At 45.5% G+C, this 115,343-nt stretch carries 79 protein-coding genes and 1 CRISPR repeat array; of the genes, 47 read left to right on the top strand and 32 right to left on the bottom strand.

Annotated features, from left to right (window positions below):
* Positions 1-122 precede the first annotated feature (122 nt).
* Positions 123-3,482: a transcription-repair coupling factor gene (gene mfd, locus C7460_RS19115; protein WP_115869741.1), complete on the top strand. Its 3,360-nt coding sequence runs from the start codon at positions 123-125 to the stop codon at positions 3,480-3,482.
* Positions 3,483-3,623: 141 nt separating this feature from the next.
* Complete coding sequence (gene gldJ, locus C7460_RS19110; RefSeq protein ID WP_115869740.1) at positions 3,624-4,949, top strand: gliding motility lipoprotein GldJ; 1,326 nt, start codon at positions 3,624-3,626, stop codon at positions 4,947-4,949.
* Between the two features lie 135 nt (positions 4,950-5,084).
* Here the strand turns inward: gldJ and C7460_RS19105 are convergent, their stop codons facing one another.
* From C7460_RS19105 to C7460_RS23870, 3 genes are all read right to left on the bottom strand, one after another.
* A complete protein-coding gene (locus tag C7460_RS19105; RefSeq protein ID WP_115869739.1) occupies positions 5,085-5,651 on the bottom strand; it encodes a class I SAM-dependent methyltransferase in 567 nt (188 codons plus the stop codon).
* Positions 5,652-5,901: 250 nt separating this feature from the next.
* Positions 5,902-6,612 (bottom strand): hypothetical protein, encoded by a 711-nt coding sequence (locus C7460_RS19100; protein ID WP_115869738.1) that lies wholly within the window; start codon positions 6,610-6,612, stop codon positions 5,902-5,904.
* A 1,246-nt stretch (positions 6,613-7,858) separates the two neighbouring features.
* A complete protein-coding gene (locus C7460_RS23870; RefSeq protein WP_170148104.1) occupies positions 7,859-8,293 on the bottom strand; it encodes a ComF family protein in 435 nt (144 codons plus the stop codon).
* Positions 8,294-8,654: 361 nt separating this feature from the next.
* Here C7460_RS23870 and C7460_RS19080 point away from each other — a divergent pair, with 361 nt between their 5' ends.
* From C7460_RS19080 to C7460_RS19045, 8 genes are all read left to right on the top strand, one after another.
* Positions 8,655-9,023: a hypothetical protein gene (locus C7460_RS19080; protein WP_115869734.1), complete on the top strand. Its 369-nt coding sequence runs from the start codon at positions 8,655-8,657 to the stop codon at positions 9,021-9,023.
* 21 nt (positions 9,024-9,044) lie between these two features.
* Positions 9,045-12,398, top strand: coding sequence for a DUF4175 family protein (locus C7460_RS19075; RefSeq protein ID WP_115869733.1), 3,354 nt, complete (start codon positions 9,045-9,047; stop codon positions 12,396-12,398).
* Positions 12,398-12,799, top strand: coding sequence for an ATP-binding protein (locus C7460_RS19070; protein WP_115869732.1), 402 nt, complete (start codon positions 12,398-12,400; stop codon positions 12,797-12,799). The genes C7460_RS19075 and C7460_RS19070 overlap by 1 nt, the downstream gene beginning before the upstream one ends.
* Positions 12,799-13,224: an rRNA maturation RNase YbeY gene (ybeY, locus tag C7460_RS19065; protein WP_115869731.1), complete on the top strand. Its 426-nt coding sequence runs from the start codon at positions 12,799-12,801 to the stop codon at positions 13,222-13,224. The genes C7460_RS19070 and ybeY overlap by 1 nt, the downstream gene beginning before the upstream one ends.
* A gap of 73 nt (positions 13,225-13,297) precedes the next feature.
* Positions 13,298-15,160, top strand: a complete 1,863-nt coding sequence (gene mnmG, locus C7460_RS19060; RefSeq protein ID WP_115869730.1) for a tRNA uridine-5-carboxymethylaminomethyl(34) synthesis enzyme MnmG — start codon at positions 13,298-13,300, stop codon at positions 15,158-15,160.
* Between the two features lie 3 nt (positions 15,161-15,163).
* Positions 15,164-16,045 carry a class I SAM-dependent methyltransferase gene (locus C7460_RS19055; protein WP_115869729.1) on the top strand — a complete coding sequence of 294 codons (882 nt, stop codon included), beginning with the start codon at positions 15,164-15,166 and terminating at the stop codon, positions 16,043-16,045.
* Complete coding sequence (locus C7460_RS19050; protein WP_115869728.1) at positions 16,042-17,748, top strand: Ig-like domain-containing protein; 1,707 nt, start codon at positions 16,042-16,044, stop codon at positions 17,746-17,748. The genes C7460_RS19055 and C7460_RS19050 overlap by 4 nt, the downstream gene beginning before the upstream one ends.
* A 437-nt stretch (positions 17,749-18,185) precedes the next feature.
* Entirely contained in the window at positions 18,186-19,961 is a 1,776-nt protein-coding gene (locus C7460_RS19045; RefSeq protein WP_221409584.1) for a tetratricopeptide repeat protein, read from the top strand.
* Here the strand turns inward: C7460_RS19045 and C7460_RS19040 are convergent.
* Complete coding sequence (locus tag C7460_RS19040; RefSeq protein WP_115869726.1) at positions 19,958-20,596, bottom strand: hypothetical protein; 639 nt, start codon at positions 20,594-20,596, stop codon at positions 19,958-19,960. The genes C7460_RS19045 and C7460_RS19040 overlap by 4 nt on opposite strands.
* A 64-nt stretch (positions 20,597-20,660) precedes the next feature.
* On the opposite strand from C7460_RS19040, the gene C7460_RS19035 reads away from it, so the two are divergent.
* From C7460_RS19035 to C7460_RS19020, 4 genes are read left to right on the top strand one after another with little or no spacing between them, the layout of a single operon-like run.
* Entirely contained in the window at positions 20,661-21,134 is a 474-nt protein-coding gene (locus tag C7460_RS19035) for a MarR family winged helix-turn-helix transcriptional regulator (RefSeq protein WP_115869725.1), read from the top strand.
* Complete coding sequence (locus C7460_RS19030; RefSeq protein WP_115869724.1) at positions 21,118-23,517, top strand: 3-hydroxyacyl-CoA dehydrogenase/enoyl-CoA hydratase family protein; 2,400 nt, start codon at positions 21,118-21,120, stop codon at positions 23,515-23,517. Before C7460_RS19035 ends, C7460_RS19030 begins: the two co-directional genes overlap by 17 nt.
* Before the next feature lie 36 nt (positions 23,518-23,553).
* Positions 23,554-23,910, top strand: coding sequence for a four helix bundle protein (locus tag C7460_RS19025; protein WP_115869723.1), 357 nt, complete (start codon positions 23,554-23,556; stop codon positions 23,908-23,910).
* 27 nt (positions 23,911-23,937) lie between these two features.
* On the top strand, positions 23,938-25,110 hold the full coding sequence (locus C7460_RS19020; RefSeq protein WP_115869722.1) for a thiolase family protein: 1,173 nt from the start codon (positions 23,938-23,940) through the stop codon (positions 25,108-25,110).
* A gap of 29 nt (positions 25,111-25,139) precedes the next feature.
* On the opposite strand, the gene C7460_RS19015 is transcribed toward C7460_RS19020, so the two are convergent.
* Together C7460_RS19015 and C7460_RS19010 are read right to left on the bottom strand one after the other, a co-directional pair.
* Positions 25,140-25,529 carry a tellurite resistance TerB family protein gene (locus C7460_RS19015; protein WP_115869721.1) on the bottom strand — a complete coding sequence of 130 codons (390 nt, stop codon included), beginning with the start codon at positions 25,527-25,529 and terminating at the stop codon, positions 25,140-25,142.
* Between the two features lie 602 nt (positions 25,530-26,131).
* A complete protein-coding gene (locus C7460_RS19010; RefSeq protein ID WP_115869720.1) occupies positions 26,132-26,791 on the bottom strand; it encodes a response regulator transcription factor in 660 nt (219 codons plus the stop codon).
* Between the two features lie 120 nt (positions 26,792-26,911).
* Here C7460_RS19010 and C7460_RS19005 point away from each other — a divergent pair, with 120 nt between their 5' ends.
* The 3 genes from C7460_RS19005 (at position 26,912) to gdhA (ending at position 31,204) form a co-directional block, all read left to right on the top strand.
* A complete protein-coding gene (locus C7460_RS19005; RefSeq protein ID WP_115869719.1) occupies positions 26,912-27,421 on the top strand; it encodes a hypothetical protein in 510 nt (169 codons plus the stop codon).
* A gap of 172 nt (positions 27,422-27,593) precedes the next feature.
* Positions 27,594-29,495: a CASTOR/POLLUX-related putative ion channel gene (locus tag C7460_RS19000; RefSeq protein ID WP_115869718.1), complete on the top strand. Its 1,902-nt coding sequence runs from the start codon at positions 27,594-27,596 to the stop codon at positions 29,493-29,495.
* Positions 29,496-29,851: 356 nt separating this feature from the next.
* On the top strand, positions 29,852-31,204 hold the full coding sequence (gdhA, locus tag C7460_RS18995) for an NADP-specific glutamate dehydrogenase (protein WP_115869717.1): 1,353 nt from the start codon (positions 29,852-29,854) through the stop codon (positions 31,202-31,204).
* 334 nt (positions 31,205-31,538) lie between these two features.
* Here the strand turns inward: gdhA and C7460_RS18990 are convergent, their stop codons facing one another.
* Complete coding sequence (locus C7460_RS18990; RefSeq protein ID WP_115869716.1) at positions 31,539-32,234, bottom strand: metallophosphoesterase family protein; 696 nt, start codon at positions 32,232-32,234, stop codon at positions 31,539-31,541.
* Between the two features lie 2 nt (positions 32,235-32,236).
* A complete protein-coding gene (locus C7460_RS24425) occupies positions 32,237-32,371 on the bottom strand; it encodes a hypothetical protein (protein WP_262511861.1) in 135 nt (44 codons plus the stop codon).
* 72 nt (positions 32,372-32,443) lie between these two features.
* On the opposite strand from C7460_RS24425, the gene C7460_RS18985 reads away from it, so the two are divergent.
* Entirely contained in the window at positions 32,444-32,782 is a 339-nt protein-coding gene (locus C7460_RS18985; RefSeq protein WP_115869715.1) for a Rieske (2Fe-2S) protein, read from the top strand.
* Here the strand turns inward: C7460_RS18985 and C7460_RS18980 are convergent.
* The gene (locus C7460_RS18980) at positions 32,769-33,965 is read right to left on the bottom strand and encodes a sodium:calcium antiporter (RefSeq protein WP_115869714.1); all 1,197 of its coding nucleotides are present in this window, start codon (positions 33,963-33,965) and stop codon (positions 32,769-32,771) included. The genes C7460_RS18985 and C7460_RS18980 overlap by 14 nt on opposite strands.
* 99 nt (positions 33,966-34,064) lie before the next feature.
* Here C7460_RS18980 and C7460_RS18975 point away from each other — a divergent pair, with 99 nt between their 5' ends.
* The 5 genes from C7460_RS18975 (at position 34,065) to C7460_RS18955 (ending at position 37,178) form a co-directional block, all read left to right on the top strand.
* Positions 34,065-34,502, top strand: coding sequence for an ABA4-like family protein (locus C7460_RS18975; RefSeq protein WP_115869713.1), 438 nt, complete (start codon positions 34,065-34,067; stop codon positions 34,500-34,502).
* A 56-nt stretch (positions 34,503-34,558) separates the two neighbouring features.
* The gene (locus tag C7460_RS18970; protein ID WP_115869712.1) at positions 34,559-35,320 is read left to right on the top strand and encodes an SDR family NAD(P)-dependent oxidoreductase; all 762 of its coding nucleotides are present in this window, start codon (positions 34,559-34,561) and stop codon (positions 35,318-35,320) included.
* 50 nt (positions 35,321-35,370) lie between these two features.
* On the top strand, positions 35,371-35,784 hold the full coding sequence (locus C7460_RS18965) for a TerB family tellurite resistance protein (protein WP_245986479.1): 414 nt from the start codon (positions 35,371-35,373) through the stop codon (positions 35,782-35,784).
* Positions 35,785-35,852: 68 nt separating this feature from the next.
* Positions 35,853-36,248, top strand: coding sequence for a tellurite resistance TerB family protein (locus tag C7460_RS18960; RefSeq protein ID WP_115869711.1), 396 nt, complete (start codon positions 35,853-35,855; stop codon positions 36,246-36,248).
* Between the two features lie 78 nt (positions 36,249-36,326).
* Positions 36,327-37,178 (top strand): hypothetical protein, encoded by an 852-nt coding sequence (locus C7460_RS18955; RefSeq protein WP_115869710.1) that lies wholly within the window; start codon positions 36,327-36,329, stop codon positions 37,176-37,178.
* Here the strand turns inward: C7460_RS18955 and C7460_RS18950 are convergent.
* A complete protein-coding gene (locus C7460_RS18950; RefSeq protein WP_115869709.1) occupies positions 37,155-37,979 on the bottom strand; it encodes an arylamine N-acetyltransferase family protein in 825 nt (274 codons plus the stop codon). The genes C7460_RS18955 and C7460_RS18950 overlap by 24 nt on opposite strands.
* Positions 37,976-39,079 (bottom strand): hypothetical protein, encoded by a 1,104-nt coding sequence (locus C7460_RS18945; protein WP_221409583.1) that lies wholly within the window; start codon positions 39,077-39,079, stop codon positions 37,976-37,978. The genes C7460_RS18950 and C7460_RS18945 overlap by 4 nt, the downstream gene beginning before the upstream one ends.
* 65 nt (positions 39,080-39,144) lie before the next feature.
* Between C7460_RS18945 and C7460_RS18940 the strand changes: the two genes are divergently transcribed.
* The 3 genes from C7460_RS18940 (at position 39,145) to C7460_RS18930 (ending at position 42,083) form a co-directional block, all read left to right on the top strand.
* Complete coding sequence (locus C7460_RS18940; protein WP_115869707.1) at positions 39,145-39,717, top strand: DNA-3-methyladenine glycosylase I; 573 nt, start codon at positions 39,145-39,147, stop codon at positions 39,715-39,717.
* Positions 39,718-39,785: 68 nt separating this feature from the next.
* The gene (locus C7460_RS18935; protein WP_115869706.1) at positions 39,786-41,846 is read left to right on the top strand and encodes a T9SS type A sorting domain-containing protein; all 2,061 of its coding nucleotides are present in this window, start codon (positions 39,786-39,788) and stop codon (positions 41,844-41,846) included.
* Positions 41,847-41,864: 18 nt separating this feature from the next.
* Positions 41,865-42,083, top strand: a complete 219-nt coding sequence (locus C7460_RS18930; protein ID WP_115869705.1) for a Kazal-type serine protease inhibitor domain-containing protein — start codon at positions 41,865-41,867, stop codon at positions 42,081-42,083.
* Here the strand turns inward: C7460_RS18930 and C7460_RS18925 are convergent.
* Positions 42,080-42,577 carry a hypothetical protein gene (locus C7460_RS18925; RefSeq protein ID WP_115869704.1) on the bottom strand — a complete coding sequence of 166 codons (498 nt, stop codon included), beginning with the start codon at positions 42,575-42,577 and terminating at the stop codon, positions 42,080-42,082. The two genes, C7460_RS18930 and C7460_RS18925, sit on opposite strands and share 4 nt — an antisense overlap.
* A 49-nt stretch (positions 42,578-42,626) precedes the next feature.
* Here C7460_RS18925 and prfA point away from each other — a divergent pair, with 49 nt between their 5' ends.
* The 5 genes from prfA to C7460_RS18900 all read left to right on the top strand — a co-directional run bounded on the left by prfA (position 42,627) and on the right by C7460_RS18900 (position 48,196).
* Positions 42,627-43,700 (top strand): peptide chain release factor 1, encoded by a 1,074-nt coding sequence (prfA, locus tag C7460_RS18920; protein ID WP_115869703.1) that lies wholly within the window; start codon positions 42,627-42,629, stop codon positions 43,698-43,700.
* A gap of 30 nt (positions 43,701-43,730) precedes the next feature.
* Positions 43,731-45,146 (top strand): hypothetical protein, encoded by a 1,416-nt coding sequence (locus C7460_RS18915; protein WP_115869702.1) that lies wholly within the window; start codon positions 43,731-43,733, stop codon positions 45,144-45,146.
* Positions 45,143-45,565 carry a secondary thiamine-phosphate synthase enzyme YjbQ gene (locus tag C7460_RS18910; RefSeq protein WP_115869701.1) on the top strand — a complete coding sequence of 141 codons (423 nt, stop codon included), beginning with the start codon at positions 45,143-45,145 and terminating at the stop codon, positions 45,563-45,565. The genes C7460_RS18915 and C7460_RS18910 overlap by 4 nt, the downstream gene beginning before the upstream one ends.
* Before the next feature lie 86 nt (positions 45,566-45,651).
* Positions 45,652-46,752, top strand: a complete 1,101-nt coding sequence (locus C7460_RS18905; protein WP_115869700.1) for a Fic family protein — start codon at positions 45,652-45,654, stop codon at positions 46,750-46,752.
* A 40-nt stretch (positions 46,753-46,792) separates the two neighbouring features.
* Complete coding sequence (locus tag C7460_RS18900; protein WP_115869699.1) at positions 46,793-48,196, top strand: DASH family cryptochrome; 1,404 nt, start codon at positions 46,793-46,795, stop codon at positions 48,194-48,196.
* Between the two features lie 3 nt (positions 48,197-48,199).
* Here the strand turns inward: C7460_RS18900 and C7460_RS18895 are convergent, their stop codons facing one another.
* From C7460_RS18895 to C7460_RS18865, 6 genes are all read right to left on the bottom strand, one after another.
* Positions 48,200-49,204: a glycoside hydrolase family 5 protein gene (locus tag C7460_RS18895; RefSeq protein ID WP_115869698.1), complete on the bottom strand. Its 1,005-nt coding sequence runs from the start codon at positions 49,202-49,204 to the stop codon at positions 48,200-48,202.
* Positions 49,205-49,282: 78 nt separating this feature from the next.
* Positions 49,283-50,188, bottom strand: a complete 906-nt coding sequence (locus tag C7460_RS18890) for a YitT family protein (protein WP_115869697.1) — start codon at positions 50,186-50,188, stop codon at positions 49,283-49,285.
* A gap of 1,042 nt (positions 50,189-51,230) precedes the next feature.
* Positions 51,231-51,923: a CRISPR direct-repeat array (repeat unit 36 nt; unit sequence GTTGTGATTAGCTTTCAATCATTAGATTACAACAGG).
* 84 nt (positions 51,924-52,007) lie between these two features.
* On the bottom strand, positions 52,008-52,349 hold the full coding sequence (gene cas2 / locus C7460_RS18880; protein WP_245986478.1) for a CRISPR-associated endonuclease Cas2: 342 nt from the start codon (positions 52,347-52,349) through the stop codon (positions 52,008-52,010).
* On the bottom strand, positions 52,346-53,242 hold the full coding sequence (gene cas1 / locus C7460_RS18875) for a type II CRISPR-associated endonuclease Cas1 (protein ID WP_115869695.1): 897 nt from the start codon (positions 53,240-53,242) through the stop codon (positions 52,346-52,348). The genes cas2 and cas1 overlap by 4 nt, the downstream gene beginning before the upstream one ends.
* A gap of 89 nt (positions 53,243-53,331) precedes the next feature.
* On the bottom strand, positions 53,332-57,975 hold the full coding sequence (gene cas9 / locus C7460_RS18870; protein WP_115869694.1) for a type II CRISPR RNA-guided endonuclease Cas9: 4,644 nt from the start codon (positions 57,973-57,975) through the stop codon (positions 53,332-53,334).
* A gap of 542 nt (positions 57,976-58,517) precedes the next feature.
* Entirely contained in the window at positions 58,518-59,219 is a 702-nt protein-coding gene (locus C7460_RS18865; RefSeq protein WP_115869693.1) for a hypothetical protein, read from the bottom strand.
* A 416-nt stretch (positions 59,220-59,635) separates the two neighbouring features.
* Between C7460_RS18865 and C7460_RS18860 the strand changes: the two genes are divergently transcribed.
* The 3 genes from C7460_RS18860 to C7460_RS18850 all read left to right on the top strand — a co-directional run bounded on the left by C7460_RS18860 (position 59,636) and on the right by C7460_RS18850 (position 61,004).
* Positions 59,636-60,088, top strand: a complete 453-nt coding sequence (locus C7460_RS18860; RefSeq protein ID WP_221409582.1) for a DoxX family protein — start codon at positions 59,636-59,638, stop codon at positions 60,086-60,088.
* A 344-nt stretch (positions 60,089-60,432) separates the two neighbouring features.
* Entirely contained in the window at positions 60,433-60,669 is a 237-nt protein-coding gene (locus C7460_RS18855; RefSeq protein ID WP_115869691.1) for a type II toxin-antitoxin system Phd/YefM family antitoxin, read from the top strand.
* Entirely contained in the window at positions 60,666-61,004 is a 339-nt protein-coding gene (locus tag C7460_RS18850) for a type II toxin-antitoxin system VapC family toxin (protein WP_115869690.1), read from the top strand. The genes C7460_RS18855 and C7460_RS18850 overlap by 4 nt, the downstream gene beginning before the upstream one ends.
* A 228-nt stretch (positions 61,005-61,232) precedes the next feature.
* On the opposite strand, the gene C7460_RS18845 is transcribed toward C7460_RS18850, so the two are convergent.
* Entirely contained in the window at positions 61,233-61,727 is a 495-nt protein-coding gene (locus C7460_RS18845; protein WP_317127708.1) for a YehS family protein, read from the bottom strand.
* Positions 61,728-62,578: 851 nt separating this feature from the next.
* On the opposite strand from C7460_RS18845, the gene C7460_RS18840 reads away from it, so the two are divergent.
* The 4 genes from C7460_RS18840 to C7460_RS18825 all read left to right on the top strand — a co-directional run bounded on the left by C7460_RS18840 (position 62,579) and on the right by C7460_RS18825 (position 65,411).
* The gene (locus tag C7460_RS18840) at positions 62,579-63,121 is read left to right on the top strand and encodes an RNA polymerase sigma factor (protein WP_115869688.1); all 543 of its coding nucleotides are present in this window, start codon (positions 62,579-62,581) and stop codon (positions 63,119-63,121) included.
* A gap of 4 nt (positions 63,122-63,125) precedes the next feature.
* A complete protein-coding gene (locus C7460_RS18835) occupies positions 63,126-63,863 on the top strand; it encodes a HEAT repeat domain-containing protein (RefSeq protein WP_115869687.1) in 738 nt (245 codons plus the stop codon).
* A gap of 63 nt (positions 63,864-63,926) precedes the next feature.
* On the top strand, positions 63,927-64,709 hold the full coding sequence (locus C7460_RS18830) for a DUF4097 family beta strand repeat-containing protein (protein WP_115869686.1): 783 nt from the start codon (positions 63,927-63,929) through the stop codon (positions 64,707-64,709).
* Between the two features lie 45 nt (positions 64,710-64,754).
* Positions 64,755-65,411, top strand: a complete 657-nt coding sequence (locus tag C7460_RS18825; RefSeq protein WP_115869685.1) for a DUF4097 family beta strand repeat-containing protein — start codon at positions 64,755-64,757, stop codon at positions 65,409-65,411.
* Between the two features lie 373 nt (positions 65,412-65,784).
* Here C7460_RS18825 and C7460_RS18820 read toward each other — a convergent pair whose 3' ends face one another.
* Positions 65,785-67,860 (bottom strand): glycoside hydrolase family 97 protein, encoded by a 2,076-nt coding sequence (locus C7460_RS18820; RefSeq protein WP_115869684.1) that lies wholly within the window; start codon positions 67,858-67,860, stop codon positions 65,785-65,787.
* Positions 67,861-68,100: 240 nt separating this feature from the next.
* Here C7460_RS18820 and C7460_RS18815 point away from each other — a divergent pair, with 240 nt between their 5' ends.
* Positions 68,101-68,979, top strand: a complete 879-nt coding sequence (locus tag C7460_RS18815) for a carotenoid biosynthesis protein (RefSeq protein ID WP_115869683.1) — start codon at positions 68,101-68,103, stop codon at positions 68,977-68,979.
* Entirely contained in the window at positions 68,976-70,721 is a 1,746-nt protein-coding gene (locus C7460_RS18810; protein WP_115869682.1) for a 7TM diverse intracellular signaling domain-containing protein, read from the top strand. The genes C7460_RS18815 and C7460_RS18810 overlap by 4 nt, the downstream gene beginning before the upstream one ends.
* Here the strand turns inward: C7460_RS18810 and C7460_RS18805 are convergent.
* On the bottom strand, positions 70,691-72,778 hold the full coding sequence (locus tag C7460_RS18805) for a hybrid sensor histidine kinase/response regulator transcription factor (protein ID WP_115869681.1): 2,088 nt from the start codon (positions 72,776-72,778) through the stop codon (positions 70,691-70,693). The two genes, C7460_RS18810 and C7460_RS18805, sit on opposite strands and share 31 nt — an antisense overlap.
* A 339-nt stretch (positions 72,779-73,117) precedes the next feature.
* Here C7460_RS18805 and C7460_RS18795 point away from each other — a divergent pair, with 339 nt between their 5' ends.
* The 3 genes from C7460_RS18795 to C7460_RS18785 are packed head-to-tail and all read left to right on the top strand — an operon-like array spanning position 73,118 to position 87,086.
* Positions 73,118-82,627, top strand: a complete 9,510-nt coding sequence (locus C7460_RS18795; protein ID WP_115869679.1) for a LamG-like jellyroll fold domain-containing protein — start codon at positions 73,118-73,120, stop codon at positions 82,625-82,627.
* Positions 82,628-82,680: 53 nt separating this feature from the next.
* Entirely contained in the window at positions 82,681-85,713 is a 3,033-nt protein-coding gene (locus tag C7460_RS18790) for a cadherin domain-containing protein (protein WP_170148103.1), read from the top strand.
* Entirely contained in the window at positions 85,710-87,086 is a 1,377-nt protein-coding gene (locus C7460_RS18785) for a PorP/SprF family type IX secretion system membrane protein (RefSeq protein WP_115869677.1), read from the top strand. Before C7460_RS18790 ends, C7460_RS18785 begins: the two co-directional genes overlap by 4 nt.
* A gap of 250 nt (positions 87,087-87,336) precedes the next feature.
* Here the strand turns inward: C7460_RS18785 and C7460_RS23865 are convergent, their stop codons facing one another.
* The 3 genes from C7460_RS23865 to C7460_RS18775 form a co-directional block, all read right to left on the bottom strand.
* Positions 87,337-87,504, bottom strand: coding sequence for a hypothetical protein (locus tag C7460_RS23865; RefSeq protein ID WP_170148102.1), 168 nt, complete (start codon positions 87,502-87,504; stop codon positions 87,337-87,339).
* A gap of 184 nt (positions 87,505-87,688) precedes the next feature.
* Positions 87,689-88,150 (bottom strand): hypothetical protein, encoded by a 462-nt coding sequence (locus tag C7460_RS18780; protein ID WP_115869676.1) that lies wholly within the window; start codon positions 88,148-88,150, stop codon positions 87,689-87,691.
* A complete protein-coding gene (locus C7460_RS18775) occupies positions 88,150-91,764 on the bottom strand; it encodes a hypothetical protein (protein ID WP_115869675.1) in 3,615 nt (1,204 codons plus the stop codon). Before C7460_RS18775 ends, C7460_RS18780 begins: the two co-directional genes overlap by 1 nt.
* A gap of 283 nt (positions 91,765-92,047) precedes the next feature.
* Between C7460_RS18775 and C7460_RS23560 the strand changes: the two genes are divergently transcribed.
* Positions 92,048-92,218 (top strand): hypothetical protein, encoded by a 171-nt coding sequence (locus tag C7460_RS23560; RefSeq protein WP_221409581.1) that lies wholly within the window; start codon positions 92,048-92,050, stop codon positions 92,216-92,218.
* Between the two features lie 292 nt (positions 92,219-92,510).
* On the opposite strand, the gene C7460_RS18770 is transcribed toward C7460_RS23560, so the two are convergent.
* Positions 92,511-93,398: an MBL fold metallo-hydrolase gene (locus C7460_RS18770; protein ID WP_115869674.1), complete on the bottom strand. Its 888-nt coding sequence runs from the start codon at positions 93,396-93,398 to the stop codon at positions 92,511-92,513.
* A gap of 134 nt (positions 93,399-93,532) precedes the next feature.
* Here C7460_RS18770 and C7460_RS18765 point away from each other — a divergent pair, with 134 nt between their 5' ends.
* Both C7460_RS18765 and lgt read left to right on the top strand, forming a co-directional pair.
* Positions 93,533-94,015: a PaaI family thioesterase gene (locus C7460_RS18765; protein WP_115869673.1), complete on the top strand. Its 483-nt coding sequence runs from the start codon at positions 93,533-93,535 to the stop codon at positions 94,013-94,015.
* A gap of 88 nt (positions 94,016-94,103) precedes the next feature.
* Positions 94,104-94,880, top strand: a complete 777-nt coding sequence (gene lgt / locus C7460_RS18760) for a prolipoprotein diacylglyceryl transferase (RefSeq protein WP_115869672.1) — start codon at positions 94,104-94,106, stop codon at positions 94,878-94,880.
* Here lgt and C7460_RS18755 read toward each other — a convergent pair.
* The 7 genes from C7460_RS18755 to C7460_RS18725 form a co-directional block, all read right to left on the bottom strand.
* Positions 94,877-95,755, bottom strand: a complete 879-nt coding sequence (locus C7460_RS18755) for a diacylglycerol/lipid kinase family protein (protein ID WP_115869671.1) — start codon at positions 95,753-95,755, stop codon at positions 94,877-94,879. The genes lgt and C7460_RS18755 overlap by 4 nt on opposite strands.
* A 9-nt stretch (positions 95,756-95,764) precedes the next feature.
* A complete protein-coding gene (locus tag C7460_RS18750) occupies positions 95,765-97,915 on the bottom strand; it encodes a S9 family peptidase (protein ID WP_115869670.1) in 2,151 nt (716 codons plus the stop codon).
* Between the two features lie 76 nt (positions 97,916-97,991).
* The gene (locus tag C7460_RS18745; RefSeq protein ID WP_115869669.1) at positions 97,992-98,939 is read right to left on the bottom strand and encodes a threonine ammonia-lyase; all 948 of its coding nucleotides are present in this window, start codon (positions 98,937-98,939) and stop codon (positions 97,992-97,994) included.
* Between the two features lie 30 nt (positions 98,940-98,969).
* Complete coding sequence (gene polA, locus C7460_RS18740) at positions 98,970-101,729, bottom strand: DNA polymerase I (protein WP_115869668.1); 2,760 nt, start codon at positions 101,727-101,729, stop codon at positions 98,970-98,972.
* A 33-nt stretch (positions 101,730-101,762) separates the two neighbouring features.
* Positions 101,763-102,611: a dienelactone hydrolase family protein gene (locus C7460_RS18735; protein ID WP_115869667.1), complete on the bottom strand. Its 849-nt coding sequence runs from the start codon at positions 102,609-102,611 to the stop codon at positions 101,763-101,765.
* Positions 102,612-102,648: 37 nt separating this feature from the next.
* Positions 102,649-104,040, bottom strand: a complete 1,392-nt coding sequence (locus C7460_RS18730) for a sensor histidine kinase (RefSeq protein ID WP_115869666.1) — start codon at positions 104,038-104,040, stop codon at positions 102,649-102,651.
* A 153-nt stretch (positions 104,041-104,193) separates the two neighbouring features.
* The gene (locus C7460_RS18725; RefSeq protein ID WP_115869665.1) at positions 104,194-107,373 is read right to left on the bottom strand and encodes a CHAT domain-containing protein; all 3,180 of its coding nucleotides are present in this window, start codon (positions 107,371-107,373) and stop codon (positions 104,194-104,196) included.
* Positions 107,374-107,655: 282 nt separating this feature from the next.
* Here C7460_RS18725 and C7460_RS18720 point away from each other — a divergent pair.
* Positions 107,656-115,343 (top strand): FG-GAP-like repeat-containing protein (locus C7460_RS18720; protein ID WP_185148307.1); only part of this gene is annotated, 7,688 nt, incomplete at its 3' end.

Below are 115,343 nucleotides of genomic sequence, written 5' to 3'. Positions count from 1 at the left end.
AATTTGCCTTTTGAACTATTTGAAGGGCTTTTTCATTCATTGAAACACAATGATTTGAGAATGGTTCATTGATAACAGGGAAAAAGTAAAGGACTATTTTTGCACCCTTTAGCGCAAAAGACGTGGAGCCAAACGAACTACTAGCACATTATACATCGAGCGATCTGATCAAGACGATCGCCCATTCGCTCACTCGAAAAAAAACTGTACGTATAAAAGGCCTGGCAGGGAGCTTTGATGCTTTGCTGGCAGCAGCCACTTCCAGTATACATGGTCAGACAGCCATCTATGTGCTGCACGACAAAGAAGAAGCGGCCTATTTCCTCAATGACCTCCAAAACTTTCTACCTCAGGAAAGCCTCATGATGTTTCCGGGCTCCTACAAAAAGCCATATCAGTTTGAGGAAACGGAAAATGCCAATGTACTCCAGCGCGCCGAAGTGCTCAACCAAATCAACAGCCAAAAAAGCAAAGGACTACAAATCATTACTTACCCTGATGCACTTTACGAAAAAGTAATCAACAAGCGCTCGCTATTAGAAAATACCTTTAAAGCCACAGTGGGAGAAAAACTGGATGTGGAATTTCTCAGCGAGCTACTCACCAGTTACGATTTTGAGCGTACCGATTTTGTATATGAAGCCGGGCAATTTTCGGTTCGTGGTGGTATCATCGATGTGTTTTCTTTTGCTCACGATTACCCCTATCGCTTAGAGCTTTTTGGTGATGAGATCGAAAGCATCCGGGAGTTTGACCCAGAGAGCCAGCTGTCTACTACCTCGCTGGAGGAAGTCACGCTCATTCCCAATGTGCAAACCAAGCTGCTCAAGGAAGAACGGCAATCCTTTTTTGAGTTTATCCCTGATGATACCATAGTATGGCTAAAAGATTACCGGGAAACGCTAGACCTTATCGAAAAGGGATTTAATAAAGCTGAAGAGTCTTTTGGCGAAATCATGCGAGTCAGTGGATTCACCCAGGTAGTGCTGAAGCCTACCGACCTGTTCGACTCGGAGCAGTCATTCGACAAACTACTCAAAAAATTCAATCGGGTAGAGTTTGGCAACCGCTACTACCTAAAGCCAGAAGAAGAATTTCAGCTGGAAATCAAACCGCAGCCTCATTTTCATAAAAATTTTGAGCTACTGGCTCAGGACTTGTATCAGTTTCAGGTACAGGATTTTCTACGGATCATCACTGCTGAGTCCTTTAAGCAGCTGGAGCGTCTTGAAACGATCTTTGAAGAAATCAACCACGACCTACGCTTTGACGGTATCGGGGCTTCTCTCAAAGAAGGGTTTATCGATAACCACCATGAGGTGGTGTGTTATACCGATCACCAGATTTTTGATCGGTTTCATCAATACAAGGCCAAGGAAAAATTCTCAAAAAGCAAATCCCTTACCCTACGTGAGCTCAAAACCCTGCAGCCTGGAGATTATGTCGTCCACATCGACTATGGTGTGGGCAGGTTTGCCGGGCTGGATACGGTAGATGTAGGTGGCAATAAGCAGGAAGCCCTGCGACTGATTTACCGCGACGATGACCTGCTCTATGTCAGCATCCATTCCCTGCACAAGGTATCCAAGTACTCCAGCAAGGAGAGCACACCCCCCGCTATCAATAAGCTGGGCACGCAAGACTGGGAAAACAAGAAAAAGAAGGTCAAACGCAAAGTCAAAGACATAGCCAAAGACCTGATCAACCTCTACGCCAAGCGTAAAGCGGCTCCGGGATATGCTTTTCCCGAAGACAACTACCTACAAGCCGAGCTTGAGTCTTCTTTCCTATATCAAGACACACCAGACCAGGCCTCGGCTACACAGGATGTAAAAAAAGACATGGAACTCAACCACCCCATGGACCGACTTGTCTGTGGAGATGTGGGCTTTGGCAAAACAGAAATTGCCGTTCGGGCAGCTTTTAAGGCTGTAAACTCTGGCAAACAGGTAGCAGTGCTCGTTCCTACTACGATTCTTGCCATGCAGCATTACCACACCTTTTCGAAAAGGCTGGAGGATCTTCCGGTGACGGTAGATTACATCAATCGCTTCAAGTCTGCCAAAGAAATCACTGAGGTGAAAAAAGGCGTGAAATCAGGCAAAATCGATATTCTCATCGGTACCCACCGCATTGTCAACAAAGACATTGAATTTAAAGAACTGGGCCTGATGATCATCGACGAAGAGCAGAAGTTTGGGGTGAAAGTAAAAGAGCGCCTCAAAGAAATGCGCGTAAACGTGGATGCGCTCACACTCACTGCCACACCAATCCCACGTACGCTGCACTTTAGTCTGATGGGTGCTCGGGATCTGTCCATTATCTCCACTCCCCCTCCCAACCGCCGACCGGTTACTACGGAGATCCACGAGTTTAACGAAGAAGTCATTCGGGATGCAGTGAGCCACGAGATACGTCGTGGTGGGCAAGTGTTTTTTGTGCACAACAGGATCAGCGATATCGAACATGTGGGCAATATCATCTTTAGGCTGGTGCCAGACGCGCGTATCTGTATAGCCCACGGGCAGATGGACGGCAAGCAGCTCGAAAAAATCATGCTCAAGTTTATCGAAGGAGAGTATGACGTGCTGGTATCTACCAACATCATCGAGTCTGGGCTGGACATCCCCAATGCCAACACCATCATCATCAACCGGGCACATATGTTTGGGCTCTCGGACCTGCACCAGATGCGCGGACGTGTGGGCCGCTCCAACACCAAAGCATACTGCTACCTCATCACCCCACCAGCATCTGGCCTATCGTCGGACGCCCGCAAGCGTCTCACTACGCTGGAAGAATTTTCTGACCTGGGCGATGGCTTCAAAGTAGCCATGCGAGATCTGGACATCCGCGGTGCAGGAAACCTGCTGGGCAGCGAGCAAAGCGGCTTTATCAACGACATGGGTTTTGAGGTATATCACAAAATCCTGGATGAAGCCGTGACCGAACTGAAGGAAACAGAGTTTAAGGAGCTTTTTGAAGATCAAACCGACACTAAGATGCTGCAGGGCATCAAGGAAGACTGTACCATAGAAACGGATATGGAGATTTTGATACCGGAAAATTATGTGTCTAATATCTCCGAGCGCCTCAACCTGTATTCGAAAATGGACAGCCTGCAGACCGAGCCAGAGCTCGCAGAGTTTGTAGAATCCATGAAGGATCGTTTTGGGCCACTGCCCGAACCTGTAGAAAACCTGATAACCTCCGTAAGGGTACGCTGGGCAGCGATAGCATTAGGTTTTGAAAAGGTTTCTATCAAAAACGAGATCATGAAGTGCTATTTGTCAGAAAAAAGAGACGAAAGCTACTTCCAATCAGAGCTGTTTGGAGCCGTGTTACAGTACGTACAAAGCATGCCTAGAAGGTGTAAAATGCGCGAGCATCGCAAAAAACTCATCATCAGCATCAAGGAAATCACGGACATAAACGAAGCTCTTCAGGTGATGGATCAAATGAAAACACCAGTATCTGCATGATTTTCAAGGTGTTTACACAATAATTCACTAATTTTTCTATTTATTCTTTACTAAGCATTCAAAAGATTGCCATTAAAGGCTATTTTTGAAATATTTGTATTTATTAGTAATTTGAAGCGTTTCAAATAAAGAAAACAGGTTATGAAAAAATTTGTGAATGCGATTACGGGCTCGGCCTCTGTGTTGGCCATGTCGGTAATCATGAGTTCTTGTGGGTCAGGTAATCCTACAAGTTCCAATCCCGGCGCTTACAGCACCGCCACCGGGCTGGAGTTTAATGAAGAGGGCGGATTTCAAGTAAACGATTTTAGCGGTCAGCCAGAAGGTCCAAACCTGGTATTTATAGAAGGTGGACGTACTGTGCTAGGTACATTCGAAGAAGATGTGATCAATTCCAACGATCACGTGGAGCGTGCCGTGACTGTAGCGTCCTTTTACATGGACGAAACCGAGGTAGCCAACATCAACTGGCTAGAATACGAATTTTACATCAAGCAAGATTCTGACGAATACTTTTGGCAAAACAACCTTCCTGATACCACAGTATGGGCGAAGGACCTGGCTTACAATGATCCTTATGTAGATCATTACTACCGTTACCCTGGTTTCCGTTATTTCCCAGTAGTGGGTGTAAACTGGAGACAAGCAGTCAACTACTGTAAGTGGAGAACACGCGTGGTAAACATCAAACTAGCCGAAGATGCAGGACTCTATGAGCAAGCTGCTGCAGGTGGTGACGATGCTGCCTTTGCTGGCGCTGAAGGCGACCCTGCTCCTGCTGGTGCATTCCCTAGAATACCGCTAGAGTCTGGCGTAGTGCTTCCTAACTATCGCCTCCCTACTGAGGCTGAGTGGGAATATGCAGCTCAAGCGTTGGTAGGTACTCAGTGGATGGACGAAAACCAAACACACCGTAGACTATACCCATGGGATGGACATGCACTGCGTAATCCTTATGGCAAAAGCATGGGTTACTTCCTGGCCAACTTCAAAAGAGGTAAAGGTGATTATGCCGGTATCGCTGGTAAGCTAAATGACGGTGCAATGATCCCTACTTATGTGTATGACTATCCTCCAAACGACTTTGGACTGTACAACATGGCCGGAAACGTAAATGAGTGGGTGCAGGATGTATACCGTCCGCTATCTCACCAAAACGTGGAAGACATGAACCCTGTACGTAGAGATGGTACGCTAGATCCAGAAAGTGGCTATGATGCTGCATACAACTTCATCGGTAACGAGGGAGACTACACCGAAGAAGAGTGGATCGCTGCTACAGGCCTACAAAAATCTTATAACTCAGACAACCCTCCTACGAAGCGCTTGCGTGTGTACAAAGGCGGCTCGTGGGCAGATGTAGCCTACTGGCTATCACCTGGTACCAGAAGGTTCTTGTTTGAGGATTCTGCTACATCTACCATCGGCTTCCGATGCGCGATGATCCGAGCAGGTACAAACTATTAATACAATAACCTGTTTTTAAAAGCCGGCTTCCCAAAGGGAGGTCGGCTTTTTTATTGGGGTTTGGTGAGAATTGGAGCTCAAAACTGAAAAGCTCTTTTCGCTCGGGTAGGTAATCAGCTAAATCTTGTGAGTAGCCTATTTTTTTATCACAACCATTTTGTATTTGGTGGTTGATTTATGGTTGCTATCCTTATCCTCAAAGACATAGTTGAAATCCAGTTCCGCTGTACGTTCCGAAAATTCAAGATTAACCACAATGTTTTTGAAAATCTTAATCTTGTTGCCAGAGTGCTGGATGCAAAAAACGATTAGCGTCCCCTTTTTTGCGTTGTTGATTACCCGTTCCACGAGTTCAGTCTCCCGTTTCAATTCAGAAGTTCGAAAATGAAACATGCTATCCAAGAGTATAAACTCAAAGTCGGTAAAGTCACGAAAATCATAAATGTCGGCTACTAATCCAGTTAGTTTGATTCCCTGAGTTCTGGCAGAGCGTTCCATTTGTTGGATTCCAACAGCGGAGTTATCAATGCCAGTTACCTCGTATCCGAGTTTAGCCAGAGCAATTGCATCTCTACCTTGACCACATCCAAGATCCAGGAGTTTTCCTCTGGTTGGGTTGTTCGAAAAGAAGCTGATCAGTTCGGGGTAAGGTTCTCCGAATAAGTTCTCCGTTTGATAATGCTTATCATATGCTACCGTCATTGGACTTTGGGGGGATTATTTGAAACGACCAGATCTTAGTCGTATGTCTACGTGACCCATTCCGCAGCTAGTGAATAGCACCAATCTAGTGAAATCTGCTGCGTCCGGCAAGGGGAAGCATACATGCCGGCATAGGCTGGGTTCTGAAAGTGGTGGCAAAAGCACTGCCGTATCCCAGCGGCTGATATCACGGTCGAGCTGCACTGAAACCAGCCAGAATGCACTAAGACATATGCCCGATCAACGATTTCTAGATGGCGTTCTTTACCATTAGTTCTAGGGATTCAGCCGTTAGTTCGGTATCAAATTCAATGTCGTTGTTCAGTCTCAAAAATTGTTTCTGATCCAGGTCTTCGTACATGTCCAACCAAAATGCCTTACCGGTATTGGTTAGTCCTTTCATGTTGTTATCACCGTTTGGGTCGTTCTGCGTAAAGAAACGAGTTCGCCCATTTGAGCTAAACCCATAAACCTCGTTCGATTTGAGTTCATTGGTCAGCCATTGAACTAGAAGGTTGTACCCAAAGAAGCCAATATTTGGTAGTTCTACAACAGAGTAATTTTCTGTTCGCCAAATGTTCATACCGCTGATATCAACTTCTTGACATGTTTCATTTGCTTCATGTATTTGGTCAGTGAGATCAGCGTGGGTGGAGTTCACAACAATATACTTCTTGAACTTTGGAAAGTTCAGGGGTTTTCGGCTTGTCGTTTTATACACCTTCTGGCCTGAGACCTTGTTGATGTACTTAGAAAAGAATTTCTTTCCCAGTTTCCCTTCAACATATAAAATTAGGAGACCAATTGGCAGTAGAATTATCGTTATCAAGCCAAACAGCCGTTCAAATGGCCAGAAAAGAAACCCAAGTACGCCGTTTCCAACATCCTTAGGATATTTGATAACTGTCGCTATCAATGCGAGAATTCCAATTATTATGATAATTGAGACGAAAATTTCCATTTAGCTGACAAGACATGCAACGACCATGTACGCTGTGTACGCCCAATTGGCCAATAACAGCAAAATAGTCAAATCTACCAGTGCTTCCAAAGTTTGTAGAAAGCAGTGCGCTATGAAAGTGAAAAGATCCCGCGAACTGAAGTCTCCGAGCAGCACAAAAATTTCTCGGCGGCTGGATTCAGATGGTAAAAAGCACGTAAGAACATGTCTTATACATTTTGTGAGTAGTTATTTCTTTGCGTTTATAATTTCGTTGAGCTTCCGATCATGTCGCTTGGTTCGAAGTTCATTGCTAAGAATCCACCACATGGCAATTGAATAGCCAATTCCTACAACTACTGTAATCCAATTGAGTTTAAGGAAGAAGATTACAGCTAGAAATATGAACGTTAAAATGATATGAACTGAGTAGTTACTCTTCTCTTCTAGTCTTCGCTGGATAATCATCTTGTTCCCCCGTTTTTTCCCAATTCGCTCTATAGTTTTTTAGTGAATTGTTCTAACGAATAGAACCTATCTAGATCTGCGGTTGAAAAGCAAATTCCATATTTTAGTTCTACTTCATCAATGAACTGGTGAAATCGCTTAACACCTTTAAAAGAGTTCCTAATGTTGTTTTTTGATGCAGGAGCTGTTAGGAGGTAGTCTAAGAACCTTGACTCATCATAATCTGCATTCGGAGTTTGTCGGTTGCGTTGAAATATTTCTATTATATGTGGTTTTAGTTCTTCAGGTGTCATTTTTCGATTGGCGACAATTACTCACAACAAAAATCTCTAGCACACTTAGTACACTATAACCAATTCTATTTTCCCAAATCTAAAGGGTATTTGATTTGATAAAAACCTGTAATAGCTACCTGTGTATAGATCTCGGTTGTATTTAAGCTGGCGTACTCAAGTAAGAGATATACATACCTCAGATCGGTACGCCCTTTTCTAACATATGAGTATCTCATGATTTTCCCAGATGCTTATTTCATTCTATAAATTATTATTATCTATTTTGACTTTTCTATAATTATATCTTTAAAGTCAGCGCACCACGTGAAACATCTCGTTCGAACACTCATTTTAAATCACCTATAATCTATATTTATCAATTGTGGTGTAGTAATACAATATGTTAATAGCATGGACGAATAATATGATGTTACATCCAAAATCACGCTGAGAATGGAAGTAAATCACCTCATTTTCAAAAAGGTAAAATATTGGCCATATTCTGCGTTTTCTGTACGTATAGGCTATTTTCCGGCGGCAATAGTCGCTATGTAAACGCTCGCTGCTTGCCGTAAAATCAATTCGCTGACCAGTTGGCCTGCTGTAGCGCCTGTAGTAAGCACATCATCCACCACCAAAATAGACTTGCCGGCAATTTTTTGTGGTTGTGTCACCTGATAGATGTCCTGTGTGTTTTGCCATCGCTCCACTTTAGATTTTCTCGTTTGAGTACTAGTGCGCTTCACTCGGCGAACCAGCTCAGCATCCATTGGCACTTCCATTATTTCACTGAGACCTTCCCCAAATTTTTCACTTTGGTTGAATCCGCGCTTTTTAAGTTTTGATCTGTGGAGTGGCACGGGTACTATAAGCTCCACTGGCCAATTGGCTTCTAGCAGCTCAGGAGCATAGAGCTTACCCATTAGCGTACCGATTTCTGGCTCATCCTTATACTTCAAAGTGTGAATCAGTCGCTGGGCTACGCCCCCCTTGTGATAGTGCAAAAATGCGGATGCCCCTCGCACTCTCGGCTCATAGACAAATTTCTGTTCTAATGGATTATCCTTTAGTAAATGATAGTGTGTTTTAGGCAGAGAAAACCTACATTTAGTACAAAGGTGTTTTTCTTGATAAAGTAATATTGTGTTACAATGAATACAAACATTAGGAAAGAGCAGATTGTATGAATCCAGCATGTACTCACGCAAGGAATTTTTTACCAAATGGATCATAGAAAACATGTTCATAAACCAGGCACCTAATGTTGTAGTTTGTTGTTATTCAAAGCATAAGAAAAACTAAATATAAGTATTTCGGCTAATGGTATATCAAAAAGATCTGGATATCGAACGGAAATGGGCGCGTTTGATGAAAACCCTGGAAAACAATATGGGTAAGCGTCCGAAGGATCTCAATGCTGTTTTGTTTCTAATTGGCGTGCAGGAGCTTGGCCAAGGTGCTAAAAATTTTGAAAAAGAAGAAAAACAAGACCTGATGCACATTGCGATTTGCAAACTGCTATCATTTTCAGGGTTTTACGAACTGGAAGGTGTAGACGCAGATGGATGGCCACATTGGAGAAATGTCAAACCTCTCCCACGCTTTGATCTGCTCGAACAAGAAAAGCTACTGAAAATGCACGCACTAGACTATTTCACCGAAGAGTTAGGTCTGGCCATTCCATCTTAACCGCAAAAATCACGTATTCTAATGTCTCAGGAAAACATCAAAAACAATCTCAACCGATACAAAACCAAATATTACTGGAACCAGTTGATCAGAGGCATACTGTTTTTGAGTTTTACCATAGGTTCTATTCTACTGATTTTCAGTTTATTAGAAGATATTTTTTGGTTTAGTTCCACGACCCGTTTAGTGCTGTTCGTTGTGTTTTTATTGGCAGTTATAGGGAGCTTTATTCTGTGGATCGGTATTCCATTGCTGGGGTTGCTACACCTGCGCCAGGGCATTACGGACGAGCAAGCAGCGATTGAAATTGGACAACATTTTCCTGAAATAGGTGACAAACTCCTTAACTACCTCCAACTCACTCATTTATCCCAATCCGAATCTACGTTGATTGCTGCGGCATTGAGCCAAAAAACATCCGAACTTAAGCTTTTTTACTTTCCGAAAGCCATTGATTTTCAGGTCAACAAAAAATATGCATTGATCACGCTGGCTTTACTCACCATCCTGGTACTGGCTTCTTTTGTCAATCCTGCATTGTTTACCGAAAGTTCTCTTCGGATAGTAAGATTTAATGAATCTTTTAGCAAGCCGGCCCCTTTTCAATTTGAATTGTTGAGTGATCTGGAAGCTTTCTACAACGATGACTATCAGGTAAAAGTCCAAATTAGTGGTGAGAGTAAACCATCTGAAGTCTACTATAATGAATCAGGTCGTAAGCATCTGATGAAAAGACAAAATGACGGCACATATACTTTTAGTCTGCCTGCAGTACAGCAAGACATCAATTTTCAGTTGGAAGGTGCCGGATTTTATTCCAAACCGTACCAATTGCGCGTATATAAGCGACCGGAAATTCGCAACATGACGCTTCAGTTGGATTACCCAGCATATACAGGACTTGCAGATGAGTCTATCGCCAATACAGGCAGCGTCATCGTACCTGAAGGTACTACAATCAAGTGGTCTATCACTACTAGCGATACTGATGAAATCGTTTTTGCTACCGAGGATACAGCAAAAGCTTTTCAGCAAGACAATGCCGACTTTACTTATCAGCAAACTGCAAAGTCTTCTTTTGCTTACAAGCTAAACATGAAAAATGCCCATGGTAGCAATAAAAGCCCAATACAATACGAAGTATCTGTAGTAAAAGACGAAGCACCGTCTATAGAAACGACCTTTTTGCCAGATACTATCACTTATAAATCGCTGGCCATTACAGGTAATATCACTGACGACTATGGCTTTAGAGATCTAGGTATCATCTACGAGATTGGGGCCGCTACTACTGGATATATCCCTGTAAGCATCAAAAGTCAGCAGCAAAGCCAACAGTTTTATTTTCAATGGGATCTGGATACGCTGGAGCTAGATGCTCAAACACCACTCGTAATCTATGCACGCGTTCGTGACAATGACGCAGTAAATGGCTTCAAAAGCGTCTATTCTGAGAAATATGTCATGCAGAGTCCGAGCGATGAAGAAATCAATGAACTGATAGACAATAAAACTGAAGCTTCGGAAAACCAGATGGAAAAATCACTGGAGATGTCCGAAACGCTCAACGAACAGCTCAAAGAGCTGGATGAACGACTGAAGAACAAAAAAGAAATGGGCTGGCAAGAAGAAAAGCTCCTGGAAGACATCATTAAAAACAAAGAAAAACTTGAAAAGGAAATAGAAGAGCTCAACCAAAAACACAAAGAACTACTCAACAGCCAGAAAGAATTTGGTAAACAAAGTGAAAAGATCCAGAAAAAATCTGAGGAGCTACAGCAGCTAATCAATGAAGTACTGGATGAGGAGACCAAAAAGCTCTACGATGAGCTCCAGCAACTGCTCAAAGAAAAGAGCAAGGCTAATGAGGTAATGGATCAGCTTTCGAAAATCAATCACAAAGAGAAGAACCTGGAAAAAGAACTGGAACGTGCTCTGGAGCTATTCAAGCGCCTAAAACTGGAAACACAACTAGAACAAACAGCTAAGGAGCTGGAGAAACTAGGCGACAAACAAGAAAAGCTTGGTGAGCAGCTCCAAAACCAGAATGAAGATCCTAAAGCTGATCAACAGCAGGGAGACCAGGAGGATCAGCAACGAGGTGAAGAAAAACCATCTACAACAGAACAACAGCAGGAGGATATCAAAGAAAAATTTGAAGAACTAGAAAAACAGCTGCAAAAAGCCGAGCAACTGAACCAGGAACTAAAGAATCCGGAACCGCTGGAAGATTTCAATGAAGAACAACAGGACATCAACGAAAAACTGGATGAAATTCCGCAGGACCTTAAGCAAGATCAGAACAAGGCAGGACAGAAAATGAAAAATGCCGGACAGAAGATGAAGTCCATGGCTAAGAAAATGCAGCAAATGCAGATGAGCATGGAGATGGAAATGATGTCCGAAAACATCGATCATCTGAGAGACATCCTGGACAATCTGATCAAATTGTCTTTTGAACAGGAGCAAATCATCCAGGAAATAAAAGGTGTACGGCAAATTGATCCACGGTTTATCGAGCTCTCCCAAGATCAGCTCCAACTAGAGGCCAATGCAGAGGTCATAGAAGACAGCCTCTTATCGTTGGCTAGCAGAGTAGCGCAGATTAGCAATTTCGTGACACGTGAGGTTTCAGAGATCAATAGAAACCTGGATGCCACCATGGTAGAGCTTCGTGAGCGCAATAAAGGCAAGGCAGCCAGTCATCAGCAGTTTGCCATGACATCTATGAACAATCTGGCACTTTTACTAGACGATGTGCTACAGCAAATGCAAATGGCCATGGCCGAAGCGATGGGACAACCCAAGAAAAATGGTCAGCAGCAAAACTCTCTACCCAGTATGTCAGAGATGCAGCAACAGCTGAGCGAACAAATCCAGCAGCTTAAGAAAAGTGGGAAGTCTGGTAGAGAACTATCTGAAGAACTGGCACGCATGGCCGCAGAGCAGGCAGAACTCAGACGTCAGCTAGAGGAGATGCAGCAGCAACTGGCCGGACAGCCAGGTATGGAAGGAGAAGATGGACAAGAAGGAGGCACAGGAAACAAGCTAAAAGAGGCCATAGAGAAAATGGAAGAGAATGAAGTAGACCTGGTAAACAAAAGATTAACTCAACAGCTTATCGAAAGACAGCAAGACATCATCACTAGAATGCTAGAAGCTGAGGAATCACTCCGTGAACAAAAACAATCACCTGAACGAGAAGGTGAAACTGCTACGCAAAAAGAACGTAGACTCCCTCCTGCCATCGATGAATATTTGAAAGCAAAACGAGAAGAGATAGAATTATTAAAAACTATACCATTAGATTTAAATCCTTTTTATAAAAAAGAAGTAAACGATTATTTTAGGCGCTTAAGCGGACAAGAACAATAATGGACACAATACAAATACAGATCCCCTCCCTTTCTGAAAACATCAGAATTGTAGAAAGTTTTATCGACAATGCCAAGGAGAAGTTTGAGCTAAATGATGACATCTATGGCAACATCATGATAGCTGTCACTGAGTCCGTAAACAATGCCATCATCCATGGCAACAAGCTATCGAAAGACAAGAACGTATCACTACGACTCAAGGTAGACGACAACACGCTCCGTTTTACTGTGCAGGATGAAGGTCCGGGTTTTGACTACAACGATCTACCCGACCCTACTGCTCCAGAAAATCTCGACAAACCCGGAGGCCGTGGGATCTTTTTGATGAAGAACCTTTGTGACGAAGTGAAATTTGAAGACGATGGACGAGCAGTCATCCTATCGTTCTACTTGCACTAATGGGATCTATCAACTTTTTTCAGGAGGATTGCGAATACGCTCCTGCTTCTCCAGAGGCACTCATCCAGTGGCTCCATCAGATAGCAGCAGACCATCAGTATCTGATTGAGGACCTCAACTATATTTTTTGTTCAGATGAGTATCTACTTGGAGTCAACCGCCAGTTCCTGGATCACGATTATTATACAGATATTATCACCTTTGACAACTCCCTGGAAGCTGGGCAGATCATCTCTGATATCTTTATCAGTATAGACCGAGTAAAAGACAATGCACAGGACCTGGGTATAAGTGAGCAATCTGAACTACATCGGGTAATGGCACATGGGCTTCTCCACCTGCTAGGTTATCAGGATAAGACCGATGATCAAAAAATCATAATGAGGCAAAAAGAAGACACCTGCTTATCTTTGCTAAAAATATAGTTCCACGTGGAACACCTGTTGGTGTTTCAGTGTTCGATGTTCTTAATGTTTCACGTGAAACCTTTTTCAATTTATGTTTCAGGAATATGATGTCATAGTAGTAGGCGCAGGTCATGCTGGATGTGAGGCCGCAGCTGCCGCAGCCAACATGGGCTCGAAAGTATTGCTCGCTACTATGAATATGAATACAATTGCCCAGATGTCATGTAACCCTGCTATGGGTGGAGTGGCAAAAGGTCAGATCGTTCGAGAGATAGATGCACTCGGAGGTTACTCAGGTATCATTACCGATAAGTCAATGATTCAGTTTCGCATGCTCAACCGTAGCAAAGGTCCAGCTATGTGGAGTCCCAGAGCTCAGTCTGACCGTATGCGTTTTGCAGAAGAATGGAGACTGGCACTGGAAGCTACACCTAATGTAGACTTCTGGCAAGAAATGATCACAGGACTGATTGTAGAAGGTCAAAGAGTAACAGGTGTCAAAACCAGTTTAGGACTCGAGATTAAAGCCAAAGCAGTCATTCTTACCAATGGCACTTTTCTCAATGGACTCATCCATATAGGTGAAAAACAGTTTGGTGGCGGCAGATCAGGAGAACGAGCAGCTAAAGGAATCACCGAAGTGCTGATCGATCTCGGCTTTGAAGCAGGAAGAATGAAAACCGGAACACCTCCACGTGTAGATGGTAGGAGCCTGGATTATTCCAAAATGGAAGAACAATTTGGAGATGAAGAACCAGGTAAGTTTTCATACATGAAAACCAAACCACTTCAAAAGCAAAGAAGCTGTTGGATTACCTATACCAATACTGATGTGCATGATGTCTTGCAAACAGGATTTGATCAATCTCCGATGTTTAATGGACGCATCAAAGGATTGGGTCCACGCTATTGTCCTTCCATAGAAGACAAGATCAATCGATTTGCAGAACGTGATCGCCATCAAATATTTGTGGAGCCAGAAGGATGGGATACAGTGGAAGTCTATGTCAATGGCTTTTCTACTTCACTACCTGAAGATGTGCAGTACAAAGCCATGCAACTTATACCTGGATTTGAAAAGGCTAAAATGTTCCGTCCAGGCTATGCCATAGAGTATGACTTCTTCCCTCCTACTCAGCTCAATCTCACCTTAGAAACTAAGCTGATTCAAAACCTATATTTTGCCGGACAGATCAATGGCACCACAGGATATGAAGAAGCAGCGTGCCAGGGACTCATGGCCGGCATCAATGCGCACCTAAAAATCAATGAAAAAGAACCCTTAGTTCTTAAGAGATCAGAAGCATACATTGGAGTATTAATTGATGATCTCATCAACAAAGGGACCAACGAGCCTTACCGGATGTTTACTTCACGAGCAGAATTTAGGCTATTACTTAGACAAGACAATGCAGATCTGAGGTTGACTCCTATCGCCCATGAAATAGGACTGGCAACAGAAGAACGCTATCAACTAACCATCGAAAAAATGCATGGTACCAAAACATTGATCAATGATCTGAAACAAAAGAAATATAAACCTGCTGATATCAATCCAAAACTGGCAGCTATTGACTCAGCTCCAGTAAAAGATAAGTCCTCACTTTATCAACTCCTAAAGCGTCCAGATCTCAAGTTATCATCATTTGAACAGCTAGATGATACTTTCGCTTCGTATAGAGAAAAGATAGCACCGGAAGTACAGCATCAAGCCGAAATACAAGTTAAGTATGAAACCTATATTCAGAGGGAACAAGAGAACTCAGAAAAGCTGGCCAATCTTGACAACAAGAAAATTAATCCAGAATTTGATTATCAAAAAATAACAGCACTTTCAGCAGAAGCAAGAGAAAAATTATTGAAAGTAAAACCGACAACCCTGGGCCAGGCTTCACGCATTAGTGGAGTCACACCAGCTGATGTTTCTATACTCATGGTATATCTCGCTAAATAACTTATGTACGAAAAACTCGAAGTTTGCCCGTCTTGCAAACACACAGCATTTTCAAACTTTCTCATCGCTGAAGATCATACAGTCAGTAAAGAAAGCTTTGCATTGGTAAAGTGTGACAAATGTCAACTAATCTTTACCAATCCAAGACCAGATGAAGTGCATATAGGTAAATACTATGAAAGTGATAATTACATATCTCACACGAATAGTGGCAATAACCCTATCAACCTAATCTATAAACTGGTTCGAAAATACACCTTACGACAAAAGGTAAACCTAATAGCAAAGTACACTTCTGGTAAACGAATTCTAGATTTTGGATGTGGTACAGGTGCCTATCTGCATTCTTTACAGCAAGCAAACTTTGATATAGCTGGATTTGAACCAAACGAACAAGCTCGTGAAATAGCATCCAACCTTACCGGTATAGAGATCTTTCATGAACAGAAGCAACTTAAAAATGCAGATAACTTCCATGCAGTGACTGCCTGGCATGTAATCGAACATGTACATCAACTAAGGGATACGCTAAAGCTGCTACGAAGTAAAACAGCCGATGATGGATATTTATTCATAGCAGTACCAAATGCAGCATCATATGATGCCCAACACTATAAGGAAAAATGGGCAGCATATGATGTACCCAGACACTTGTATCATTTCACACCAGAGTCATTTAGATTTTTAGCTAATAAGTCAAAATTGAAGGTAGTAGATATGCTACCCATGAAATTTGATTCGTACTATGTTTCACTCCTCAGTGAACAATATACTCATGGTCGTACCAAACCCATAGCCGCATTTAAACGAGGCATGATTTCAAATCAAAAAGCCTATAAATCCAGAGACTATTCGAGCATCATATACGTTCTTCAAAAAAAATGAAAAACCTACTAGTAGCCTTCAGTATACTTATCATTCTTGATCTACTAACCTCTCAGTGTGCCAATCCCCTAACACCTACTGGCGGACCTAAAGACACCATACCTCCTACACTAATCTCATCTACTCCAGAAGATCAATCACTTCTATTTGATAAGACCGAAATAGTCCTTTCATTTGATGAACGAGTCACTGCCGAAAAACTGAAATCAAACCTTGTGATCACACCGATTTATGAATCGAAATTTAAAACACTCGTTAAAAAGAACATAGTGACCATTCAGTTTGAAGAAGACTTTGAAGACAGTACCACCTATACTTTAAATTTCTTTGACGGCATTACAGACATAACCGAAAAAAATGCAGCAGAAAATCTAATCATTGCATTTAGTACTGGAAACTATATAGATTCCCTTTCCATCATTGGAGCAGTAAAAGATCTGTTCTCCAATAAACCAATGGAAAAAATGATTGTAGGACTTTATCGTATTACAGATAGTCTGGATTTTAAAAAAGATAAACCTACCTATTTTACATCTACCGATGAATATGGTGCGTTTAAACTACAAAACATCAAAGCCAACAATTATAGACTTTTGGCCTTTAAAGATGAGAATAGAAATTTGCTATTTGATGCGGCTACAGAAGCTTATGGCTTTAAAGCAGATACACTAAAATTAGTGGAATCAATTACCGACAGTCTGTTTATACCCTCATTACAAATTGATGCTAGTTCATTAGAATTTATTTCAGCTCGTCCAACAGGTAGATATTACGAAGTAAAATATACCAAGCAAGTTGTATCCTTTGATTACTCCAACAGTGATTCACTTTATCTACCCGCCAAAATTGTAGGAGAAAACAAAACACTCAGATTTTATAACAATGACAATGTCAGTGACAGCACACAAACCATAGTATCAGTGCGTGATAGTTTAGCTAATTCTCGTTCTGATACATTGTATGTGATGTTTAAAGAATCTTCTAGAAAACCAGAAGAATATTCCCTTTCTCTCCTACCAAAAAATGGACAAGGACTATTTCCGCCCTATCGTTTTCATATTAATTTCAGTAAACCTTCTACTTTAATTGACTCATTTTTCGTAAGGATTCCTATTGATACACTCATTGAATTAAGTCCACAACCAAAAGACTTCACGTGGAACAGCAATAACACCCAATTTTCTTTTCAATTAGAACTTGATAAAAAGCAACTAATAGATACTATCACTAACTACCGATCAACGCTTCAATTAGATTCAGTAAATCTGGATTCATTGCATTTACTCATTGATCAAAACTTACAGCGATACAATCCAGAACAATTTAAAATGGTGATAGTAGACAGTGCCTTCATATCAGTAGAGCATGATACATCTACTTCATTGAGCAACAGCTATAAATTTGGACAAACAGAAAACTATGGATTGGTACGTGTCCAGATAAATACCGATCACACCTCCTACCGTGTACAGCTAATGTCCAGAGAAGAGGTAGCCGCAGAAATGTCTAACTGTTCTGATTGTACATTTACCAATGTGAAACCTGGTGATTATTGGGTAAGAGTGCTCATAGACAGCAACCAGGATGGAAAATGGACCATAGGTAATCTGATACAAAACAAAGAACCAGAACCTGTTTACTACTTTCCAGAGGAAACTACCCTACGTGCAAACTGGGAAGTAGAGCTCAGTTATACACTCTGAATAACTCATAATTACGGTGGATAAGTACTGTAGCTTATCCACCCCTATCCACCATATCCTTATTCTGGCTCCTTCACCAATACCCATCAAGGTATAACTCGGTACTTATCCTCTTCTTTCAACTCACTAACCCACACTCATTCACTAATCCACAGTCCACATATAACCGATTAACAATTATCTACAGAATAAATTAATCAATTCATAATCAATACTTTACAATGGTAAAACCATGTGGATAGTAATTTCTAAATTAGAGCTTATAAACAAATCAATTAACCAAATTTAATTTTCATCACTTTCCCACATATCCACAGGGTTAATAGTAGAAATAGTCTTTTATTTAAAACTTAAATATTATTTATTAAGTAGATAGATTACGTGGATAACTCAGCTCGCATATGAAATCACTCTTTGCCATTTGCTTTATTATAATAATGATTGGGATTCCGGCCGCCGCGCAAAACCAGAATGCCAAGCTTGCCAACGAGTATTATCAACAGGGTGAATTTGATAAAGCGCTTGAACTTTACCAGGATCTCGATAAAAACAAATCAGCCATTCCGCTGATCCACGCCAATTATCTACAATTGTTGATAGAGAAGGAATCCTACAATGCTGCTGAGAAATACCTCAATAGGGTGATGAAATACTTTCCCAACAATCTGCAGTATAAAGTGGATTTGGCATTTTTCTTTCATACGACTAACAAGTCCGATCATTTTGAGAAATATATCCACAATCTCCAAAAGCAATTTGGGGATAATCAATACCAGCTGAGCGCACTGGCGCAAAATTTCGTGGCTCGTCAGCTATACGATGTTGGCTTGCTATTTTATGAGAAGGCTCGAAAAGCAAACGGCCGCTTCGCGGCATTCGCCCTGGACATGGCGGCCATTCACAGGCTAAAAAATGACAAAGCTGCCATGACACGTGAGTACATCAATTATGCCGAAGGAAATCCCGCCAATATTTCATATGTGAAAAACCTCTTTCAAAACATCCTTACTGAGCCCGAAGATCAGGAATACCTCGAGCAAACGTTGATAGAAAAAATTCAAAAAAATCCGGAGCAAACGCTTTATGCAGATTTACTCATTTGGCTTGAGCTACAACGAAAGAATTTTTATGCTGCTTTTCTCCAGGCTCGAGCGTTAGACAGACGCAACCAACAACCCGGCGATGAATCCATGCGCATCGCGCGAATTGCTTTCGACAATAAATCCTGGGATGATGCTTCTGATATATTTGAGTATGTAATAAAAACCTACCCCGACTCCTATAATTACGCTACCGCACGTCGCTTGCTCATTCGCTCCCAGGAAAATAAAATAAAAAGTGAATTTCCCGTAGACGAAAATGCCATTCGTCTCCTCGTACAGGAATATGCTGCGCTCCAGCAAGAACTGGGTATCAATCCCACCACTTTGGAGGCACGTCGCAATCAGGCATTGCTGCACGCATTTTATCTAGATGAGATGGACACGGCTATCGCTATTTTAGATTTCGTAATTAGCAACAGGCGCTCACCTAAATCTCTGATCGCTGAATCTAAACTCGATCTGGGAGATATCTACTTACTCACGGAGCAGCCATGGGAGTCTACTCTACTGTACTCACAGGTAGAAAAGTCTCACAAAGAATCACCCCTCGCCTATGAAGCCAAGTTGCGAAATGCTCGACTCAATTACTTTACCGGCAACTTTGCCCTGGCTAAAAGTCATCTGGATATACTGAAGCTAGCTACCACCCGCACTATCTCCAATGACGCCATAGCACTGAGCATGCTAATCTCAGACAATACAGCATTCGACTCTACAGATCAGGTCATGCAGAGTTTTGCTTTTGCCGAACTGCTTATCTTCAGAAACCAACATGAAGAAGCCCGATCGGTATTGAATACCATACTGGAAGAAAATCCCGGACATAGCATCACAGATGAAATTTTTTGGCTTCAAGCCAAAATGGATTTGCAAGCTGGCGCCTATCAGCAAGCGATCGATAAGCTGGACGAAATCATCAATGGCTATGGATACGACATACTAAGTGATGATGCTCATTTCCAAAAAGGAATGATCGTACAAGACTATCTCAAAGAAGATGAGCAGGCCACAGCTATTTTCACAGATTTTTTACAAAAACATCCCGGTAGTAGGCATGCAGCGGAAGCAAGAATGCGCATTAGAAATATGCGTGGAGATCTGATCAACTAAAGCAAAATAAACCTCGGGTCAGGTTCCATCAGTCCCGGAGCAGGGGTAAAATGCTTATTAAAAAATCCATTGAGATGATCACGCGTGCTGTCTGACAATAACTCCTGAAGCTCATCCAACACCTGACCAGATACCATGTACGGAGGCATGGTCAGATTGATCTTATCTCCAGAACAAAAAGCAAAAATCTGATATTCTTCGCAAGTGTCTGCAGATTTGCCAGTGACCATGCATTGCTCAATCAGGCCAGGGATGTTTCCTTGAGATTCTTGTAACTGACGTAGACGACCTTCTGATGCAAAATGACGCTGCATATAGTCTTGCATGACACTGAGCGATTCCTTCGAAATTCCCTTTTGAAGTTCCTGCGCACATTCCAGACAGATGGCATAGTCAAAGATTACATCCTTAGCACGAAATCCCTGATAGTTGCGTACCGCCTTTTCAATCAAATAATTCGTTCCTTCATCTAAGAGATATTTTTCACATTCTAAACAATGTGAAAAAGGGGCATCTGTTTCAAACGAGTGAAAGGCCTTTTCAATAGGTACGAATTCAGGGTTTTCTTCTTTCATGGCATCAAAACTAATTATTACCGCACTGCTTTCCCAAAGCAGAATATAGTATGCATGCATAACAAAATTTTCGTATATTTGATAACCTTCCTAAAGGAGGAAGACCAATGATAGATGTAGCAGCATGAAGAGAGAAGAAACTTTAGACTATAACATAAAAATTGCCTGGCATGCCATTTCTAGAATGTACAATCAGTACGGACAGGAATTTGATGTGACCGCCTCTACCGGATTTGTACTCTTAAACATAGATGTAGAAAACGGCACACCGGCTACTAAAATAGCACCGCTCATGGGTCTGGAGGCCCGGTCTCTTACGCGAATGCTCAAAACAATGGAGGAGAAAAAATGGATCTATAGAGAGAAAGATCCAACAGATGGACGATCTGTTCGTATCTTCCTTACACCCCTGGGTAGGGAAAAGCGAGAGTTTTCGCGAAGAGCTGTTCGTGAGTTTAACACACGAATCAGAGAGCGCATACCCTCCGAACACATCGAAATATTTATACAAGTGGCACAAACCGTCACAGAAATGATTGAAGACAAAACCCTATTAGATAAACTAGCAGAAGCCTTTATTTATGAAACGAAACATTAAGAAAGCCGTGGTATTGGGTTCTGGTATAATGGGATCGCGCATCGCATGCCATTTTGCCAATATTGGACTGGAAGTACTCCTTCTGGATCTGAGCCCTAAAGAACTGAGCGATCAGGAAAAAGCCAAGGGACTATCGCTTGACTCACCCCAGGTTAAAAATCGAGTAGTGAACGACTCACTACAAGCAGCCATTAAGTCTAAGCCCTCGCCCCTCTATCACAAAGATCGGGCAGCACTTATCCAAACTGGAAACTTTGATGATGATCTTCACAAAATCGCCGATTACGACTGGGTGATCGAGGCAATTGTAGAAAACCTCGAAATCAAAAAATCCCTTTTCGAAAAAGTAGAGCAGCATCGCAAACCAGGGACGCTGATTACATCAAATACATCAGGCATTCCGATCAACCTCATGCTTGAAGGCAGAAGTGAAGACTTTCAAAAACATTTCTGTGGCACTCACTTCTTTAACCCGCCGAGATATTTGAGGCTCTTTGAAGTTATCCCTACCAAAAAGACGGATCCCGAAGTGGTAGACTTCTTCCTGAACTACGGAGATCTCTATCTGGGTAAGGAGACAGTTCTTTGTAAAGACACTCCAGCTTTTATCGCAAACCGAGTGGGCATCTACGGCATCATGTCTGGCATGCACACCGTAGAAAAAATGGGCCTTACGGTAAACGAAGTAGATAAACTGACAGGGCCTGTAATCGGCCGACCCAAGTCGGCGACCTTCCGCACCATGGATGTAGTGGGGCTGGATACGGCCGTAAAAGTAGCCGCCGGATTGTATGAAGGACTTCCCAAAGATGAAAGCAGAGAGACTTTTAAACTTCCCAAAATTGTAAAGGAGCTTTACGACAAAAAATGGTGGGGAGACAAAACCAAACAAGGCTATTATAAGAAACTAGTCAATGAGGGCAAAAAGGAAATCCTGGAGCTCAACCTTCAGACGTTTGAGTACGAGTCCAAGTCCAAAGTAAAACTGGATGTGCTCGAAAAAACCAAAAATGAAGAAGACCTTAAAAAGAGGTTACAACTAGCCATTAGTGACCAGGGCAAAGAAGGAGATTTTTACCGAGCGACATTCTTCGATCTGTTTAGATATTGCACATTTCGCATACCTGAGATTGCCGACGAACTGTACCGCATAGATCAGGCAGTAGCTGCTGGCTTTGGCTGGGAGCTCGGCCCATTCGAAACCTGGGACGCCATGGGCGTAAAAGAATGTGTGGAACAGATGAAAGCCATGGACCTTGCGCCTGCTGCATGGGTAGACGAAATGTTGGCTGCTGGCCATGAGACATTCTATACCTACGAAAATGGGCAGAAAAAATACTACGACATAGCTTCTAAAGCCTACAAGGTAGTTCCTGGAACAGAAGGATTTATTTATCTGGATGCTTTCAAAGAAAACAATGTGGTGTGGAGCAATGATGGCGCCACCATTTATGATATCGGTGATGGTGTGCTCAATGTGGAATTCCATACCAAAATGAACTCCATTGGTGGCGAAGTGATAGAAGGAATCAATACCGCCATCTCAATGGCCGAAAAGGAATATCGAGGAGTAGTTATTGGAAACGAAGGGCAAAATTTCTCTGCAGGAGCAAATCTGGCAATGCTCTTTATGTATGCAGTAGATCAGGAGTTTGACGAAATCGATTTAATGATCCGCCAGTTTCAGCAGACCATGACACGAGCTAGATTTTCTGCCGTACCAGTGGTGGCTGCTACTTCTGGGCTGGCATTAGGCGGTGGTTGTGAGTTGTCACTTCATTGTGATGCCATTCAGGCACATGCCGAAACGTACATTGGCCTGGTGGAAGTAGGTGTAGGCGTAATACCCGGTGGTGGTGGCACCAAAGAGCTTACCATGAGAGCTGCCGATCAGTACATGCCCAATGATCCAGAACTAAACATCCTACAAGAGTATTTTATGAATATCGCTACGGCCAAAGTAGCTACTTCGGCGGTGGAAGCCAGAGATATGGACATCCTGCGTGGATCTGACCGGATTACACTCAATCGGGCCCGACTCCTGGCAGATGCCAAAAAACGCGTACTCGAACTGGCCGATGCGGGTTATACCATGCCCACACAGCGTCAGGATATCAAAGTTCATGGACGATCGAGCATGGCCATGTTTGAAGCAGGAATCACCGGCATGAAATACGGTGCATATATCTCTGATCATGATGCCAAAATTGCACGTAAGCTCGCTTTCGTGATGAGTGGCGGTGACCTGACCTCACCTACACTCGTTTCCGAAGATTACTTATTGGACCTGGAGCGTGAAGCCTTCTTGAGTCTTTGTGGTGAACCCAAAACCCTCGAACTTATTCAAAGCGTGCTGTTTAAGGGAAAACCACTTAGGAATTAATAGGTAGTGAGATGTTAGACATTAGACCAAAGACTCATGCATAACTTCAAAGAACTAAAAATTTGGCAAAAGGGAATTCAACTGGCAGTAGATCTTTACAAGCATTCAGAATCTTTTCCAGACACGGAAAAATTTGGTTTGACTTCACAAATGCGCCGTTGTGCTGTCTCCATTCCATCCAATATAGCAGAAGGCTGCGGACGAAAAACGGATAAAGATTTGTCAAAATTTTTAGCTCATTCATTGGGTTCACAATATGAGTTGGAAACACAATTAATTATTTCTAAAGAGATTCAAATTTTAGACAATGAATCGTTTGAAAGTCTAACATCAGAATTAAATGAAATTCAAAAAATGACCAGGACATTAATCAAGAAGTTTTCTAATGTCTAAATTCTTAAAATCTCAAATAACATTAATATGGATGCATATATAGTAGCTGGATATAGATCTGCAGTAGGAAAGGCCAAAAAAGGCGGATTCCGATTTTATCGACCGGATGACCTGGCCGCAGATATCATCAAACACCTGGTCAATTCGGTAGACGGATTTGACCCAAAACGCGTAGATGACCTCATCGTAGGCAATGCCATACCCGAAGCGGAGCAAGGCATGCAGATGGGCAGAATGATTTCTTTACTTTCATTGCCGATAGAAGTGCCCGGTATGATTATCAACAGATACTGTGGATCCGGACTGGAAGCCATTCACCTGGCATGTGCCCGCATTCACTCCGGCACTGCAGATTGTATCATTGCAGGAGGTACAGAGTCTATGTCATTGGTTCCGATGCTTGGTTATAAAACTGCCCTCAACTGGAAAATCGCAGAGAAGAATCCGGACTATTACCTGAGCATGGGACTTACCGCTGAGGAAATAGCCACAGACTACAAGATCTCAGTTGAAGACTCCAATAAATTTGCGATGGAGTCGCACCAAAAGGCAGCCAAAGCCATAGCCGATGGCAAATTCAAAGATGAAATTGTGCCTATCGATGTAGAAGAAGTTTTCGTAAAAGACGGAAAACGTCAAAAACGCTCATTTACAGTAGATACCGATGAATGCGTAAGAGCCGAAACCAATATGGATACCCTTTCAGCATTGCGGCCAGCCTTTAAGCAAGGTGGACAAGTGACAGCTGGCAACTCCTCACCTACGTCGGATGGAGCTGCCTTTGTGATGGTGATGTCTGAGAAAATGGTGAAGGAGCACAACCTGGAGCCTATTGCACGTATGGTGAGCTACACTGCTGCAGGCGTGAGTCCACGCATCATGGGAATAGGTCCTGTGGAAGCGGTGCCAAAGGCACTGAAGCAAGCTGGACTCCAGCAAAATGATATTGACCTGATCGAATTGAATGAAGCTTTTGCCCCTCAGTCATTGGCAGTAGTGCGTGAGCTCGATCTCAACACAGAAATACTCAATGTAAACGGAGGAGCTATTGCGCTAGGTCATCCATTGGGCTGTACTGGTGCCAAGCTTTCGATTAGTTTGTTCAATGAAATGGGCCGACGCAAATCAAAATATGGAATGGTGACTGCCTGTGTGGGTGGTGGCCAGGGAGTGGCAGGTATCTACGAATACCTACGCTAAGCCATCAAATGCAAAAGGGTAGCCAGCGGCTACCCTTTTCCATGATATTTCTTTTTGATTTTTTGAATTTCACTTTTCAGCTTCACATTGGCATGTACCTGACTGTACAGATCCATCACTGCCTCTAAGGGATATCCGAGCTTTTTGGCCATAGCCATGCAGTAGCTGATCTCTTCATCAAAAATTTTACCGTCTACTTTCATGAGTTGTACCAGGTGATGGAGCGTATCAAAGCGCTGGTCGTCCGAAAGCTCATCAAAATCAATGACATGATTTTCCAATTCGAATATCTGCGCCACATCTTCTTCAGATAATCCGTGTGCATGCGCGATGCGCATAATCAACCTGCGCTCGCTCTCGTCTACTTCCCCGTCCATACCGGCAAGGTTGATCAATATTGTCAATTGATTTTTGTCCATAGCTGTGAAATGAAATAGTCTTGAAGAATTTACTACCAAAATGCTAGTGGTACAACAAGCCGAGCTAAAAAGTAAAGTGAAAGTGGATGCTAGTGAGATGAGTTGGAAAAAAGAAAAGTCTCTCGCTGACTAGACAAGAGACTTAAAAGTAATCCTCTTCAGATTACATTGACTTGCAAAAAAGGAAATACCAGGTAAGGTTTCCTTATGACTACCAATAAGTAACAGTGAATGACAAAAAGGTTGGAATCGATGTGAAAAAAAATAAAAAGAAAGAGCTGAAGCGAACATTTAGTATTGAAGAAAGAAATGTGATACCAAAAGATTAAGCGAAATGGAATTGATAATGCTTCAAGCTCTTCCTTTTAACCATCAACCTAGTGCAGTAATGAAACTGCTCTGCTAATTTAGATAATCTCGCTGTTGGGTAGATTGGCCGAATGGTATCTGAAACAATCAAATGGTCCCATATAGCTGGCAATCGATGATTTACGCAAAACGGACCTCACCTAAATGCCGTAGAAAAATACCCTGTTTTGGGTAGATAGCTTTTTTGCAATTATGGAAGAATCTATGAAGGTCTCTGTATGAGGACGATTTGCTTAGAGCGAAACGATTTGATTTTGGATGGCAAACTTGACCAGGCCTACGGCATTTTTACAGTCCGTTTTTCGCATAAGGTTTTTTCGGTGCGTATGAATGGTTTGCTCACTGATGAAAAGCTTTTCACCGATTTGTTTCATAGTGAGCTCCTGGCAGATAAGCTCCAGTATTTCTATTTCCCTTTTCGTCAGTTGGCTTTTGTCATTGAAAAAAGGCTTGGACACTCCTCCGTGCTTGACCTTCTGATGTAGGGCACGTGCTACTAGCTGATTGTAGTAGAAGTCATTGTTTAGCACAGAAACAATCGCTTTCTGTACTTCTTCAGGTTCAGCGCTTTTGAGCAGATAGCTATGCACGCCTATTTCTATAAGGTCTGAAATCAACGCCAGCGAATCATGCATAGAAATCATGATGATGTGAGTATCTGGAAACTTACTAACTACTTTTTTGGCTGTTTCACGCCCATCCAGCACGGGCATTTCCAGGTCGAGCAAAAGAATGTCAATGTGTTCGTTTTTTAGCACATCTAGCGCCAACTGTCCGTTTTCAACATTTTCAACAGATTCCACTCCAGGAAAAGTCTGTACCATCATGGACAAGCCTTTTCGAAAAAGCGTATGATCGTCTGCAATTAATACTTTGATCGACTTTTGTTCCATTTCACTCACTGTGCGCTAAAATTAACCAATCTACCCTGTATTTAGCTAATAAGATTCATCAAAGTAATACTTTTGAGTACTCTTGATTGTTTTGGCTCCACCACAAATGGTATAGGTAACATGTATAAATGGATCATTCTAATAGTGCTGGCTGTAGGCTGCCATCCCGCAAAACATGAACCTGTGGATCCTAAAAGTCTATCGTTTACCACTACGGATGCCTCCGAAATGTATTTTAAAAACATTCGACAATCCAGCTATACGGTGGAAATTAGGAAAGAGGCTGGCATCAATATCTACAGACCCAATACACTACAGAATGTGCTTATGCCTTTAAAGCCAGTTTTGTTAATAAACTGGAGGCATGACAAGGCATATGTGATCTTAGAGTCCACGGAAGCACAGCAGATAGATCAGGTGATCATAGCTCAGGATACACTCTCATACGAAGAAGGTGTGCCGAAGCAAAATTCGACGTTGGCAACGCACATTTACAATGCCATTCTACAGCAGCAAAAAGTAACTGTATACTTAGATTCATCATCGCTTTCGATGTTTGGCCACCCCACTCATCAAGATTATTTTCGTACTACTCTTTTTGATTTTTATCGCCTGGTAGAGATTCGCTAACTACCAAAGAAAACGGTTTGAACTAACCTAACGCTGCATAACTCATTGACCTTTAAATTGTACTACCCGTAAAACAATCGTTTGAGAATGTACGCAGTGAACCCTCTTTAAATTTATATTTTGGGTTAGTTTTGCGTATCTTTTCAAGACTTACATAAGACGTCATTCCCGAATGAGTAAAATACCGTTCAAAACCCGCTTAAATTATAAATTTGACAGTTTTATCTCTAAAGGTACCGTAGCCATGATCTACGGCCTGGGTATTCTGTCGCTTATCATCATTACCGTTTTTGGCGTCTTATTGCTTCTTTTTGGGCTACACCCAGACCATGATAGTAATTTTACCATCTTCGAATCGCTATGGGTAAACCTTACCCACGTACTAGATCCCGGAGTATTGGGTAATCATGAGGAGAATTGGCCCTTCCGGCTTTTTATGATGTTTACCACATTCTTAGGTCTGGTCATTATCTCCACACTCATTGGTTTGGTGTCCAATGGTATCCTTTCCAAAATGGATGAACTAAGAAAGGGTCGATCGTTTGTGATAGAAAAAGACCATGTGCTTATCCTGGGCTGGTCTTCAAAAATATTTACCATCATTTCCGAAATCTGTATAGCGAACGAAAACCAAAAGCGAGGAGTCATTGTGATCCTTGCCGATATGGACAAGGTACTGATGGAAGATGAAATCCGCGACAAAGTAGGCAGCACTGGAAATACTCAGGTAATCTGTCGTACAGGAAACCCCATTGATGTACATGATCTATACATCGCAAACCCGTTTGATACCAAGTCCATCATTATTTTGGATAAGGACAATGAAAACTCTGATTCGCAGATTATCAAAACCATCGTAGCGATAGTGACCAATCCGGATCGTAGAAAAGAGCCGTATCACATCACAGCAGAGATGGAAGACAAGCGAAACTTTGAAGTGGCCAAAATGGTGGGTAAAGATGAAGTGGAGCTTATTCTGTCGGATGAAATCATCTCTCGTATCATGGTTCAGACCTCACGCCAGTCTGGTTTGAGTGTGGTTTATATAGAGCTTATGGACTTTGGTGGTGATGAGATCTATTTTATGGAAGAACCACAGCTAGTAGGTAAGACCTTCCGCGAAATCTTATTTGCTTATGAAGATTCGGCCATCATGGGTATCCAATATGCCGATGGTTCTGTGGAAGTAAATCCTCCAATGGATACCATCTTCCGAGAAGGCGATCAGGTGATCGGTATCACCGAAGATGATGATACGCTCATACCTAATGCTCCCGTACAGATCTCTACGGAAGAAAACAAAATCGTATATACTGAGCCCGAAAAAGGAGAGTCAGAAAAAATACTCATTCTGGGATGGAACAACCGTGCAAGATACATCATCAAAGAGCTGGATTACTATGTGCCACACGGCTCTAAGGTGCGAGTGGTTTCTAAGTTTGATGATGCGGAAAAAGCCGTTAATAAATTAAGCAACCAGGTAGAAAACATTTCACTGGAGTTTGAAGTGATGGACACTACCGATCGTGAGACCCTGGAAAGCATGAACCTCGGTCAGTACGATTACATCATCTTGCTGTGCTATCAAAACTACTTCCCTATACAGGAAGCAGATGCGCAGACACTCATTACCCTACTTCACCTGAGAAACTTCACCGAGAAGAACGGCGACAAGTACAAGATAGTATCAGAGATGCTAGACATACGAAACCGACAGCTAGCAGACATCACGAGTGCAGATGACTTTATTGTAAGTGATAAGCTCATTAGTTTGCTGATGAGCCAGGTTTCAGAAAATAAGTTCCTCATGCGGGTATTTGAAGATCTGTTTGATGCGGATGGCTCTGAAATCTACATCAAGCCTGCAAAAGAATATGTAAAAGTGGGTGAGCCTATGAATTTTTACACCATACTCGAATCAGCCGCTCGCAAAAACGAAGTGGCCATAGGCTATCGTGTAATCACTGAGGCAAAAGACGCCTCCAGAGGGTATGGAGTATATGTCAACCCTCCAAAATCAAAGAGCTTTACCTTATCAGAAAATGATATGGTAATCGTACTTTCAGAAGACTAAGTACTACTGGTTATCCAGTGCTTCTCTAATTTGCTTTAAAGCTTTACGTCTATACAGTCGGGTGCTATGGCTCATCTTTGGAATAGTTTCCAGATAGTCAAGCACCTCATTTTTTTGATTACGATTGAGACGTTTCACTTTAGAAATAATCTCCGACTCTAGTTTTGTTGAATAATGCATAGCAATGGTGGTTTATGCTTACCAATATAACTAACTAGCGTTACGCAAGGTTTAGCTCCGTATCAATTTATAGTTATTACTACGGATAGTCCACTGCGTATTTTTCCGCTATGTTTTTGATAAAAAAAACTCTATCTTCAATGAAGAGTTACTATTCAAAAACAGGAATCTAACATATGGCTAACCAATCCAAAAATGTAGAGGCGTTTGTAGATAAAATCGCCCAGAGAAACCCATACGAAACGGAATTTATCCAAGCCGTAAGAGAAGTGGCCGAAACCATTGTGCCCTTCATAGAAGATCACCCAAAATACAAGGAATCCAATGTTTTGGAGCGAATTTGTGAACCAGAGCGTGTGGTGATGTTTCGAGTTCCGTGGGTAAATGACCAGGGTACTATTGAGGTAAATCGAGGCTATCGCGTACAGATGAATTCGGCCATCGGCCCATACAAAGGTGGTCTGCGTTTTCATCCTTCGGTGAACCTGTCCATATTGAAATTTTTAGCTTTCGAACAGGTATTTAAAAACAGTCTAACCACCCTCCCACTAGGTGGTGGAAAAGGAGGTAGTGATTTCAATCCAAAAGGTAAAAGTGATGGTGAAGTGATGCGCTTTTGTCAAAGCTTTATGACCGAATTGGCCCGGCACATTGGCGGCTTTACTGACATACCTGCCGGAGATATTGGAGTAGGTGCACGAGAGATTGGTTTTATGTACGGTCAGTATAAGAAAATCAAAAATGAATTTACCGGTGTCCTTACCGGAAAAGGCTTACAGTTTGGCGGTAGTTTGATCCGAACTGAAGCTACAGGCTATGGAGTGGTTTACTTCAGCAAAGAAATGCTCGAAACCCGCGGCGATTCACTGGAAGGTAAAATCTGTGCGGTGTCTGGAAGTGGTAACGTGGCCCAGTACACCATAGAGAAACTTATAGAGCTTGGCGCAAAACCAGTGACCGTATCAGATTCTGGCGGATGTATCTATGACAAGGACGGTATAGATACCGAAAAGCTAGAGCTCATCAAGAAAATAAAAAATGAACAACGCGGACGCATTAGCGAATATGCTGATCAGATAAAAGGTGCCGAATTCCATAAAGGAGTGACTCCATGGAACATCAAGGTAGACCTGGCCTACCCTTGTGCCACTCAGAATGAGCTGCCCGAAGAAGATGCCAAAACACTCATAGACAATGGCTGTATGGGAGTGTTTGAAGGAGCAAACATGCCGACAACAGACGGAGCCTTACATCTGATCAAAGAAAATAAACTGTTATTTAGCCCAGGCAAAGCTTCTAATGCCGGAGGGGTGGCTACTTCTGGTCTGGAGATGTCACAAAATTCTCAGCGCCTTTACTGGACGCGAGATGAAGTGGACTATCGCCTGAAAATGATCATGAAGAGTATCCACGAAAACTGTGTGGAATATGGCCGCATAGACGATAATTATATCGACTATGTAAAAGGTGCCAATATTGCCGGCTTTGTAAAAGTAGCAGATGCCATGATTGCCCAAGGTGTGGTATAAACGGATTGGCCACAGCACCGAATAAATTGGGCTTTTATCCATTTTACTTTTAAAGAATCTCCTCGAAAGGTCTATCCAGAACTTTTCGAGGGATTATCTTTACAACAAAAAAAGCGACAATTATGGCAATGCTCGGAATTATCATCATCATGTTTGTGGCAGCGATCGTATGCCCGATCATCCTACCTAACAATAAGGTAAGCTCTCACGAGAAAGATCACGTGTAATTTACCTGGGTTTCAATACCCACGGGAGTAGATATGTATACTTTGTTTACATCAGACCTACTTTTTCTGAATATCGATTAGAAGAAGTAATTACTTTTTGGCAAGAATCACTCGCAGTTAGGCTGCGAGTGCAGTTCCATGCTATTCAGCTCTAGACAGAGCAGCTCACCCATATCTTCACGCTCGTCTTTGTAAAAGCAACCATTATCCAATGGCAACACTTTGTGGTAGCTGTTGATATGTTCCGCTATTTCATTTTTAGGATGCGGAACGTGACCATGAACTATCGTTTTATTTTGTGCCTTTGACGAATCGTAGTAATACGAGCGGATGTTTAGCATGTCTTCTTTGCCTAAAAATGGATTCGAAAGATTGAAATTGAATCCGGCATGTACGAGTATGAAGTCACCACAGATAAAATAATGGTGAAGACTCTCCAAGAAGCTAATGTATTTGGATTTCGTTTCAGGATCTAGATCAAAAAATACTTCGCTGTTGTGGTCTGCGAGCTGAGCCTTGCTGGCCTCATCTCCATCACGAAGGTATTTGAGCAGTATCAGGTCATGATTACCAAGCACGGGATGTACGGTATGAGTTTCGCACAGTTCCATTAGATAATCTAGAGCGCCTTTGCTATCAGGACCTTTGTCTACATAGTCGCCTAGAAAAAACAGGGTGTCCTCTGGTGTAGGTTGGAGATTCTCAATAAGCTGCCTCAAGGTTTTGACACAACCGTGAATGTCGCTAATGACCAGTTTTCGACCCTTCGGCGCGGGAATTACTTTGCCTAACGGGTTAGACATGCTTATTCTTTTGACTCTTTCTGGCTTTCTTTACGGAAATCGATGAAAGAAAGTGCAGCACCAAAAGCGGCTAGAATAACCACAATGTTTACAAATAGATTTACTCCGTCAGTTACGGCAGGGTTTGTAATTTCCATGACTCTTTTTTATTTACTGCGAATATAAAAGTTTTAAGACATTTAGCTGAACACCATCGAGCAACTTTGTGCATGAACTCTAAAGAAATCCTACTTTTTGATAATCGAAACGACGCTGACCAGCTCCTCGCAAAACAAACCATCGTAGAGTTGGCCATCGACGGAGAGCGTTGGCTGTTTACCAAATACGACGAATCGTACTTTCTGTTTGAAAAGCATTGCCCACATTTTGACTACCCCCTAAAAGAAAGCCCAATCAGTGGAACAGGCGAAGTGGTATGCCCATGGCACAACTATCGATTTTCACTTATTCGCTCGGGTAGTGAGTCTGAGCAAAGATGCAGACCCCTGCGCGTAATCAGGGCACGAGTAGATGATCAGAAAATTTTGGTAGCGTTTAACTCAGGCTAAACAAGCGAACTACAGAAACCAGCCAATCAGCGATGGCCTGTGCAGTATCATTGCCTGCTCCTCTTCCCACCACGTATAGCACAAACAAAAAGTACATGCCCAGTAGCAGGCTGGCTTTCAATCTCCCGATGTAACCTCCTGCTACAAAGATCAGCAAAACAGCCGCTGTGAGTAGCCACAGTAAAAATCGAAGCTCTCCGCTCAGGTCTACCATCTCCTGCGACATAGGGATAGGGCCGTAGATAAGTGTAAATAAGAACAGTGGGAAACCAAGAGCAAAACAAATATCAAAGATGTTGCTACCCAGCGCATTGGAAATGGCATCATCGTATTGTCCTTTCTGCGCATCTTTGATAGAGATGATAGTATCCGGAAAACTAGATGCCGCTGATGCTAATATCAACGCTACAAACATGACTGGAATTCCCAGTCCCTCGAATTGTCCCAAAAAGGGGACCTCATAAGTATCATGACCAATCCACTCACATGCGAGCACGAGCAGGTAGCAAACCGCAGCTATACACATAGTGGCAAAAATGAGCAGGCTCCAGGCATTGAAGTCATTGATTTTACGCTTGCCAATGAAAACACGCTCCAGATCTAATGTGATCAGGGCCAGCCAGAAATTCTTTTGCTTACGATCCGGGTCCTCAAATTGCTCCTCGGTGATGTGTGTTTCCTCGAGTAGTTCTTCTCTTTTGGACTTATCCATAGACCAAAACATGTAAACAATGTAGATCACATAGATAAGCATAAGCATCAGTCCGTGGTACCAGTCTAACACTGATCCGCTGATCAGTACGATGAACAACAACTCAGCGATTAGCAGGCTAATGCCATCCCGAAGCATGACTTTTTTTGATGCTCTTACTTTGGTAGTGAGTCCTATACCAATTACCGCCAGCACCGCTACGGCTGGTATGACCATACTGTTGAAAATAGCTGATCCGGCTGTGGTACCAATACCCCCAGAAAACCCTTCAGCATCTTTCATAATAAAAAGAAAGAACAGCGAGGTAAACACTTCTGGCATGGAACTGGCCACGGCGTTGATTGTAGCACCACGCACTCCATCGGAGAGATTTCTTCCTACATACTCCGAGGCAACCATAAACCCGTCCCCCGCTCTCCAGATTACCAGGCAACAAATAGCTATTAAAATAAGCGGAATGAGAATACCCATTGACAATACATTAATTTGGTAAAAGTTAATTGACTGGGAGGTAGGACTAATATACAAATTTTATTCATCCTACCTTGAAAATGTACCAATCTTTCAGATATGCAATACCTCAATACCCTTTTTGACCTTAGCAATAGTTTAGCATTTTTAGCCTGGGCGTTAATGATTTTTACTCCACGTTGGCGGTATACGCAGTATTTGGTGCGGTGGATGGTGTTGCCGGCTGTTTTTGCCTTAATGTATACTGTGGCCTTACCGTTTGTTTTAGACCTTAGCATAGCTGATCTGTCTACGCTGGACAAACTTCAGGTGGCATTCCAACAGAAAGAAGTATTGCTACTGGGCTGGTTACATTATTTGGCTTTTGACTTGCTGGTGGGTTGTTGGGTCTACCAAAGGTGTATGCGGCGCGAGGTGTCTGCCTGGTTGCGTATTCCGTCATTGGTTTTCACCTTTGTCACCGGCCCATTGGGGTTTCTACTATTTATAGTGGCTCATCTGATCCGCTATAAGCGCTGGCCCGGTCTGGAACTTTAGCCTGTGTTTACCTTAAAATTTAAATATCTTTAGTCGCCTAAAAAAGACATGAACGGATGTATGTAAACTTATCTGGACTGAATATACTGGTAACAGGTGCTAGCAGGGGCATTGGCAAAGCCATAGCCACCAAGCTGGCAGAGGCTGGAGCATCTATAGCCATACACTACAACAAAAATGTGCGTGAAGCTGAAAACCTTGCCCATGTGCTGGGTAACGAATCAAAGGCATTTCAGGCTGATCTGTCTAAAGAAGATGAAGCGGCCAAACTATTTGACCGGGTGGTGCTGGAGATGGGAAGCGTAGAAATCCTGATCAATAACGCCGGCGTGGCAATATCTGCTCCACTAGATGCTACAGAAGAAGACTGGAACAATGCCTGGAATCAAACGATGATGGTAAACCTCACTTCTGCGGCGGTGCTTTGCCGCATGGCGGTCAATCATTTTGTGAAGCGTAAGAGTGCTGGCCGGATCATCAACATAAGTTCACGTGCCGCATTCAGAGGAGATCAGGCAGAGTATCTGGCCTATGCAGCTTCAAAAGCCGGCCTGGTAGCACTTACCAAGTCCATAGCCAGAGCATATGGCAAAGAGGGTGTCAAGGCATTTGTAGTAGCTCCGGGATTTGTGCGTACAGACATGGCCAAGGATTTTATGGAGCAGTATGGCGAAGAACACACCAAAGGGGATGTAGCACTGGAGCGACTCACCGAACCCAAAGACCTGGCACCGCTTGTCACATTTATAGCGAGTGGTATGGCAGATCATAGCACTGGCTCTACATTTGATATCAATGCAGGCAGCTATATGCACTAACTTGCGGTGTATTGGTATAAATCTTTATCTTTATCATAAAACGACCTCCCATGGATAATTTTAAATCTCACATGCGATCGCTGGTTCAATTGGCCATGTCCGATCATTCTTTTTCAGATATCGAAAAAATGCTCATTTTTAGTATAGGAAAGGCACATATGATGCCTGAGGAGGAGATAGAAGAGCTAATCACGGAAAATATCAATCAAAAAGGTAATGTGGAAATTACTTTTTCGGCATTGTCTTTTGATGAAAAGTTCGAATACCTGTACAACATCATTCAGCTCATGAAAATTGACAGCAAGGTGTTTCTGAGTGAAATCAAATACTGTGAGCAACTTGCTGAAAAGCTAGGGTTTGATAAAAAAGTAGTCAAAAAAATATCAGCCAGAATATACTCTGACCCGGGGATCACTGCGGATAGAGAGTCACTCAAAAAAGAAGCCAAGAAATTTGAAAAATAAAGGTGGGTTTGCGAGTGATGCTGACCAAAATTATATTTAAGCTTTTGAAAACCTGACCATAGAATCTTATGAGTATAAAATCACAATTGAGTACCCTCATCCAGCTAGCTAAAATAGATGGAGAATTTGCAGGTGAAGAGCGCGAGCTCATCATGATGCTGGGTAAGGCAAATGGCATTTCTGAAAAAGAGGTGCTGGAGCTGGTAGAAAACCCCGAACCACTTCCGCCGCTTTCTACTATGACAGACGATGACCGTTTTGAATATCTGTACAACATTGTACAACTCATGAAGATCGATAGTCAGGTCTATCTGAGTGAAATCAAGTATTGTGAAGAACTAGCAGAAAAGTTAGGGTTCAAAAAAAGTGTCATTTCCAAATTGAGTTCTAAGGTATTTAGTGACCCGGCCATTACTTCTAACCGGGAAGCACTGAAACGTGAAGTAAGGAAATTTCAACACTAGACTGATTCATGCACAGGGCTCCATATCGGAGCCTTTTCTGTTTAGCAGCACACCTCATACGACAAGCTATCAATTCTTATGCAGCCATTCGACTGGAGATCATTTGTACCTACCGATTCAGATGACCTGATCAAGGCCCGATTGCTTCTGCACCATGCCATACAGAATGTGGCTGCTGTGGGCAGGCATTTTTCACCTCCTACAGCCAATGACTTACACGCTACGCTGGTTTGGGTGCCCGGCCTGGGACGGATGGCAGGCCGCTGGGTGACGGGCGAAATTGACTTCCGGAGTTCTATTAGCCCTGAAGAGTTTTCAGTCTATCTGGTAGACAAAAAAGTACAAACGCTAGGAGCTCTGGATCTGGAAGGTTGTACCCATAGCGAAGTGCTCATCTGGCTGGAAGAGCAAATTGGAAAATTGGGACTGGATGCTTCTAACCTCGCCATGAATCTGCCCTATGAATTGCCAGACTTTCCCACACAGGCAGGTCAGCCCTTTCATCTTGACTCCAAGCGTGGCATCACTGAGCTGGCCAAATGCTATCACAATACTTACATCATGCTACGGCAGATGCGTGAGGAGCTAGGTGCCGAAGGGCAAGAAATCCTTATTTGGCCTCACCACTTTGATATGGCGCTGGATGTCATCATCAAAGACTCTGGCGACCCGGAAACTACCTCCAAAATCGGGCTTGGTATGTCTCCAGGTCATGAGCATTTTGAGCGGCCATATTTCTATGTAAACTCCTGGCCACATACTGACACTTCTCTTTGTAAAAAACTTAGCGGACAGGCGCTCTGGTATAGTGATGACTGGACTGGAGCCATACTGCCACTGAAGTCGGTCTACGAAGACAACCAGCCCGATACGCTTCATACTTTTTATCAGGAGGCCGCTGCTTGTCTAATCGAGCTGCTGACGAAGTAGCTGAGTCTCAGTAATACCAAAATAGTCTTTCAGGTGAGTGTAGAACTCATCCTGGTTTTGGATAGCATGTTCAGTTCGCTCACCCTTAAGATTCAGAATGAGTTTTCGGTCTGTGAGGGTGATCCGGCCTTCTGGGGTCAGTACCGTGATAAGCTTTTGCCGGGTAAAGTGAGATGCCGAAGATTTTTGATGGAATTCGCATCGAGGGATAAACTCAATCAGCTCATGAGGTTGGAATGCAAATCGATAAACCGTCTGGTAATAGCTATTGTCTTGTGATTTTTTCAATACCCAGCGCTCATCCGGATCTTTCTCAAACCGGTAATAAGTAGTAAGGTCTAGCTGTGGATCAGGGCTGATTCGCTTAGGTACGGAAAATAGCTCACCAAATCCTACGTCGCACAAATAGCTTTTTCCTTCGATCTCTACAAACACTACCATGTGATCAAACGCCGGGCTGAAAGTTTCGTCTTTTTGGAACACTTCTGCGGAGCCTAGCCGGCAGTTAAAGCCGAGGTTGGCCAGCAGATGATAAAAGAGTCCGTTGAGCTCATAGCAAAACCCACCCCTCTTTTTCACTATCACTTTTTCATAGAGTTGACCCACATGCAGAATAATTGGCTGACGGTAGTGGATGTCCAGGTTTTCAAAAAAGATATGTAGCAGGTGGGCCCGGTGTAGCGTTTTCAAATACTTCAAATCCAACTTTGGGCTGTGGTTAACACGGATTCGCTCCAGATACTTTGCCGTATCAATGGCCTCAGCCTTGGGTCGTTTTTTAAAGTAATTGAGTTGGCTCATTGCTCCAATTCCTGCCAGAGATTAAAGAGGAAGTTTTGGAGTGCCTGCTCCCAGGTAGCATCTGCGTCCCATACCTTACCCACATGAAGGTCTTTGAGCGCAGTTTGTTTGATGTAGTATTTGGTGACACTGGCGTTTACCGGAATCTGTACAAGGTCTGACTCATGCTCCAGATTATAGGTGTGCGTCATGTAGTGCGTCTCCGCTGCAGATGTGGGGTAGTTGAGGATGTTTTTTACACTTCGCCCGGTACTGCTCAGACGCAGGAGTGCGTACTGGTAGCCTTGCTCGTACAGTGCGTCACTATCAGTTTCTTCTACCAGCTCCCATTTATAGGGGTAGTGCTTGGTGAGAATTTCTTCAAGCCGGGCATTCTTACGCTCCACTTCCTGATTGTAGGCATTAATGTCAGCGTTTAGCTCTGGGTCTACATCATCTCTCACAGGTATTTTCTCAAAAGGCACTACCGCCAAAGTGAGGCTCTGGATTCGGGTAGGATAGTTTTGGAGTCGGGTGCCCGAAAAAGCCACCAGGTCACCCAAAAACTCCGGGCCTTCTGGTATGATGAAATTGCTGCGCTCTATTTCTTGGCGGAGTACCTGTCGGCCAAGCCGTAGCATCACGGTGCTGAGCGACTGATCACTTTCTTTCCAGCCCTGCTGGCCGTTTTTCACATATTCTTCCTTGTCAAACGGAGTGACGGTGAGGTGATAGGTACCAGTGTATTCGTCCCCTTCCTGTTTGAGGTAGATCAAATTTTGCACCATGCGCTGATCAAAAAGTCTTTTGTAAGCATCCTGCACTTCTGGACCGGCGTTTACATCATCTTTATAGAGGTATGCGATCGGGTCTACGCCGATTTTGCGCAATGTCTTGTGAGCAGTACGGGCCAATTTTTTCCAGTCGCCGCGCATTTCAAACCTGCCTTGCTTCACCGAGGGTACAGACACAATCACAATGCTTCGTTCGCTCGTCAGGTTTTCGGGGAGCTGGTCAGTAAGCTGCACAAACTTGGGGCTACCCACCTCCAGCATATCAGTTTGCTGAGCATGTGAAAGCATGCCAAATAAAAAACAAGCCAGGAATACGGTGTACTTCAAGTGCATATTGTCGCTAGTGAAATTTAAATTTATATATTAACCTGCAAAGCACAAGTCTATTATTTATGGAGCCAAAAAGATGCCATTGGGCGGAGGGTACTTTCGATCAGTATATTAGCTACCACGACGAAGAGTGGGGCGTGCCCGTACATGACGATCAGACCCATTTTGAGTTTTTAGTTTTGGAAAGTGCTCAAGCTGGCTTGAGCTGGAGCACCATTCTCAAAAAGCGTGAGGGCTATCGCAAAGCTTTTGCTGATTTTGACGTGCAGCAAGTAGCCCTTTTCACAGAGGCCGAGATCGAAACGCTCACCACCTGCAAAGAAATCATTCGCAACCGGGCCAAGATAGCCGCAGCAGTAAACAATGCACAGCGCTTCATAGCCATACAGGAAGAGTTTGGCAGTTTTGATGCCTACATCTGGCGGTTTGTAGATGGACAGGTAAAAATAGGACATTGGAAATCGCACGCTGAAGTGCCGGCCACCACCGTAGAGTCAGACGCTTTGGCCAAAGACCTCAAAAAACGCGGATTTAAATTTTTGGGCTCCACCACCATCTACGCTCATATGCAAGCCGTAGGCCTGGTACAGGACCATACGGTGGATTGTTTTCGGTATCGAGAGTTGCAAAAATGAAACTCTGAAGTTTGTAGCATTTATAATATTTAAAGACTCCGTTATATTTGGGTTTTTAATGTACAGCTATGAACAAACTTATTATTTCACTTTGGACTTTCACTTTTATACTCGGAGAGTTGTCTGCTCAAACCATTACTATCAAGCACCCTCCTGAGGCCCATACTTTTGCCGTCGGAAAACGACCCAATGTTATATTTACTTCACCTGCAGATGCGCCCAGTGGATCGCAGTTTGACTATGAGTTAAAAGTTTGTCAAATAGAAGAAGGTCAAACGAAACAGGAGGCAATATCAGAGAATGACCCGTTTTTCTTTAAAAGCATCGACGCTGTAAATGTTCCAAATCAACAGCCAGTTGAGCTACCCTATTTTTCTACAGATCAACTTCAAAGTCAGTTTGCGGTACAAGTAACGGCTGATATTATAAAAGATGGGGACACTACTTTTGCGTATAGTAACATCCAGACGTTTTATTCACCGCTTAGAGTTCCATTCTTTTATGTGGGCAACGTAATGGTGAAAATGGATACGGGTAGTACAGACATAGATAATTATTGGGGGATTGGAAATATTAAATACCTCTTTGAAGATGCTCGCAGGGATTCATTGCGTATAGAAGTGGATGGTCTCAAATTGACTCACTCCTATGGGTATCATTACATGGACGGAGGCAGAATAACCATAGATACTGCTATTGAGTACTCATTTACACCAAGAATTAACCAAAACCTTGCTGATTTCCAGTTTACCACTGATTCATTTTTACTTTATTCCAATAGCTCATGGATATATAATAAAGGAGTTACGATCAATGCTGCGAAAGATTTTGAAAACATAAGTGATATCAACCTTTCGTTTAAAGGTCGAACAAAACACCTCCGATTTGAGGGGCCATTTGGCTCCATGACACTGGAGGACACCCTTACCGTTCCGATTTCAGATGCTAACATGTTCCTGGAATTTCTTCCAACAACAAAAATTAACCTTTACAACCTTGAATATACTTTAAATTATGACCTGGCATTCCATCACCCAATGCTCAAAACGACGAAAGACACGTCTTCAATGATCTTTAGATGGAACGCAGAAAGCAAAGGACAGACACACAATTATCTGGATTTGGATGATTTCATGTCAGATACATTGGTGTTTTCACAGGCGATGAACGCACATTTAATTCTAGGTCATCATGGACATAGAGGAGCTGTAATTGATTTAAGCGATACCATTTCTCCCTATGCCATGCCTAAAGATTGGAAAGGCATCTATTTCAGAGATGCTATGCTCACTTATCCTGAGCATGAGACTCAACACAAAGTGAACAACATACTTGTACACCCTAATGGAATCGATGCAGTAATATCTCATGTGCTGGAGGATTCATTAGTAATGCCTTCGATACCCTTCAATCATTCGTTTCACAGAGTCCATTATTCATTAAAGAATTCTACTCTGGATCATGTTTCCAGATTAATAGGCAATATTGATTCAGAACTTATTGCAGACTCTACAAGAGTTATGTTCATTTCTTTGGAAAATGATCAAATGACCTATCCTTTTGTTATAAGGTCTGAAGGTGATACCGTACACTTTACGCCTCCATATGGTTTGCCTACTACTAGAATTACCGACAAAACGGCTATGATAAACTGGATAGATATGGGGGCTGAATTTACCTATGAGGTCGATATTTCCACAGACACATTTAAAACGTTCGTGCCGGACTACCAAGCCAAAAAGCTAACAGATCATACCGCTTTGCTTGTAGGGTTGGACCCAGACACAGATTATCAGTATCGAATTCGAGCTTACCAGGACGATGAGTTGGTTAGCCAGTCCACATCAGATATACTATTGGCGTTTCGTACCAAACCTCTTGTATTAGGTCAGATTGAACGAGCGCATATCTATCCAAACCCAGCTAGAGATAGACTTTTCATGACACTTGAATCGCCATTAAGCCAAATATCGCTTAAACTCATAGATCTTTCGGGAAAAGTATATTTTAACGATATGGTAAAATCTTCCGGTAGTAAAAAATTCAGCTTGGATATAGCTGATTATCCCAAAGGGATTTATTTACTGAGTATTGGAGAAGGTTCCCCTACAAAAGTGTTTATTGAGTAATAAATATCATTTCATAACATGAAACTACTCACTTTTACACTACTCATGGCTGTGGCTGCAGCCTGCCAAAAGTCTGATGAAGATTGCATAGACGAATCCAAAATTGATAAAGATGCCATCTGCACGATGCACTATGATCCGGTTTGTGGCTGTGATGGTGTCACCTATAGCAACAGCTGCCATGCAGCTGCTGCAGGTGTCACTAGCTATGAGTCTGGCCACTGCCTCAAAGACTAAAGCTGCTCGATGACTATTTTTTTGGGTAACAGAATCTGCCATATGCCACACAGTGCGGTTGAGTCGGTGCAGTTTTTTATGGGTTCAGTCACCAGAAAATAGCCGCTGGTAAGCTCTTGGATATGGATGTCCGCTGCCTCGGGCGCATAGCTATACGCTTCCCATACAGGCAATGCCTCTTTATGCAGCGAATTTTCAAAATGCTGATCAGTCACCAGCAATCGAGAAATGCTGGCCTCCAGGCTGTCTGCCAACTGCACCACTCCCAATGGGCCGTCAGTATCAAACTGATTTCTCGCGCTGTGCACCACCTTACGGCTCACCGTCTCCGCACCAGCCATCAGCTCAGCTTTGGTGAGCCGCTTAAACTCCCGGCTGGCCATTTCTTCTTTTACCGCTTCACGGTCCACCGGCTTTCCGGGGCTGCATGCCGCCATCGAGCTCAAGAGTATAATCACCACAATGATTGATAGGTTGTTTCTGGCCTGCTCCATAAAAGTCCTTAAGCTTTCGTTAATTTTGCAAGATTAAAGTAAAAAATGGATGATTGATAAACTAGAGGCAATCAAGAAAAGGTTTGAAGAGGTAAGTCAGCTGATTGTGCAGCCCGACATCATTGCGGACATGGACAACTATGCCAAGCTGAATAAAGAATACCGGGACCTGGAAAAGGTTGTAAATAAATACGATGAGTACCTCAACGTAACGGGTAACATCAAAAATGCAAAAGAAGTACTCGAAACAGAGAAAGACGAAGAGTTTCGGGATATGGCCAAAGCAGAGCTAGACGAGCTGGCACCGCGGGAGGCAGAGCTGGAAGAAGAGCTCAAGTTTATGCTGATCCCCAAGGATCCTAACGATAGCAAAAACGTCATTCTCGAAATCCGTGCCGGAACAGGTGGTGATGAGGCAGCCATCTTTGCGGGTGATCTCTACAAGATGTATCAGCAGTATGCTCAGTCGCAAAACTGGAACTTCAACATCATGAGCCTTACAGAAGGATCTGCCGGTGGTTTCAAAGAAATCGTGATCAGTGTGGAAGGTGAAGATGTCTATGCCAAGCTCAAATTTGAGTCCGGAGCACACCGGGTGCAGCGTGTACCTCAGACAGAATCACAAGGCCGGGTGCATACCTCTGCAGCCACCGTGGCGGTACTCCCCGAAGCTGAAGACGTAGATGTGGAGCTCAACATGGGCGATATCCGCAAAGACACCTTCCGGGCATCCGGTGCTGGAGGGCAGCATATCAACAAAACAGAATCTGCCGTGCGACTGACCCACGCTCCTTCAGGGCTCGTGGTAGAATGCCAGGACGGTCGATCTCAACATGCCAACTACGACAAAGCACTCAAAGTACTCCGATCGAGACTGTATGAGATCGAGCTGAAAAAGCACAATGAAGCCATTAGCTCTCAGCGAAAAACCATGGTAGGCTCAGGTGACCGGTCAGACAAGATTCGTACATACAACTACCCTCAGGGGCGGGTGACGGACCACCGCATCAACCATACGGTGTACAACCTACCCAACATCATGAATGGTGAAATCGAAGAGTTTATCGAGAAGCTGCGAATTGCTGAAAACACAGAGCTGCTCAAAGCTGAAACGCAAGACTAAATGAGCTTCCGCTGCGTTGGTACTGGGTATATGAACAAACTTTGGATCTTGATTTTGGCTTTTGGCCTGGTGACACTGGCCTGTGAGCCTGAGGAGGAGCAAATCGGTAAGTCCGGAAGCATGAAGCTGGCATTCAGCTCAGACACGGTGCTGTTCGACACCTTGCTCTCCTCTCGTACCAGCCTGACGAAGCGCTTTCGGATTTACAACCCCAACAACATGGCGGTAGAGATCGAAGAGATACGCCTGGCGGGGGGAGCACTTTCTGACTACTCGATCATCATCAATGGAAAGAAAACGAAATCTGTCCAAAAGGAAGTGCTTTTTGGTGGCGACAGCCTGCAGGTGCTTGTAGATGTGGACATAGATCCGCAGGATGAAGACACGCCCTATCTGGTGAAAGACTCTGTGGAGGTCAGCTGGAACGGCAACCAGGCCCATGTGAAGCTCGTGGCCTGGGGGCAGGACGCCCACTACCTCAATGGGCAGGCAGTGTGCGACGAAACCTGGACGGCAGATCGGCCTTATGTGATCTATAACCTGGCGATGGTGGAAGAAGGCTGTAAGCTCTCCATGGAACCAGGCACCCGGGTGTACCTGGACAATGGTGCTTCGTTTATTGTAGCAGGTTCGCTAGAAGTAAAGGGTGATACCGCCAATCCGGTGGTTTTCCGAAACACTCGATTTGATGAAAACTATCAGGAAGCACCCGGCCAGTGGGGAGGTATCGTGTTTATGGCTTCCAGCACCGGCAACACGCTCTCCCATGCGGTGATCGAAAATGGCCAGATCGGTATCGGTATAGGTTATGATTTTTACGAAAGTGAAAACGGGGTATTTCTTGGACCTGAAAACAGCCCCGAGACAGCCGATATTACCATAGACCACACCATCATCCGACACATGTCTACGGCAGGGATCTTTGGGATCTCTTCAGAAGTATACGCCTGGAACACCGAAGTGTATGATGCCGGCAGCTTTTTGGTGGCCAACTTTGCTGGAGGGACGTATCGCTATGAGCACTGCACGTTTTCCAATGTAGCCAGCCACTTCAATACCACCGACCCCATGATGCAGTTTGCTGACAATATCGTGCTCAGCGACGAAGAAAACCTGGTGCAGGACCTCAGCGTGAGCATTACCAACTCCATTCTTTGGGGGCAGGGCGAAGAACAGCTGCTGATCAGCAATGCCGGCGGAGGGCAGTTGGATACCACATTGGTGTCAAACCTCATCCGCTCTGAGCAGGAGTGGCCGGGCAACTACGTTTCTGACGAACGCGACTTTCCCGGTTTTGCCGATCCCTTGCTTTTTGACTTTAGTCTGGACTCGCTTTCTTTTGCTCGCGACAAGGCCAAAGCTATAGGCATCACGGATGATTTGCTGGGCATGCCGCGTGATGAAAAACCAGACATAGGCGCTTACGAAAGAATAGATCAGCAATGAAAACCTTTCAATCCCATTTACAACTGCAACCTTTTTCCCGAGGCTTTCACCTCATCACCCGAGAAGTGGAAAATGCCATTCCGGATATTGCCAAAATAGATCAGGGCATGTTGCAGGTTTTTATACAGCACACATCGGCAAGCCTTACTATCAATGAAAACGCTGACCCTACTGTGCGCATGGATTTTGAGTCGCATTTCAATGAAATGGTGCCCGAAAACGCTCCCTACTACAAGCACACCTACGAAGGGCCCGACGATATGCCTGCACACATCAAGGCTTCATTGCTTGGCCCGTCAGTGATGATCCCTATCACCAATGGACGGCTGGCGCTAGGCACCTGGCAGGGGATCTATCTCTGCGAGCATCGCGACTATGGCGGTGGCAGACGACTCGTACTCACGGCCTGGGGAGACTAGCAGCTGCCGGTATGATGCGATTAGGCGCATTAATCGGCTCAAAATTGATTATATTTGAGCCGATTACTCTAGATAATCGGCTCACTATGCCCTACAACTGGCAACTACATGACTGGCCACATTTTCGATTTGATGACTCAGTGATTGAGCATGAGGTCATCGAGATGGTACACCTTGTCGGCAAAACACACGGAATGTACGAAGGGCTTACTGATCAGTTTCGTGACGAAACGCTCATCAATGCCCTGGTGGAAGAAGCCGTAAAAACCTCGGAAATAGAAGGGGAGTATGTCAGTAGAAAGGATGTTTTGTCATCGGTTCGTCACAATTTGGGTTTTGAAAATTCTCATCATTCGGATGATCATCGAGCGCGAGGCGCAGCAGATCTGGTGATGTTGTCGAGATCCGACTGGAACAAACCTTTGAGTGAGCAGATGCTCCACGCATGGCACAACGCCTTATTACAAGGAAATAAAGACATTGCTCTTGGCCGATGGCGCACACATAGCGAACCAATGCAGGTAATATCTGGAGCTTTGGGCCAGGAGCGTGTACATTTCGAGGCCCCACCTTCTCGTGAAGTTCCAGGAGAAATGTCCCGGTTAATCGATTGGTATAACGGGAAACCAAGTCATGGAGTGAGTCCAATGAAATATGCTCCTATCAAGTCAGCTTTGGTACATATTTATTTTGAAAGCATTCATCCTTATGAAGATGGTAATGGTCGTATAGGACGAGCCTTGTCTCAAAAAGCTCTGTCCGAAGGGTTCGGCTATCCTGTGATGGTGGGTCTTTCTCCGGCCATTGAGGCTAAAAAGAAGGAGTATGATGCGGCACTCATGGAGGCTCAAAGTACTCTGGATGTTACCTCTTGGCTACAATACTTTCTGGGTGTCCTGAAAGAGGGCATATTGACGACCGATGCGATGGTGCGATTTACCTTGAAAAAGGCATCGTTCTTTGATACGTATGGCGAATCTTTAAATGAGCGGCAGCTGAAAGTAATTCGCAGGGTGTTTCAGGAAGGGCATTCGGGATTTGAAGGTGGTCTTTCGGCCCGCAAATATATGGCGATCGCCAAATGCCCTAAAGCCACTGCTACACGTGATTTGCAGTACCTTCATCAGCAGGGCATCCTGCGAGTAGTCGGTGCGGGGCGCAGTACCCGCTATGAGCTCATCTACTAACGATACGCAACATTTCGCTACTACAGCCGGTTAGGCCCGCATGAAAGTAAAACGCGCCATAGTCTGGTTTCGCAATGACCTCCGCTTGCATGACCAGGTGACCCTAAAGCAAGCAATGGAGCAGGCCGAGGAGGTCATTCCTGTATATATTTTCGATCCGGAACGCTGGCGGCACATGGAGCCGGGCTTTGTGAAAACGGGGGCCTTCCAGACGCAGTTTCTGCTGGAAGCGGTAGCCGACCTTAAAAATAACCTCAAGTCTGTGGGTTCGGGGTTAATGATTTATCAGGGCGTACCTGCTACGCGTTTGTTGGCTGTAGCCGAATCGTTTGGTGCCGACAAAGTGTTTGCCAGCAAGGAAGTGACCTGGGAGGAAACTCAGCAGGAAACGGCCGTAGCTCAGGCGCTGGAGGAGGCTGGAAAGTCTTTGGAGCTGGTTTGGCAGGCTACACTTTTTCATGAAGAAGATATTCCCTGGCCCATTCAGAAGCTACCTGAGGTATTCACCCAGTTTCGAAAAGAAAATGAGAAAAGTACTCCCATAAGACCAGCACTTCCGGCTCCCAAAAAAATCCCTACTCCTGAGCTACCAGATACCAACCTGCCCGACCTGGAGAGCTTTGGCTTGGCACCTGTGCTGAGCGACCCACGTGCCGTGATGTCCTTTGCCGGTGGGGAAACAGCAGCCTGGAAGCGCCTCCACCACTACTTTTGGGATACCGACGAACTCAAAAACTACAAATGGACCCGCAATGGCTTGCTGGGTGCGGATTACTCTTCCAAGTTTTCGCCCTGGCTGGCACATGGATGTGTCTCACCACGAGCCATCTATGAGGAGGTGAAGCGCTACGAAACGGAACGGACCAAAAACGTATCCACCTACTGGCTAGTGTTTGAGCTGATCTGGCGCGATTACTTCCGGTTTGTCTGCAAGCGCTATGGCCGCTCGGTGTTTTTCCGCAAAGGGATCAAAGGCAAACCCTTGGAGCTGACGCAAAATCTGGAGCTGTTCGAAAAGTGGCGTACCGGTATGACGGGCGTACCTTTTGTAGATGCCAACATGCGGGAGCTGCTGCTGACCGGCTTTATGAGCAACCGCGGCAGGCAAAACGTGGCGAGCTACCTGGTAAAAGACCTCAACATCGACTGGCGCTGGGGTGCGCGATGGTTTGAATCACAGCTGCTCGACTATGATGTGTGCAGCAACTGGGCCAACTGGATGTATGTAGCGGGGGTGGGAAACGACCCACGCGAAAACCGCTATTTCAATATCCCCAGCCAGGCCAGGAAATACGATGCTAAAGGCGAATATGTGCGTACCTGGGTGCCTGAGCTTGCCGCAATTCCGGGAGGAAATATTCATTTAGATGAACTAAGCGAGCGTGACATCAAAAGTCATGGGGTAGCGATTGGCACCGACTATCCGTACCCTATCAACCGGTAGGAGTTACGGTTTGGATGGTGAGTAGCTTTCAAAATGCCGCTTAAAAAAAGCCCCCTGCGTAGTAGGCGTGTAGTCCCAGTCACTAAAAAGCATGGGTGACCACAGCGGGTCAAACACCCAGGCGACATAGGAGATCTCGCGCTCGTCGCAGTAGGTGGTAATGGCTTCTCCATAGGTTTCGTCGCTGATCACCGGGATATGCGCTCCCTTTTCATTAGCTAGCGAAAAGCCTATTTCCGTAAGGATCACGGGATATTTTTCTTTGATCAGACCCCAATCTTCGGTCCAGGCATTTTCCCATGGCTGAGGTCGCTTTTGTGGATAGGGATGGCTCACATAGCCGATGCCTTGCCGATCGATAGGGTTTTCATAAGCTGCAGTGAGGTCATAGGCCCAGTTGAATCCTGCTACGAGGGGTATGCCTGTTGCTCCATGCGAACGTATGATGGTGATCATCTCTTCGTTGAGGGCCTTCCAACCTTCCCAATTAGCAATGCCTAGTTTTCCGCCGTTGGTGGTGGGCTCATTGAAGAGCTCATAAAACGCCACCGTTGGGTTGTCTCCATAGCGCTGGGCGATGGTTTGCCAAAAAGTAAACGTCTCCTTTCGGGTGGTTTCATATCCGGGTTTGAAAAAGAGCTCCGACTGGAGGTTGCCGATGCTGTGCCAGTCGATGATGACGTACAAGCTTCGCTCGGTACAGAGCCGAACCCCTTCGTCGAGCAGCTGGAGGTAGGCCTCTGCCCCGCGTGCTTGCCAAGCTCTGGGGTGCACCGGAAACCGCACTACATTGGCGCCCCACCGCTTGATTTCATCAAAATACCCGGCATCCCAGTGTCCTTCCTTTTCCAGCTTGTCTGGGTCACTGGTGCTCACCCCGCGAAGTACCACCGTTTGGCCGCTTTCGTCTACAAACTGATTTCCGGATATGGAGAGCCGCGAGAGCTGCCCATAGCTGCAGATGCTACCTATGCTGGCGATGATCCATACGAATAGGGTGTACTTCATGGCTAATACATTTTTGATAAGGCCAAAAGTATGGGGTATGGGAGTGCCTGAGGGGACTCGTATGTGCAGGATTAGGGATTACTTTTTCTGCTTGAGCTTTTTGAGCGGCAGCTTCTTGATCATTCCTCCACGGATGTCTTTTACCTTAGACATCACCAGAAAGGCACCAGCGTCTATCTTGTCGATTTCGGCCTCCAGCCGCGCTACTTCCAGTCGGGTGATGACCGTATAGAGGATGTTGGTATTGGCTTTTTCCTGCTGCTGTAGGCTAAAACCCTTGCTCCCATGGTAGATGGTAGCTCCCCGGCGCAGGTTGCTGAGGATCATCTCGCGGATTTCGGCGTGCTTGTCAGATATGATCGTCACTCCGATGTATTCGTCAAAGCCCTCCAACACAAAATCTACCGTACGTGAAGCCGCAAAATAGGTGATGATGGAGTACATGGCCGTCTCGATAGACAAGAGGTAGGCCGCCACGGAGAAGATGATCACATTGAAAATGAGGATCAGCTCCCCTACGGAAAAGCCCGTTTTCTTTCCCAGATAAATGGCCAGGACCTCTGTGCCGTCTATGATGGCGCCACCACGTATGGAAAAGCCGATGCCCAGGCCCAGGAAAAACCCACCAAATACTGCGACGAGCAGCGGATCATCCGTAATGACGGGAAAGTGGAAGTTGTAAATGACGATGGCGAGCAGGGAGATGCTCAGAAAACTTTTGATGGCGAAGCTGCGGCTGATCTGCCACCAGCCCATCACCAGAAACGGGATGTTGATCAGAAAGATAAAAATGGATGGGCGCCCGTCGGTCACGAGTGCGAGCAGCAGAGAGATACCCGTGACGCCACCATCCAGCACGTCGTTGGGCAATAGGAAGCTCTCCAGCCCAAACGTGGCACACATTACCCCGATAAATATGAGGAAGGATTCGCGTGAAAACTGACGTATTTTTAGTCGGAGTGCCGGTGTTTGCGTGCTCGCCATAAGGTGGAAGATGGATAGATGTGTAAGATAAGTTCGAAATTAGGAAGGCGGCTGTGCCCTCGCAAAAAAGCATTGAAAATTTCTTAGAGTTTTTGGGGTGAGGAATGGATTGTTAAAAGACACTGGGGGGTCTTTCTTTCTTGCATGTAAAACCTTAGAGGTTTTTGAAACCTCCAAGGTTTCGATTAGGATAATGTGCTGCAATTGTCTTACGCTTCGCGACTGGCCGTCCGCGACTGGCCGTCCGCGACTGGCCGCCGCCCAGCCAGTCAAACCTCAAGTCTTACATCTCGAGTCTAATGTCTAATGTCTAAAATCTCTTGTCTCAAAAATTTGTTAAAAAACGGGTAGTTGAAGTGTTGATTCTAACTGAGGCATTTTGTAATATGCCATCCAATCCGTGGATGGGAAGAGTTGTAGCTCTTTTAAAATGAAATTTCTATGCCAGACTACCGCACACCGCTGGAGCCCGATGAGGTATATCATGTGTATACGCATGCTACAGGAGCGGATGACCTTTTCCGAACGGCAGAGAATGGTCGCTATTTTCTAGAAAAATATGCAGAAAGAATTCATCCGGTGGCTCAGACGTATGCCTATTGTTTGATGCCTAATCATGTGCATCTTATGATTCGAGTACGGTCTGTAGATGAGCTCCTAACCCTTTCAGGGTTTCAAACCCTGAAAGGGTTGGAGCTTTCTAATAAAATCAGTCAGCAGTTTGCGCATCTTTTCAACGGCTACACGCAGGCTTACAACAAGATGTATGATAGAAAGGGAGCGCTATTTCGCTCTCGGTTTTATCGTAAGCACATAGATAATGCAGCCTATTTCACAAAACTCATGGCTTATATTCATTACAACCCCGTGCATCACAAATTTGTAAAATCACCAGATGATTGGCTTCATAGCAGTTGGCATAGTTATTTCACACAGCAGCCTACCCGGATAAGTCGGGAGGAGGCTTTGAGCTGGTTTGGTGATTTGGAGGACTTTAGAAAATTCCATGAAGTGGCTAAGCGAAGTGACATCAGCTTACCATTTGAAGATTAGCTTTCAATCATTAGATTACAACAGGTTCGGTCTTACCGGTGGCACGTCCCCAGATGTTGTGATTAGCTTTCAATCATTAGATTACAACAGGCTCGTAAGATTCAACAACGCCATCTGCATAGTTGTGATTAGCTTTTAATCATTAGATTACAACAGGTCCCACTCCAGTATGTCTACCGCATCTTTGGTTGTGATTAGCTTTCAATCATTAGATTACAACAGGGATGGTACCAAACCTGCTCTCCAGGTCGGCGTTGTGATTAGCTTTCAATCATTAGATTACAACAGGGATTTGCGCTAAACAACATCGGCAATGCCTGTTGTGATTAGCTTTCAATCATTAGATTACAACAGGCCTATCCATGGAGCCATTGATGCGCGATGTGTTGTGATTAGCTTTCAATCATTAGATTACAACAGGCAGCTCAGATGCTCGAGCACCGACAGTTGTGTTGTGATTAGCTTTCAATCATTAGATTACAACAGGCCGTGACTGCAGCTGAGCAAAGTCGCCTGAGTTGTGATTAGCTTTCAATCATTAGATTACAACAGGTTTATCTGAAAGTCCTCACTCATTATAGTTGTGATTAGCTTTCAATCATTAGATTGCAACAGGGCTATTCTACGGATGTTAAACACCTATTCAGTTGTGATTAGCTTTCAATCATTAGATTGCAACAGGATACCCTGATGTAAGGGCCATATTATCAGTAAGATAGGGCTATAAATCCCGGATAAATGAAGCACATTTGTCCGGGATTTTTGATTAAAAGAGCTCTAATTGCTGTGGTGGCTCTGGCGTGTCGGCCTGCTTCGTGGCTTTAAAAATCTCCATCATTCCGAACTGTTTGTCCGTAATTCGAATGATGGCTACATGACCTTTTGGGGGAAGATGCATTTTTACACGCTTGATGTGTACCAGTGCATTTTCCATACTGGGGCAGTGGCGCAAAAAAATACTAAACTGGAAACGAGTAAAGCCGTCTTTTTCCAGCATGTCCACAAATCGCCGGTAGTTGCTTCGGTCTTTTTTCGTTTCTGTTGGCAAGTCAAAAAACACTAATACCCACATGATTCGGTATTGGTTAAAGCGCTCTTGCGAACTCACAGTTTTGGCAACTTGAGCTGCTTTAGCTCGCCACTGTAAACCTTGGCCAGGCTGCTGCTGGTTTGCTGCACAGCCAGCATGAGTGGACTTTTCTGGCTGTTTATACTTACATCCAAGGTGGGGATTTTCAAAAGCTCTTTTTTGATAGGAGGGGTGAGCGTATCGTAATCTTCCAGCGACCTGACTAGCTCCAGTACCATTTCGTCTACGTACGGTCGATATGGCTCCATCACATCATCAGCAAGGCAGTAGGCATTGTACTTGTTGCTATGGTGAAAGCCTATGGCCAATAGCAGTCCACTTCCGGCCAGTGCTCTGGCTACAGTGGCTCTCAAGATGGCATAGCCGTAGTTGAGCAGGTTGTTTGGAGCACCTTCAAATCTTCCTCGCTTAAACGCCTGCAAGTGATCTTCAAACAGTAGCTTCCAATAGTGAGCAGCAGCACGGCCTTCCAGGTTTTCGGGATCGCCCGGTTTCACTATAGATGCCCACCGCTCCATGTTAGCTACTTCCAGTCCGTTTTGGCGGAGCAGTGCGGCCTGGTTTTCTATTTTGGCGCTTATGGTCTGTTGCCAAAGCCGATTATTGAAAGCTTCTGTAGCGCCAAGCTGATGCCGAAGCTGCTCCTGATAGGTATGACTTCCTGATGTGCGCAGTAGCAATCCTTGTGGTAAATGAAAACTGTCGCATGTAATGATGGCTGCATTGACCTCCAGCAGTGAGCTCAATAGGTGATGGCTCAGGGTGATGCGATGGTCTTCTAGCAGCAGGAGACCAATATCCTCTATTGGCACTTGTCGGCTTGGTTGATCATCTGGGTAGCTGACCTTGAGCTGGCGCTTATGCACAGATAGATGCGCCGGATTAGCGAAATATAGAGTTCGTTTAATCATTGGGGTGGGGTTTAATGTTGATATGATCGAGAAAAATGAAAATTAGCCGCCAGTTGAAAAATCTAAACTGCGGCTAATTCTCTAAAAGATTAGTCAAGCTTTGGCGCTATCTGGCCGAGTCTATTGACGGAAAGCTTGATGCATTCATCCTTAATACGTAGGGAGTCCGAGTCTAGTGTTGTTTCTAGTTTATTTAAGCTTCCCATTTCACCAAACGAGGATTGAGCATCATATGATTTAATTGGAGAAGCTATTCTCGCATTTACAAAGTGACATTCTCTCCCAGTAGAGCTTACCATCTTATAGATTCTGTTGGCTTGTTCCCTGGAGAGGTTGCTAAAGTCTGGCAGGCTGTCCTCTTCTGGGAGCGGAACATAGACCAGGTCGTTAGGAGTAAGATGAAAGAGCAGGGGCTCCCCTTTTTCACTTTGCTCAGGTACGGGTTTCATTCCTTGTTTCAGTCGCTCTATTACCTCGTTGAGCGGTACTGTCGCATAGCTTCTTTTCCCATTTTTACCTTGATATACCGCAAAAAACAGATTGGTACCTGAATCCGCTTGAGCGAATTTGACTTTAGTATTTGGACGAGATCCTAGTGGAAACTTACTTTCAGAGGCTTCAGTAATAGGTAGAGAATTTACTTTGATTGCTCTGTCTGCATTAAACCTTTCTAATCCCTCAACGCTGAAAGCTTGATTTATGTCGTCATCATTATTTTCTAGGTGAGATAACAAATCTTGCATTAATTGTAAGTCACCAATTTTATAGATTAATTTAAGTACCGCCTTCCTTGTTTTCACTCCTCCTTGGCCTCTATTGGAAAGGATCGAAATAGGTTGGCGCTTTCGATAGCGTATTTCAGGAAGCTTGAATATTCCATGTGTTATTTCAAGGCCATTTTTGTTAAGTATTGGATTCTTTTTCAAGAACTTCTTGGCTTCCCCTATCCTGCCATCGAACCGTTCTATTATCTCTTCCAATTTTACTCGTATTTCCTGATCATCTAAAAATTCTTTTTTACCTAGTTCTGTAAGTTCTAATACTTGAAAGACATATTGTCGTTTTGCATAAGGAAGCGGAGTATGCATGGATTTTCTAATGGCCCAGCTATCGCCTTTAGTTTGTTTCACTTTTCCTTTTTTAGGCTTTCCTTCTGGGGTTAGCCGGAGTTCGCCATTCTCATCTTTATAGGTCTGGTAGTAGTTTGTGGTTTTGTTGATTACTCGGAGATTTTGCTTAAAGCTCACTACCAGTGTTTCCAGTGCTGATTTCGCATCCTGGGTGAGGGTATCCCACGGCTTGATGAAGTTTTTAGGTACTTCACGTGATACCGGCCCTTTTGCATCAGTCTTCATATAATTAATCAGTTCATATACTCTCAGTTTTCTATTGAGGTCATGCCGTTCTTTAGATTTTGCGTGCTTATTATTTAGCAGGTTTACATGATCTCGGGAAGTACAGGCTACTACCAGCGCATCCAGCGCATGGTGCCGGTGGTCGATGCGTTTTTTGCTAAACCCTTTAGCGTATTCTACGGGTACTGTTGGTATGGTTTTGCCCCAGGTGTTTTCCGAAGTAAATGCATTGGTGCCTGAAATAGCATTCATACGCTCAAACCGGGGAAGAATCAGTTCATTCCATACGATGTTGAGTCCCCAGTCCTGTTTGAGCCGGGAGGTGATCTTTCCCGTACACGGGATCAGGTTTTTAGAGTTGACTCCCTCATCCTTATGCTCATCTCGCACTATGTTGGAAAGCACCGTACTCACAAACTTGCTGATGTAACGGGTGTCGTTCATTTGGCGCTCTATCATCTTGTCAGGAATCTCTTCCATCAAGAGCTTATTGAGCTTTCCTTTGTTTTGGCTGTAGTGATTGTTGACAAAGTCTACATATTGGTCATTTGTAAATACCGTTATTTCTTTGTCTACCTTGCTACCGCTATGGTTTTTGATAAATTCCCTACCTAGCTGATTGTCCTTGAGTGCATTCACCTCTGCTTCACAGAGGACTTTATTGCCAAGACTATCGTCAAAATACCGGCTTTGAGGTATGATATGCTCTATTTCATAAGCTTCTGTAAAGAGAAGACTTAACGGGATGACCCGCCCGGTATACGGAGACTGATATTTTTGCTCTAGCCAAAGCTTGTAGCGCTGGAGTTCAGATAGTTTGGGTAGTGCAGTCTTACTGATTTTGGCGATATCATCCGGTATATCGTTTTGAGAAGCCAATACACCTTCCTCATAGATTTTAAGTGCTTCTTGTTGTTTTGGAGAGTGCGGGCGTACGTTTTCCACGGGGAGTTTGCCGTCTGTATTGTTTTTGAGCTCAGCTATCAGCAGCCTTATGCGTTGGTTGGTTGCTTCATTAGCTTTTACAGTATTTGTAAGTCTCTGTCTTTCCTGTGCTGGATTTTTCATTTCGCGACCGAGCTCCACGTGTATTTCATCAAAATAGTTAGCCGCCCCTGCTCCGTAGTGCATCCAAATATCTCGTACCACACGAAGCGTTTCGGTCATTACCTGCTCTACTATCGGGTTACGCAAAGTGTGCTGTTTGAATTCTTTAAGATAAGATTCGAGATCGTCTATGGACTTCCAGTGGGTAACCAAAGCAGACTCAGCATGGCGATTGTACACCACATACTGAGCGAGCCAAAGCGGGAGTCCCTGGAAGTGATCCAGTTCGGTTAGGCTGTTGGCTTCAGTCTTTTCCCGAATGAGTGTGCGTATGGTATCGTCTGCTTCTCCATTGATTATATTCTCTATTCGCTGTTTGGTTTTGGTATCCATGGCATCTGCACTCCAATGTGCACCTGCTCGCATGAGGGGGAGCAGTTTTTTTATAGCCTTTTCTGAGAATGTCCCATAATCGCTTGGGAACGGAGGGAACTTAATAAATGCTTCACGAAATGAGGCTGTATCAATATCAGTACCGTGCTTTTCGTTGTATTTGGAAGCAAAGGACTCCAGAGCCTTGGCATACTCCATACGGTCAGTTACCGAATAGATGATGTGCCAAAGTTGGTATTCCGTTTCAGCTATCAAAAACCTTTCGGGAATTCCTTCTACTACTTCCAGGCGTTTGACAATAGCAGATCGAGTTTCGTTGAGTGGGTATGATTTTGATTTGTCAGCCTCCTTTGCCTGAGCGTCATCAAAGACGTAGTTCCAGCGATACTTCGCCAATGCTTCTTTGCAGTCCTTTCCTCGTGATGAGCCATAGAAGTATTCAAAAAGCTTTACATGGTTGATTTCACTTAGTGTCATCAAGTGGTCAAAGAGCTTCACCCGGTCTTCCTGAGATGGAATTAATTCTTGGGTAATGTCTTTATCACCTTCCTTGGTATATATTTTCAGATTTTGAAGCCACTGCCACACTCTAAACTCCTGATATAAGGGGTGGGATTTTGGGATGGCTTTTAGGGGTTTACTTCTCCAAACCAGTTGGCCATTTTCATCTTTGACCTGGTATCGGCGAGACTCCAGTTTACAGTCGCTGATGGAGGACTTTTGGCTCCTTAGTGGACGTTGATAAAAGATAATATCTTGTATGATGAGATGCTTCAGGTCTTTTTTCGCAAGTTCTGACCGATGGGCTTCATTGTAGGGGTATAGCTCCAGAAGGCACTCCTGATACTTCTCCGGCGCAAAAAATTCAGGCTGCACCTCCATTTGCTTTTTGAGAATTTGCTGTAGCTCTTGTTTGTAAAACTTTCGTTCGATGGTACGTACCAGTTTGCCCCTAATTTTTTGGTTGGGTTGCTGGAGTAGTGCATCATAGATGTATTCACCTACTGTTTTACCTGATTGGCCAATGTGCTGCTCAGTTTTTTTCTTGATGAGCGTCCAGTCGTCCTCTTGAGGAGATCTAAAGCTTCTTTTTTCATTCCCTTCTTTGTCGGTTTTTACCGTACCATCGGGGTTTAGGTCAGTTGTGACTATAAAGTCTCTGGTGGTTCCCTCCCATTGGGTTAGAGGTGTTTTGCTTGATCGCCTGTATACCCAACCATTTTCCAAGATTATCGAATGCCAGACCTCCCCTTTTCTATTTGGTTCTGAATCCATTTGCACTTCTGATATTCTCAACGAGTGAAATTCCACGGTTTTGTTTGGAGTTTCTTCTTCCTCTTCACCCCTTAGCTGATAATAGCCGCGTTTTTGATTGAAGTTTAAAACGATCCACGCTAGCTCTTCTTTGGTGATGGCCTGCCTTAGGGCTTTTTTACGGAGGTAGTAAAGCGTCCAATCCTGAGGAACTTTAGCTGGCTGGCCATTTCTGTTTTTGCGATTTAAGATTTGAGGTTGGTGTTTTTTGAAATCCTCAAGCATTTCATCAAAAGAGTCGCTGAAGATGAATTGACCATCTGCATTGTAGGGGAGCTTTGGTTCTGCGTGGGCAATAAACTGGCCCGGCCGCTGATCAAAATCAATGTGTCTGGCATAGTGCAGGGGAAGCCAGTCAAGGACGTGCAGGACACGGTGAAGCCGCTCCCGTCTGAGTAGGTGGCGCTCTCTGAGCCGTCGCACGCTTCTAAACTGGGTACGCTGAGCCGTTTGCGAGATGGTATTTCCACTATCAAAATCACCCATTTGCTCTTTGGTCATGGGAATGATCCGGCTGCCCAGCCCTAATATTTTACCTTCTTTTTGGTCAAAGTTGTGGTCGATCAGTGCCCAGCCAATGGAGTTGGTACCGATATCCAGTCCGAGAATTTTTTTCGTTTTCATTATGATGGTGTTGGGAATTAAACAGTATCTTTAAATCATTGAAAGCTAATCACAATAAGGATTATTCCGTTGTGAAAACATCCAAGGTGGGGAAACTCGCCTTTTTTTATGCCTCACTTTCAAAAAATAGCCTAAAAAATTTCTATCCTGTTAGTTTACACAATTGACGTGTAATAAACAACTCTTCCGGTTTTGTGAGATGGAGTCGCTTCATTTGAAGCTATTCTAATTGGCGTAAGATGCTAGCGGGTGTGCGCTATGGGTGGTAGTACCTATAAAGGAGGCAATCTAATGCCGGCCATACCGACCTGTCAGCCTTTCATGGCTGTGGGGTGAGGCGCCATGCCAAATAATATTCTGTCATGGCTGTTATTTTGCCTCCATGCCAAATATTATTCCGCCTTGGTTCATTATATCCCCTCCATGGCTGCCATGGAGGGGGTATAGTCAGGCATGGCGATGCTATAATGAGCCATGGAGCCAAAAAGGTCGCCATGGAGGCACCATAGTGGGCCATGGAGGCTCATAGGTCGCCATGGAGCTTAGAATTTTGCCCAGTGGGCGCTTTTATAGCCCTTTAGGCGCTCGGGAGATTTCCAGAGGGCGTACTTGCCTGCATCGCGGATTTCGTCTACGGTCTCTTTGAGCAGGGTAAAAGCCTTGTCGCGAAGGGTTTTGTCTTCACCGTTTTCCAGTCGCTCCCCATTCATGGCAGCTAGCACCTTACTTAGGTTTTCACTGATGGCCGCTGAGTCGTCTAGCTTTTCTGTCTGGAAATTGATGGAAGCCAGTAGGTCCTGATGGGCTTTGCCCAGTAAGGACAGGTCACTCAGGTCTTGCACCAGGTCTGCATGGCCTAAGCCTGCCTCTACCTCCTGCACCTTTCCGAGTAGGTCGGGATGCTTTCGAAAAGCAAAGCGGAAGGCATGCTCCAGCTCGTTTTTGAGATCCATGGCTTCACTGCTTTGGGCCTCCCACTGTCGGGCGGCTTCCTCTTTGGTGTTGCGCTTTCGGGTCCACTCGCTCTGTGCATGGCGCAGTGCCCCCAGTCGTACAGGTAGTGCGTCGATCGTACGCTGTGGTAGTCCCACGGCGGTGAGTTTTGGCAGGTCTTCTTGCATCCATACTTCCAGGTCTGCGGCCTCTTGCAAGAAGGTGTCCACTGGCATGTTAGGTTGTTTTACACGGTCGGCTTCCATAGCTTCCAGCTGTGGTAGCAATTGTTCAAAATGAGTTTTGCTCATAGTAAATAATGGTTAGTTAGAAATAAGCGACTAAACTAGTCCCTAACGTTGCCTGTGTCAATCCCCTAAATAGGGGATATTTCAAGAGTACCACCGTCTTTTATCATCAAGCTGTAAAAGTTGCTTCTCGTGATTAATGATTCTTGTCTAAAGTCATCTGATTTTATCTAGAAACCCTGGAGGTTTGGTAAACCAACAGGGTTTCGATTAGGGTAATGACATTCCTGCAATTGCCTACACTTCGCGACTGGCCGTCCGCGACTAGCCGTCCGCAACTGGCCGCCGCCCAGCCAGTCAAACCTCAAGTCTTACATCTCGAGTCTAATGTCTAGAATCTCGAGTCTTACGTCTCATGTCTCCCCTACTGGCATTTGGCGTCCATTTTTCGTAACTTATAGGAAGACCAAAACCAGTGAATGATGAACATGCTATCACAAATCGAACATTGGGGCGACACCCACCGGGCCAGCTGGCTGGTGGTGCTCCGCGTAGCCCTGGGCGGACTTATCGTCTTCAAGGGCGTGTATTTTGCCATTAATCTGGACCAGCTGCAGGCACTTTCTCAATCGGTGGCTTACCTTTCGGTAGGTGCTGCACATTATGTCCTCTTTGCCCACCTTCTGGGCGGACCCCTCATCCTGCTCGGCTATTTTACGCGTACGGCCTGTCTGATGCAGCTACCCGTGCTGATTGGTGCGGTGGTGTTTGTCAATGCGCCGAATGGCCTACTGGCCCATGGCAACAGTGAGCTGTGGGTATCTGTACTTACGCTGCTGGCGCTGTTGCTCTTTAGCGTAATGGGTGCTGGCAAGTTCTCCCTGGACGAGCTACGCCGAAAAGATGAAGAGCGCTCCGGCAAGTGGAGTTGAAAGTGATTTAAAACCCTGAAGGTGTACTTTGGGGTTTTTTGTTGGGTGATGGAGGCTTTTAAGAAGTGGTGAAGGCTAGTGGCATTGGTGTCTTCTTTATGAAGTCTACTATCTGCAATTTGATGAATCCCTTAACGCATAAACCTCCAAGGTTTTCGAATAGGGTAATGACTTTCCTGCAATTGTCTTACGCTTCGAGACTATCCGTCCCCCCAGCATGACAAATCCTCAGGGCTTACGTCTTAAGTCTCGTGTCTCCAGTCTTCGCCTATTGCATCTTGTCCCCCGTTCGAATAAGGCTGTAATTGACTAACTTAGCTATCTGGCGTACGTTTGATATCATTATGGAAGAATACAATGTACATACTGCTAAAACTCATTTTTCACAATTACTTGAAAAAGTAGCGGAAGGGGAAGAAATCATTATATCGAAAGGAAGCACCCCTGTGGCAATATTGAAAAAATATGAGGAGCCATTACAAAAACGGAAGGTTGGTCAGCTAAAAGGTAAAGTTCATATAGCTCCGGATTTTGATGAATTTGGTAGTGACTTACAAGAGATGTTTGGCTTGAAAGCATGAATTTTCTGCTCGATACCCATATAATTTTGTGGTGGTTGGCTGCTGCTCCGGAGCTAAGCGAAAGTGAAAAGCAACTCATAGAAAACAGGCAACATAGAATACTTATAAGTGCAGCTTCACTTTGGGAAATCAATATTAAAACGGCCATTGGAAAACTTAAAATTGCTCCTGAATATGTTGAAATACTTCGTGAAGATGGCTTTGAAATGCTTGAAATTAACTGGTTTCATACCCAAAAAATCCTCGACCTCCCAACAATACACAATGACCCTTTTGACCGGATGTTGATTGCTCAGGCAATCACTGAAAATGCTAACCAGGGACAAATGGATTAAAAAATATCCCTACGATATTTTTACTGTTTAATTAGCTTAAGCGCTTGAAAATGGTTGGGTGGAGAGGCATGCCCGGCCTGATAAACCTGCCTATCGTCTAAAGGCTTGCCTACCACCTTTTGTTACCTGCCTACTGACTCAGCATTCAAAACCTGCCGTCTTACGTCTTAAGTCTCGTGTCTCAAGTCTTTGCATACTGAAACCTGCCTATTGCCTATTGTTCCCTGCCTATTGCTTATTGCAATCAGGTCGGTACTGGTACTGGAGGCCTAGCAAGAAGTTGCGCAGAAACTGGTCTTTGCATTTGCGGTATTGTTTTTGGCCTGGCTTTCGGAAGATTGCGCTTAGTTCATGTTTGCTTACCTCGAGATTGGCCCGGTCCAGTACGTCCAGAATGTCCCGGTCTTTGAGATTGAGGGCTATTTTCAGTTTCCTGAAGATGATGTTGTTGTTCAGGTTTTTCTCAGGTTTGGGAGTTTCACCATCTCTGGCGCCTCGTTTTTTTACGATCAGCCCGGAAAGAAACACTGCCATCTCTTCGTCGTAGAGGGTGGTTTGTGCTTCGTCTTCATCATTTTTCAGCCAGTTGCTGATCTCGGCGCGTGTCACCTCCTGGCCTCCGAGCCGAAATAGCTCGATTACCTGATCATCGCTAAAATCAAAAATGTATCGGAGGCGTCTGAAAATGTCGTTGTTGGTCATAGGTACAATGCTCAGCTGCAAAACTACACCCTTTTAGCCCCAGGTTAAAGAGCGTTGCTTGGACCTTGGAGAAGTAGATCCGGGATTCGATGAATATTGTTTCAGCAATTGTCAGACTTAAAACCTTGGAGGTTTCCCAAACCTCCAGGGTTTCTTTCTCGAAGTATACTTCCATCCAGCTGGTAGCTGGTGTATGGTTTTGTCTTATGCTTCGCGACTTGCCGTCCGCGACTTGCCGTCCGCGACTTGCCGTCCGCGACTTGCCGTCCGCGACTAGCCGTCCGCGACTAGCCGTCCGCGACTAGGCGCCCCCCAAACTCATCATAACCCCAATCTCAGCATGACAAAACCCAGACTAGCTCCTGCCTTACAGTCTTTGTCATATTGTCAACTAGTCCAGAATCATTTTTTTTTAGTCTAACGTCTCGCATCTATTGTCTAAAGTCTCCAGTCTTTGCCAACTGCCTATTGAAACCTGCCTACTGCAAGCTGCCTGTTGCCATTACTTATTGTTCCCCGACTAATGTCTTTCAACTTTACCTAAAAACCTTGGAGGTTTCCCAAACCTCCAAGGTTTCTTTCTCAAAGTATAGTTCCATCCAGCTGGTAGGTGGTGTATGGTTTTGTTTTATGCTTCGAAACTTGCCGTCCGCGACTTGCCGTCCGCGACTTGCCGTCCGCGACTAGGCGCCCCCCAAGACTCAGGGTGACCCCAATCACTGCAAGATGAAACCTTCGTCTAAAGTCTCGCATCTATTGTCTAAAGTCTATGATCTAATGTCTCTCAAAAAAATTCTCCTCACCACTTGTAACCTTCACTGCCATTCGGGGTAACTTATCCGAATTGACCCAAAACCAAACCTAAACGACTGTTGAACAAGGTAACCGATGAGCAACTGATGGAAGCCGTGCAGCGGGATAAGCTGGACCAGCTCAATGTGCTATTTGAGCGCTATCAGAAGCGTATCTACAACTACTTCCTCAAGTCCACCGGAGATGTAGAGGAGAGTGCGGACCTCACGCAGGCGGTATTTATCCGTGTGCTGAAGTACCGCAAGTCTTACCGCAGCGGCAGTGCTTTTGAGTTTTGGATCTTCCAGATTGCTCGCAATCAGGTAAAGGATCACTTCCGAAAGCTGAAAGTCTATAAGGACCAGTTCACGGACTTGCAGACTATACCCGATGTGGAAGAGTCTGATGAATATGCACTCCAGAGCGAACGCGAACGGCGCCTGCAGCTGGCCATGAACCAGCTACCGCCAGACAAGCGTGAGTTGCTGGTATTGGCCAAGTTTCAAAACATGAAATACGAAGACATAGCCAACCTGCGCTCAGCCTCCGTATCGGCCATCAAAGTGCAGGTGCACAGGACCATCCAGCAGCTTAGGGCTTACTATTTCGAACAAGAAGACTAAAACGATGATACACGCAACCGACGAACAGCTATACGAAGCAGCCGAGGCACACCCTGACGATGAACTGGCTCTTCACCTTGCCCAGTGTGAGGCATGCCGAAACCGCTACGAAGAGTACTGTGCCGTGCTGCAGGTGATCACCGAAAGCAAGGACGAGGAACCACCACAATCCATACGCTGGGAAGTAGAGGCGGCCATTGCAGAGGAGCGGGCATCGATACCTCGCCAAAAGCCTTATTTGCAAATAGCAGCTGCTATTTTGCTTTTGCTCACAGGATACGTGGTAGGTACTTATCTGGCGCCCACCCATCGCAAAGAGGTGATTGCACTGCAGTCGCAGGTGAGTCTGCTTAAGGAAATGGCCCTGGTCAATGCCCTGGAGCCGCAGACAGCCAGTGAGCGTATACAGGTAGTCAATCAGATACAAGCCAATGAGCCTACTGTCAGTGAAAAGCTCATAAGCACCCTGATCCGTACGCTGAACACAGACGATAGTCCTAATGTACGCTATGCCGCAGCACAAGCGCTGGAGCGCTACATCCATCAGGAATCCGTGCGCTTGCAGCTGGCTGCTTCTTTGGAGTTTCAGACAGATCCGCTCATACAGCTTTCGCTGATCTCCATGCTGGTAGAGGCACAGGAAAAAGCCGCCATCAAGCCCATCAAAGAGCTATTGGGAAATCCCAATGCTCCGAAAGAGCTCAAGCAACAAGCGCAGCTGGCGCTCGATATCCTTACTTAATGCATTCAAACGGCCAATTGAATAGATATAAAACCGATTTGTAAAAAAATTAACACAACAAACATGAAACGAATACTGACTATACTGACCGTGCTAGCCGTGAGCTATACTGCTACGGCACAGCTGAAGACCTTCAAGCAAAAGATTGCCGGCAATACTGAAGAGACCACTTTGGTGATCGAAAACCTCTTCGCCGACCTGGTGATCGAAGGAAGCTCTACAGGAGAGCTGCTGATCGAGACAGACGACTATGAAGGCATTCCCGAAAAGGCGAAAGGGCTCCGTCCGCTTTCGGCCACAGGACCAGAAAATACCGGCGTAGGCCTTAGTGTGACCACCTCCGGGGGAGAGATTTCCGTAAGTGCAGCCAGTGGCAGTGCCAATGACGGCACCTATATTTTCAAGGTGCCCAAGAACCTGAAAGTCCGTGCAGATCTCAAAAGCTGGCAGGGAGGAGACATTGTCATTCGCAACATGGCCAATGAGGTGGAAGTCAAAAGCATGAATGGGGACCTCCGATTTGAAGACGTGACCGGTCCGCTGGTAGCCAATAGTATCAGCTCGGACATAGAAGTGGTCTTTACCAACCTTAGCCAGAGTTCGCCCACGTCGCTGAGTTCTACCAGTGGCGATATAGATGTCACCCTTCCGGCCACCACCAGGGGTAATTTCAAGATGGGATCCATTTCCGGAGAGATCTATACAGACCTGGATTTTGATTTCGAAAATGACAAAGACCTGCAGCGTGTAGGAGGAGATATGTCGGCCAATGCTACTCTCAATGGAGGAGGCGTAGAGGTGTCACTCAAATGCATCAGTGGTAACGTATACATCCGTAAAAAATAGTCATTAGGCACCGCGCGCTCGCGTGGTGCTCATAAACCCTAAGCCATGAAAAACATACTGACAACACTGCTGCTGCTGGCAGCCTGGGTGACCTATGCCCAGACACAAGTGACCGAGGAGGCCAATATTACCACGCAAAATGAGCTGTATCTGGACTTGGACTTTGCCGGTGAGATTGTGATCAAAACGTGGGATCAACGGAAGGTAAAAGTGGACGTGACCGTATCTATAAACGGTGGAGAGGACAATGACATCTTCGAGCTGGAAAAACGAATAGAAGAAGATCGCATCACCTTTCGGCTGAAAACCGAAAACTGGAAAAAACTGGAAAACCGAGCGAATCAGCGGGACTGCACCTGGGAAACAGATCTGCACTACACCGTGTATATGCCCGCAGACATGCAACTGGAAGCGAAGACCATAAGCGGTAGTTATATGCTTGCGCCACGCACTACTCCCACCCGGCTCAAAACCATCTCCGGAGATATAGACATCACCGTCCCAGCGGGAGTCGGCTTACTCTTTGACGCCAAGACTATCTCCGGGGAAATCTACACCGACCTGGACGTCACCTACCCAAATGGAACCGACGGGCTGCGCCAGGTGGTGGGCATGGATGTGCGCGGCCAGATTGGCGATGGTCAGCGGCGCATGGATCTGCATACGATCAGCGGCAATGTGTATTTGCGAGACGGCCAATAATTACGCCGGCCATCTCGAACTCGAAATCACATGGGCATGAATTTTCGTCCGCAAAATTTGAACGCTAATTTTCGAGCTCGATATTTACTTACAACGCATAGCGGAAACAGCTAATAGATAAAATAGCAATTATCTGATCTAAATATGGATAATAACAATTACCTAATACAGTTATAGAAAACAAAAGATTTTTAGAATAAAAATGAAGTTATTAACACACACATCAACACGTTATAAAATAATAATATTGTGATAGATACCTGAAAGGTAGTCTGTACCCAGAGCTTGTGGCAGCTCAAATACTCAAACAAAAAAGCCCCGGGTCTTCATAGATCCGGGGCTCAAAACACTGATTAAGTAGTAGTAGAAGTGTTTATTCTTTTGGTAAAAGGCTCACTGCAAATCCTCCTGCGGCTGCCATGTTTACCAGTATTTCGTCTCCTTTGGTCACTTCCATCTCCAGTATGTCTATGGCAGTGGGATTGTCCAAATAGTGCGTATCCGCTGCATCACGGTAGATTTTTGCGATGTATGTGGTGCCTTCGGTCAGGAAGTCCAGCTGGAGTGTATAGTCTAGTGGGTTTTCGTCGGTCATGCCACCTACAAACCAGTTTTCACTTCCGCGCTCCTGACGAGCCATCACCAGAAAGTCGCCCGGCTCACCGTCGAGCACCTTGCTTTGCTCCCAGTCTACTGCAACTTCTTTGATAAACTCAAACGCAGGATTGCCACGGTAAAACTCCAGCAAATCGGCAGCCATTTGTATAGGACTATAGATGGTCACATAGAGGCCAAGTTGTTGTGCCACTGTGGTTTTGATAGGGTGGTTTTCTTTGTACGGAAGCAGGCTTGGATTGAGGATGCCCGGCGTGTAGTCGATAGGTCCTGCGAGCATACGCGTAAAGGCCACAATTGGTAGGTGTTCTGGAGGGCTTGCCCCTTCTCCAGCCCAGGCATTGTACTCCTGGCCACGCACGCCTTCACGAGAGATGGCATTCGGGTAGGTGCGGCGCTTGCCCGTAGCTTTGATCGGCTCATGCATGTTGATCGCTACTTTGTATTTGGCACCATACTCTAGTGTCTTCTGGTAGTGATTGACCATCCACTGGCCGTGGTGATACTCACCTTCAGGGATGATGGTACCCACATATCCGGTTTTTACTGAGTGGATGCCCAGCTTGTTCATAAGCTGATAGGCTGTATCCATGCGCTCTTCGTAACGCGCCACAGCGCCAGAGGTTTCGTGGTGCATGATGATTTGCACGCCTTTACTCTTGGCATAGTTGGCCAAATACTCCAGGTCATAGTCCGGGTATGGGGTGGTAAAATCAAAGATGGTATCCCGCATGTCAGGCTCGGTCCAGGTTTCCCAGCCGGTGTTCCATCCTTCTACCAGCACGCCTCCAAAGCCATGCTCGGCAGCAAAATCCAAAAACTCTTTGGTATACTCAGTGGTGGCGCCATGATTGCCGCTGGCATAGTCCCAGGTGCGGCGGTTGAGGTGCATGTCCCACCAGATACCAAGGTATTTCATGGGTTTAAACCACGATACATCGCCAATTTCATTTGGATCGTTGAGGTTTACAATCATCTTAGACTCGATCAGGTCACCTGCCCGATCAGCAATTTGTACGGTCCTCCATGGCGTTACGAATGGCGCTGTGGTTTTTACCTTGATGCCTGCGGCATTGCCTACCAGTTCACTGACCATGCTCAGGTTGGTAGTGTCTACCTTGAGCGTCATACCGGCATAGTCGGTAAGATCTGCCTCGTGAAAGCTAAGGTAGATGCCGTCATCGGTTTTCATGGTCAAGGGTGTGTTTACGGCATTGCTGTGTAAGTAAACCTGCCCCAGATGATCACCCGGGATAAACTGCTCGTAGGCATTGATCTCCGAAAACTTCGAAGTAGTGTAGAGGTACTCGTAGATGTCCCAGTCGCCAGGGATCCACCAGACCTTGTGGTCACCCGTGAGGTTAAACTCCGTCTTTTCTTCGGTGATGATAACGTCTCCCGACAGAGCTTCCTGCTTAGGGAACTCGTAGCGAAAACCTATTCCGTCATTAAAAGCACGGAAAACAATGTGAAAGTTGCGTCCAGCACCGGAGGTTTCATTGAGTCGAACACGCAATTCGTTGTACTGGTTGGCCACTTCGCGCTGTTCACCCCAGGGCATTTCCCAGGTTTCGTTTACGGTGTTTTGGTCTACACCTGATACTTCCAGATTCAGGCCCAGCTCTGGCTGATCCTGAAACTCAAAACCCATAAATGAGGTGCTGATTTGTTCTTTGCCCTGAAAGGCGACACGATAGGCCGGGCGTCCGTCGATCAACTCAAAGTCCACCACAATTTCACTATCCGGAGATTGCAGGCTGTACCGCGTTTGTTGATTTTCCCCACAGGCAGCCATGCCAAAGCAGAGCACTGCGAGGTAGATTAGATGTTTCATACTTCTTTATACGTTGATTATTAGCTGGGCTAAAAGTAATGATATCGACAAGATATCCGCACTGATTTTGCTAAATCCAGGACTGGCGATTTTTTGCAAAGGTTTGCATTGACAAATTTTTACAACTCGTGACTGATGGGATGGATTACAACATTCGTCGAAAGCAGTTTTTCTATACGTCAGGCTTTTCTATTTTAGACCCACCTAACACATTTTTAAACCTATCGCCGACCTGTTCCCATGAAAGCCAACAGACATCTGGTAGTGTCTCTTCTCGTTTTTTATGTCATTACCGCACTTCTTAAAAACCTGCTCAACCTCACCCTAATCATAGACCTATGGGTGCTGATTGTCCACCTGGTGATGGGAGGCGTTACGCTCATTCACGCTTTTCAGTGGATTGGTAAGAAAAACACCCTCGTCTTTTTTCTCATCACGTTTGTGGTGGCCTGGTCGCTGGAGTCGCTGAGTATTGCTACCACATTCCCATTTGGTCACTATTACTATACGGATCAGCTGCTGTTGAAACTCGGTCAGGTGCCAGTGATCATCATGTTTGCCTACTTTGCGGTGGGCTACCTTTCGTGGGTGATGGCTCATGTGTTTGCCGGATGCTACGGCAAGCCCTATGGACGTGGTGACGTATTTCTGGTCCCAGGACTCGCTGCGATTATCATGGTGGCGTGGGATATGACTTTCGATCCGCTGAGCTCTACCATAGTGGGGCTATGGGTGTGGGTAGACGGAGGGAGCTACTTTGGGGTGCCTATTCAAAACTTTGCCGGGTGGTACCTGTGCGTATACATTATTTATACGCTGTACTTTTTGTTCATCAGGAGCAAGCAGCTCCCAGTCACTCCCAGGCAATTGGAGTCCCGCTGGTTTTGGGCGTATCCTGCCCTTGCTTACCTCATTTTCTCGGTAGATACGATAACAAAACCATTTCGCGCACTGCTGGGCTATGACCCCAATGCTCCCGTACCGGCAGTAAATGAGGAAGTGGAGCTGTGGATGACTTATGACATCTATTATGCGCTGGCACTGGTGAGCGTATTTACCATGACCTTATTGGGAGCACTGGCTTTGGTACAGGTTTATAAAAACGCTGACCTAAAATGAGTCGCCTCAAATCCTATGTGCTCGTGGTGTTTTGCTACCTCCTGGTAGGTTTAGCGGCTGCACAGGTGGTGGACGTCTCGAAGCTGTCCGAAAGCTATCGGCTACAAGGCAATGAAATGGCTTACATCCGAGATACTACCACCTCCCTTACTATAGTAGACATTCGTTCAAACGATTGGCAGCAGCAGTTTGACTACCTGCCCAATGTCTCCCTTGGGCTGCAAGAAGATCCCTACTGGCTGCGGCTGCAATTTGAGAATAGCGAAGTGGACAAGGAAATCGTACTGGCGTTTCACTATCCATTGTTTGACACGCTAGAACTCTACCACTACCACGAGGGTAAGCTGGTGGCCAGTCATCACACTGGAGACCTTTGGCCCTGGAGTACACGCCCGGTAGAGTTTGTTGGCTTTGGGTTTGATCTAACCATGGAGCCGGGAATGCACCAGGTATACATCCGTGCGCACTCCCACAATTCCATGAATTTGACAGCAAGTGTGAGCAGCCCTGATGCATTTACCCGGGAGCGTCTGGAGTCTGATCTCGTGCACGGCATGTATTATGGCTGGCTCATTGTAATGGCGCTGTACAATTTGTTTTTATTCTTTTCTGTACGTGAGCGCATCTACCTCTTTATGGTAGGCCTTCCGCTGGCCAACCTGTTTTTGTTTTTGTCACTTTCGGGTTACGGTACGCAGCTGTTTTGGTCAGAGAGTTTTTACATGAAGCAAAATGCATTTGTGCTCTTTGCCGGAGTGGTGGAGATCCTCAGTGCCTGGTTTACCTCTGCCTTTCTAAACCTGAAGAAAAACAATCGCTTTTTCTATCATTATATGAACGTGCTGGCCATACTTGGGGTGCTGTTTTGTGGGCTTTCGTTTGTGGCAGATTATGAGGTGGTCATCAAGCCGCTCATGCTTTTCATTTTCCACAATGCACTTATTTTTCCTTTTGTGGCCGCCTTGCTCCATTTCAGAGGTGAGCAGCGGGCTTTGCTCTTTCTCATTGCCTGGGCGCTGTATCTGCTGGGCACCATACTGGCCATCAGTGTGGGCGTAGCTATAGAGCTGCCCGGTTGGGTCAAAAACTTCAACATACTTGAGATAGGTTCTGCGCTGGAGACCCTACTGTTTTCCCTGGCGTTGGGAAACAAAATCAATACGTTGAAGGAGGAGGTAACAGTAAAAGAGAAACAAGCTCTGAAAGCTAAGATTGAGCACCAGCGGCTGTCCGCTCACAATCAGGAGTTGGACTTTCAGCTAAAGCTGCGCGAAAAGGATCTCCAAAATGAAAAGCAGCAACTAGCCACTACCACGCTGTGGCTCACCCAGAAAAACAGCGTGCTACAAGACCTCCAAAAAAGCCTTAAGGCACTCGAGGGCGAAGCTGATGCTCAGCATATCAAAGCGCTTTCGAAAAAGCTGGGCAACCACCTGCATGCCGATCAGGATTGGGAGCGCTTCAAAGAGCATTTTGAGAAAGTGCACACGGGATTTTTTAGTTCACTCTACGAGCGATTTCCAGAGCTGACCACCAATGAGCAGCGCTTGTGTGCATACTTGCGCATGAACCTCTCCAGCAAAGAAATTGCCACGCTGCTGGGCGTTTCGGTCAATGCTATAGAACAAGCAAGACGCAGGCTTCGCAAGAAGCTGGGTATCTCCAATACAGAAACCAACTTGCTTATGTTTTTGCAGGAGGTAGGTAGAGATCAGGAAATGGAAGTGCCAAACCTGCGCTGATAGAGCTGACTGAAGTGGGTCTGGTTTTTCCAGCCACAGTGCAGAGACAGCTCTCTGGCAGTGATGTCCGGGTTAGTCATTTTGATATTCCGTGCCTTTTGGAGTTTTACCTCTGTGAGAAACTCCCGAGTACTCAGGCCTGTGGCGGATTTGATTTTTCGGTACAGACTACTGGCCGACAGCCCAAATTCATTACACAGCATCTCCACACTTAAGTTAAATTCCGAACAGTGACTAGCAATGTGAGACTGAAGCTTTTCGATGAGTGCTTTGTCTGGGTTTTCCAGTGGTTCGGAGCTGATTTTGATGTACTCCTGCCGGCTCTGCGCATTGATCAGGGAGTTGTTTACCCGAGCTATGAGCTCTTCCGGGTCAAATGGTTTGGCCAGAAAATCATCTACACCCAGACGCAGCATAGCTAATTTGGCATCAGCCAAAGCCGTGATTACGATAATGGGGGTACAATTGCCGGCAGCCTTGAGCTGAGTGATAAACTCACGGCCGTTCATCCTGGGCATCATGTAATCCACCAGTATAATTTCAAAAGTATTGCTTTTGATCAAGTCGAGACCCTCTACTCCATTAGAAGCGTGCATACACGCAAAATCCGGAAAGATCGAGCTAATCATTTGCCTTAGTTCGGGCTGATCTTCTACCAGCAACATTTTAGGTTTAGCTGTCAAAGAATCAGTCAACTCTTGCTCCACAGTCTGGATGGGTACGGAACTGGACTGATAGGCTGATGCTGCAGGGCTCGTCAAAGGCAACAGAATGATAAATTTTGAGCCCTTGTTGGGAATACTGAATACTTTGATTTGACCCCCGTGCATATCTATGATCTCGCGAGCATATGCCAGGCCTATCCCACTACCTCCGGCTTCATTCACAGAATTTTTTGCCTGATAAAACTGATCGAAGATAAACTCCAAATCTGATTCGCAGATCCCAATACCGGTGTCCTTTACACTTAAGTAAATAGTGTTTTTCAGTGGGCCATAACGAAGCTCCAGGGTTACTTGCCCACCTTTATCGGTGTACTTCAAAGCATTGTTGAGCAGGTTGTTGATAGAGCGTTCCAGATAGACCGTATCTGCCTGTACTTGTTGTTTGCGATCTGTATAGTCGTGCAAGTTCAGGTCTACACCTTTTTGGTGATAACTGGCGGCAAACATTTGATGCACCTTATGCACCAGCTCCGAAATATTGATGGCCTTAAGGTTTAGCTCCAGGTGATTGGAGGTCATCTTCGAAAGGTCAATCACGTCGTTGACAATGCGCTCTATCCGATGAATTTGACCATCGATGTTTTCTTTGTGCGAAGGGCTGGGCCCACTTTTAAATACCTGATAGAAGGTACCTTTCAATATGGTAATAGGTGTGCGAACCTCGTGCGCCAGGTTTTCGAAGAATCGGCGCTGATAGCTATGGAGTTCTTCCAGTTGTGATTTTTGCTTACGAATGAGCGCATGGTCTTCTACAGCCTGATTGCGTTGTTCGGCCAGTTGATTTTCATTTTTCAGGTTGAGGCGTTTGAAATAATTGACAATGATGTAAATGGTGATGAATAAACCGAGTGTAGAAAATGGAAGGACATCATCTTTGCCCGGCAAATCCATCAAAACTTTTGGTAGAAAAAAGCAGGCAATGGCCAGAAGGAAATAGGCGATGTTTACCCACTGATTGTCGAAAAACACGAGAGCTACCAGCGGGAAGGACAGGTAAAAATACTCTGCGCCCATCCCCGGCTGCAGCAGGTACGAAAAAGCAAAAACCTCGGTGTAAATCATCAAAAGGAAAATGCCACATGCGACATGATGCCTGGCGCGGTGCTGTAGGTAAAACAAACCGACGATGGCCAGCATGACTGTGCCATGAATGCTCAGGCTGATGACAAAAGGAAACTTTGGGATGAGGTAATCTTCCAGTAGAAAAAGAACGGAAAGACCCATTCTTATAAGGAAAAACGTATTGAGCATCCGCACTTTTTTACTTTCCTGCGGAGTGTCTGCATGTTGGGTGCCAGTAGCTACCAGGCTACTTAAAGTTAAGCGCTTCATTGGATCGGTTGGTGGTCAAAAAAACATCCAAGGCTGGAACTGGCAATCGTAAATTTAATGCGAAACAGAGCCCTCACCAAACAATTGACCGGTATCGTAACAAATCTGACCAGTTTCGAAACAGGGATTCTGCTTTTTTTGAGCTGCGATTATTTAGTCAATGTTATCACCAAACCGGCAGCACATTCCCAACCATTTTTTCAGGCTGTATCAGTGTTGTAGGGGTGGATTTTTAGGCTTTAAACGCTCTATTGGCTCTTTTTGAATCGTCGGATGGCAGCATCTATAGGTGGTCATCCGTGGTGATTAACTAATGTTTTTCCCTAACCTCAATAAATTATGAATCAATCGACAAGCACCAATCATCAAAAGCTGCGGCAATTCCTATTTGCTGCGTGTTGTATTTTTAGTATGTGGCTGCAGCCCCTCCAGGTCTCAGCCCAAAACGAACCACAAATCAGCGTGCCGCTGATGGATCCGGGCAGCGTCACCAACTACTACGCTACTAAAGGCGAGTACTACAACATGGAATACTATCCGTGCGAAGGCCTCATGCGCTTTGTGATCTATTTGAAAGATGCTAATGCTGCTAATAACCACAACGAGTTGTGGGATTTTGCCATGGGCCATGGGTCTTACGAAATCTTGAAACTCAACGACGATGCGAGTAGATATGGAACGGATGATGTAGATAATGGCCAAAATTACCGGGGGAGTGTTTTTGATCACCCAACTGGTGATGGGTTTAGCGTAGCACAGTTTGAGGGGGTCACCAACGTACGTGTGGAAACCGTAAACGGCAGAAGCAACGTTACCGTGCTACGTTGGGACTGGCATGTGCCGGCAGATTTTTATGGAAATACCGCTGTACCTCTTTCCATGCACATGGATTGGGAAGATAAAAATAGCGAGACCACTGGGAATACAACTCAGCTACCAGATCTCTCCTTTCCACTCATGGGCCCTATGTCTCCGCCCCGCGCTTCTCCCCTTACCAACACACGGGGCTTCAACGTGACCTGGGATGCCTTTGCCGACTGCCTTGGCTCTTCTGAGTCTAATGTGACCCTTTCCCTTTATCGCTATTCGGACCAGGAAGCTCCCAGGCTGATAGCCTCTGGGCTCTCCCCTTCATTGGCGAGTTATGATGATGTGCATGATGCTGCTACCAATCCCATAGACGAGTGCAATGATTACTATTACAGAATTCGCCCGGTGGTCAACAATGACTTTGGTGACCATGAGCAGCAGCTCTCCACGGATGAAGTGGAGCGCGTAAAATATCTGGAGCTACTGCCAGAGCCGACCAACATACAGGCTACACAAGACTTGTGTAGTGGAGAAATCAATATTACCTGGGAGTGGTATGAAAACAATCCCTCTGATGGGTTCCTAATTGAGTGGGGTACTAATACCAATACCATCTACGAGTTGACTACTACCGCTGGTTCTGCTCGCTCCTATACTCACGCGATTAATGATGCTGAGGACAGGGATCGCAATTTGTACTACCGGGTGCGATCGGTCAACAGCTGTGGGCCTACCAACAAAACCAATACCTCATCAGTACTGGGGATAGCCCTGGCAAGTCCTAATGCCACACCCAGCAATGTGACACTTACCCAACAAACCAATGGTGTGGAAGTGACCTGGGACGAATCCATTACCAATGAAAAAGGGTTTAAGCTCGTGCGTACCCGTACCGGTGGCGGCAGAGCGGAGGTCACCCTCGACCCCAATACGACCAGTTATCTAGATACTGATACGGAAGTCTGCGAGAGTTATGCTTATGAAGTGATCGCTTTCAATGATTGCGGAGAAACCACTTCAGGTGAGTCTGCACCAATTTCGGTGATTACCGATTTGTCTTTGGCCTATGAGCCTGATTTTTTAGAGACATCCAAGGGATATTTCACCGATCGTGCAGAGCTTATTTGGAGCATGAAGGATGTAGAGCCTTACGTGGATTTTCAGAAAATCTATCGCCGGGAGCTGGGCAGTGCGGTAGTGCCTCAGCTCATCGCGACTCTGGATGGACAGGTGCGCTCTTTTGAAGACCCCAGAATAGATGCGGGCGTATTGTATGAGTATTTTGTGATAGCCGAGGCTACTTGCGGCCTGGAGGATTTGCAGTCTTATGACATTAGCCTTCTCGATGGCCAAGACTTTGCAGACTGGACCAAACCTACTCAGGGAGTGGCTTATGGCGTTTCGCTCCGCAGCCCTGTAGCAGTGGTCAATGGCAACATCAGCTATGGTGGCGGCATAGCCGTACCCGATGTGCGGGTAGTGGCCGAGCGTGAGGCGGGGCTCTCTGGTAGTTCGTTGGTTTTTGGGGCAGGTGATAAGTTTCATGTTCCTCATAGCACATCATTGGAGTTCGAAGATCAGTTTACCGGTTCGGTTTGGTTTAAAACCACGGCTAATACCACGCAGGTGGTGTTTTATAAAGACGGACTGTGGGAAGTATCCACAGACGGTAGTGATTTGACCATTTATGTAAGCAATGGCACCTGGCAGCGATTGCACGCGAGTGACGTGATCGAAACGGGCAACTATTACAATGTGACTACTACCTATGACGGGTCCGTGGCAATCCTTTACCTTAATGGTCAGGAAGTGGACAGAACCCCAATGACTGGCAACCTACAAGGTGATGGCAAGTCCGTCATCTTTGGTGGGTATAAGGATGCGCGCTATGATTTTCATGGCTATATCGATGAAGTGCGACTGCATGCGGAAGCGATGGACTCCATGACAGTGGCACGCACTTATGGGCGCTATTTTGCCAAAGACGAATACAGTCTGCGCGCCTACTGGCCTATGAATGAAGGCGTGGGGCCTTACCTGTTTGACGCCTCCAATACGGGCGGCGTTTACAACAAAAACGATGGAGAAATCGGTACGGCTCAGTGGAGCAATGACATCCCTACCAGCAGTCAGCTGGGCAACTCTGGCTATACCAATGACGCTGGAAACTATACCATCGCAGGTATTTACTACTCAGGTACAGGTGAAAACTTTACCGTAACGCCTACCATTACACTAGCGGGCGTAGTGCATGAGTTTGATCCCGGCAATCAGGTGGTCTTTTTAGGCGAAGGAAATTCCGTTCAAAATGGCGTAGACTTTGAAGATGTTTCCTCCTTTCAGGTTACTGGTAAAGTTGTATTTGACTATGGATCACAAAATGCGGGCTCTGAGGATGTTGGCATCTACCTGGATGGGATACCGGTTTCGGATGGAGTAGGCAATGCCGTAAAAACGGATGAAAACGGAGAATTTAATATCTCTATTCCTATCGGTGAGCATGTACTGTCATTCAAAAAAGGTTTTCATGATTTTGAAAACGATGGACTGTGGCCGCCGGATGGGTCCAAACATGATTTTCAGGAGGACGTTTCGGGCATCGTGGTGCTCGACCAGACCTTGCGCAAGATTGCAGGTCGTGTGGTAGGGGGTACTCGTGAAGGTGAAAAACCTGTAGGCTTTGACCGGTCAGTTAATAACATAGGGCAGGCGCAATTTGACCTGGTGTCAGAAAATGGCCTAATCAAAACAACAGTAGTCACCGATGTGAATTCTGGAGAGTATGAGGTAGAACTTCCACCACTTAACTATTTGGTTAAACTACCCGGCACCAATGACCCGGGTATCGACGTGATCAACAACCCTGGTATATCCTTCTCTGGTTTGGAAACCCTGGAACTGTCTGAGGTTTTTGCTGATCTCGTAGACCGTGATACCGTATACAATGGCAGTGGTGAAGTAGATCGTGTAGATGAGTACACCTACCATCTCAAGCGCAACTTTATCTACCGAAATGCTCCTCAGATTCAAGTGACAGAAGGCAGTGAAGGACTGGAAGGTGAGCAGTACCTGGGTGAACGCACGGGAACATTTGCCGATGATGAAGGTGCCGAATATACCATGACCCTGACCGATGGCTCTGGCTATCAGCTGGGCATGCCTGTATACCAAATGGCCCGACGCTACGGACTAAAGATCGCCGTATTTGAAACCTATACCAACTACGACAGTGGTAGCGGTGTAGACGATGTGGTGCCGCTCAATGATGCCACCATCAATATTTCCAATACCGTAGGTCCAGGCTATTACTATGATCAGTTTGGCGCGTTTAACAACTACCCGGCAGGTAGCACCGATCAGATCACGCTAGCCGATGCAGATGGTGATACCACCTATTATTTTACGGCGGATGAACCCAACTTGAATATCAATGAGTCGGACCCGGCAGAAAGTTACACCCGAGCACTGGCCATTTCCGTGCAGGCAGGAGGCAATACCGCCACCTGGCCCAATCCGCTGGATGCATCGGAAGCTCAGCTGGTGTATGTGCTAGGTTCTAAAGGGACCAATACCAATTTTATCACCAAAGCACCAGACAAAGTAGATTTTATCCTCAGAGATCCTCCTGGTAGTGAAAGCTACGCTACCATAGAGAGTGGACAGTCGTTTACCAAATCAGAGTCCATGAGCATAGCCTCAGAGTCTAGCGTAAACATGAACCTTGGGGTAGGTCTCGGACTCAACACACTTGTAGGTGGAGGTATCTGCGGTGTGGGAGAAATTTTTGAGATCAAAGCAGAAGCCACGGTAGGTTTCAACGTGTCTACTTCGGTTGGCACTGAAGGGGAAAAGGTTGAGACTTATGAGTTTACACAGAGCTTTTCTACCAATGATGACATTATAGATGTGGGAGCAGACGGTGACTTGTTTATCGGCAAGTCTGAAAACTTCCGGTATGGTATTTCTGATAACCTGGAGCTGATACCAGCTGAGCTGTGCGGCCTTACTGAAGTACTGTGCGTAGACGGTATGCCGTCAGTGTATGGATCAGACGGTAGAGAATATAAGCTGGGCCGTAGGTACGGGTTTTACCTGGTGCCTGATGGAGAGCCTACGTATTTTATCTACTCCCAAAACCATATCGAAAACTACTTGCTGCCAGACTACATCACCTTGCGCAATACGGTGATGGAAAACAATCCGGCCTACGTGTCGCGTCTGCTACCTGAGCATTCCAATTACGGTACCAACAATGACGATCCAGTATGGGATGCAGCCGTATCTTCGGAGGATCCATACCTGACCGAAGAGGAAGACCTGGACGGCCCGAGCTATGTCTTTACGCCAGCAAACCCATCAGATATCGACTCTATCCGATGGTACAACCAGCAAATCAGACTCTGGAAGGAAACCCTCGCGCAAAATGAGCAGGAGAAAATAGAGGCTATCAACTCCGGCGTGGGTAAGGAAAATTACAGTGTTTCTGGAGGTGCGGTTTACAACAACCAGAAGACCTTTACCCAAAGTGGTACCCGGACTACTACGTTTGAGCTGGCACTGGGTATGTCAGCAGGTGCTTCGGTATCATTGGATGGATATGGAGTGTCTATGTCCATGGAGCTGAGCGCGGCCTTCGAGCAGTCGTTTGGCATGTCTAGCAGTATCACTGAGGAAAGCACCATTACCTACGCCTATGAGCTCAACGATCCGGATGTAGGAGATTTTATGTCTGTAGATGTCTATCCTGGAGTCAATGGCAATGGCCCGGTGTTTAGCATTTTTGGTGGCCAGACCATGTGCCCGCATGAGGCGGAAATCACCACTAAATATTATCAGCCAGGTACTGTGATCAGCAATGGTACGCTTCAGCGCGAAAAACCAAAAATAGATGTGGCTGTAGCCGAAGTGTTTAATGTGCCTGCAGATGAGGAGGCAGTTTTTACACTTACGCTGACCAACGAAAGCGAAAGCTTTGATGACCAGCTCTACACCCTGGAAGTAGTAGAAAGCACCAATCCAGACGGTGCCGTCCTGCAAATCGACGGGGCGACTTTCAACACCAGCCGCGAATACCTCGTGCCAGGCAGTGGCGCTATCAACAAGACGCTGACCATGAAGCGTGGGCCATTTGAGTATGATTATGAAGACATCAAAATCGTGATCCGCTCGCTGTGCCAGTACGACCCTACTGATAACGATGTAGACATCACCGATACAGTGAGCATATCGGCGCATTTTCTACCCGTATGTACGGATGTGTCTATCCAACGTCCTGCAGACCTCTGGACCGCAAACTTTGAAAGTGAAGATACCGTGTCCATCGTGATCAATGACTTCAATGTAAACTATGCCGGGTTTGAGCACATCACGCTGGAGTACAAGCCGAGCCAGTCTTCTATCTGGACTCCCGTAGAGACTTTTTATCGGGAGTCAGACGATGAGGAGGCATTGCTCATACCACGAGACAATCCAGTAATCACTTACGACTGGTCAGTGAAAGATTTACCGGATGGTACTTATGACCTGCGTGCATATACGAGCTGTTATGTACCGGCCAATGATGGCTATGTGCAGGCCGAGTCTGCCGTAAACTCCGGGCTCATCGACCGGGTAAACCCGCATCCTTTTGGCAATCCTTCGCCTGCAGATGGGGTGTTGTCACCCAATGATGAGCTCATGATTCAGTTCAACGAACCCATCAATAGCGGGATTTTGACCAGCTCCAGCTTTGACATCCGCGGGGTGCTCAATGGTGGTGACCTTCGCCATGAAGCTGCCGTACACTTCGATGGTGTGGATGACTACATGCAAATTCCTGAAGGACTCAACCTTTCACGCAAGTCATTTTCTATCGACATGTATGTGAAAAGAGATGATACTAACGCTGCAGTACTTTTCTCTCAAGGCACTCGTGCGGAGAGCGGACTGGAAATTGGGTTTGATGCTGCGGGGCATGTATACCTGACTCTGGCAGACACGGTAATTACCAGCACTACAGCCATAGTAGATGATGCGTGGCACCACATCGCGGTTGTCTACGATATCGATCGAGAAAATGCTGAGCTGTTTATCGATGGTACCAGCGACATAGTAGACAATAGTTTTGTGACGGCTTACAAAGATCAGGGAGCCATCGCTGTGGCCAAAAGTGTCTTTGATGAGTCGCTGCATTTTGCCGGCTATATCCATGAGTTGCGTATCTGGAACCGTGCTCTGAGTGTAGCTGATGTAAACACCGCTGCTACCAAACGTATGGCCAGAACCTCACGCGGGCTGCTGGCCAACTGGCAAATGGAAGAAGCCCATGGCACGATTGCACAGGAAAAAGTAAAACTGCTGCATGCAGACGTCCATGGTACCTGGCAGGTGTTTCCGGCAGGACTATCTATAGCTTTTGATGGTTCTGGTTATGCAGAGGCAGTAGCACCTGCCCTATCTGCTGAGCAAAGTTTCACGGTTGAGTTTTGGGTGAAAACCACCGATACCAACGCCTCTATTTTGGCTACTGGCAAAGGAAATGGTACAGACTCCAACCAAAACGGATGGAACTTACGCATCAATGAAGATGGAAAACTAGAAGTACACAACCATGGTGAATCATTCTTATTGGCTTCATCAGCCATCAATGATGGGGATTGGCACCATGTAGCACTCTCCTGCAACCGCCTCGGCAACATCAATGGCTTCCTGGACGGGGTAGCTGGCAATGCTGTGGAAGCCGCTGGCTATACAGGATTTAGCGGAAGCAAACTGTGGGTTGGAGCCCGTGGGTGGTTCGATGGGTCCGTACAGGAAAACGACGAGTACTTTACAGGAAACCTGGATGAGCTGCGCATTTGGAATACCAACCGATCGCTGACGCAGGTTGTGCAAGACCAGTATAACAAACTTACAGGTGAAGAAGCTGCACTGGTAGCGTACTACCCTGGAGAATCTTATGTAGAAGTTGGTGGAATACTAGTGAGTAAAGCCACAGCGGCCAATCATGCAGCCGACGGAAGCCTGACTTTCTCAGGTCAGGAGTTTTCGGAAATTGCTCCGAATGTGAAACTGCCTCGCCCGGTGGAGAAAGTAAACTTTACTTATTCGTCTAATGGTGACAAAGTGGTCCTCAGCCCTACGGATGCAGATGCGCGTATTGAGAATACCATTTTAGAAATTACGGTAAAGGACATTCAAGACCTGAATGGAAATTCGCTTCAATATCCAGTAACCTGGGCGGCATACATCGATCGAAATCAGGTCGTATGGCTCCAGGAAGACATCCGTCTGGAGAAAGACCTGGGTGAAACGCTGACGTTTGAGACGCGGGTGACCAATACTGGCGGAGCTATTGCGGAGTTTACCATCGACAATTTGCCATCATGGCTGAAAGCCACTCCTGCCTCAGGATCTGTGGAACCGCTCAGTAGCGTGCCGGTCACATTTGAGGTCAACAAAGGCCTCAACATCGGTAAGTACAATCAGGACATCTACCTGCGTACTGATTTTGGATATGATGAACGCTTGGAACTAGACCTGAAAGTATATCAGGCACCTCCTGCAGACTGGACGGTCAATCCTTCAGAGTACCAATACTCCATGAGTGTAATAGCTCAGGTGATGCTGGAGGGGGCATTGTCTCGTGATGAGGATGTAGCTGTGGCGGCTATTGTGGATGGTGAGGTTCGTGGAGTAGCCCATCTGGAATACATCGCAGCGTATGACAACTATCAGGCATACCTTTCTATCTATAGCAATGTGCCTGCTGGTGAAGAGGTGGACTTCTACGTTTGGAATGCCTCCGAAGGACGCATACATGCCAACGTCACGCCTAATTTTGATTTTGAATCTGACAAAAGGCACGGTACGCCTGCTAGTCCTGAAGTGCTGGAAGTGCCCGACTATGTGCGTAAGGAGCTTCAGGTTCAGAAAGGCTGGCAGTGGGTGTCTTTCAACCTGCAATCTAGCGAGCAGTCGGATGTCAATAGCTTCATGGCTGGGTTTGATGCTCAGGAGGGAGACCTGCTCAAAGGTCAGTACGTCTTTGATCAATATGATCCTACCATTGGCTGGTTTGGCTCGCTTACCGCAAATGGTGGACTACAAAGTCATCAGATGTACAAGCTCAAATCGGATCGGGCTGGGGAGTTTGTTTTCGAAGGAGAAATCCCCGACCCAGCAGATGTGACCATCTCTGTAAATGAGGGCTGGAACTGGATCAGCTTCATTTCCCAGCGAAACATGAACCTCAACGAAGCCCTTTCGGCATATGATGCCACGGTGGGAGACGAAATCAAAAGTCAGCGTGCTTTTGCAGTCTATACCGGTAGTGCGAATGGCTGGCTGGGAAGTCTGGAGACACTGGTGCCGGGTGAAGGGTACCTGCTACATGCCGCGCTGGCAGACGAGTTTGTGTATCCAAAAGAAAGTGTGGTGAACGGTCGATTGGATACGTCGGTTCCCGAGTTGCCGGTGGCCATAGACGTTTTCAAGTATCCAAACAACATGTCGCTCATAGCGCAGCTTCCGGGAAGTGGTGAGGATACACTCATCGTTTACCATCAAGGCGAAGTGGTAGGATACGGACTTCCAGCAGGTGGCTATTCTGGCCAGCAGCTATATTTTACTACCATTTTTGGTAATGGTCCACATGGCGAGCTAGAGTTTGTAGCGCTCAATCAGTCCCTGACACCACTAGATCCTCCATCGGATATTTCGTTTGCGCCTGATCAGCGACTAGGTAGTCTGACCCAACCCGTGTTGTTTACGAGCAGGGTAATGAGCGTAGCTTCTACTCAGTCTGAGGTTTACCCGAACCCGTTTACAGAAACGGTGACCATCACGGGAGATGCAGGTGCGGGCAGTTCGTTGCACATTGAATTACTGGATGTCAGTGGTCGACTGTTAGGCACTGTACATACCGAGTCGTCAGCATCCGGAGCCTTTGAGATCACGTGGGATGGCCGAATAGGTGAGACTTCTGTACAGGCAGGTATGTATTTCATACGTGTCCGATTGGGAGAGCAGCAGGAGCTTCTTAGGATCATTAAATACTAACCACCATGGAAGCTCTATCGAAAAACCAACCCCTAACCTTAAAGCAATTTGAGATGAAAAAATTAATAATTCTGACATGCCTGGGTATGCTCCTATCGGTGGTACTCACCGCCCAATCACCTGATTGGGAGCAGCCTACAGGCTATCAGTACTCCATGAACTTTACAGGGGTGCTGGTAATGAGCGGCGAAGAGTCGCGTGACGAAAACGATAAGGTGGCCGCATTTGTAGACGGAGAAGTCCGTGGTGTGGCTCAGCCGGTTTACGAGTCCAATAACGACCGTTATTATGTATTCCTCACCGTCTTTAGCCAGCAGGCAAGCGGGGAGGAGGTGACTTTTAAAATGTATGACGCCAGTGCCGATGAGCTATCCAATGCACTGGATACAGTTGATTTTGAAAACAATGGCTCATCGGGTACGATCAGTAGTCCAACAGTATTTCGTGACAACCACACCCCTACAGCGATAGAGGTTTCTACGGATGAAGTATTCGAAAATACCGTAGTGGGCGAAACGGTGCTGACTTTTACAACAGTAGATGAAGATGCCGATGATAGCTTTACCTATGAATTGGTGGAGGGAGCAGATGCCACACACAACTTTTTGTTTGCCATCGAGGGAAATGCGTTGCTGTATGATTCACTGCTGGATTTTGAGGCGTTTGACTCCAAATCCCTTTCTATCCGTATGCGTGCTACTGATTCCCATGGCGAATCAGTGGAGGAAGTCATAGCACTGCAACTAATGGATACGAATGATCCGCCCACGGCCATTGTAAATGTAGCTACTAGTGAAGCGAATGGAAGCTTTGCAGAACATGCTGATCTGGGTACCGAGGTGTTGGTTTTCCGAACGGAAGATCAAGACGCACGTGATAGTTACACCTACGAGTTGGTAGATGGAGTGGGAAGTACCCACAATGATTTGGTGGCCATCAGTGGTAGCAGTCTTCAGCTAGCTGCCGACATCAACTATGAAGATCATACCGATGGACTGAGCATTCGAGTAAGGTCTACGGACAGTGGTGGACTGCAAATGGAAACCATTTTCACCCTCGACATTACCGATATCAACGACGCTCCGGTGAGTGTGGTGATCAATCTTTCGGCCATCGATGAAAACCTGCCCGAAGGTGATGTGGTGGCAACCTTGCTAACCGAAGATGAAGATGCCGTGGACCAGTTTACCTACAGCCTGGTGGCTGGGGAAGGTGATGCCGACAATGAGCTGTTTACTATAGCTGGAGACCAACTAAAGGTAGCAGCCCTCATCGACTATGAGACCAACCCGGTGATCAATGTACGCCTGCGCAGTACGGATAAAGATGGAGAGCAGGTGGAAGGAGCTTTTGAATGGCAGGTAAACGATCTCAATGACCGCCCTATTCGTACGCATGTGAGCGAAACACGTATCGCTTTTGATGTGGAGGATGGAGACATCATCGCCAAGTTTTCTACTGACGATGAAGATGAAGCGGACACCTTTTCCTATGCATTTGTGGAGGGTACCAATGACAATGACCTCTTTCGGATAGAAAGTAACCGGCTGCTAGCCAATGCGGATTTTGCCAGCCTCACCGGGCCTTTCGAAACGGAGGTTCGGACTACAGATGCACGAGGGTTGACGATAGACTCGGTCTATGTTTTTTCGCTGGCATCTATCGCATTGAGCAATCAGTCGCTAGCAGAAAATGAAGCTACAGGTACGGTCATCGGCCAATTTTCTACCGCTGGATCCGGCAACTATACCTACACGCTGCTCAGCGGAAAAGCAGACAATGACCGCTTTAGCATTGACCAGGATCAGCTGCTAAGCGCCCAGACTTTTGATTTTGAGAAACACAGTACTTTCGAAATTTGGGTGAGATCTACAGGAGATAATGGCTTTGCATCTGAGCGTTCATTTACCATAGCCATCAATGACGCCAATGATCCTCCAGAGCAGATAGAACTATCGATGAATACCATCGAAGAAAACCTTGAATCTGGGTCTGTGGTGGGTGTTTTTACTACGCTCGAACAGGACAAATCCGATACTTATACCTATGAGCTTGCGGACGGTGATGACTACTTCACGATCGAGGGAGCCCAGCTAAAAACCCGCACACCCTTCAATTTCGAGGAGCAAGACAGCTACCCGATCAACGTGAAAACGACTGATGCCGGAGGCCTTTCTACCACCGCTGAATTTGTGATTTCGGTTATTGACCAGCCGGATGCTCCTGATGATCTGCTGGTTTCCAACCTGTCCATCGATGAAAATGCAGCAGCGGGCACCATTGTGGGTGAGCTCTCTACAGTGGATCAGGATGCCAACAGCACCTTTATCTATCAGCTATCGGGCGTGGATTATGAGTCCAATGAGGCCTTCTACATTCAGGGAAACCGGCTGATCGCCAGTAGAAGTTTTGATTACGAAACCAAAAATGCCCTGACCATCAAGCTTTCTACCACAGACCATACAGGACTGGTGTTGGAGAAGGATTTTGTGGTAAACGTGCAGGACGTAAACGAAGCTCCCATGATTTCCATTCAGGAGTTCGAGGTACTGGAAAACAGTGAGAATGGTACGCTGATAGGTACGCTACAGGCATCAGACATAGATGCCGGGCAGTCGTTGACGTTTTCTCTGACAGAGGATGAGCCGGCGTTTTCTCTGGCTCCCAATGGAGACCTCACGGTCGCAGGCCAGCAGGCGCTCGACTATGAAACGCGAGATTTTTACAGCTTGCAGGTGACTGTAACCGACGATGGCACTCCGGCGCTGACCAACAGCACATGGGTGCAGGTTTTTGTATCTGATGAGCTGGAGGAGGGCATCTTGCCGGTCAACAACTTTTTGAGCCCAAATAGCGACTCGAAAAACGACTACTTTGAAATCGAGAATGTAAGCCTCTATGCAGGCTATGTGTTGACGATTTACAACCAAAACGGTAGTGAGGTCTTTCGCTCGGAAGCTTACGCAAATGACTGGTCTGGCACCAATCAATCCGGTGAAGCACTGACACCTGGCACTTATTACTACCGCTTTGAGCATCCCGAAAACCCTATCAACTACCGTGGAACCCTAACCATAGCCAAATGAAAAAGCTAAATCTAATCTGTCTACTAGTAGGCCTGATGACTGCCGGAGCAGTCCATGGCCAGAGTTTGTACAACAATCACCTGTACACCAACAACCTGTATAGCCTCAACCCGTCCTTTGCAGGTAACCATGAGGACCTCTCGGTGCGTTTTCAGAGTGCGCTCTACCCATCATCTACCTATGAGGCACCAGAGTTTATTTCGGTCTTTATGGAGGCGGCATTTTTTGAAAATCTGGCCGCAGGGGGAAATTTCCACAAAGAAGTGGTAGGTAGTCAGGAGCAGACTTTTGGTCAGGCATCGCTGGCCTACAAGGTGGGTTTTGCCGATGGAGGAAAGCTTGGGTTTGGATTGGGGCTGGGGTTTTCCAGCGTGCGGATTCAAACTGAAAAACTGAACCTATCTCCTTATGTAGACCGGTCAGATCCGGTGCTGGCGCTAGATGACATCTCTCAGGATGAGCTTAGACTGAGCTATGGCATGAGCTATCTGTGGCGCGGGCTGGAGGTAGGTGCCGCCCTGCCCAATATGCTGAATGGTCAGGACCTGAGGTGGCAGGAGGCCAACTTCCACGCCGGTTATACCCATCAGTTTGGAGCATCGGCCTGGAAAGTGCGGCCCAATGCTGCGTATTTCACACGAGTGGAGCAAAAGAATGTATTTGATGCGGCCCTGCAGCTCATCTGGAATGACCGACTCTGGGCACAAGGCGGTACGCGCACCAACGGAGCCCAGCATGCGGGACTGGGTATCAACTTGCCTAATATTCAGCTGGGCTACGTGTTTGGGTGGTCTACGGGAGAGGTTTCCAGATTGCTACAAAATAAGCATGAGCTGATGATCAGCTTTTCGCTGAGCCGTCACCACAATGTGAAGCTAGGCAACAACCGCCTGGCGGCAGAGAAAAACGAGGAGGAAAACTACCGAAACCTGATGAACCGCTTTGATCACCTCATCCGCCGATATGACGAAGTGGCGCATGAGCAGACCACTCAATCAGAACAAAAGGCATCCAAACAGGAGGAAGAGTTGGAAAAACTCAATGAAGAGCTAGCCATTCTCAAAAGCCAGCTGGAAGACCGGGATCATACGATTGTGGTGAAAGATGAGCTGCTGTCTGACAAAATAGAAATCAAACAAGGACACTATGTGATTGTGGCCACGTGCCGCAGGCTGATTTGTGCTGAAGATATCACCAAAGACTTTCTCAGACGAGGAGTGTCTACGGAACTGGTGCTCAATCGGGCCAAAGGCTTGTACTACATCACTTCGGGTTTTTATGAGGACTATCAGGAAGCATTGAAGGCCATGATGCAGCAGCGAGAAGCAGGTGTGGAAGATGCCTGGGTGCTGGTCAACGATTTTGAAGAGTAATACACAGCAGGTGTATTGGTTAGGTGCCATTTCGGTGGCAAAAAGATGAGCGCAACTTACTCACAATTTCCGTTGGCGCACATCACTGGTTGGTTAAGGAGGCCTGTGGCGGGCCTCCTTTTTTACATAGCGTACCGTTCTTCTTTTAAGTTGCACACAAAATCACTGATGGCATGCTTGTGCGCGTCCTCTTTGCGATAAGCTACGTAGTGCATGCGTCGCAAACCTTTTGGCCCAAGTCGGGCAAAACTTACTTCATCTGGTAGCTGAAATCGTCTGAGTGCCCATTTCGGAAAGGTGCGCCATTGTACTCAAAGGTGAGCTCCTGATCTGCATCATCTTTGGCTATGACCGGGTCGGGGGTGCCTTGCTTGAGGGACTTCCACGAGGTGCGAAGGGTCTCCCCTCCGATGGTCACCGTGGGGTAGTCGGCAGCTAGTTGGGAACTCCTTCCTTAGAAAGGAGAGTCTAGTAAACGAACTATGTATTCTTCGTTTTGAGGAAGATATGAAGAAGGATCACAAGCGAACGCTTGCTCTAGGTGGGGTATGATCATGGAAGGGAAAAAAGACAGAGTTGAGATAACACCCTTAGCCAAGCTGCTATGCATGGTTCGCTAATATCCCCTTCTTAAAATCATCATAGATGGAAAAGGCTTCTTGTAAGATGGATTCAATATCATCATAACCCTTGAACATCGCTTTAGATACTTTCTTCTCTCCTTCTGTCATTAGTTGTACTAAAAACCCCCATGGGGCAGAACTTTTAATATCTCTACCTTCATGAATCACGGATAATCCAAAGTCAAATGAGTTAAACCTTATCGTGAAGCCAAACTTTAGCTTAAAGCCTGACAGATCTTCTTCCAAGTAAAATTCTTTAGACTTTGAATAATTTATCGGATGCCCTATTTTTTTTGCTATTTGGAGCACACTATCATTTTGACAATTAAAAGATTCATCTCTCTTATTGTATCGGTTTGACATATTATCATATCTTGATATGAAGTCAATGTCTTTTAGTATTTGCTCAATTTCCCCTTGTAAGAAATCCTCTTTGTTCATTATTCAGGTACAAATTTTAGTGTAATTCCTTTCTCTGATGCAATTTGGGTATATCTATCAATATCAAAGAATGATCTGTTAGACTCTGGAATTTCCAAAATCAATTTAGCGTCATTTGGAATAGCTTGGTCAAATAAGCTTTCATAACCAGGCTTCTGAGACTTTATGACTCTTGGCGGAGCGTATTTTTCAATGAGTTCGTCGAGATATTTTCTAAATGTTGATTCACTAACATCTACCAAATCTGTTGCTTTCCTTGATACCACCTCTTTAGTTATTGGATTATAGCCATCCAAATATTTCCCGTTATCTAGGTAGACTTCCCAAAATGGATACCACTCTTCATCCCATGCCTTGCGATTGAAGTTATTCCCTCTGGCCAAAGGCGAGTCATTCAACATGTAGTCCCGTGTATGATTCCAATCCGCTCTATCCCTCGGAGGCTTACCTTCCCTGGCTTTTCTGGTCAGGTAACTGGCATAGTCACTTTCTAAGGCATTATCCACAAACTTGCCATTATCGCCAATCTTGCTTACATAATCGTCAAGGAATTTCTGAGGATCTGATTTAGACATCAGCAGATTCTCAAAATATGCTGCATCATACCCGTCCTGCTTTAGGGCTTTATTTAATACATCAAGATTATCCATGTTTTTGGCAAGGTCATCAAGCCCTGCTTTTTTAAAGGAACTCCACGCATCAACGCCAGCCTCACCTTTGCTACCGATAAACTCAAGAAAGTCTTCCTTCTGAAGACCCTTCAGGAAATCTCCTGAGTTTTCAAAACTATTAATTTTGTTAGCAACCTTCAAGAAGTCCAGCTGGCTTTCCATCTTTCCAGACAGACTGATCAAGGGCTGCATACCAGCATCCCCATGCTTTCCGGCCAGTTCTAATACGCCAACCTGCAGATTATACCAGGCCTCTGGGTTCCCCGTAAAACTCTTTTTGGCACCTCTAATCAAAGCTTCCATCTCAGTGGAAAACTGATCTGAAAGAACCAGCGTAGAACGTATCGATCTGGAGGTTTTAGCCACTCTGACTATCGCCTTAACCCCTACGACCACACCACTAGAGACTATTGCAATTGACGATAGTACCGCAGCCAATCTATCTCCTTCTACATAATAAACCACTGCATTGACACCATCAGCAGCCATACCAAGCAGAGGTATGAATCCGGCCAATTCCAACGACGCATGTACCGGATCATCTTTGATTGCCTTCCAAATCTCAGCAAGTCTCATCACCTCTGATGACGGGTCTAGCTGATTTTCGGAGCTTAGTTCAAATCGTTCCCAAACTGATCCAGTCCATTTGAAGTAATCATCCCCTCCGTCCTCATGGTTATGTACACGATAGATATAACCTGTCGCTTCTCCAGCTTCATAACCTTCAACAGCACGAGAATAAGCGAACATAACCCCGTTTGGGTCTGCGGGGTTTACGATGACAAATCCATTGACCAATAGGTCATTATAACTGGGAGAAACTGTGGCCAATTCAATATCCCGTGTACAACCTTTGTCTATCCGTATCCAGCCCTGCGTTTCTTGATTTCTCAATGAAATAGCACTTGTGATAACTGGGCCTGTGGCTTGATAGTCGTCTTCAGAACTGTAGTTGGAATGTGTGATATAGCCTGAATGGATGCCTAAAAAGCAATACTCGTCTTCAGCTCCAATCACCACCATGCTTTCAGTTCTGGCTGGTGCAGCTGTCACCTTAAAACTGGCAGGATCGCTGCCATTTAGTTTGTACCCATTGAATATATACTGACCATCAACCTTAGAAAAACTCGAACTATATATGTCCGCTCCATCCTTAAATGCAAGGAGCACACCACGTGGGATTCCTAAATCATATGTGGTTCCTTCTTGATCCTTTATGGAACCAGTAAATGAAGGAACGATGGTTTTCGGAAGTTGAATTGGCTTCCCGGCAGGAGAAAGAAATACTACATCATTGCCGGTAAACATATCATCATGGACAAAAACATCTTTGCGGCCCAGATAGTCAACAAACAATGTTATATCTGTATACGCCCCATCCTCTTCATCATCAAACAAAGTCGCAACACTGGCCGGATCGTGGACATAGTCCCACTGGTATTTGTAGAGCTCCTTGCCTCTGGAGTAGTCCATCAGGTTGTCTGTCTGGCCTTTGGGCAGGCCTTTTTCGGAGAAGGTGTGCTCCAGTCGGTATACACCATGACCAAGCTCGTGTGCGATGGTCTTGGTCAGCGCTTCAGTGCTCTGGCCATTGGTGAAGACAAAACCCCATTGCTTTTTACGTGGCATGTAGCCCAGCTTGCTGGTGTTCTCCGCTTTGGCAACCAGAAAGACATAGTAGGTGTCTTTGGCACGCTGGTGTTTGGAGCGGAAAGCTTTGATCAGGGCGTTCATCTCCCCGGTGTAGTTGGACAGCATGCCGGTCTGCCCATCGTCCAGGCCATTGCCGTCTTCGTCCCAGCCTGTGAGGGTCTGGTTTGCCATCACTTCCACCTGCCAGCTGGCTACTGCCGGACCATAGATCTCGTTGAGGCGGGCTTGTAGTTGGCTCTGGGTAATGCCTGCCCCCGCGCCATTTACCGGCACGATGGTCACTTTGGTCAATACCTCCGCATAGCTGACCGTCTGCAGGACGCCTGCGGTGTATTCACCTACTTTGGCAACCAGCTCACCGGTGGAACCATCTGCCCCGCCTACAGGCTGGAGGGTGTAGGTACCTCCGGTGCTGCTGCCCGTTAGAGGGGCGCCATTGTACTCAAAGGTGAGCTCCTGACCTGCATCATCTTTGGCTATGACCGGGTCGGGGGTGCCTTGCTTGAGGGACTTCCACGAGGTGCGAAGGGTCTCCCCTCCGATGGTCACTGTGGGGTAGTCGGCGGCTAGCTGCTCATGAATGGGCGCATCAAAGCCGTACTTCTGATCTGTGGCTGGCTGAAAGGTGACCGGAGTAATGCTTTGGGCTACCGGATCGGTCTGCTGCTCCACCCGCTGCAAGGCAGCGATCATGGCGCTCACCACTGTCTCGCGGGCTTCTTTGGGCTTGGCATAGACGGTGCTGCCCAGCTGCTGGTCGCTGGTTTCTTTGGCGATCAGCTCTACTTCTTCTTCACTGAGGTCCAGTAGCTGGTATACTTCCGTGGTTTTGCCCTCCAGCTTGAGCTCTACGGTATAGCCATCGTCCTGAGGGATGAACAGGATGTGAGCGGCCAGTAGCTGATCGGTGGAGGTGTTGTTGAGCTTTTTGAGGCGGGTGTTGCGGAATACTCTGGGCCAGAGCTCGTCGCTATCGATGTAGCCGATGGTGAAGACTTCTATCTGGTTGCGCTCGGCAAAGCCTGTGGCGAAGGCTTCCAGTCGTTCGTCTTTGGCGATGTTTTCGATCCCTACCGAATGCATGAAAGCATCCAGGTCGGTGAGCTGGCGCATGAGGTCACGGGCGCGCTCTTCACTGATGGTGACCGGGTCTAGCTGCCCACCATCGGCGGGATAGTCCTGGGCGGTAAGTTGAAAACAGGTAAGAAGCACCAGAAGTGGCGCTAACAGGTGCTTGAGGGAAGGGTATAACTGTAGCCTTTCCCAGGTTTGGCGATAGTGAGTAAGCATGGTTAAGCTGGTGATAACGGTTAGTTAGCTCAGCTAAACTAATACCTACCGGTGAGAATAGCAATTTTGGGGTTTGGTGAGGGTAAGAGTAACCTTTCTTGTTGGAGACAACTCCAACAACGGCAAAAGTCTCATAAGTCAATTGGCAAATAGCAAAATGCAAAAGGAGCTCATACAATCCTATATCTAACAGCACCTCGCTGCAACCAGAAACCTTGGAGGTTTTTAAAACCTCCAAGGTTTGACCTGCTATAAAAAGTACCTTCATCATTTCTTTAGCCTTATGAACTATTTGGAGCGAGTACCAGACCAAACCGCTACACTGATCAGCAGTCAGTTTAGCGTGGTGGTGAACGATTTCTACATGGTGGTGGATGACTTTCGCATGGTGGTGAGCCATTTTCTCGTGGTGGTGAGCGACTTTTGTATGGTGGTGAATGACTTTTACATGTAGGTGAGCCATTTTAGAGTGGTCGTCAGCCATTTCTAAATAGTGGTCGGTGATTTTAGTACGGTCGGAGGTGATTTTTTGTAGGGTGGAACTGGTCGGGTCACCTTGGGTTGGGGTCATCCTGAATGGGGAAGACCGGTCGGATCTGATCCTTCGACAGGCTCAGGATGACCCGACCGACATGCTTCTATAGTTCTGCATGGTTTTGTTCTAGTTTTCGAGACTGGGCGTCCCCCAACTCAAACTGACAAAACCAACAGGCTGGCAGATCGGATCATCATGACAAAACCCAGTTTTAATCCTGACTTTTCTTTTTCCAGTACCTGATTAGCCCTGCTACGCTCATCCAGCTGGGGTTTGCAGCTTCATATTGTTTTACACCGTGTTCGGATACGCCTTTGCCTCGCAGCTGCTCTGCGGTGTACTCAGAAAACTGTGGGGTCAGCGCCTCGGCATTCATGCCTTCTTCCCAGTGTTTTTTGATGTACTGTGCCCAGTCTTGCAGGATGTCACGCAGCTCATGCACATGATGTCCTATTTCGGTGATCTGGCCATAGTGCGTGAGGTACAGCGTTTGAGCTTTACGCTCTAGCAAGATGTCCAAAGACTGGTTCCAGTCTTCCAGATTGATGTCTGGCGGTGGGCACGGAGGTACCACAGGGCCATCACCAATTTTTACGCCAGCCACATCTCCGGTAAAGATCAAATCATCCAGCTCCCAGGCAATGTGATGTTTGGCATGACCAGGGGTATGCAGTGCCGTGAAAGTGGTATCTCCTATCTGAATGCGCTCCAGGTGGTTGATGGCTTTTAGCTGCTCGCCAGGGATTTTTTCCATTGCACCCCAGAGCGTTTCCATCTGGTCTCCATAGATCATTTTTGCGGAGTTGTACAGCTTGGTGGGGTCCTCCATGTGGCTGCTGCCAAAAGGGTGGACGTAGATTTGAGCGCCGTGTTTGGCAAAAGCCCACGCTGCCCCCGCATGGTCAAAATGAATGTGGGTGAGCAAGACGTGCTTTACATCTTCGGGTGCATAGCCATGCGTCTTCAATGCAACAACTAGCGGTTGGTAAGTGGAGTGAGGCCCGGTTTCGATTAGGACTGGTCCTGCACTGGTTTCGATCAAAAAGGCAGCTATGGCATGGTCGATGCCCTGAAATTGTAGGTCGAGAACGTGAATCATAGGGTGTGTTTTATGGGTTATTCGCTGTGAGGCTCCTACGTAAGCCCGGAGGTTAAAGTTAACCCTTCTGTGCTTTTGGCTGATGAATCATTTTTATCTTTCGGGCACAAAACAACACGAAACCCCTATCAGAAATGAGTAAAGATTACTTTCAGCTGCACATGCCAGAAAATGTATGCTTCGGATGCGGAGTGAGCAACGAGGAAGGCTTGCACGTAAAAAGCTACTGGGAAGGAGACGAAGCGGTATGTCAGTGGGAGTCCGAAGAAAAATACCACGGCTGGGCAAACTTGCTAAACGGTGGCATACTGGCTACTATCATAGACTGCCACTGCATGGGCACGGCCATGGCCGATGCATATCGCAAAGAAGATCGTTCGCTAGACTCGGATCCGGTGTATCGATATGCTACCGGCACGCTCAACATCAAATACCTAAAGCCCACGCCAAATGACAAAACCATTGAACTTCGCACAAAAGTGACGGAGGTAAAAGGACGGAAAACGGTGATGCACTGCAGGTCTATAGTGGAGGGGGTAGTGACTGCCGAAGCGGAGGTCATTGCGATTAGAGTGTATGATAGCAGTCAGGACCAGGGTGGGAATCCTTTTAAATAGCAGCATTTGAGTCCAATCAATGTGGATAAAAATTGATGTGGAGCTGCTATGAACGCCGTATATTTAGCTACAAAAACTGACAGGCTAAATGCATCCAGAACTATTTTCCATTGGTGATTTTACGGTCCATACCTATGGCTTTCTGATCATGGTGGGCGCCATGCTCGGTTACTTTTACATGGCTCATACAGCCAAAAAAGACCTGGGCATTGAGCCGGAGCGCATCGAAAACCTGGCCTTGATTGTCATTGTAATGGCCTTTTTAGGTGGCAAGGTCTTTTTCTATCTGGAGGATCCGGCTTACTATTTCGGTACGCCCTCCAATATGCTGAAAGGCTTCCGCACAGGATTTACCTTTTACGGTTCGCTACTTTTCGTGATACCGGCCGTGGTGTGGTATTTCCGAAAGCTGAAATGGCCGCTTTGGCCAATGATGGATCGTATTGCTATCGCAGGATGCATTATTCACGCTAGTGGGCGGTTAGGGTGCTTTTTTGCTGGCTGCTGCCATGGAGTACCTACCGATAGTTGGGTAGGAGTTTCCTTCACGGCCGCTGCCACACAGGCGGATCCCGTGGGTGTGCCCCTTCACCCTACGCAGCTTTACTCAGTCACGCTCATACTGACTATTTTGGTAATACTCGTCCAGCTGAAGCGTCACCAGCGCTTTGAAGGACAGCTGTTTTTGACCTATGTGAGCCTTTATGCACTGGGCAGAGGCGTGATAGAAATCTTTCGTGGAGATGAGCGTCGTGGGTTTATCATCGATGGCTGGATATCACATTCACAGTTTATCAGCCTGGTAGTGATATCAGGGGCTGCAGTACTCTACTGGTATCTCAAAAAGAAAAAAGCCACAACTTAACTTCTCACCCGCACTTTTAGGGCCTTTGGCAGCACGCTAAACTCAAACGGTGGGTGTTCGAAGTATTCTCCATCAATGTGCGCTTCCAGGCGCGGGTTTTCTGCTATACGTAGCGATTGGGTTTGGTAAAGTTTGACTTTCTTGAGTTTGTGGTGACTTCCAGATTGCAGGCGGTGGATGTTCATAAAGCGTCCCAATCCCGAAATATTGCCCACTTCACACACATCCAACAGGCCATCTGTAGTATCTGCATGAGGAGTGAGCTTGAAGCTGCCGCCGAAGGTGGTGCCATTTGCCACACAGAGTAAGATGAGGTTTTTGCTTTTGGATTTATTGTTTACCTCAAAGGTGTATTTGCGGGCGCTATAGCTGGCGAGTATTCGGAGTACATAGTAGTAGTATTTCGATGCTCCCTTGAAAATACTTTTCCTGTTGAGCATATCCGCCACGATCTGTCCATCAAACCCTACGCCTACTCCATTCACAAATTTCCGTTCGTTGCATACGCCCAAATCGATGGTTTTTATCTGGCCTGTTTCCATCGTCTGCATGTAGTCCTTCAGGCTGCTGCCGATATTTAGCGTTTTGCTAAAGTCATTGCCCGTCCCATTGGGGATAATCGAAACAGGAATGTCGTATTTCAGGCCGTTTATGCATTCATTGATGGTGCCATCACCTCCCACCACTACCAAATCCGTGTAGGTTTTATCCAGGTAGTCCTCCACAGTCTTCCAGCCATTCTGACTTTGGGCCGTGAGGAATACATCGTATTTCATTTGTTTGGTGGTGCAATAGTCTACCAGCTCGCGCAAGATCTTTTCGAGATTGCGCGAGCCGGAAGCTGGGTTTGCCACTATAAAAAGTCGGCGATTCATCCGTTCAGGTTAGAGGTTATTCTCTATAAAAATGGTCATTTTTTCATAAAGATGACCTCTTCTTCCGCTTAGCGAATGTGCTTTATCCGGGTAGTAAAAAGAATCGAACTGTTTGCCGGCTTTGATGAGCGCTTCCTGGAGCGTTACGGCGTTTTGGAAATGCACATTGTCATCTCCCGTACCGTGTACCAGCAGGTAGTCTCCTTTCAGCTTGTCGGCATGGTGGATCGGGCTGTTGTCATCATAGCCTTCGGGGTTGTCTTGCGGGCGCTGGAGGTAGCGCTCCGTATAGATGGTATCGTAAAACCTCCAGGTAGTCACAGGAGCTACCGCTATAGCCAGGCTAAACACATCAGCGCCTTTGAGGATGGCCAATGAAGACATGTAGCCTCCGTAGCTCCACCCCCAGATTCCGATGCGGTCTTTGGCCACAAAAGGTAGATCGGCCAGGTATTTTCCTGTGGCTATCAGGTCTTCGGTTTCATATTTGCCGAGCTGCTTGTAGGTAAGTTTTTTAAAGTCAGCACCGCGTCCGCCAGTACCTCGTGTATCCACGATTGCCACGATATAGCCTTTTTGTACCATAAGCTGATGCCACGCAAAATGACTTCCACCCCATTCGTTTTTCACGTTTTGAGATCCTGGCCCGCTATACTGATATACGATCGTTGGGTACTCCTTGCCAGCAGTAAAATCAGCAGGTTTTAGAAAGTAGCCATTCAGCGAAGTGCCATCTACCGTTTCAAAAGTGAAGAATTCTTTAGCCGCAAAACCGTAGGCTTCAGTAGTTTGGGCCAATGCTTTATTGTCTTCCAGCACTTTGATAAGCTTATTACCCTTCGTTTGATAAAGGCTTACCTGGAGCGGCTCGGTAGCAGTAGACTGATAGTTCATATAGTAGCTGCAGTCCGTACTCATGTTGATTTTAGAAAACCCTCTGGTAGTAAGGCGCTGTTTGTTTTTACCCTTGAGGTCTATGCGGTAGAGGTCACGCTCCATGGGTGATTGCTCCGTGGAGGTAAAGTACAATACAGGTGTTTTCGGACTTTGGTCCAGACCTACCAGCGACTCTGCCTCGTAGCTGCCTGTTGTGATCTGTCGCACGAGTGTCCCATCAGTTTTGTACAGGTAAAAATGCTTAAACCCATCCATTTCGCTACTGTACAAAAAGTGTTTGCCATCATTTAAGTAAGTCAGGTCATCACAGTAAGTCAGGTCTATATACGTTTCACTTTTGTCTGTGAGGACTACTTTGGATTCGCCTGTAGTGGCATTCACATGCAAAATGTCGAGCTGGTTTTGTAGGCGGTTGAGCCGCTGCACCGATACGGTATTGGCATCTTGAGTCCAGTACACTCTGGGGATGTAGATGTCCGTTTCGTTGCCTGTATCTACCGTTACTTTTCCCTGATTTGTGAGGTCAAAAACATGAAGCGAAACGATCGAATTGGCTTCACCGGCTTTGGGGTATTTGTAGATGTAGTCCTGCGGATAGAGTGCCCCATCATTCCACAGCTGCATGTTGTACTCACGCACACCACGCTCATCAAATCGGTGATAGGCTATCTTTTTGCTGTCTACCGACCACACGAAAGCTTTGGTCAGGTATAGCTCTTCTTCATATACCCAGTCGGTACTGCCATTGATGATCTCGTTTGGTTTGCCGTCTGTGGTGATGGCTACCTCTACATCATTATCCAGGTTTTTGTAGAAGAGGTTGTTGTCTCGGGTAAAGGCTATTTTTTTGCCATCTGGCGAAAACGTAGCGTATGCCTGGCGACCTTCGCTGAGGAGTTCTGCATCAGAGGCCCCTAGCGTATACACATAGTACACCGCAGTAAACGACCTGCGGTATACGGACTTTCTGTCCGTCAGGAGGAGTACTTGTTTTTCGTCTGCGCTGAAAGCATAGTCATCGATTTGGATGTCTAGCACATCACCGTCTACCAGCGTTTCGGTAGCTTCTCCAGTGGTGACATCATATTTTATCACCTTGTTTTGGCTTAGGGCGGAGTAGTACTGGCCATCGTTCATCCAGTTGACACTGCGCACGGAGTTGGGGTAAAAAGTCCAGTTAGATAGCTGGTCAAAGGTGATTTCCTTTTGGGCAATAGCCAGCAGGCTCACCAGTGTGAGTAGTAGTGTAGTAGAATACTTCATTTTGGATTATTAAAATTGTTTTCAAACGGCCGTCCGCCGCTTGCTCTGTACATTCAATTGTTTTGGGGCAACAAATCTAAAAAGGCAGATTGCTTAAATCCACATTTCCGCCAGTAAGAATGATCCCTACTTTTTTTCCGGTGTATTTTTCTTTTTCCTTGAGCAAAGCTGCAAAGGGCACAGCACATGAGGGCTCGATGATGATTTTCATGCGTTCCCATATCGTGCGCATGGCATCTATGATTTCCTTTTCACTGACGGTCACCACTTCTTTCACATACTTTTGAATAATCTCAAAGTTTCGAGCGCCTATGCTGGTACGCAGGCCATCGGCGATGGTGTCGGGGTTTTTTACGGGTATGATTTTATTGGCTTGTAAAGATTTAAAGGTATCATCGGCCTTTTTGGGCTCACCCAATACCACCTCCACATTAGGGTCTATGTACTGTGCAGCAAGTGCTGTACCGGCAGCCAGTCCACCGCCACCTACGGGCGTCATGATGGTGTGTAGTCCGGGTACGTCTTCCATGAGTTCTTTGGCAGCGGTGGCCTGACCCGCGATGATGCGGTAGTCATCAAATGGGTGCACAAAAATGGCTCCTGTTTCGGCGATGACCTGATCACACGTGCTGATTCGCGATTGCTCATTGGGCTCACACAGGATGACGTCAGCACCATAGTCTTTGGTGGCATTGATTTTCACCTGAGCACTGTTTTTGGGCATAACTACATAGGCCTTGCTACCAGCGAGCTTGGCAGCCAGTGCTACAGCTTGGGCGTGGTTGCCAGAAGAGTGCGTGGCAAATCCATTGGTGCGCTCTTCCGAGCGAAACCCGAGGATCATGTTTGCGGCGCCTCGCATTTTAAAAGACCCCACTTTCTGGAAGTTTTCGCATTTAAAATACACCTCACACCCGGCCATCTCATTGATGGTCTGTGAGGTAAGCACCGGAGTGTCCAGCGTAATCTTCGAGATTCGCTGGTGCGCACGTTTGATGTTGGTGAGGCTTGGGATGGTATCCATAATAGCTTTCTAAAAGAGTATTCTAGTGAATTAGTGTGCTTGCAGCCAGTTGGTGCCGGTACCGATGCCTATTTCCATAGGCACATCGATCTCTATGGCTGTTTTCATAAACTCATCCACTTTGCTGGTGAGCAATTCGAGCTCGCTTTCGTGGGCATCAAAGACCAATTCATCATGCACTTGCATGATCATTTTGGATTTTAAGTTTTCCTGCTTCATCCAGTCATGCACTTTGATCATGGCTACTTTGATCATGTCTGCGGCACTTCCTTGTATAGGAGCATTGATGGCGTTGCGTTCTGCAAACCCACGCATGGTGAAGTTTTTGGCGTTGATGTTTCGCAGGTACCTTCTGCGACCCAATATGGTCTCTACATATTCTTGTTTGCGAGCCTTCTCTACCACCTCGTCCATGTAGGCTTTTACTTTCGGAAACTCAGTAAAGTACGCTTCAATGATTTCGCTAGCTTCTCCACGCGAGATGCCCAGGTTTTGGGATAGCCCAAAAGCCGAGATACCGTAGATGATCCCGAAATTGACTTCTTTGGCTTTGCGGCGCATGTTGGGCTCTACATCATCGAGAGCTACTTTGAAGACTTTGCTGGCTGTGTTGGCATGAATGTCCACACCATTTTTGAAAGCCTCGGTCATGCTTTCGTCACCGGAAAATGCGGCCATAATGCGCAGTTCGATTTGAGAGTAATCGGCCGCCATGATGCGATAGTCTTCACCGCGAGGAATAAACGCCTTTCGGATTTCACGACCCTTTTCGGTACGGATCGGGATGTTTTGCAGGTTCGGATTGTTGGAGCTCAGTCGGCCAGTGGCGGCTATGGTTTGCCGGTAGTCCGTATGGATGCGGCCGTCTACTTTGCTGATCAGCTTGGGCAAGGCATCTACATAAGTAGATTTTAGTTTTTGATATTCTCTAAACTCCAGGATTTTCGATGCGATTTCATGTTCATTGGCAAGTTTGGAGAGGATGTCCTCACCAGTTGCAAACTGCCCGGATTTGGTCTTTTTTGGTTTGTCTACCAGCTTGAGTTTGTTGAAAAGGATTTCTCCTAGCTGCTTGGGAGAACCGATATTGAACTCCTGACCGGCGATTTCAAATATTTCCGTTTGAGCACGAAGGCTTTCTTTTTCCAGTTCCTTGGACATTTCCGCCAGAGCGGCCTCATCTACATGTACGCCTTCATATTCCATATCGGCCAGGACATACGATAGCGGCTCCTCCACCTCGTGCAGCAGTTTGCCGAGGTTAAACTCTTTGATTTCGGGCTCCAGCTTTTCTTTGAGCTGGAGGGTGATGTCCGCATCTTCACATGCGTAATTTTTGACATCTTCAGGGTCAATTTCACGCAGTGATTTTTGTTTTTTGCCGGTACCGACCAGCTCAGAATAAGAAACCGGCGTGTAGTTGAGGTAATTTTCGGCCAGCACGTCCATGTTGTGAGCCGTCTCCGGATCTATGAGGTAGTGGGCCAGCATGGTGTCGAAGATTTTTCCCTTTAGGGTAATGCCATAGTTGCGCAGTACCTGCATGTCGTACTTCAGGTTTTGACCTATTTTTAGCGTGTTCTCATCTTCAAAGAGCTCTTTAAACTCATTGGCAATAGCCTGGGCTTCTTCCCGGTTTTCGGGCACGGTGACAAACCATGCCTCTCCTTTTTGGACACTAAAACTGATCCCTACGAGCTCGGCTTCTACTGACTGCAGGCTGGTGGTTTCGGTATCAAAACAAAACTCTGGTACTGCGCTCAGTTTACGAATCAGCTCCTTGCGGCCAGCAACATCTGCTACCAGGTGATAGTTGGTCTTGCGATCTTCAAGTGTTTCTTTCGAAGAGCCCGCTTCACCACCTTCAGCTGCTCCAAACAGTCCAAGCTGCCCGGAATCTTCATTGGAAGCCTGGTCACCAAAAACTCTTTTTCCGATGGTACGAAGCTCTAGTTCTTCAAAGATTGGGTTCAGTATATCCGCAATAGGTTCTTTCATCGCCAACTGCTCTTCGGAAAATTCGAAAGGCGACTCTATTTCGATGGTAGCCAGCTTTTTGGAGAAAATGCCCTGCTCGCCATTCTCCTCTATTTTCTTTTTTAGTGCACCTTTTAGCTGGTCGGCATTGGCTACTATGTTTTCTACGGTGCCAAATTCCTTGAGCAGTTTGGAGGCTGTCTTGTCGCCAACTCCGGGGATGCCGGGGATGTTGTCCACGGAGTCCCCTTTCAGTCCGAGCACATCGCGCACCTGGTCTACATTTTCAATATCAAATTTTTTGAGCACCTCAGGAATACCCCAGATATCTACGGCATTGCCCATATAAGCGGGTTTATATAGAAAAATGTGCTCCTCTACGAGCTGTGCATAGTCTTTGTCTGGTGTCATCATGTACACCTCAAAGTCCTGGCGTGCGGCTTTTTTGGCCAGGGTGCCTATAAGGTCATCGGCTTCATAGCCATCCAGCTCTATGATCGGAATGTTGAATCCTTTGACAATGTCTTTACAGTAAGGGATAGCCACTCTGATTTCTTCGGGCATTGACTGTCGGGTGGCTTTGTACTCGGGGTACTCTACATGCCGAAAGGTAGGTGCAGAGGTGTCAAAGGCCACTCCTATGTGTGATGGCTTTTCTTTGGTGATAATTTCCAGCAGGGTGTTGGTAAAGCCCATAATGGCACCCGTATCGGTGCCTTTTGAGCTTATTCTGGGGTTTTTACTTAGGGCAAAGTGTGCTCTGTAGATCAGAGCCATGGCGTCTAGCAGGAACAGTTTTTTCTTTTCACTCATGCGAGTAAAGGTAAACCAACTGCCAAAGATTTTTTATCGCCGGGCACTGATAAAATCGAATACGTGGCGGTACGCCTTGCTGGCAGCCTCCTGATCATATACCGGGTTGCTCGGATTGGCAAACCCATGGCCTGCATCGTATGATTTTAGGGTTAGCTCTGGGCTGAGCTTAGCCATGGATGCCTCAAATCTGGCTGCTACTTCTGGCGTAATCCACTTGTCCTGCTCGGCAAATACTGCAAGTACATCACACTGGAGCTTTTCCAGCCGGTCTGTTTCGGTCTCGGGCATGCCATAAAACATGACGGCTCCTTTGGCCTGAGTGCCAAGGGTAATAGCTGCCTGTAGTGACCACCCTCCACCAAAACACCAACCTATGGTGTAGAGGTCTGCTTCCTGTCCGGCAAATGCTGCCGCACCTTTGATAATGGTCAGGGCACGCTCAGTTGAAACTGCCTGCATGTATTTTCGGGCATCTTCACGGTTGTCGGCCACTTTGCCATCGTACAGGTCCAGCGCGATGACGTTCATGTCTGGAAATCGTTTGGCAAACTTGTCAGATTCATTTTTCACATAGGCATTGAGTCCATACCACTCATGAATGACCAGGAGGTAGTCATTTGAAGGTTGTTTGGCTTTGACAAAATAGGCGTTTGCGGCATTACCATCGCTTGCGGGGTAAGTGATCATTTCACCATTAAACTCCTGAGCAGGGTACGGATTAGGGTCTAGGTGTGCCATGGCAAAGGCATCATCGTAACTCAGCTGTGCAAAAGCCTGGGTAGTGTTGTGACACATGGTGAGCTGGTTTATTTCGGTTGGCTCAATAAGCCATATCAGCAGAGCAGAAATTAGGGTGATCGGAGAAATGTTGAGTATCATAGATTGTGAGTTTGGTTCATCTTCTTTCTCACAATCCTTAACTCACATTATTTGTTTTCCTTGGTTTGAAAGAAGGGAACGAAATTTCAAAGCATGATCCTTCTTCCTGTGGTTTGTAGGTGATTTTTCCACCGTGTTTTTTCACAATACCGTAGGAGATGTATAGGCCCAGGCCAGTTCCTTTTCCTTCTTCCTTTGTGGTGAAAAATGGTTCGAAGATTTTAGAAATATTGGGGGGACTAATACCTACGCCATTGTCTTTGATGGCAATGATGTTCTGTTGGTTTTTATAATAGATATCTATGGTGACTTTGCCTTTTTCTTTACCATTTACAGCATCTACGGCATTTTTCAGGATGTTGAGCAATACTTGATTGATTTCTACCTTGTTGCCCAGGATGTTGAGCTTTTCATTTCTCACGATCCAAAAGTGAATGTTGGGGTGCGCATTTTGGAGGAGGATGCAGGTGCGAGCTACCAGCTCATTGAGTGATAGCTGCGAAACCTTTTTTTCCAGTGCTTGTGGCGAAATTTTAAGCAGGTTATTTACCACATCTGTGGCACGCTGCGAGCCTTCCATGATATTGATCAGGAGCTTGTTGATTTCTTCGAAGTTTTGCTGGTATTTGGCAAATTGTGCATCAGACATTCCGTTTTTAATGTCTTCCAGATCTTGAATGATGGGCTGCACATTGCCCCCGACGTAATTGAGTGGGTTGTTTAGCTCATGGGCAAGCCCAGCTGTAAGACGACCTACAGAAGCCATTTTTTCGGACTCTACCAGCTGGTCCCGTGCCTGACTAAGCTGCTTGATGATTTTTTCTTTTTCCACAATGGATTTTTGAAGCTTTTCGTTCAAAGCCTCAAGGTTGGCGTTTTGCTTAATGCTTTTGCGTCGTTCTTTGTCAAACTCAGTTTTCACCTTGTACACCACCATCAGGATTACGGCAGAGAGAAACAGGTAATTGGTAGCGTAGGTTCTTTTTGGAAAATCGTCATTGATGATATCTGTAAAGCTTTGAATGCCTACCATGCAGGCCATAAATATGAAATATGTGAGGGTGAAGTACTTGCTTTGAGACCGTGGTGCTATTAAGGTAAGTATAACGCCTACTGCCAGTGTGCCAATGGCCGTGTGACCATACATTCCACCAAACTTGGTCCAGAAGAATATGGAGGCTAATAACAATAAGCCTATCAGTACAAACCGAATTTGAAGAAAATAGCCTTTGTATTTTGAAAGCCAGTAGAATGAAAGCCCGCAGATGGTGAGGGCCAGGTCCATGACCCAGTAAGAGTCCCACCCTGCTCTAAATAGTCCCTGAACGAATAAATAGGCGGTGGTTACGCTCTGGACTATGCAGATAAATTCGAAAAGGGTCTTTTCGAGGGGATTAGGCTTTGGAATTTCGGACGGCTTAGATTGCATGGATGCCTTGAAAATAAGTAAACCCTCCTAAAGTATTTCACTCCCTTGTGAAATATCGATGAAAATTGGTAGATGGTCGATTGAAATCATAGAAACTCAAAGGCCTGTGTTCATCAAGAACCCAGGCCTTTGATTTCTCATGCTAACTAAAGATTAATTACCGACCATCACAAAGGCTCCCCAGTAATAAGGTGCCTGCCATTTGTCTTTAAGTCTTTTCTGAGCAGTGATAAATGCCTCGTGTTTCGTTTTGCCTGAAAGCCATTCTTCATAGAAGTTGGTCATGAGCTCTTGCGTAGCATCATCATCTACCGTCCACATAGACATGATGATTGCATCTGCACCTGCTACCTGAAAGGCTCGCTGAAGACCATACACACCTTCTCCATTTTTCACTTCACCCAGACCTGTTTCACATGCTGAGAGCACTACCAGTTCGGTGTTGTCCAGATTAAGGTTCATGGCTTCAAATGCCGTAAGAATTCCATCTTCATCATGAGGAATTTCGTTAGAAATCACCCCTTCACTGATGAAGCTATTGGCACCGGCTAGTATAAGTCCTGAGCGAAGTAACGGATTTTGTACGTAGGTGTCTTTTTCACCCTCATGGTCTTGGTCATTTTCAAGGAAAAATCCGTGAGTGGCAATGTGAAGTGTTCTTGGGTTTTGCACTTTTTTGATACTGTCCTCCAGAGCTTCATTGCTAAGGTAGGTAACTGCCTGAGCGTTTTTCTTGGCGTACAAGCTATCAATTAGGTTCACTTCTTTTTTTGTACCCGGAAGCAACGATAGCATAGCATTAGATCGCATGTATCGTAGCATGTTGCCACGTAGGCCCCTTGGAAGGCTTCCTGATCTTGTGAGCTCGGCAAGGTCTCCCTGATCTCCACCTCTCGAGCCTCTTACTCCCCTGCTTGCACCACGCATGGCACGATCTTCGGCCGCAGCTTTAATGATTTTATCTGCCGAGGCACCACTTTCCTTTTGCTTTTGCTCGATGACTCCCATATTGTAGTTAGGATAACCGAACAGATAGGAACGGTCGGCCGCAGAACCAGCATTTACAGCTAATAAATCTTTGGTGTTATTTACAAGCTGAATTTCCAATTCATCCAATGTGAAATTACCGGTAGCAGGATTTCGTAAGGTGTAGATACTGATTTGGTTAAACACACCATCAGGAGAGAAGTATACCTTTTTAATGCCTTCTAACTTGTTGGCAATGGGTCTCCAAAAGAGCTTATACGAAAAGTCTTCATTGATCTTGTACTTAATGGCGTTTCGGTAATTGGACAGATAGCGTGTCTCCATCATTTTACCATTTTTCATGATTACCATTTCTGGATAATCCTCGGTATCGGGAGTCACTATTAGTGCGGCATAGTACACTTCCTCAGTAAATGATCCACCCTTAGCCGGATCAAAATCTCTAAATCGAATAATTTCTACAGCAGCTTCCCCAGTTTTTAGTTGATCTCGCACATCTTGCCAGGTCATGTCTTTCGCTGCGAAATTGTCTGCGAACGCCGTAGACAACTTGCTCAATTCTTTTTCTAAGGAATTTGACAAAGTTGTGAGTGAATCGATCTTAGCGTTTCGTATGTCAAGTGGAATGTCTGTAGCACTAAACAGTTTCGCCAAACGCTCTTTCTGGCTGATCCAGTTTTCGTATTTACTGATGAGCTCTTCATCGCCACTGTTAAGGATAGCGTTTTTCACTTTGTTGGTAGCCGAAAGGATGATGCCTTTCGTAGCTAGCTGGTAGTTATACATTTCGCCAATCAGTTCTTTTTCATCTCGGCTTGTTTCTACTATAAATGAGTTGTATTGCTCAAAAGCAGGTCGTAAGTTGGTATAATAGAACTTAGATTTTTCTTCTTCACTGAGAATTGGAAAAATCGTATTGATTTGTGTGAAATAGTTCTGAAAAGTCTCTGCATAGTACGATTTGGCATCAGAAAATTCATTCATTTCCCAGTTGAGTGTAGCGAGCGAGCGTGTGGCCTTCGAGTATTCATCATGTTGCTTGCCTACACTCTTTTTTCGAAGTGCCAGTGACTTCTCATAGCTTTCTCTGGCGTTTTCTAAATCACCCATCATGAAATAGACGTTTGCCAGGTAATAGTACGGAAATGAGGTTTGATATTGATTATCACCAGAGATATCTTCTGTCAGAGAAACAGCCTCTTTGGCAGTTTGAATAGCGGCATCAAATTTTTCTTGTTTGGCGAGGATATAGGCTTTATTCTGAAGAATTCTGGCATAATAAAGGTTTTCCTTACCCATTGTCTGCTCAAGAATGGAAGCAGATTGGTTGTAATATTCATGTGCCTTTTCTAGAGATCCACTGAAAAAATGAACATTTCCCAGCTCTAAGGTCTCTATGGCATAGTTGATGGATTCTTTTCCATATAACTCTTCACTTTTGGCGAGATTATCCAGATATATCTCTTCAGCTAGCTCGTAATTTCCAAAAAACTGCTGGAGCAATGCGATATTTCCGTTGAGCCTTACTTCATAGTCCGTCCAGTCTTCAGGTAGTCTTTTTAAAATATCTTTAGCTTCAAGATACACTTCTTCAGCCAGCGGAAGTTTTCCGTTATTTGTATAAAGCCCTGCTAAACTTACAAGAAAGCTTACATTTTCTATCGATGCATACATTCCCTGCTCGTTCAGTAAGTCGATCGCTTTAAGCAGATGTTTTTCGGCTTTTGAGCTTTCTCCTGCCATTTCATAGAAGTCGCCGATAAACCGCTCCAGCATAGCTTCTTCAAAGGTTTTTTTCTTGACCACTTTTTTAATGTCTTGAGCAAGGGCTAAACCTTTTTGGTACTCTTCTGTAAATATGTAGTGATCGAGCAACGATTGAGCGTCATAAATGTAGTTTTCACTCGCTTTTCCGAATAACTCTTCGTCTATTTTTAGTAGGTCCAGATAGATTTTTTCTGTTTCACTGAAATAACCGAGTTCATCCAGGACGTAACCCAAATTGAAGGCAGTATTGGTAAATCCTTCATCAACCTGACCAATGTCTTTTCGAATTTGATACTCCTGCCTGAAAAACTCAGCAGCAGTCTCCAAATCATCATTCCAGAGCAAGTAGGAATCCCCCAAAAAGAAATTCATGACGGCAGCCACCGTGTCTTCACGGCCGGCAGAGTAGGCAATGATTTCGGCTTCCTTATCCAGGATGCCTTCATAATCTCCGTTTTCGTAGAGCTTGTTGATTTTTTCGTAAAACTTTTGCTCTTTCTTCGTTTTGAATGGAGACTGAGCATGCAATGCCGCTGAAATAAGCAGCAATAAGACTGAACTAAATAATACTCTAGTCATGGCGGAATTAAATTTTTTTAATACAAAATATAAAATAACTAATATTTTTTGATTGCTCCAAATACTGCTATCGATCCACGAGATCTAATCGATAAATGTACACATTCGAAAAGATATCTTTTGGTAATTTTGATCGAGGCCCTATTGATTTTGATCGAAATCAACTGAGCATCAGCATTATCCCTGTATTATTTCAATATATTTTTGTGAAATTACCATATATATGGTATTACATTTTCTAATTGTTCCGGCTAAATTTCCGGTTCATAATCTATTGCCAATATGAAGTTTACCGCTCGAATTGTTGCTTATCTTTTATTCTCAATGGTGCTGACTGGTGAGTTACTAGCTCAATGCACCAATCCTCTGGATCAGTCTGTAAGTGCACAACACGATACCATAGCATCAGGAACTGAAACATTCATAGACATACTGTCTACAGAACCAGGTGTTAACTATTACTTGCGAGAAAACAGTACCAATGCGCTTGTAAATGGCCCTCTAGAAGGTACGGGTGAGGCAGTAAGCTTTAGCACAGGACCTATTGATTCCACCACTACTTTCAATGTGCTGGCAACACGTGGAGATAGCATTCTATTTACTTCACAGGTAATAAACTCATCATTTCCAGCTTATGGCCTGGGATCTTCGTCCTTTTCGAATGGTGTAAACCTCGGTGATGTGGATGGAGATGGTGATTTGGACCTAATGTCGAGCTCGAATTGGATCAATTTTATTTATTACGAAAACACGGGTACCGCTGAGGCACCAGATTTTGCCGGTCCAGTGGATAATCCATTTGGTATTACTACTACAGAAAATATTACCCATCGATACTCACGTTTTGTAGACTTGGATGGAGATGGTGATTTGGATATGATGGCCGGTCAGTTTAAGAGTGGTGGGGCTGATTTTAATTACTTTGAGAATCAAGGTGATTTCAATACTCCATCATTTGCGGCACCAGTGACTAACCCATTTGGAATTACTGCTCCAGGATCTAACGCTATTAGAGGGATTGATTTTGCAGATTTGGATGCTGATGGAGACTTTGACATGATCTCGGGAGATGGTGATGGCGACATAAATATCCATCTAAACAATGGGACAGCTGCTACTCCTTCGTTTTCTGGTATATCTGTAAATGGCTTTGGACTAACCTCGCTCCCCACTACAAATTCCTTTCCCCAGTTTATAGACCTGGATGCTGATGGCGATCTGGATATTGTTGCTGGGGGTGCTGATGGCAATTGGTATTATTTTGAAAATATAGGCACGTCAAATTCTCCATCATTTGCTAGCTATGTTGTGAATCAACATGGCTTTGATCCAGTGCCTTCGGGTGAAAGTTCTCCTGGTTTTGGTGATCTGGACGCGGATGGTGATTTGGATATGCTGTCTGGTAATGATCAAAACGACTGGGTTTTTTATAAAAATGAATCAGGTGTTTGTGCTACTGTACTGAGCCAAACGCCTACGGTTTCTGCCATTGCTTCGATTCAGACAGCAGCAACTGGAAACTGGTCATCGCCTGCGACCTGGCAGGGTGGCACGGTCCCATCAGCAGGAGATCCTGTAGAAATCCTTCATGATGTGACATTGGATGTGGATACGGCAAGAGCTTTTGGTGTGGTGTTGGCAGATACGGCCACTCTTAGTTTAAATGCCAATGTATTGGATATTCAGTCACACCTGATTTTGGACTCTGCAAGCACTTTGGCATACGAAGGAGGTGCAGTGTTGTTTTCGGGAGCGAATCAGCTATTGGAGCAGCACAACACTCAGTCACATGGCACGATCATTTTTGCTGGTGTAGGCACTAAAACTATAAACTTATTCGGGTCTACCATTTTGGCACTGGACGACTCACTTGTGGTGGATTCCGGTGCAGAATTAGCCTTTATTCAATCAACAATGCTATCGCTAAATGATTCTGCGGGAGTAAACATACAGGGAATCATTGGGAGTGAAAATAAGTGGTCTTTACAGCTTTCGGGTAACCAACACTTTATTTCTGGAGGGGATTTTTACGATATAGCCGTCAGTAGCTCGGCTCAGGTCTTTTTTGAGCAGTCGCTAAATTATGATAATTCATTTGTTACGGGTGGCGCTGGTTCTACAGTACATTTCTCCAATATGGAGGTCAATCTGGGAGCAAGCTGGTCCTTTGATGCGCTGGACTCGATTGCTTTTGAAGCAGGCACTCAATTGTCGGCAGATAGTGAGTTGACTTTTAGCCATCAAGCTAACCCTTTGCCAAGCATGATACTCACAACCTACAGCGATTATTATCTGCTTGGAGTTGTGGAGTTTGCCAGTGGTGAAACGCTACAGTTAAATGACGGTGTGTTGAGCATGGGTAATGCTACTTTCAATGGTTCTGGTGGTGGATTGGTAATATCTGGAGGAGATTTTTCAAGTAATGGCCCTGATTTGACTTTTAACTCAGGTTCATCCCTTGTTGTCAACAGTGGTTTTTTAGATATCACCGGTGGTGATCCCTCTGCGGAAGGAACTCCATACTACATCTCTGGTGATAACTTTCAAATTACTGTAAATGGAGGTTCAGTCAATTTTGATTGGGGAACTATTACAGGCCTAGGAGGTGATGGGCTTTCGGTTACAAATGGCGAGGTTAATGTTTCGAACACTATTTTTTCTGGAGGCACAGGCAATTCTTACCTTACTTTTTCTACAGAAATTGGGCCGATTACCTTTAATGGACTAGAGTTTAGTTCTGGGCCAACCTATAACGTTGTAATTGATACCGGCTTTTCTGCTTCCGTTTCATTTAACCAATATGATGGAGCCTTTTCTGGCCCTGATTTTCATAGTCCAGGGGATATGGGAACCATAGAATGGCTACTGCAACAAGGCGAGAGCCAATCAGGCCCCGAATACGCCGTATCATTAGGTGATTTTAACCCCGTAGCATTTGAGTCACCGGCATATGTGTTTTTAGGAGATGATGATATGTCCGGTGAAATTCTCCTTGACTTTGACTTTGACTTTTTTAAAGACCCTGTATCAAGCGTATATATTAGCAGTAATGGGTTCATCACCTTCGATCCTTTTTCTGATAATGGATGCTGTGAGGGTATGAATATTCCTAATCAAATTCTGCCAGATAATTACATCGCAGGCTATTGGACAAACCTCAACCCTGCAGGGGCCGACACCATAAGGTATGAAATGCTTGGAGTGGCTCCGAACCGAATTTTTGCAGTGGAATTCTTGAAAGTAAGAGACATAAATGAGAGTGGTCAGCATACTTTCCAAATCCAACTTCATGAAGGGTCAGACATCATCGAGATTCACACCACTTCTGCGAACATATCAGATACTACAGCACTCATTACTCAAGGTATTGAAAACTATAGTGGTACCTCTGGAGCTTACTATGATGGACGTGTTGCATCGCATTTTACCCTATCAAATGATGCAGTGGTATTTACGCCGCAGATAGTTGCACCTACTTTGGATCATGTAGAGCAATTTATCTCGGAGATTCCTATGGATTGGATTGTAAATGGTGCAGTGTGGGAAGACAACCCTGAGTTTGGCACAAATGGTGAACAAGGCAACGCCCGAATAGAACCGATTGATGGCAACTACTTAACTACTCCTTACACGCCTGAAATGGAGTATTTCGAATTTCACTACCGTGCAGCTGCAGCCATTGGTGATACCATAAAACTAGTCGTAGAAACGTCTACAGAAAATGTGGAGTACACTTACCTGGATACGCTCAAGTTTGTTCAAGATTCTTACCTCAAATACCAATATTCTTTTGACCCAACTTTTTCTGGTCATGTAAGATTGCGCCAGGTGGGCAATACGCAGGCTGCGCATATCGATGACTTTGGGTATGCTGTCAAGCCGTCCGCTCCAGGACCTAGCAATATCATGGAGGAGTTCAATGAATTGCAGGAACTTCCATATTCGGGTCTGTATACGTTCGGTTCTGGTGATTGGGAAATCAATGAAGGAGCAGGTGAGTCTGCAACAGTATATAGCCCTTCTTATGCTTTAAAATTAAATAATTCCGGAGGTAGTGTAAAGTTGCCAAATGTGCCGGGGGAGGTAGAAATTTCATTTTGGTATGCTGCCTTAGGGGCTGACAGTGTCACGTTTGACATTGTGAAAAACCGAGAAAGTTTCCCTTTTCCAGAGCCTGTAGAGACCATTACATCTTACAATGCTGATTTCAAACAAGCTACTGTATTACTGGAACACGCTGGCGACAATGTCCAGTTGGAGTTGATTATATCAGGAGGAAACTCAGATCTTGTCATTGATGACGTTTTCTTCAATTTCGGTAGCGCAGATACTTTAGCTCCTACTTTTGATGTGGTCTACATTAATTCTGTAGGTAGCGACTATATCGAAACTTATTATGCACTAAGTGAGGAAGCAAATGTTTACAAGTTGATCACTCCGCTTGGTTCTTATGCGCCTTCTGTTGCGGAAGTTATAGACCCATCGATGTATATAGATCCTTATGATTTCTCAGGTGTAATGACTGGTTCCGAAGCGTATTTTTATGCATCTGGACTGATGGATAGTACTGGCTACAATGTCTATTTGGTAGCGGAAGACATGAATGGTAATCTGTCCGATGTTGTTCCGTTTACGGATGTGTACACGACTACTGGCAGTGCAGGATCACCATCAATAGTTTATGAGAGTTTTGACAGCTTTGAAGGCCAAACCGACGTAATCGAAAACGGTGGGTATTTTTTTACTGAAATGGCTTTTGTCTTGTCGAATGCTGAAGTGACTTCTGATTCTACTTTGGATTATTACGAATATGGGAATGCCGTGGTGTTGGCAGATTCGAATTCCTTCATCCAGACTTATTGGATAGACAATGTGGAAAGCTTTGGGTTTTCGTACCGTGTTAGTGATACCTCCAGCAACGCTTCCTTTGAGGTAAGTTTAAGTTATGACAGTGTAGATTTTTCAAATGTTATTTTCGCTCAAACGGCCGGTGATACGGTCTACAGCTCACATGAAGAATACTTCAGTGAGCCATTTAGCGGTTTCATAAGGATAAGAGCATCAGCGGTAGATCCAGCGGATGTAGTGATTGATGAATTTTGGTTTTCAGAGGCTATGACCTCCCAGCCTAACCCTGTAAACTATGAGGATTTTGATTATTTCTCAGGAGAGCCTAATGTTTCGCAAACTGGATCATTTGAGTTTACAAATACCAGTTTTGACCTACTTCAAACAACTGTAACTACTGATAGCGCACTTACCTATGGTCAAAGTGGCCAGTCCCTGATGTTGACAGATTCTGGGTCGTATATCCAAACCTATGTGTTTAATATTTCCAATTTAGGATTTTATCACCGAGCTGATAATCCTGCACCTGTAGACTTTGAAATCCTGACCGGTGTCAGCCTGGATGATTTGGTGCTAGAAAACTCTGGGTCTACTTCTTCAATGGAGTATATGGAGTTTAATCATTCATTTACCGAAGCATATTCAGGATATGTGAGAGTTCGGGTTCCAGGCTGGTATGAGGCCTCACTACTCATTGATGATTTCTATACTGTTGATGCAGGAGGACAAGTTTCTAATCCATATGTCAACGAGTCATTTAACTCAATTTCAGGTCAAAATTTGACTAGTGATTCAGTCATCCTTGAAAGTGGTAAGTGGAAAATAATAAATGGAGCTGAGGAAAACGTATTGTTTCAGAGTGACTCTCTTGCATTGCAGCTTTATCCGGAAGGAGAATTAGTTTCACCGGGAATTGACGGTACACAAGAGTTTGGGTTTAGTTATCGAGCGTTTGATTCGCCAGCTTATTTGTACGTAGCATACTCAACAGACAGTACAAACTTCATAGGACTTGATACGCTCTATGTAGATGCTTTGGAATACTATACCTATACAGGCTATGTGGGGGTTGAAGGACCTGTCCAGGTTCAGGTCCTTGCAGATTCTTTTGCTACTGATCCGGTTATTTTGGATGATTTTTATTTCTATGAGGTAGTGTCTTCACAGCCGGGATTGTCAGTTTCCGTATTAGAAGTTGGGAGCTATGATGTTAGTTTGGACGTGCATGTAAGCCCTACTTCTACCGTATATTATATAGTAAGTCAAGACGGCACCATTCCCTCTGCGGAGCAGATAAAAATGGGTCAGGATGGCACAGGTTCCACTGCGGAAAGCGCTGGTAGTTTTGAAGCAATCGATGGGAATTATACGTTTCAGATTCCAGGAGAAGCACAATTGTTACCGTCTACCTCTTATTATACATTTTGGATAGCTGAAAATGAATCAACTTTCGAGCTTTCGGAAATTGTGAGTGATACTTTTACCACCGATGTGGCACCTGTTGAGATATACATAAAAACTATAAATGTATCAGACACCGTGCTTGCTGCCGGCGTTGCTAACCAACTGATTCATAAGTTCGAAGTGGTGATCAAAGATGGTCAGGCTACTATGGACGGATTCTTGATCACACCTGACACCATCAATTATACTTTCAACGAGACGGATTTTATTTCATTTACTTTCTGGGAATCTATAAATCAGGACAGCTTGGAAAATGCGACTAACCTGGGGAGCACTTTCTTTGCTGACCAGGATCCAATTATTCCTGATGGAAGCATCGGCAAACTGTTTAATAGTACATACAATGATGGAGATACAGTATACTGGTATGTGACAGCTGATTTATCGGCTGAAGCGATGGAAGGTAGTGAGATTGGGTTCACAAAGCCCGAAGGTGAAAATAACTTTGGCATTGAAGACCCTAAAATAATCATTGACCAGGGACTAGATGCTGGGGCTGCATTTAGTATTCAAGCTGCTCCGGTTACTCCTAAAATCCAATTCGTGACAGAAAGCTTACCTGCTCAAAATCTGGATGCCGGTACAACGGACAACCTAATTTACAAAATGGTCTGGGCAGTAGCAGATGGGAGTATTACCACTTCCGGACTATACTTTACGTTGGGGGGTTCATATAATGAAATGGATTTTCCTGACAGTGCATTTCAGCTTTCCTATGCCGTCAATATAGATGATGAGCTTGTAGCAACTGATCTAGGAGGAGCTAATCTGGGTAACGCTCAAGAATTAGAAAACTCTTTGGGTTGGTCAATGACTGATACGTTCAATGATGGAGATTCCATCTATCTATACTTAACTGCTGATATAGACGCAGGAGCAAATCATGATAGCACCTTCTATATTGAAATACCTACTTTGGACAATTTTGGAATTGATGATCCGAAGGACAAAATAGATATGGGGCTGGCTCAAGGGTCAACATTTACTATTCAGAACAATACGGAAATTCCTGTAGTCACAGTTTCTGATCTTACTACCAACAACGTTTCTCCAGCAGTAAGTGGTACCATTGGCGATACGCTTTCAGTGATCAGTTTAACAGTAGATGGGAGTAGCTATTCTGCTGTTAATTTGAAGGATGGAAACTGGGAAATAACTGAGGGTGTCATTTCAGCTTTGGCTGAAGGAAGCTATACCATGGAAGTAACCGCCACGAATTCAGGTGGAAATACAGCCACTGCAACTGGGCTTCTCCAAGTTGACCTCACACCGCCAGTGTTGACCATAAATAGTTTGACTACAGGAAACACTTCTCCTGAGGTAGTAGGAACCGTGTCTGATACTGATGCCTTTGTTACAGTCACTATCGAAGGCACAAAAGATACTGTGACTGTAGCAAATGATGGAAGCTGGACTATTGCAGCAGGCACATTTGGGCCATTCACAGATGGGACCTATCAAATACTAGGAATAGCGAAAGATGGTGTAGGCAATGCTGATACTACATATGCTGAACTGATTGTAGACACCAGCTTACCTGTTGTCACAGTTGATGCTTTGACCACCTCCACCCCTTCCCCTTCCCTAAGCGGTACTGTTGATGATTTCCAGGCGAGCATTAGTGTTACGGTGGCAGGTGTTAGCTATACAGCGACCAA

It is taken from the genome of Marinoscillum furvescens DSM 4134 (assembly GCF_003386095.1).
GTDB classification, from domain to species: Bacteria; Bacteroidota; Bacteroidia; order Cytophagales; family Cyclobacteriaceae; genus Marinoscillum; species Marinoscillum furvescens.
Note: the sequence above shows the minus strand (reverse complement) of the source record. Positions and strands in the feature narration are given on the sequence as shown.

Bases quoted from the DNA above. Each gene is read 5' to 3' on its own strand.
- C7460_RS18900 (WP_115869699.1), top strand. From the start codon at position 46,793: ATGAAAGTAAAACGCGCCATAGTCTGGTTTCGCAATGACCTCCGCTTG.
- C7460_RS18940 (WP_115869707.1), top strand. From the start codon at position 39,145: ATGGAGCCAAAAAGATGCCATTGGGCGGAGGGTACTTTCGATCAGTAT.
- C7460_RS23560 (WP_221409581.1), top strand. From the start codon at position 92,048: ATGAACTATTTGGAGCGAGTACCAGACCAAACCGCTACACTGATCAGC.
- lgt (WP_115869672.1), top strand. From the start codon at position 94,104: ATGCATCCAGAACTATTTTCCATTGGTGATTTTACGGTCCATACCTAT.
- C7460_RS18755 (WP_115869671.1), bottom strand. From the start codon at position 95,755: ATGAATCGCCGACTTTTTATAGTGGCAAACCCAGCTTCCGGCTCGCGC.
- C7460_RS18990 (WP_115869716.1), bottom strand. From the start codon at position 32,234: ATGTCTAACCCGTTAGGCAAAGTAATTCCCGCGCCGAAGGGTCGAAAA.
- C7460_RS18730 (WP_115869666.1), bottom strand. From the start codon at position 104,040: ATGCAATCTAAGCCGTCCGAAATTCCAAAGCCTAATCCCCTCGAAAAG.
- C7460_RS18980 (WP_115869714.1), bottom strand. From the start codon at position 33,965: ATGGGTATTCTCATTCCGCTTATTTTAATAGCTATTTGTTGCCTGGTA.
- C7460_RS18975 (WP_115869713.1), top strand. From the start codon at position 34,065: ATGCAATACCTCAATACCCTTTTTGACCTTAGCAATAGTTTAGCATTT.
- C7460_RS19080 (WP_115869734.1), top strand. From the start codon at position 8,655: ATGGTATATCAAAAAGATCTGGATATCGAACGGAAATGGGCGCGTTTG.
- C7460_RS18965 (WP_245986479.1), top strand. From the start codon at position 35,371: ATGGATAATTTTAAATCTCACATGCGATCGCTGGTTCAATTGGCCATG.
- C7460_RS18950 (WP_115869709.1), bottom strand. From the start codon at position 37,979: ATGAGCCAACTCAATTACTTTAAAAAACGACCCAAGGCTGAGGCCATT.
- C7460_RS19020 (WP_115869722.1), top strand. From the start codon at position 23,938: ATGGATGCATATATAGTAGCTGGATATAGATCTGCAGTAGGAAAGGCC.
- C7460_RS18810 (WP_115869682.1), top strand. From the start codon at position 68,976: ATGAGTCGCCTCAAATCCTATGTGCTCGTGGTGTTTTGCTACCTCCTG.
- C7460_RS18735 (WP_115869667.1), bottom strand. From the start codon at position 102,611: ATGATACTCAACATTTCTCCGATCACCCTAATTTCTGCTCTGCTGATA.
- C7460_RS18985 (WP_115869715.1), top strand. From the start codon at position 32,444: ATGAACTCTAAAGAAATCCTACTTTTTGATAATCGAAACGACGCTGAC.
- C7460_RS18815 (WP_115869683.1), top strand. From the start codon at position 68,101: ATGAAAGCCAACAGACATCTGGTAGTGTCTCTTCTCGTTTTTTATGTC.
- C7460_RS19005 (WP_115869719.1), top strand. From the start codon at position 26,912: ATGTATAAATGGATCATTCTAATAGTGCTGGCTGTAGGCTGCCATCCC.
- C7460_RS19055 (WP_115869729.1), top strand. From the start codon at position 15,164: ATGTACGAAAAACTCGAAGTTTGCCCGTCTTGCAAACACACAGCATTT.
- C7460_RS19000 (WP_115869718.1), top strand. From the start codon at position 27,594: ATGAGTAAAATACCGTTCAAAACCCGCTTAAATTATAAATTTGACAGT.
- gdhA (WP_115869717.1), top strand. From the start codon at position 29,852: ATGGCTAACCAATCCAAAAATGTAGAGGCGTTTGTAGATAAAATCGCC.
- C7460_RS19105 (WP_115869739.1), bottom strand. From the start codon at position 5,651: ATGACGGTAGCATATGATAAGCATTATCAAACGGAGAACTTATTCGGA.
- C7460_RS18765 (WP_115869673.1), top strand. From the start codon at position 93,533: ATGAGTAAAGATTACTTTCAGCTGCACATGCCAGAAAATGTATGCTTC.
- gldJ (WP_115869740.1), top strand. From the start codon at position 3,624: ATGAAAAAATTTGTGAATGCGATTACGGGCTCGGCCTCTGTGTTGGCC.
- C7460_RS18925 (WP_115869704.1), bottom strand. From the start codon at position 42,577: ATGGAGCAGGCCAGAAACAACCTATCAATCATTGTGGTGATTATACTC.
- cas9 (WP_115869694.1), bottom strand. From the start codon at position 57,975: ATGAAAACGAAAAAAATTCTCGGACTGGATATCGGTACCAACTCCATT.
- C7460_RS18790 (WP_170148103.1), top strand. From the start codon at position 82,681: ATGAAAAAATTAATAATTCTGACATGCCTGGGTATGCTCCTATCGGTG.
- C7460_RS18770 (WP_115869674.1), bottom strand. From the start codon at position 93,398: ATGATTCACGTTCTCGACCTACAATTTCAGGGCATCGACCATGCCATA.
- C7460_RS19045 (WP_221409584.1), top strand. From the start codon at position 18,186: ATGATTGGGATTCCGGCCGCCGCGCAAAACCAGAATGCCAAGCTTGCC.
- prfA (WP_115869703.1), top strand. From the start codon at position 42,627: ATGATTGATAAACTAGAGGCAATCAAGAAAAGGTTTGAAGAGGTAAGT.
- C7460_RS18820 (WP_115869684.1), bottom strand. From the start codon at position 67,860: ATGAAACATCTAATCTACCTCGCAGTGCTCTGCTTTGGCATGGCTGCC.
- polA (WP_115869668.1), bottom strand. From the start codon at position 101,729: ATGAGTGAAAAGAAAAAACTGTTCCTGCTAGACGCCATGGCTCTGATC.
- C7460_RS18905 (WP_115869700.1), top strand. From the start codon at position 45,652: ATGCCCTACAACTGGCAACTACATGACTGGCCACATTTTCGATTTGAT.
- cas1 (WP_115869695.1), bottom strand. From the start codon at position 53,242: ATGATTAAACGAACTCTATATTTCGCTAATCCGGCGCATCTATCTGTG.
- C7460_RS18890 (WP_115869697.1), bottom strand. From the start codon at position 50,188: ATGGCGAGCACGCAAACACCGGCACTCCGACTAAAAATACGTCAGTTT.
- C7460_RS18930 (WP_115869705.1), top strand. From the start codon at position 41,865: ATGAAACTACTCACTTTTACACTACTCATGGCTGTGGCTGCAGCCTGC.
- C7460_RS18830 (WP_115869686.1), top strand. From the start codon at position 63,927: ATGAAACGAATACTGACTATACTGACCGTGCTAGCCGTGAGCTATACT.
- C7460_RS18860 (WP_221409582.1), top strand. From the start codon at position 59,636: ATGATGAACATGCTATCACAAATCGAACATTGGGGCGACACCCACCGG.
- C7460_RS19070 (WP_115869732.1), top strand. From the start codon at position 12,398: ATGGACACAATACAAATACAGATCCCCTCCCTTTCTGAAAACATCAGA.
- C7460_RS19010 (WP_115869720.1), bottom strand. From the start codon at position 26,791: ATGGAACAAAAGTCGATCAAAGTATTAATTGCAGACGATCATACGCTT.
- C7460_RS18955 (WP_115869710.1), top strand. From the start codon at position 36,327: ATGCAGCCATTCGACTGGAGATCATTTGTACCTACCGATTCAGATGAC.
- C7460_RS18835 (WP_115869687.1), top strand. From the start codon at position 63,126: ATGATACACGCAACCGACGAACAGCTATACGAAGCAGCCGAGGCACAC.
- C7460_RS19100 (WP_115869738.1), bottom strand. From the start codon at position 6,612: ATGGAAATTTTCGTCTCAATTATCATAATAATTGGAATTCTCGCATTG.
- C7460_RS19015 (WP_115869721.1), bottom strand. From the start codon at position 25,529: ATGGACAAAAATCAATTGACAATATTGATCAACCTTGCCGGTATGGAC.
- C7460_RS19075 (WP_115869733.1), top strand. From the start codon at position 9,045: ATGTCTCAGGAAAACATCAAAAACAATCTCAACCGATACAAAACCAAA.
- C7460_RS18935 (WP_115869706.1), top strand. From the start codon at position 39,786: ATGAACAAACTTATTATTTCACTTTGGACTTTCACTTTTATACTCGGA.
- C7460_RS18780 (WP_115869676.1), bottom strand. From the start codon at position 88,150: ATGAACAAAGAGGATTTCTTACAAGGGGAAATTGAGCAAATACTAAAA.
- C7460_RS18850 (WP_115869690.1), top strand. From the start codon at position 60,666: ATGAATTTTCTGCTCGATACCCATATAATTTTGTGGTGGTTGGCTGCT.
- C7460_RS18805 (WP_115869681.1), bottom strand. From the start codon at position 72,778: ATGAAGCGCTTAACTTTAAGTAGCCTGGTAGCTACTGGCACCCAACAT.
- C7460_RS18855 (WP_115869691.1), top strand. From the start codon at position 60,433: ATGGAAGAATACAATGTACATACTGCTAAAACTCATTTTTCACAATTA.
- C7460_RS18865 (WP_115869693.1), bottom strand. From the start codon at position 59,219: ATGAGCAAAACTCATTTTGAACAATTGCTACCACAGCTGGAAGCTATG.
- C7460_RS19035 (WP_115869725.1), top strand. From the start codon at position 20,661: ATGAAGAGAGAAGAAACTTTAGACTATAACATAAAAATTGCCTGGCAT.
- C7460_RS18970 (WP_115869712.1), top strand. From the start codon at position 34,559: ATGTATGTAAACTTATCTGGACTGAATATACTGGTAACAGGTGCTAGC.
- C7460_RS19050 (WP_115869728.1), top strand. From the start codon at position 16,042: ATGAAAAACCTACTAGTAGCCTTCAGTATACTTATCATTCTTGATCTA.
- C7460_RS18725 (WP_115869665.1), bottom strand. From the start codon at position 107,373: ATGACTAGAGTATTATTTAGTTCAGTCTTATTGCTGCTTATTTCAGCG.
- C7460_RS18785 (WP_115869677.1), top strand. From the start codon at position 85,710: ATGAAAAAGCTAAATCTAATCTGTCTACTAGTAGGCCTGATGACTGCC.
- C7460_RS18775 (WP_115869675.1), bottom strand. From the start codon at position 91,764: ATGCTTACTCACTATCGCCAAACCTGGGAAAGGCTACAGTTATACCCT.
- C7460_RS18960 (WP_115869711.1), top strand. From the start codon at position 35,853: ATGAGTATAAAATCACAATTGAGTACCCTCATCCAGCTAGCTAAAATA.
- mnmG (WP_115869730.1), top strand. From the start codon at position 13,298: ATGTTTCAGGAATATGATGTCATAGTAGTAGGCGCAGGTCATGCTGGA.
- C7460_RS18750 (WP_115869670.1), bottom strand. From the start codon at position 97,915: ATGAAGTATTCTACTACACTACTACTCACACTGGTGAGCCTGCTGGCT.
- C7460_RS19030 (WP_115869724.1), top strand. From the start codon at position 21,118: ATGAAACGAAACATTAAGAAAGCCGTGGTATTGGGTTCTGGTATAATG.
- C7460_RS24425 (WP_262511861.1), bottom strand. From the start codon at position 32,371: ATGGAAATTACAAACCCTGCCGTAACTGACGGAGTAAATCTATTTGTA.
- C7460_RS19040 (WP_115869726.1), bottom strand. From the start codon at position 20,596: ATGCATGCATACTATATTCTGCTTTGGGAAAGCAGTGCGGTAATAATT.
- ybeY (WP_115869731.1), top strand. From the start codon at position 12,799: ATGGGATCTATCAACTTTTTTCAGGAGGATTGCGAATACGCTCCTGCT.
- C7460_RS18795 (WP_115869679.1), top strand. From the start codon at position 73,118: ATGAATCAATCGACAAGCACCAATCATCAAAAGCTGCGGCAATTCCTA.
- C7460_RS18825 (WP_115869685.1), top strand. From the start codon at position 64,755: ATGAAAAACATACTGACAACACTGCTGCTGCTGGCAGCCTGGGTGACC.
- C7460_RS18895 (WP_115869698.1), bottom strand. From the start codon at position 49,204: ATGAAGTACACCCTATTCGTATGGATCATCGCCAGCATAGGTAGCATC.
- C7460_RS18910 (WP_115869701.1), top strand. From the start codon at position 45,143: ATGAAAACCTTTCAATCCCATTTACAACTGCAACCTTTTTCCCGAGGC.
- C7460_RS18745 (WP_115869669.1), bottom strand. From the start codon at position 98,939: ATGGATACCATCCCAAGCCTCACCAACATCAAACGTGCGCACCAGCGA.
- C7460_RS18915 (WP_115869702.1), top strand. From the start codon at position 43,731: ATGAACAAACTTTGGATCTTGATTTTGGCTTTTGGCCTGGTGACACTG.
- C7460_RS19025 (WP_115869723.1), top strand. From the start codon at position 23,554: ATGCATAACTTCAAAGAACTAAAAATTTGGCAAAAGGGAATTCAACTG.